At 72.1% G+C, this 113,985-nt stretch carries 99 protein-coding genes and 3 pseudogenes (1 of these 102 cut by a window edge); 46 read left to right on the top strand and 56 right to left on the bottom strand.

Annotated elements, in window-relative coordinates:
- The first annotated feature begins 254 nt into the window (after positions 1-254).
- Positions 255-1,307, top strand: a complete 1,053-nt coding sequence (locus ACFYMU_RS16385; RefSeq protein ID WP_388373291.1) for a LacI family DNA-binding transcriptional regulator — start codon at positions 255-257, stop codon at positions 1,305-1,307.
- A 64-nt stretch (positions 1,308-1,371) separates the two neighbouring features.
- On the opposite strand, the gene trxA is transcribed toward ACFYMU_RS16385, so the two are convergent.
- Positions 1,372-1,758, bottom strand: a complete 387-nt coding sequence (gene trxA, locus ACFYMU_RS16380; RefSeq protein ID WP_388373289.1) for a thioredoxin — start codon at positions 1,756-1,758, stop codon at positions 1,372-1,374.
- Between the two features lie 121 nt (positions 1,759-1,879).
- Here trxA and ACFYMU_RS16375 point away from each other — a divergent pair, with 121 nt between their 5' ends.
- Positions 1,880-3,310: a dihydrolipoyl dehydrogenase family protein gene (locus ACFYMU_RS16375; RefSeq protein ID WP_388373287.1), complete on the top strand. Its 1,431-nt coding sequence runs from the start codon at positions 1,880-1,882 to the stop codon at positions 3,308-3,310.
- A gap of 61 nt (positions 3,311-3,371) precedes the next feature.
- Here ACFYMU_RS16375 and ACFYMU_RS16370 read toward each other — a convergent pair whose 3' ends face one another.
- From ACFYMU_RS16370 to ACFYMU_RS16355, 4 genes are all read right to left on the bottom strand, one after another.
- Positions 3,372-4,055, bottom strand: a complete 684-nt coding sequence (locus tag ACFYMU_RS16370; RefSeq protein ID WP_388373286.1) for a peptide deformylase — start codon at positions 4,053-4,055, stop codon at positions 3,372-3,374.
- Positions 4,056-4,131: 76 nt separating this feature from the next.
- On the bottom strand, positions 4,132-4,479 hold the full coding sequence (locus tag ACFYMU_RS16365) for a tetratricopeptide repeat protein (protein ID WP_388373284.1): 348 nt from the start codon (positions 4,477-4,479) through the stop codon (positions 4,132-4,134).
- Between the two features lie 117 nt (positions 4,480-4,596).
- Complete coding sequence (locus tag ACFYMU_RS16360) at positions 4,597-5,037, bottom strand: MarR family winged helix-turn-helix transcriptional regulator (protein WP_388373283.1); 441 nt, start codon at positions 5,035-5,037, stop codon at positions 4,597-4,599.
- A complete protein-coding gene (locus ACFYMU_RS16355; RefSeq protein ID WP_388373281.1) occupies positions 5,034-5,564 on the bottom strand; it encodes a MarR family winged helix-turn-helix transcriptional regulator in 531 nt (176 codons plus the stop codon). Before ACFYMU_RS16355 ends, ACFYMU_RS16360 begins: the two co-directional genes overlap by 4 nt.
- A 187-nt stretch (positions 5,565-5,751) precedes the next feature.
- Between ACFYMU_RS16355 and ACFYMU_RS16350 the strand changes: the two genes are divergently transcribed.
- The 3 genes from ACFYMU_RS16350 (at position 5,752) to ACFYMU_RS16340 (ending at position 7,906) form a co-directional block, all read left to right on the top strand.
- Entirely contained in the window at positions 5,752-6,717 is a 966-nt protein-coding gene (locus tag ACFYMU_RS16350; RefSeq protein WP_388373280.1) for a pirin family protein, read from the top strand.
- 132 nt (positions 6,718-6,849) lie between these two features.
- Positions 6,850-7,338, top strand: coding sequence for a GNAT family N-acetyltransferase (locus tag ACFYMU_RS16345; protein WP_388373279.1), 489 nt, complete (start codon positions 6,850-6,852; stop codon positions 7,336-7,338).
- 364 nt (positions 7,339-7,702) lie between these two features.
- On the top strand, positions 7,703-7,906 hold the full coding sequence (locus ACFYMU_RS16340; protein WP_388373277.1) for a cold-shock protein: 204 nt from the start codon (positions 7,703-7,705) through the stop codon (positions 7,904-7,906).
- Between the two features lie 212 nt (positions 7,907-8,118).
- Here the strand turns inward: ACFYMU_RS16340 and ACFYMU_RS16335 are convergent, their stop codons facing one another.
- The 4 genes from ACFYMU_RS16335 to ACFYMU_RS16320 form a co-directional block, all read right to left on the bottom strand.
- Positions 8,119-9,804, bottom strand: a complete 1,686-nt coding sequence (locus ACFYMU_RS16335; RefSeq protein ID WP_388373275.1) for a ribonuclease J — start codon at positions 9,802-9,804, stop codon at positions 8,119-8,121.
- 186 nt (positions 9,805-9,990) lie between these two features.
- Positions 9,991-10,674 (bottom strand): response regulator, encoded by a 684-nt coding sequence (locus ACFYMU_RS16330; RefSeq protein WP_388373273.1) that lies wholly within the window; start codon positions 10,672-10,674, stop codon positions 9,991-9,993.
- Positions 10,671-12,086: an ATP-binding protein gene (locus ACFYMU_RS16325; RefSeq protein ID WP_388373271.1), complete on the bottom strand. Its 1,416-nt coding sequence runs from the start codon at positions 12,084-12,086 to the stop codon at positions 10,671-10,673. Before ACFYMU_RS16325 ends, ACFYMU_RS16330 begins: the two co-directional genes overlap by 4 nt.
- A gap of 10 nt (positions 12,087-12,096) precedes the next feature.
- Positions 12,097-14,091: an APC family permease gene (locus ACFYMU_RS16320; RefSeq protein ID WP_388373524.1), complete on the bottom strand. Its 1,995-nt coding sequence runs from the start codon at positions 14,089-14,091 to the stop codon at positions 12,097-12,099.
- A gap of 588 nt (positions 14,092-14,679) precedes the next feature.
- Here ACFYMU_RS16320 and ACFYMU_RS16315 point away from each other — a divergent pair.
- A complete protein-coding gene (locus ACFYMU_RS16315; RefSeq protein WP_388373269.1) occupies positions 14,680-15,360 on the top strand; it encodes a phosphatase PAP2 family protein in 681 nt (226 codons plus the stop codon).
- A gap of 57 nt (positions 15,361-15,417) precedes the next feature.
- Here ACFYMU_RS16315 and ACFYMU_RS16310 read toward each other — a convergent pair whose 3' ends face one another.
- From ACFYMU_RS16310 to ACFYMU_RS16210, 21 genes and pseudogenes are all read right to left on the bottom strand, one after another.
- Entirely contained in the window at positions 15,418-16,752 is a 1,335-nt protein-coding gene (locus ACFYMU_RS16310) for a glutamate-1-semialdehyde 2,1-aminomutase (RefSeq protein WP_388373267.1), read from the bottom strand.
- A gap of 7 nt (positions 16,753-16,759) precedes the next feature.
- Positions 16,760-17,311, bottom strand: coding sequence for a dTDP-4-dehydrorhamnose 3,5-epimerase family protein (locus tag ACFYMU_RS16305; RefSeq protein WP_388373265.1), 552 nt, complete (start codon positions 17,309-17,311; stop codon positions 16,760-16,762).
- Positions 17,308-18,543, bottom strand: a complete 1,236-nt coding sequence (locus ACFYMU_RS16300; RefSeq protein ID WP_388373263.1) for a polysaccharide pyruvyl transferase family protein — start codon at positions 18,541-18,543, stop codon at positions 17,308-17,310. Before ACFYMU_RS16300 ends, ACFYMU_RS16305 begins: the two co-directional genes overlap by 4 nt.
- Positions 18,540-19,487, bottom strand: coding sequence for a glycosyltransferase family 2 protein (locus ACFYMU_RS16295; RefSeq protein ID WP_388373261.1), 948 nt, complete (start codon positions 19,485-19,487; stop codon positions 18,540-18,542). Before ACFYMU_RS16295 ends, ACFYMU_RS16300 begins: the two co-directional genes overlap by 4 nt.
- Positions 19,484-20,782 (bottom strand): hypothetical protein, encoded by a 1,299-nt coding sequence (locus tag ACFYMU_RS16290; RefSeq protein WP_388373259.1) that lies wholly within the window; start codon positions 20,780-20,782, stop codon positions 19,484-19,486. Before ACFYMU_RS16290 ends, ACFYMU_RS16295 begins: the two co-directional genes overlap by 4 nt.
- 5 nt (positions 20,783-20,787) lie before the next feature.
- The gene (locus ACFYMU_RS16285; RefSeq protein WP_388373257.1) at positions 20,788-22,062 is read right to left on the bottom strand and encodes a DUF4910 domain-containing protein; all 1,275 of its coding nucleotides are present in this window, start codon (positions 22,060-22,062) and stop codon (positions 20,788-20,790) included.
- Positions 22,059-23,084, bottom strand: a complete 1,026-nt coding sequence (locus ACFYMU_RS16280) for an NAD-dependent epimerase/dehydratase family protein (protein ID WP_388373255.1) — start codon at positions 23,082-23,084, stop codon at positions 22,059-22,061. The genes ACFYMU_RS16285 and ACFYMU_RS16280 overlap by 4 nt, the downstream gene beginning before the upstream one ends.
- Before the next feature lie 3 nt (positions 23,085-23,087).
- Positions 23,088-23,735: a PIG-L deacetylase family protein gene (locus ACFYMU_RS16275; RefSeq protein WP_388373253.1), complete on the bottom strand. Its 648-nt coding sequence runs from the start codon at positions 23,733-23,735 to the stop codon at positions 23,088-23,090.
- Positions 23,732-24,562 (bottom strand): glucose-1-phosphate cytidylyltransferase, encoded by an 831-nt coding sequence (locus ACFYMU_RS16270; RefSeq protein WP_388373251.1) that lies wholly within the window; start codon positions 24,560-24,562, stop codon positions 23,732-23,734. Before ACFYMU_RS16270 ends, ACFYMU_RS16275 begins: the two co-directional genes overlap by 4 nt.
- The gene (locus ACFYMU_RS16265; protein WP_388373249.1) at positions 24,559-25,794 is read right to left on the bottom strand and encodes a class I SAM-dependent methyltransferase; all 1,236 of its coding nucleotides are present in this window, start codon (positions 25,792-25,794) and stop codon (positions 24,559-24,561) included. Before ACFYMU_RS16265 ends, ACFYMU_RS16270 begins: the two co-directional genes overlap by 4 nt.
- Complete coding sequence (locus tag ACFYMU_RS16260) at positions 25,791-27,032, bottom strand: glycosyltransferase (RefSeq protein WP_388373247.1); 1,242 nt, start codon at positions 27,030-27,032, stop codon at positions 25,791-25,793. The genes ACFYMU_RS16265 and ACFYMU_RS16260 overlap by 4 nt, the downstream gene beginning before the upstream one ends.
- A gap of 2 nt (positions 27,033-27,034) precedes the next feature.
- Positions 27,035-28,267, bottom strand: coding sequence for an O-antigen ligase domain-containing protein (locus ACFYMU_RS16255; RefSeq protein WP_388373245.1), 1,233 nt, complete (start codon positions 28,265-28,267; stop codon positions 27,035-27,037).
- Between the two features lies 1 nt (position 28,268).
- A complete protein-coding gene (locus tag ACFYMU_RS16250) occupies positions 28,269-29,789 on the bottom strand; it encodes a right-handed parallel beta-helix repeat-containing protein (protein ID WP_388373243.1) in 1,521 nt (506 codons plus the stop codon).
- Positions 29,790-29,802: 13 nt separating this feature from the next.
- On the bottom strand, positions 29,803-31,749 hold the full coding sequence (locus ACFYMU_RS16245; protein WP_388373241.1) for an alginate lyase family protein: 1,947 nt from the start codon (positions 31,747-31,749) through the stop codon (positions 29,803-29,805).
- Positions 31,746-33,965, bottom strand: a complete 2,220-nt coding sequence (locus ACFYMU_RS16240) for a bi-domain-containing oxidoreductase (RefSeq protein ID WP_388373239.1) — start codon at positions 33,963-33,965, stop codon at positions 31,746-31,748. The genes ACFYMU_RS16245 and ACFYMU_RS16240 overlap by 4 nt, the downstream gene beginning before the upstream one ends.
- A gap of 25 nt (positions 33,966-33,990) precedes the next feature.
- Positions 33,991-35,916, bottom strand: a complete 1,926-nt coding sequence (asnB, locus tag ACFYMU_RS16235; protein WP_388373237.1) for an asparagine synthase (glutamine-hydrolyzing) — start codon at positions 35,914-35,916, stop codon at positions 33,991-33,993.
- A 3-nt stretch (positions 35,917-35,919) separates the two neighbouring features.
- The gene (locus tag ACFYMU_RS16230; RefSeq protein WP_388373235.1) at positions 35,920-37,440 is read right to left on the bottom strand and encodes a Wzz/FepE/Etk N-terminal domain-containing protein; all 1,521 of its coding nucleotides are present in this window, start codon (positions 37,438-37,440) and stop codon (positions 35,920-35,922) included.
- A complete protein-coding gene (locus tag ACFYMU_RS16225) occupies positions 37,437-38,834 on the bottom strand; it encodes a Wzz/FepE/Etk N-terminal domain-containing protein (protein WP_388373233.1) in 1,398 nt (465 codons plus the stop codon). The genes ACFYMU_RS16230 and ACFYMU_RS16225 overlap by 4 nt, the downstream gene beginning before the upstream one ends.
- A pseudogene (locus ACFYMU_RS16220) lies at positions 38,831-40,098 on the bottom strand (glycosyltransferase family 4 protein). The gene ACFYMU_RS16225 and the pseudogene ACFYMU_RS16220 overlap by 4 nt, the downstream one beginning before the upstream one ends.
- Positions 40,088-41,407: a nucleotide sugar dehydrogenase gene (locus ACFYMU_RS16215; protein ID WP_388373231.1), complete on the bottom strand. Its 1,320-nt coding sequence runs from the start codon at positions 41,405-41,407 to the stop codon at positions 40,088-40,090. The pseudogene ACFYMU_RS16220 and the gene ACFYMU_RS16215 overlap by 11 nt, the downstream one beginning before the upstream one ends.
- Positions 41,408-41,480: 73 nt before the next feature.
- Positions 41,481-42,959, bottom strand: a complete 1,479-nt coding sequence (locus ACFYMU_RS16210; protein ID WP_388373522.1) for a sugar transferase — start codon at positions 42,957-42,959, stop codon at positions 41,481-41,483.
- Positions 42,960-43,594: 635 nt separating this feature from the next.
- Between ACFYMU_RS16210 and ACFYMU_RS16205 the strand changes: the two genes are divergently transcribed.
- The gene (locus tag ACFYMU_RS16205; RefSeq protein WP_388373229.1) at positions 43,595-44,164 is read left to right on the top strand and encodes a TetR/AcrR family transcriptional regulator; all 570 of its coding nucleotides are present in this window, start codon (positions 43,595-43,597) and stop codon (positions 44,162-44,164) included.
- 116 nt (positions 44,165-44,280) lie between these two features.
- A complete protein-coding gene (locus ACFYMU_RS16200) occupies positions 44,281-45,327 on the top strand; it encodes a medium chain dehydrogenase/reductase family protein (RefSeq protein WP_388373227.1) in 1,047 nt (348 codons plus the stop codon).
- A 51-nt stretch (positions 45,328-45,378) separates the two neighbouring features.
- Here ACFYMU_RS16200 and ACFYMU_RS16195 read toward each other — a convergent pair whose 3' ends face one another.
- Complete coding sequence (locus ACFYMU_RS16195; protein ID WP_388373226.1) at positions 45,379-46,041, bottom strand: helix-turn-helix domain-containing protein; 663 nt, start codon at positions 46,039-46,041, stop codon at positions 45,379-45,381.
- Positions 46,042-46,112: 71 nt separating this feature from the next.
- Between ACFYMU_RS16195 and ACFYMU_RS16190 the strand changes: the two genes are divergently transcribed.
- The gene (locus tag ACFYMU_RS16190; RefSeq protein WP_388373224.1) at positions 46,113-46,922 is read left to right on the top strand and encodes an IclR family transcriptional regulator; all 810 of its coding nucleotides are present in this window, start codon (positions 46,113-46,115) and stop codon (positions 46,920-46,922) included.
- A 585-nt stretch (positions 46,923-47,507) separates the two neighbouring features.
- Here ACFYMU_RS16190 and ACFYMU_RS16185 read toward each other — a convergent pair.
- The gene (locus tag ACFYMU_RS16185) at positions 47,508-48,461 is read right to left on the bottom strand and encodes a 3-carboxyethylcatechol 2,3-dioxygenase (protein WP_388373222.1); all 954 of its coding nucleotides are present in this window, start codon (positions 48,459-48,461) and stop codon (positions 47,508-47,510) included.
- An 11-nt stretch (positions 48,462-48,472) separates the two neighbouring features.
- Positions 48,473-49,465 (bottom strand): zinc-binding dehydrogenase, encoded by a 993-nt coding sequence (locus ACFYMU_RS16180; protein WP_388373220.1) that lies wholly within the window; start codon positions 49,463-49,465, stop codon positions 48,473-48,475.
- Positions 49,466-49,567: 102 nt separating this feature from the next.
- Between ACFYMU_RS16180 and ACFYMU_RS16175 the strand changes: the two genes are divergently transcribed.
- The 10 genes from ACFYMU_RS16175 (at position 49,568) to ACFYMU_RS16130 (ending at position 57,837) form a co-directional block, all read left to right on the top strand.
- Positions 49,568-50,914, top strand: coding sequence for an SRPBCC family protein (locus ACFYMU_RS16175; RefSeq protein WP_388373218.1), 1,347 nt, complete (start codon positions 49,568-49,570; stop codon positions 50,912-50,914).
- On the top strand, positions 50,911-51,246 hold the full coding sequence (locus tag ACFYMU_RS16170; RefSeq protein ID WP_388373216.1) for a non-heme iron oxygenase ferredoxin subunit: 336 nt from the start codon (positions 50,911-50,913) through the stop codon (positions 51,244-51,246). Before ACFYMU_RS16175 ends, ACFYMU_RS16170 begins: the two co-directional genes overlap by 4 nt.
- Entirely contained in the window at positions 51,243-52,457 is a 1,215-nt protein-coding gene (locus ACFYMU_RS16165; protein WP_388373214.1) for an NAD(P)/FAD-dependent oxidoreductase, read from the top strand. Before ACFYMU_RS16170 ends, ACFYMU_RS16165 begins: the two co-directional genes overlap by 4 nt.
- 72 nt (positions 52,458-52,529) lie before the next feature.
- Complete coding sequence (locus ACFYMU_RS16160) at positions 52,530-53,105, top strand: 3-phenylpropionate/cinnamic acid dioxygenase subunit beta (RefSeq protein WP_388373212.1); 576 nt, start codon at positions 52,530-52,532, stop codon at positions 53,103-53,105.
- A gap of 145 nt (positions 53,106-53,250) precedes the next feature.
- Positions 53,251-54,108 carry an alpha/beta fold hydrolase gene (locus ACFYMU_RS16155; protein ID WP_388373210.1) on the top strand — a complete coding sequence of 286 codons (858 nt, stop codon included), beginning with the start codon at positions 53,251-53,253 and terminating at the stop codon, positions 54,106-54,108.
- The gene (locus ACFYMU_RS16150) at positions 54,105-54,941 is read left to right on the top strand and encodes an SDR family NAD(P)-dependent oxidoreductase (RefSeq protein ID WP_388373208.1); all 837 of its coding nucleotides are present in this window, start codon (positions 54,105-54,107) and stop codon (positions 54,939-54,941) included. Before ACFYMU_RS16155 ends, ACFYMU_RS16150 begins: the two co-directional genes overlap by 4 nt.
- Before the next feature lie 20 nt (positions 54,942-54,961).
- Positions 54,962-56,557, top strand: coding sequence for an AMP-binding protein (locus ACFYMU_RS16145; protein WP_388373206.1), 1,596 nt, complete (start codon positions 54,962-54,964; stop codon positions 56,555-56,557).
- Position 56,558: 1 nt separating this feature from the next.
- The gene (locus ACFYMU_RS16140) at positions 56,559-57,017 is read left to right on the top strand and encodes a hypothetical protein (protein ID WP_388373204.1); all 459 of its coding nucleotides are present in this window, start codon (positions 56,559-56,561) and stop codon (positions 57,015-57,017) included.
- A 110-nt stretch (positions 57,018-57,127) separates the two neighbouring features.
- Positions 57,128-57,466, top strand: a complete 339-nt coding sequence (locus tag ACFYMU_RS16135; RefSeq protein WP_388373202.1) for an ArsR/SmtB family transcription factor — start codon at positions 57,128-57,130, stop codon at positions 57,464-57,466.
- Positions 57,463-57,837: an ATP-binding protein gene (locus tag ACFYMU_RS16130; RefSeq protein WP_388373200.1), complete on the top strand. Its 375-nt coding sequence runs from the start codon at positions 57,463-57,465 to the stop codon at positions 57,835-57,837. The genes ACFYMU_RS16135 and ACFYMU_RS16130 overlap by 4 nt, the downstream gene beginning before the upstream one ends.
- 276 nt (positions 57,838-58,113) lie before the next feature.
- Here the strand turns inward: ACFYMU_RS16130 and ACFYMU_RS16125 are convergent, their stop codons facing one another.
- Complete coding sequence (locus ACFYMU_RS16125; protein ID WP_388373198.1) at positions 58,114-58,923, bottom strand: IclR family transcriptional regulator; 810 nt, start codon at positions 58,921-58,923, stop codon at positions 58,114-58,116.
- A gap of 4 nt (positions 58,924-58,927) precedes the next feature.
- The gene (locus tag ACFYMU_RS16120; RefSeq protein WP_388373196.1) at positions 58,928-59,353 is read right to left on the bottom strand and encodes a MarR family winged helix-turn-helix transcriptional regulator; all 426 of its coding nucleotides are present in this window, start codon (positions 59,351-59,353) and stop codon (positions 58,928-58,930) included.
- Between the two features lie 243 nt (positions 59,354-59,596).
- Between ACFYMU_RS16120 and ACFYMU_RS16115 the strand changes: the two genes are divergently transcribed.
- The 4 genes from ACFYMU_RS16115 to ACFYMU_RS16100 are packed head-to-tail and all read left to right on the top strand — an operon-like array spanning position 59,597 to position 63,403.
- Complete coding sequence (locus ACFYMU_RS16115) at positions 59,597-60,514, top strand: SDR family NAD(P)-dependent oxidoreductase (protein ID WP_388373194.1); 918 nt, start codon at positions 59,597-59,599, stop codon at positions 60,512-60,514.
- Positions 60,514-61,389 (top strand): amidohydrolase family protein, encoded by an 876-nt coding sequence (locus tag ACFYMU_RS16110; protein ID WP_388373192.1) that lies wholly within the window; start codon positions 60,514-60,516, stop codon positions 61,387-61,389. The genes ACFYMU_RS16115 and ACFYMU_RS16110 overlap by 1 nt, the downstream gene beginning before the upstream one ends.
- A 13-nt stretch (positions 61,390-61,402) precedes the next feature.
- Positions 61,403-62,944 (top strand): long-chain fatty acid--CoA ligase, encoded by a 1,542-nt coding sequence (locus tag ACFYMU_RS16105; RefSeq protein WP_388373190.1) that lies wholly within the window; start codon positions 61,403-61,405, stop codon positions 62,942-62,944.
- A 3-nt stretch (positions 62,945-62,947) separates the two neighbouring features.
- On the top strand, positions 62,948-63,403 hold the full coding sequence (locus ACFYMU_RS16100; protein WP_388373188.1) for a MaoC family dehydratase: 456 nt from the start codon (positions 62,948-62,950) through the stop codon (positions 63,401-63,403).
- Between the two features lie 4 nt (positions 63,404-63,407).
- Here the strand turns inward: ACFYMU_RS16100 and ACFYMU_RS16095 are convergent, their stop codons facing one another.
- Positions 63,408-64,250, bottom strand: coding sequence for a hypothetical protein (locus ACFYMU_RS16095; RefSeq protein WP_388373520.1), 843 nt, complete (start codon positions 64,248-64,250; stop codon positions 63,408-63,410).
- A 241-nt stretch (positions 64,251-64,491) separates the two neighbouring features.
- On the opposite strand from ACFYMU_RS16095, the gene ACFYMU_RS16090 reads away from it, so the two are divergent.
- On the top strand, positions 64,492-65,829 hold the full coding sequence (locus ACFYMU_RS16090) for a 6-phospho-beta-glucosidase (RefSeq protein WP_388373186.1): 1,338 nt from the start codon (positions 64,492-64,494) through the stop codon (positions 65,827-65,829).
- A gap of 69 nt (positions 65,830-65,898) precedes the next feature.
- Here ACFYMU_RS16090 and ACFYMU_RS16085 read toward each other — a convergent pair whose 3' ends face one another.
- Together ACFYMU_RS16085 and ACFYMU_RS16080 are read right to left on the bottom strand one after the other, a co-directional pair.
- The gene (locus tag ACFYMU_RS16085) at positions 65,899-67,584 is read right to left on the bottom strand and encodes a carbohydrate binding domain-containing protein (RefSeq protein WP_388373184.1); all 1,686 of its coding nucleotides are present in this window, start codon (positions 67,582-67,584) and stop codon (positions 65,899-65,901) included.
- A 186-nt stretch (positions 67,585-67,770) separates the two neighbouring features.
- Positions 67,771-68,907: an ATP-grasp domain-containing protein gene (locus tag ACFYMU_RS16080; protein WP_388373182.1), complete on the bottom strand. Its 1,137-nt coding sequence runs from the start codon at positions 68,905-68,907 to the stop codon at positions 67,771-67,773.
- 328 nt (positions 68,908-69,235) lie between these two features.
- Here ACFYMU_RS16080 and ACFYMU_RS16075 point away from each other — a divergent pair, with 328 nt between their 5' ends.
- Positions 69,236-70,144, top strand: a complete 909-nt coding sequence (locus tag ACFYMU_RS16075; RefSeq protein ID WP_388373180.1) for a metallophosphoesterase family protein — start codon at positions 69,236-69,238, stop codon at positions 70,142-70,144.
- The gene (locus tag ACFYMU_RS16070; RefSeq protein ID WP_388373178.1) at positions 70,089-70,772 is read left to right on the top strand and encodes a 4'-phosphopantetheinyl transferase; all 684 of its coding nucleotides are present in this window, start codon (positions 70,089-70,091) and stop codon (positions 70,770-70,772) included. Before ACFYMU_RS16075 ends, ACFYMU_RS16070 begins: the two co-directional genes overlap by 56 nt.
- Positions 70,773-70,776: 4 nt before the next feature.
- Here the strand turns inward: ACFYMU_RS16070 and ACFYMU_RS16065 are convergent, their stop codons facing one another.
- The 5 genes from ACFYMU_RS16065 to ACFYMU_RS16045 all read right to left on the bottom strand — a co-directional run bounded on the left by ACFYMU_RS16065 (position 70,777) and on the right by ACFYMU_RS16045 (position 75,076).
- Positions 70,777-70,998, bottom strand: a complete 222-nt coding sequence (locus ACFYMU_RS16065) for a hypothetical protein (RefSeq protein ID WP_388373176.1) — start codon at positions 70,996-70,998, stop codon at positions 70,777-70,779.
- Positions 70,999-71,193: 195 nt separating this feature from the next.
- Positions 71,194-72,648: an NAD(P)/FAD-dependent oxidoreductase gene (locus ACFYMU_RS16060; RefSeq protein ID WP_388373174.1), complete on the bottom strand. Its 1,455-nt coding sequence runs from the start codon at positions 72,646-72,648 to the stop codon at positions 71,194-71,196.
- Complete coding sequence (locus ACFYMU_RS16055; protein ID WP_388373172.1) at positions 72,632-73,840, bottom strand: MAB_1171c family putative transporter; 1,209 nt, start codon at positions 73,838-73,840, stop codon at positions 72,632-72,634. The genes ACFYMU_RS16060 and ACFYMU_RS16055 overlap by 17 nt, the downstream gene beginning before the upstream one ends.
- Before the next feature lie 16 nt (positions 73,841-73,856).
- Positions 73,857-74,387 (bottom strand): toxin-antitoxin system, toxin component, encoded by a 531-nt coding sequence (locus ACFYMU_RS16050; protein ID WP_388373518.1) that lies wholly within the window; start codon positions 74,385-74,387, stop codon positions 73,857-73,859.
- Positions 74,388-74,419: 32 nt separating this feature from the next.
- Complete coding sequence (locus tag ACFYMU_RS16045; protein ID WP_388373170.1) at positions 74,420-75,076, bottom strand: helix-turn-helix domain-containing protein; 657 nt, start codon at positions 75,074-75,076, stop codon at positions 74,420-74,422.
- 222 nt (positions 75,077-75,298) lie between these two features.
- Between ACFYMU_RS16045 and ACFYMU_RS16040 the strand changes: the two genes are divergently transcribed.
- Positions 75,299-75,964 (top strand): hypothetical protein, encoded by a 666-nt coding sequence (locus ACFYMU_RS16040; protein WP_388373169.1) that lies wholly within the window; start codon positions 75,299-75,301, stop codon positions 75,962-75,964.
- Between the two features lie 117 nt (positions 75,965-76,081).
- Here the strand turns inward: ACFYMU_RS16040 and ACFYMU_RS16035 are convergent, their stop codons facing one another.
- Entirely contained in the window at positions 76,082-76,837 is a 756-nt protein-coding gene (locus ACFYMU_RS16035) for a cache domain-containing protein (protein ID WP_388373167.1), read from the bottom strand.
- A gap of 37 nt (positions 76,838-76,874) precedes the next feature.
- The gene (locus ACFYMU_RS16030) at positions 76,875-77,618 is read right to left on the bottom strand and encodes a FadR/GntR family transcriptional regulator (protein WP_388373165.1); all 744 of its coding nucleotides are present in this window, start codon (positions 77,616-77,618) and stop codon (positions 76,875-76,877) included.
- 105 nt (positions 77,619-77,723) lie between these two features.
- Between ACFYMU_RS16030 and ACFYMU_RS16025 the strand changes: the two genes are divergently transcribed.
- The 5 genes and pseudogenes from ACFYMU_RS16025 to ACFYMU_RS16005 form a co-directional block, all read left to right on the top strand.
- Complete coding sequence (locus tag ACFYMU_RS16025) at positions 77,724-78,761, top strand: ABC transporter ATP-binding protein (RefSeq protein WP_388373163.1); 1,038 nt, start codon at positions 77,724-77,726, stop codon at positions 78,759-78,761.
- 36 nt (positions 78,762-78,797) lie between these two features.
- Positions 78,798-80,003 (top strand): ABC transporter substrate-binding protein, encoded by a 1,206-nt coding sequence (locus ACFYMU_RS16020; protein ID WP_388373161.1) that lies wholly within the window; start codon positions 78,798-78,800, stop codon positions 80,001-80,003.
- Between the two features lie 10 nt (positions 80,004-80,013).
- Positions 80,014-80,904 (top strand): ABC transporter permease, encoded by an 891-nt coding sequence (locus ACFYMU_RS16015; RefSeq protein ID WP_388373159.1) that lies wholly within the window; start codon positions 80,014-80,016, stop codon positions 80,902-80,904.
- Between the two features lie 15 nt (positions 80,905-80,919).
- Positions 80,920-81,735, top strand: a complete 816-nt coding sequence (locus tag ACFYMU_RS16010) for an ABC transporter permease (RefSeq protein WP_388373157.1) — start codon at positions 80,920-80,922, stop codon at positions 81,733-81,735.
- Positions 81,736-81,777: 42 nt separating this feature from the next.
- A pseudogene (locus tag ACFYMU_RS16005) lies at positions 81,778-82,336 on the top strand (discoidin domain-containing protein); the annotation flags it as partial.
- Between the two features lie 86 nt (positions 82,337-82,422).
- On the opposite strand, the gene ACFYMU_RS16000 reads toward ACFYMU_RS16005, so the two are convergent.
- The 3 genes from ACFYMU_RS16000 to ACFYMU_RS15990 are packed head-to-tail and all read right to left on the bottom strand — an operon-like array spanning position 82,423 to position 84,607.
- Positions 82,423-83,370, bottom strand: a complete 948-nt coding sequence (locus ACFYMU_RS16000; protein ID WP_388373155.1) for a PDR/VanB family oxidoreductase — start codon at positions 83,368-83,370, stop codon at positions 82,423-82,425.
- On the bottom strand, positions 83,367-83,546 hold the full coding sequence (locus tag ACFYMU_RS15995; protein WP_388373153.1) for a hypothetical protein: 180 nt from the start codon (positions 83,544-83,546) through the stop codon (positions 83,367-83,369). The genes ACFYMU_RS16000 and ACFYMU_RS15995 overlap by 4 nt, the downstream gene beginning before the upstream one ends.
- The gene (locus ACFYMU_RS15990) at positions 83,543-84,607 is read right to left on the bottom strand and encodes a Rieske 2Fe-2S domain-containing protein (protein ID WP_388373151.1); all 1,065 of its coding nucleotides are present in this window, start codon (positions 84,605-84,607) and stop codon (positions 83,543-83,545) included. Before ACFYMU_RS15990 ends, ACFYMU_RS15995 begins: the two co-directional genes overlap by 4 nt.
- 449 nt (positions 84,608-85,056) lie before the next feature.
- On the opposite strand from ACFYMU_RS15990, the gene ACFYMU_RS15985 reads away from it, so the two are divergent.
- The 4 genes from ACFYMU_RS15985 to ACFYMU_RS15970 all read left to right on the top strand — a co-directional run bounded on the left by ACFYMU_RS15985 (position 85,057) and on the right by ACFYMU_RS15970 (position 89,542).
- Complete coding sequence (locus tag ACFYMU_RS15985) at positions 85,057-86,148, top strand: sugar ABC transporter substrate-binding protein (RefSeq protein WP_388373150.1); 1,092 nt, start codon at positions 85,057-85,059, stop codon at positions 86,146-86,148.
- 109 nt (positions 86,149-86,257) lie between these two features.
- Positions 86,258-87,034: an ATP-binding cassette domain-containing protein gene (locus ACFYMU_RS15980; protein ID WP_388373148.1), complete on the top strand. Its 777-nt coding sequence runs from the start codon at positions 86,258-86,260 to the stop codon at positions 87,032-87,034.
- Complete coding sequence (locus ACFYMU_RS15975) at positions 87,031-88,320, top strand: sugar ABC transporter permease (protein ID WP_388373146.1); 1,290 nt, start codon at positions 87,031-87,033, stop codon at positions 88,318-88,320. The genes ACFYMU_RS15980 and ACFYMU_RS15975 overlap by 4 nt, the downstream gene beginning before the upstream one ends.
- A gap of 13 nt (positions 88,321-88,333) precedes the next feature.
- A complete protein-coding gene (locus ACFYMU_RS15970; RefSeq protein WP_388373144.1) occupies positions 88,334-89,542 on the top strand; it encodes an ROK family protein in 1,209 nt (402 codons plus the stop codon).
- An 89-nt stretch (positions 89,543-89,631) separates the two neighbouring features.
- On the opposite strand, the gene ACFYMU_RS15965 is transcribed toward ACFYMU_RS15970, so the two are convergent.
- On the bottom strand, positions 89,632-91,305 hold the full coding sequence (locus ACFYMU_RS15965) for a dolichyl-phosphate-mannose--protein mannosyltransferase (RefSeq protein ID WP_388373142.1): 1,674 nt from the start codon (positions 91,303-91,305) through the stop codon (positions 89,632-89,634).
- 326 nt (positions 91,306-91,631) lie between these two features.
- Here ACFYMU_RS15965 and ACFYMU_RS15960 point away from each other — a divergent pair, with 326 nt between their 5' ends.
- The 4 genes from ACFYMU_RS15960 (at position 91,632) to ACFYMU_RS15945 (ending at position 96,190) form a co-directional block, all read left to right on the top strand.
- Complete coding sequence (locus ACFYMU_RS15960) at positions 91,632-92,129, top strand: SigE family RNA polymerase sigma factor (protein WP_388373140.1); 498 nt, start codon at positions 91,632-91,634, stop codon at positions 92,127-92,129.
- On the top strand, positions 92,119-92,850 hold the full coding sequence (locus ACFYMU_RS15955; RefSeq protein ID WP_388373138.1) for a L,D-transpeptidase: 732 nt from the start codon (positions 92,119-92,121) through the stop codon (positions 92,848-92,850). Before ACFYMU_RS15960 ends, ACFYMU_RS15955 begins: the two co-directional genes overlap by 11 nt.
- A 360-nt stretch (positions 92,851-93,210) precedes the next feature.
- A complete protein-coding gene (locus ACFYMU_RS15950; protein WP_388373136.1) occupies positions 93,211-95,262 on the top strand; it encodes a phosphocholine-specific phospholipase C in 2,052 nt (683 codons plus the stop codon).
- Positions 95,263-95,347: 85 nt separating this feature from the next.
- Positions 95,348-96,190: a phospholipid scramblase-related protein gene (locus tag ACFYMU_RS15945; protein WP_388373134.1), complete on the top strand. Its 843-nt coding sequence runs from the start codon at positions 95,348-95,350 to the stop codon at positions 96,188-96,190.
- Positions 96,191-96,253: 63 nt separating this feature from the next.
- Here the strand turns inward: ACFYMU_RS15945 and ACFYMU_RS15940 are convergent, their stop codons facing one another.
- Together ACFYMU_RS15940 and ACFYMU_RS15935 are read right to left on the bottom strand one after the other, a co-directional pair.
- Positions 96,254-97,204 carry a DMT family transporter gene (locus ACFYMU_RS15940; protein ID WP_388373132.1) on the bottom strand — a complete coding sequence of 317 codons (951 nt, stop codon included), beginning with the start codon at positions 97,202-97,204 and terminating at the stop codon, positions 96,254-96,256.
- Between the two features lie 119 nt (positions 97,205-97,323).
- Positions 97,324-97,851 (bottom strand): annotated as a pseudogene (locus tag ACFYMU_RS15935) (phosphatase PAP2 family protein); the annotation flags it as partial.
- A 217-nt stretch (positions 97,852-98,068) separates the two neighbouring features.
- Between ACFYMU_RS15935 and ACFYMU_RS15930 the strand changes: the two are divergent.
- Positions 98,069-98,683: a TetR/AcrR family transcriptional regulator gene (locus tag ACFYMU_RS15930; protein ID WP_388373130.1), complete on the top strand. Its 615-nt coding sequence runs from the start codon at positions 98,069-98,071 to the stop codon at positions 98,681-98,683.
- 155 nt (positions 98,684-98,838) lie between these two features.
- Here the strand turns inward: ACFYMU_RS15930 and ACFYMU_RS15925 are convergent, their stop codons facing one another.
- Positions 98,839-99,912 carry a DUF2510 domain-containing protein gene (locus ACFYMU_RS15925; protein WP_388373128.1) on the bottom strand — a complete coding sequence of 358 codons (1,074 nt, stop codon included), beginning with the start codon at positions 99,910-99,912 and terminating at the stop codon, positions 98,839-98,841.
- A gap of 239 nt (positions 99,913-100,151) precedes the next feature.
- Between ACFYMU_RS15925 and ACFYMU_RS15920 the strand changes: the two genes are divergently transcribed.
- On the top strand, positions 100,152-102,824 hold the full coding sequence (locus ACFYMU_RS15920; protein WP_388373126.1) for an ATP-binding protein: 2,673 nt from the start codon (positions 100,152-100,154) through the stop codon (positions 102,822-102,824).
- A 335-nt stretch (positions 102,825-103,159) separates the two neighbouring features.
- Complete coding sequence (locus ACFYMU_RS15915) at positions 103,160-103,492, top strand: hypothetical protein (RefSeq protein WP_388373125.1); 333 nt, start codon at positions 103,160-103,162, stop codon at positions 103,490-103,492.
- Positions 103,493-103,544: 52 nt separating this feature from the next.
- Here ACFYMU_RS15915 and ACFYMU_RS15910 read toward each other — a convergent pair whose 3' ends face one another.
- Complete coding sequence (locus ACFYMU_RS15910) at positions 103,545-104,531, bottom strand: DUF3048 domain-containing protein (protein ID WP_388373123.1); 987 nt, start codon at positions 104,529-104,531, stop codon at positions 103,545-103,547.
- A gap of 298 nt (positions 104,532-104,829) precedes the next feature.
- Complete coding sequence (locus tag ACFYMU_RS15905) at positions 104,830-105,915, bottom strand: ATP-dependent DNA ligase (RefSeq protein WP_388373516.1); 1,086 nt, start codon at positions 105,913-105,915, stop codon at positions 104,830-104,832.
- A 75-nt stretch (positions 105,916-105,990) separates the two neighbouring features.
- Here ACFYMU_RS15905 and ligD point away from each other — a divergent pair, with 75 nt between their 5' ends.
- Entirely contained in the window at positions 105,991-107,046 is a 1,056-nt protein-coding gene (gene ligD / locus ACFYMU_RS15900) for a non-homologous end-joining DNA ligase (RefSeq protein WP_388373121.1), read from the top strand.
- A 93-nt stretch (positions 107,047-107,139) separates the two neighbouring features.
- Here ligD and ACFYMU_RS15895 read toward each other — a convergent pair whose 3' ends face one another.
- Both ACFYMU_RS15895 and ACFYMU_RS15890 read right to left on the bottom strand, forming a co-directional pair.
- Positions 107,140-109,350: an OmpL47-type beta-barrel domain-containing protein gene (locus ACFYMU_RS15895; RefSeq protein ID WP_388373119.1), complete on the bottom strand. Its 2,211-nt coding sequence runs from the start codon at positions 109,348-109,350 to the stop codon at positions 107,140-107,142.
- Positions 109,347-111,869, bottom strand: a complete 2,523-nt coding sequence (locus tag ACFYMU_RS15890) for a ThuA domain-containing protein (protein ID WP_388373117.1) — start codon at positions 111,867-111,869, stop codon at positions 109,347-109,349. Before ACFYMU_RS15890 ends, ACFYMU_RS15895 begins: the two co-directional genes overlap by 4 nt.
- 199 nt (positions 111,870-112,068) lie before the next feature.
- Here ACFYMU_RS15890 and ACFYMU_RS15885 point away from each other — a divergent pair, with 199 nt between their 5' ends.
- Together ACFYMU_RS15885 and ACFYMU_RS15880 are read left to right on the top strand one after the other, a co-directional pair.
- The gene (locus ACFYMU_RS15885; RefSeq protein ID WP_388373115.1) at positions 112,069-113,049 is read left to right on the top strand and encodes a multicopper oxidase domain-containing protein; all 981 of its coding nucleotides are present in this window, start codon (positions 112,069-112,071) and stop codon (positions 113,047-113,049) included.
- A gap of 87 nt (positions 113,050-113,136) precedes the next feature.
- A protein-coding gene (locus ACFYMU_RS15880; protein WP_388373113.1) for a LacI family DNA-binding transcriptional regulator crosses the window boundary here: on the top strand, positions 113,137-113,985 show its 5' portion. 216 nt of this gene lie beyond the right edge of the window; only the first 849 of its 1,065 coding nucleotides appear in the window; it begins with the start codon at positions 113,137-113,139; its stop codon lies beyond the right edge, outside the window.

The following is a 113,985-nucleotide window of genomic DNA, read 5'->3' as shown; positions in this document are numbered from 1 at the left end:
AGCGTACGGCCGAACACGCCTGCGCGGCCCGTGCGTTCCCGGCGCCCTGGTGCGGAGGCCGCACCTCGTGCCACCGGCGGCCGTGCGCCGAGGACGGGGTCCCGTCCGGCCGGGGCGGTGCCGGCGTGGACGCCACCGAACGGTGACCTGTGCGCAGGTCATCCGGTGCGGATCGCCCAACCTGCCGTCGGCAGGGGGCAGTTCAGGCCACGTCGGCACCCCGGGGGCCCGGTCGCCGCGGTCGCTCTGCGAAGATGCGGTACGTCATGGTGCAGATACGGAAAGAGTCCGTCCCCCCGTTGTCCCCTCCCCCCGCCGCGCCGACGAGTGCCGATGTGGCGCGCTTGGCCGGTGTCTCGCGCGCGACCGTCTCGTACGTCCTCAACAACACCAGCGCCGTCCGCATCAGCGAGGCCACACGCCGTCGCGTCCACGACGCCGCCAAGGAACTCGGCTACGTCCCGCACGCCGCCGCGCGCAGCCTGCGCGCCGGGCACAGCCGCATGGTGCTGATGCCCGCCCCGAACGTGCCGGTGGGCCCGCTCTACGGCCAGTTCATCAACGAACTGCAGTGGGCGCTCAGCCGGTTCGACTACACCGTCGTGCAGTACGGCGGCATCGGCCTGCGCGGCGACGAGGCCGCCCGCGCCTGGGCCGAACTGCGGCCGGTCGCCGTCCTGGTGCCCGGCGGCGGCCTCGGCCCGCAGGGCGTGCACGTCCTCAAGCGTTCCGGCGCCCGCGCCGTGGTCACCCTGGGCCCCGAACGCGTCGAGGGCGCCCACGCGCTCCTCATGGACCACCACCGGGTCGGGCACAGCGCCGGGGCGCATCTGCTGGCCCGCGGCCGCCGCCGGATCGGGGTCGTCGTACCGCGGGAGCCCGGCCTGGAGTTCTTCTCCCAGCCCCGGCTCGAAGGCGTACGGTCCGCCGTGCGGGAGGCCGGCACCGATGCGACGGTCGCCGAACTGCCGCTCGCCTTCACGGAGGAGGACGCCGCGCGACTCGCCGGGCGCTGGCGCTCCCTCGGTCTGGACGCCGTGTTCGCGTACAACGACGAGTACGCGATGCTGCTGATGCGCGCCCTCCAGGACGAGGGCGTCGGCGTTCCGGACGACACGGCCGTGGTCGGCGCCGACGACCTGACGCTCGGCCGGCTGCTGCGGCCGCGGCTGAGCACCGTCCACCTCGATCTGCCGTCCGGGCGCGACCTCGCCGAACTGGTCGACCGCGTGGTCCGCGACCCCGCGGGCGTGCCCGAGGTGCACGAGGTGTTCGGCGTGCGGATCGTGCACCGCGAGTCCAGCTGACGGGTCCGGACCCACCGCGGTGTCCCCCTCGGGGCCCGGGCCGTCGGAGGCCCGGGGCCCGGGATCACTCGCCGTTCTGCTCGGCCTGCGCCTGCTGCTCGGCCACCGCCTTGCGGACCTCGTCCATGTCCAGCTTGCGGGCCTGCCCGATGACGTCGTCGAGGGCGGCCTGGGGGAGGGCGCCCGGCTGCGCGAACACGGCCACCCGGTCCCGGACGATCATCAGCGTCGGGATCGACTGGATGCCGAAGGCCGCGGCCAGTTCGGGCTGCGCCTCGGTGTCCACCTTGCCGAACACCAGGTCGGGGTTCTCCGTGGCCGCCTTCTCGTAGACCGGGGCGAACTGACGGCACGGCCCGCACCAGGACGCCCAGAAGTCGATCAGGACGAAGCCGTTGTCCGTGACCGTCTGGTCGAAGTTCTCCTTGGTGAGCTCCACGGTGCTGCTCATGGCATGTATCCCTCTTCCTGGTGTCGGGGCCGGACCGCCCTCCACAACCGTGACGCACGGCCGCCTATTCCGCGCACGTACCCGTGTGGCCACCGTGCACACCAGCCACCAGACTGGCCCCATGACGGAAACGGAATCCATCGCCTACGACGTCGTGGTGCTCGGTGCCGGACCCGTGGGCGAGAACGTGGCCGACCGCACCCGCGCGGCCGGTCTGTCCACCGCGGTCGTGGAGAGCGAGCGGGTCGGCGGCGAGTGCTCCTTCTGGGCGTGCATGCCCAGCAAGGCACTGCTGCGCCCGGTGATCGCCCGCGCGGACGCCCGCCGCGTACCCGGCCTGTCCCACCTCGTGCAGGGCGCCCTCGACGTGCCCGCGGTCCTCGCCCACCGGGACTACGAGGCGTCGAACTGGCGGGACGACGGCCAGGTGGCCTGGCTGGACGGCATCGGGGCCGACCTGTACCGGGGGCACGGGCGTCTGGCCGGGCCGCACACCGTCACGGTGACCGGCCCCGGGGGAGAGCACCATGTGCTGACCGCCCGGCACGCGGTGGCCGTGTGCACCGGCAGCCGCGCGCAACTGCCCGACCTGCCGGGGCTCGCCGAGGTGAACCCGTGGACGAGCCGCGAGGCGACGAGCGCGCAGTCCGTGCCGGGCCGCCTGATCGTCGTGGGCGGCGGTGTGGTGGCCACCGAGATGGCCACGGTCTGGCAGGCCCTCGGTTCCCGGGTCACCGTCCTGGTCCGCGGCAAGGGCCTGCTGTCCCGGATGGAGCCCTTCGCGGGGGAACTGGTCGCCGAGGCCCTCACGGAGGCGGGCGCGGACATCCGCCTCGGCACGTCCGTCGAGTCGGTCCGGCGCGAGGGCGGCACCCTCGTGGTCGTCACGGACTCCGGAGACCGGCTCGAGGCGGACGAGATCCTCTTCGCCACCGGTCGGGCGCCCCGCACGGACGACATCGGCCTGGACACGGTCGGTCTGGAACCCGGGTCGTGGCTGTCGGCCGACGACACGCTCCGGGTGAAGGGCAGCGAGTGGCTGTACGCGGCCGGTGATGTCAACCGTCGTGCGCTCCTGACCCACCAGGGCAAGTACCAGGCCCGCATCGCGGGCGAGGCGATCGCGGCCCGGGCGGCGGGCGTGCCGCTGCTGGAGACGGATCCGTGGGGCGCCCACTCCGCGACCGCGGACCACGCGGCCGTGCCGCAGGTGGTGTTCACCGATCCGGAAGCCGCGGCCGTGGGCCTCTCCCTGGCGGAGGCCGAGGGGGCGGGCCGCCGGGTCCGTGCCGTGGACGTCGACCTGTCCTCGGTCGCGGGCGCCGGCCTGTACGCCGACGGCTACCGCGGCCGCGCCCGCATGATCGTCGACCTCGACAGCGAGACCCTGCTGGGCGTCACGTTCGTCGGTCCCGGCGTCGGGGAACTGATCCACTCCGCGAGCATCGCCGTCGCCGGGGAGGTCCCGGTCTCCCGGCTGTGGCACGCGGTGCCCTCGTATCCGACGATCAGCGAGGTGTGGCTGCGGCTGCTGGAGGCGTACCGGGGATAGCCGACCGACCGCCTCGAGCCGTCGGCAGGGGCGGGTCCGGCGCCGTCACGGCCCGCGGCGTTCAGGCCGGGGGCCCGGACGGCCGCTTCGGCAGGGCGAAGCCGAGCGCCGCAGCCGCTCGCTCCGGCGTCGGCTGCGTCCATCGCTCGGCGACCGCCTCGTTCGAGGACAGGGAGCGCAGCTCGGCCCGGTCCAGGTAGAGGGTGCCGTCCAGGTGGTCCGTCTCGTGCTGGACGATGCGCGCCGGCCAGCCCCCGAACTCCTCGTCCACCGCGACCCCGTGCTCGTCCAGTGCCCTCAGCCGCACCCGCGCGTGCCGGGCCACCACCGCCTGCCAGCCCGGCACGCTCAGGCAGCCCTCGAAGAACGCGGCGCGCTCGGCGCCGACCGCCTCGTACGACGGGTTGACGAGCACCCGGAAGGGCAGGGGCACCCGTCCGCGTGCCGCCCGGACGTCCGCAGGCACGGGCGCCGGGTCCTCGACGACGGCGATCCGCAACGGCACTCCCACCTGCGGCGCCGCCAGGCCCACGCCCGGTGCCGCGTGCATCGTCCGGCGCAGGGCCCCGACGAAACGGGCCAGGAGCGCGGGTCCCAGCTGGCCCTCGAAGGGCTCGGCGGGGCGGCGCAGCACCGGGTCCCCGGCGGCGACGATGGGCAACGGGCCCTCGCGGGCGAGGAGTTCCTCGACCCGCTCGGCGATCGGGCGGTCGTTCGGGTTCGTCTGGTCGACCACGGAAGCCATCCTGCCAGCATGACAGGCCGCTCGACGGCCCGTGCCGGTCCACCGGCGCGGGCCGTCGGCCCCGGCCCGCCGGGGGTCACCCCTCCGGGAAGTCACCCGCCAGCACCGACGCGAGCCGCAGGTGCCGTTCCGCCTCGGCGGAGCGTCCCTGACGCTGCAGGGTGCGCCCCAGCAGCAGCCTGGCATACCGCTCCACCGGCTCCCGCTCCACGATGGTGCGCAACTCGGCCTCGGCGCGGCGCAGTTGGGCCGAGTGGTAGTACGCGCGCGCCAGCATCAGCCTGGGGCCGGTCTGCTCCGGCACCTCGTCCACCAGTCCGTCCAGGACCTGTGCCGCGGCGTAGTAGTCCTTGGCGTCGAAGAACGTCCGCGCCCGCTCCCAGCGCTCCGCGGGCGTCCCGTGGTTGTAGTACCCCGTCTCCACCAGAGACCTCCTTCCGCGCGCACAACGGCGACGGGCGGGCGGAAATTCCACGGGTCCGGGGACACGCGGTGGCGGCAGGTGCCGTGGCCGCGGCGTCGGCCGCGGCCACCGCCGGCGCTAGGCCGCCAGTTCGGCGTTCGCGCGCTTCAGCACCAGTGTCAGGACGCGGCCGGCCGTCTCCAGATCCTCCTGAGGGATGCCCGCGTACAGCAGGGAGGCGGCCTCCTGGGCGGCGGCCTGCAGCCCGTCGAACAGGTCCCGGCCGCCGGCCGTGAACGACACCCGCCCCTCCGGGGACACCTCCAGCAGCCCGTCGGCGATCAGCCCGTCGACGGCAGTCCGGGCCACCGCCTCGTCGGCGACCTTGAGCGCGTCCTCGAGGCGGGTCACGAGCGTGGCGTGCTCCACGGTCCCGCCGTGGTCCACGAGCGCCCGCAGCGCCACCGACTGGTCGAACGTGATGCCGGTACGGGCGAGCACGCGCTCCAGCAGGGCGCGGCTCGCGTAGTGGGTGAGGCCCAGGAGCCGGCCGTTGGCGACAGGGGTGGGGTGGGTCATGACTGATCCTCTTCGGTCGGACGGGTGCCGGCACCCGGCGTGCCGGCGCCGCCGGTCCCGCGGCGGGCGGCGGACGGATCGAGCGGTGCGTCGAGCAGGGTGCGCAGCGCGTCCCGGAACTCATCGGTGCGGGCACTGTCGCGCCCGCCCAGCGGCCGGAGGAACTGCTCGTGCAGCAGTTGGACCACCTGGATCGCCTGCCGTGCGACCTCCTGGCCCCGGGCGGTCAGCGAGAGCCGTACGGCCCGCGGGTCCGCGGGGTCGCGGGTCCGGTCCACGAGGTCGGCCGCCTCCAGGGCGCGGGCGAGCTTCGAGACGTAGAGCGCCTCGAGTCCCGTGTGGTCGGCCAGCTCCCGCTGGCTGGGGCGCCGGCCGGTGCGGTGCATGCCGAACAGCGTGGCGACCAGCGCGTACTGCGCATGCGTCAGGCCGAGGGGTGCGACCGCCCGGTCGACGGCCACGCGCCACTTCATCGACAGCCGCCAGACGAGGAAACCGGGCGTCGCGCCCTCCGATGCCATGCTCATGGCTCATACGGTACATGGCTACTATGTACATGGCTACTATATTTTTGGCTGCTGTCTTCCCGGGTGCGGTCGATCGGCCCGGGCGTACGCCCGCGCGCCGTTCCCGGTGACCCGTCCGATTCAAGAGCGCCCCGACGGCGGGTGGAGGGCCTGACGCGGGCGCCCCCGCGGGGCTAGGTTGGGCGGCATGAGCAATCTTGATCGCGAGGCGGTGCCCGCCGTGTGCGGTGGCCGCGGATTCGTGGTGGCCGAGCCGGTGCGCGAGCTCCTCAGCCCCCGCCGGGTCCCGCTCGGCGAGTCCACCGAGGTCCGCCGGCTGCTGCCCAACCTGGGCCGCCGCATGGTCGGCGCCTGGTGCTTCGTCGATCACTACGGGCCGGACGACATCGCGGACGAGCCCGGCATGCAGGTGCCGCCGCACCCGCACATGGGGCTGCAGACCGTCAGCTGGCTGCACGAGGGGGAGGTGCTGCACCGTGACTCCACCGGCAGCCTCCAGACCGTGCGCCCACGTCAGTTGGGCCTGATGACGTCGGGCCGGGCGATCAGCCATTCCGAGGAGAGCCCGAAGCCGCACGCCCGCTTCCTGCACGGGGCGCAGCTGTGGGTGGCACTGCCGGACGCCCACCGCCACACGGCCCCGCGCTTCGAGTACCACCCGGAACTGCCCGTGCTCGACGCGCCCGGCCTGAGGGCCACGCTGATCCTGGGGGAGATCGACGGCGCGGCCTCGCCCGGTACCACGTACACGCCGATCGTGGGCGCCGACCTCGCCCTGGCGCACGGGGCGACCGCACGGCTGCCGCTGGAGGCGGACTTCGAGTACGCGGTCCTGTCGATGTCCGGCGAGGTCCACGTCGACGGCGTACCGGTCCTGCCGGGCTCGATGCTCTACCTCGGCTGCGGACGCCGCGAACTCCCGCTGCGCGCCGAGTCGGACGCCGGCCTGATGCTCCTGGGCGGCGAGCCGTTCGAGGAGGAACTGATCATGTTCTGGAACTTCATCGGACGGACCCAGGACGAGATCGAACAGGCCCGCCGGGACTGGATGGAAGGCACGCGGTTCGGCGAGGTGAAAGGGTACGACGGGGACCCCCTGCCGGCCCCCGAGCTGCCCTCCGTGCCTCTGAAGCCGCGCGGAAGGGTCCGCTGACCTGGTGGGCGAGGCGGCGGTGACATGGTCGATCGAAGCTGGGAGAGCGGTTCCCGGGAGCGGTGCAGGAACGCCTGCCCGAGCAGCCGACCCGCCGCACGAAGGCGCTCGCCGGTGCGAAATACTCTCCCGGTGAGTTCACGTACTTCCCTGACCAGTCAGCCGATCACGATACGGAGGGCCGTCGCGCGAGATGCCAGACGGCTCACGCGGCTCGTGCGCGGCTCAAGCGCCTACGAGGGTAAGTACGCAGCCGCGGTCGCGGGCTACCGGGTCGGTCCCGATTACATCGAGGCCCACCGCGTCTTCGCAGCCGTCGGCACCGACAAGCAGGGAGATCGGGTCCTCGGGTTCTACTCGCTCGTCCTCGCTCCACCGGAGCTCGACCTGCTGTTCGTCGCCGACGAAGCGCAAGGACGGGGTATCGGACGACTGCTCGTCGCGCACATGCAGTCCGAGGCCCGTGTCGCCGGGCTCGACCGTGTCAAGGTCGTGTCGCATCTTCCCGCCGAGGACTTCTACCACCGCGTCGGTGCAGTGCGGATCGGGACCGCGCTCGCGAACCCGCCCGCCGTCCTGTGGGACCGTCCCGAATTCGAGTTTCGCGTTCCTTCGGAATGACGCGGTGTGCGAACCCCACGACCAGCAGCATGAGATGAGCGTGCCCGTCGGCGTCGGCGGGCACCGCGGGAGTGTCTTCCGGCCCCTGGGCGACGTCGCAGCGGCCTGTCCGGGGTGTGGAGCGGAGTCGGACCGGGTGCACTCCCGGCACCGCACGCACGGTCTCGATGTGCGACCTGATCATTTTCTATGGTGACGCGGTGTGCGGGCGTGTAGCGTCTGCGTCAGCTGTCGTGGTTCGGAATTCCCCCTTGCCCACGCCTCTGGTGTGGGCGTTTTGCTGTGCTGTGCCGCAGGGACCAGGGCGATCACCTCCGTCTGCCACAGGAAGTGGGAGGCGTTCATCGACTGGAAGGCGTAAGACATGGCAACGGGAACTGTGAAGTGGTTCAACGCGGAGAAGGGCTTCGGCTTCATCGCCCAGGACGGCGGCGGCCCGGATGTCTTCGCGCACTACTCCGCGATCAACTCCTCGGGCTTCCGTGAGCTCCAGGAGGGCCAGAGCGTGACGTTCGACATCACCCAGGGCCAGAAGGGTCCGCAGGCCGAGAACATCAACCTGGCCTGACCTCGCAGACCTGCCCGAGGGTTCGCGCACGCCGCGCCAGGTGGCCGTCGCCCGTGCGGGCCGAGCCGCCCACCTGGACGAAGGCGCCTGCTCTCGTGCCGGGCGTACACAGGATCAGGGGCCGCGCAGCCGTTGCTGCGCGGCCCTGCTGTTGCGGCGCGGAGCCGGTGGGACGACCTGTGTCCCGAGGCCGGGCACATGGCCGGACTGGCTCAGGCGTCGATGATGACGGGGATGATGAGGGGCTGGCGGCGGTGGGTGCGGAACGCCCAGTTCGCCACGGCGCGGGCGACGAGTTGTTCGAGTTGGCGCGCGTCCCCGACGCCTTCCTCGGCCGCGGTGGCCAGGGTCTTCTCGATGACGGGGATGACCGGCTCGAAGGTGGCGTCGTCGTGGACGAAGCCCCGGGCCAGGAAGTCGGGGGCCTCGGCGAGGGCGCCGGTGTCCGCGTCGACGATCGCCACCACCGTGACCACGCCTTCGGCGGCGAGGGTGAGACGGTCCTTGAGGGACGCTTCGGTGGCACCGCCGACTTCCATGCCGTCCACGTAGACGTTTCCGGCGGGGACCTTGCCGGTGATGGACGCGCGCCCGTCGACGAGGTCGACGACGACGCCGTCCTCGGCGATGACGACCCGTTCGGGGTCGACACCGGTACGGATGGCGAGGTCGGCGTTGGCCCGCAGGTGGCGCCATTCGCCGTGCACGGGCATGACGTTGCGGGGTTTGACGATGTTGTAGCAGTAGACGAGTTCGCCGGCGCTGGCATGCCCGGAGACGTGCACCTTGGCGTTGCCCTTGTGGACCACGTGGGCGCCCCACCGGGTGAGTCCGTTGATCACCCGGTAGATGGCGTTCTCGTTGCCGGGGATGAGGGAACTGGCGAGCAGGACGGTGTCGCCCTTGCCGATGCGGATCATGTGGTCGCGGTTGGCCATCCGTGACAGCGCGGCCATCGGTTCGCCCTGGGAACCGGTGCACACCAGAGTGATCTTGTGGTCCGGGAGCTTCTCCAACTCCTTCGTGTTCACGACCAGACCGGAGGGGACCTTCAGATAGCCCAGGTCACGGGCGATGCCCATGTTGCGGACCATCGACCGGCCGACGAAGGCGACCTTGCGACCGTGCTGGTGGGCGGCGTCCAGGACCTGCTGGATGCGGTGCACATGGCTGGCGAAGCTGGAGACGATGACCCGGCGCGGCGCGGTGCGCATCACCTGCTCGATCGCCGGGTTCAGCTCACGCTCGGAGGTGGTGAAGCCCGGCACTTCGGCGTTGGTGGAGTCGGTGAGGAACAGGTCCACGCCCTCCTCGCCGAGGCGGGCGAAGGCGCGCAGATCGGTGATGCGGTCGTCGAGAGGGAACTGGTCCATCTTGAAGTCGCCGGTGTGCAGCACCATCCCGGCCCGGGTGCGGATCGCGACCGCGAGGCTGTCGGGGATGGAGTGGTTGACCGCCACGAACTCGCAGTCGAAGGGCCCGAACCCGCGCCGGTCGCCCTCCCGCACCCGTACCGTGCGCGGCCGGATGCCGTGTTCCTTGAGTTTGGCCTCCAGGAACGCCAGCGTCAGCTTGGAGCCGACGACGGGAATGTCGGACCGCTCGCGCAGCAGGTACGGCAGGCCGCCGATGTGGTCCTCGTGGCCGTGGGTGAGGACCACGGCCACGATGTCGTCCAGCCGGTCCCGGATCGAGGTGAAGTCCGGCAGGATCACGTCCACGCCGGGCTGGGTCTCCTCGGGGAACAGCACGCCGCAGTCGACGATGAGCAGTTTGCCCGCGTGCTCGAAGACGGTCATGTTGCGGCCGATCTCACCCAGGCCGCCCAGGGCGATGACCCGCAGCCCTCCTTCGGGAAGGGGTGGGGCGGCTTTCAGTTCGGGGTGCGGATGACTCATACCCTGACGGTACCCGGAGAGTGGGAGGGCGTGATCCAATGCCGTGCTCCGACGAGCGCTCGATACGGTCCGCCGCCATGAAGACGTACTGGCGCTCAGGTCGGCATCCGTCTCGTCTGCCCGCCGCCCCGGCCCCCGAGACAACAGGGAGACGCCGAGGCGCAGCAGGGGCATGAGATCGCGGAGTCAGGCGGGGTCGGGGGTGAAACGGTAGCCGATGCCGGGTTCGGTGATGAGGTAGCGGGGTCGGGAGGGCTCCGGTTCGAGTTTGCGGCGGAGGTTGGCGAGGTGGACGCGCAGGTAGTTGGTCTCTTTCTCGTAGCGGGGTCCCCAGACCTCCTGGAGGAGTTGGCGCTGGGTGACCAGGAGTCCGGGGTGGCGGACGAGGATTTCCAGCAGGTGCCATTCGGTGGGGGTGAGGCGGATCTCGCCGGCTGGGGTGGTGACGCGCTTGGCGGCCAGGTCGACGGTGAAGGCCGCTGTGGTGATCAGGGGCTGTTCGTCGGCGGGGGTGGCGCGGCGTAGGGCGGCACGGATGCGGGCGAGGAGTTCGCCCATGCCGAAGGGTTTGGTGACGTAGTCGTCGGCGCCGGCGTCCAGGGCGTTGATCTTTGCGGTCTCGTCGTGGCGGGCGGACAGGACGATGATCGGGGCGGTGGACCAGCCGCGGAGGCTTTCGACGATGTTGATGCCGTCGAGGTCGGGCAGGCCGAGGTCGATGACGGCGAGGTCGGGGGCTGTGGTGGCGGCGGCCTGCAGGGCGGTGGTGGCGTCGGGGGCGGCGCTGGTCCGGTAGCCGCGGGCGGTCAGGGCGATGGTCAGGGCGCGCAGCAGGTGGGGGTCGTCGTCGACGATGAGGATGCGGGTCATGGTGCCGTGGGGAGGGTGAGGGTCATGGTCAGTCCGCCGCCAGGAGTGTCGGTGGGGGTGAGGGTGCCGTTCATGGCTTCGGTGAAGCCGCGGGCGATGGCCAGGCCCAGGCCGAGGCCGTGACGGGTGGTGTGGTCGTCCAGGCGCTGGAAGGGGGCGAAGATGTGTTCTCGCTGGTCGGCGGGGACGCCCGGGCCGTGGTCGGTGACCTGCAGGCGGATCACGTTTCCCTCGTGGCGGGCGTGCACGTGGACGGGCTGGTCGGGTGGTCCGGCGTCGAGTGCGTTGGCGACCAGGTTGGCGATGACGCGTTCCAGCAGGCCGGGGTCGGCCCAGGCGGGGGGCAGGTCGTCGGGGACCTCGATGTCGATGGCGCGTCCCGGGGGCGGCTGGGTGTGCAGGAGGGCGGCAGCGGTGACTTCGTCCACGGTGGTGGCGCGGGGGTGGACGCTGAGGGCGCCGGCTTGTAGGCGGCTGAGCGCGAGGAGGTTTTCGACCAGGTCGTTCATCTTGTCGGCGGAGGCGTCCACGGTGGCCAGGAGTTCGGCCCGCTGGGTGTCGGTGAGGTCCAGGTCGGGCTCGCGCAGGCTGGACACGCACGCCTTGATGCCGGCGAGGGGCGTGCGCAGGTCGTGACCCACTGCGGCCAGCAGGGCGGCGCGCAGTTTGTCGATCTCGGTCAACTCCCGAGCGCGGGCGGCCTGGGCCGCGAGGCGCTCGGCTTGCAGCGCGCGGGCGGCGGCGGTGGCCAGCAGGGTGAGGAAGCGCTGGTCGGCGGCGAAGACCGCCGGGCCGTCCGCCACCAGCCGCAGGTGCTCCCCGGCCGGCACGGACAGCGTCGGATCGGCGGACGGCGGCTCGCCGACGACGGCGGCCGGGTGTTCCCCGTCGGCGTCGCGTTCCAGCAGCGCGGCGCCGGTCATGCCGAAGGTGTCACGGACGTGCTCGAGTACCGCGCTCAGCGGCCGTTCCTCCAGTGGTGCCTCGGTGATGCGTGCCAGGAGGGCGGCTTCGACGCCGCTGCGGGCGGCGGCGGCGCGCTGCCGGGCGGCCAGGTCGACCGCGACGCTGACGGTGGTGGCGACCACCACGTAGACGGCCAGGGTGATGACCAGGTCACGGTTCTCGACTGTCAGGGTGTGGAAGGGCGGGACGAAGAAGAAGTTGACCAGCGCATCGGAGGCCACTGCGGCCGCCAGCGCCAGCCGCAGGCCGCCGGTGGCGGCCACGAGGACCACCGCCGTCAGATAGATGAGCACGACGCTCGCCAGCGAGAGAGAGTCCCTCGCGGGCACCAGGGCCACGGTGAGGACCACCAGGCCGGCCGCGGCGGCGCCGGTCGCGGCCAGCCGACGCCCCACGTCCCGGCGGTGCAGCCGGCCGCTCTCGTGCGGCGGATCCAAGCCCTTCATGATCGAAACGCTAGCCGACCTTCGGCCCGACGCCGGGCGAGGCGTGATACGGCTGCTGCGCGGCCACACGGTCGCTGGAGTCCAGCTGCCACGGCACGCTGGTGACCATCACCCCGCGCTGGAACAGCAGCCGGGCCTTGAGCCGCAGCGCGGACTGGTTGTGCAGCACATGCTCCCACCAGTGCCCGACCACGTACTCGGGGATGTAGACGGCTATCAGGTCCTGGGGGTGCTCGCGGTGCAGGCGCGCCATGTACTCCAGGACCGAGCCGGTGATGTCCCTGTAGGGGGAGGCCATCACCGTCAGCGGAACCGGGATCTCCCGATCCTCCCACTCGGCGCGCAGCGCATTCACCTCCTCGTCGCTGATCTTGACGGTGAGTGCGGTGAGGGTGTCCGGGTGTGTGGCCTTGGCGTAGCCGAGCGTGCGCAGGGTGGGCTGGTGCAGCTGGGAGACCAGCACCACCGCGTGGGTGCGGCTGGGCAGCACGATGCCGCCGGGCTGCGGGCGCAGCTCGCGGGCCACCCGGTCGTAGTGGCGGCGGATGCCACGCATCATGACGTACAGCACCGGCATGGCGATCACCACCAGGTACGCGCCGTGGCTGAACTTGGTCACCAGGACCACCACCAGCACCAGCGCGGTCAGGCAGGCCCCCACCGCGTTGATCATCCGCGAGCGGTGGATGCGCCGCCGCAGCCCCGGATCGCTCACACCCGCCAATTCACGGTTCCAGTGCCGGACCATGCCGGCCTGAGACAGCGTGAAGGAGGTGAACACACCCAGGATGTACAGCTGGATCAGGCGGGTCACCGACCCGTTGAAGGCATAGATCAGGGTTCCGGCCACCACAGCCAGGATGACGATGCCGTTGGAGAACGCCAGCCGGTCCCCGCGGGTGTGCAGTTGCCGGGGCAGGTAGCGGTGCTCGGCCAGGATCGCCGCCAGCAGCGGGAAGCCGTTGAAGGCGGTATTGGCCGCCAGGATCAGGATCAGCGCGGTGGCGGCCTGGATGGAGAAGAACATCACCGAATGCGTGCCGCCGAACACCGCCGCGGCGATCTGCGCGATCACGGTGCGCTGGGTGCCGGTCGCGCAGTTCCCGGGGAAGCCGACCAGCTGGCAGGCGTCGTCGACATAGTGCACGTGGCCGATCATGGCCAGGGCGGTGATACCGGCGAACATGGTGATCGAGAGTCCGCCCATCGCCGCCATGGTGGTGGCCGCGTTGCGTGCCTTGGGAGGCCTGAACGCCGGTACTCCGTTGGAGATGGCCTCCGCTCCGGTCAGCGCCGTGCAGCCGGAGGAGAACGCCCGCAGGGCCAGCAGCATCAGCGCCGTCCCCGTCAGCCCCACGTGCCCCGGCTCGGCCCGGACCTGCCACCCCGCGCTCTCGGCCACCGGCGCGTGACCGAACGCCGTCTGCAGCAGTCCGATGACGATCATCGCCACCACACCCACGACGAACAGGTACGTCGGCACCGCGAACAGCCGGCCCGACTCGCGGACGCCGCGCAGGTTCATCGCGGTCAGCAGCACGACGAAGCCCAGGTTCACCAGGACCCGACAGGAGTCCAGCGCCGGCACCGCGGAGATGATGTTGTCCACCCCGGCCGCCACGGACACGGCCACCGTCATGACGTAGTCCACCAGCAGGGCCGAGGCCACCACCAGCCCCGCCCACGGGCCGAGGTTGCGCGAGGCCACCTCGTAGGAGCCTCCACCGGAGGGGTAGGCCTGCACCACCTGCCGGTAGGACAGCACCACCACCGCCAGCAGGACCACCACCGCGGCCGCCACCCACGGCGCCAGATGCAGATAAGCCAGTCCGCCCAGCGTCAGCACCAGCAGGATCTCCTGCGTCGCATAGGCCACCGACGACAACGGGTCACTGGCGAAAACCGGCAGGGCGATCCGCTTGGGCAGCATCTGCTCACCCAGACGGTCACTACTCAGCGGGCGGCCCACGATCAGCCGCTTGAACGATATTGACACATTTGGTATCCAACGCGCTGATCCCGGCGGCACCCGGATCTTCGCGCGTCCTTGACGCCACCACCGGCGATCTGCACGTCGTCTTAGCGTGACCGGCCAGGCAGCACAGCCCTCCGCCTCACGCGGAACCCGAGGCGGCCGGGCCCGCCGGCGGTGAGCCCCCAGCCGATGAACCAGGACGGCCGGGCGGTTCATGCCGTTTCTCCGAACTGACGGTTGTGGAACCGGGCTTGGGGTAAATTGCGAGCAGTCTCTGGATGCCGGCTCTGGCCGGAGACTCCATGCGCTTGTGCGCTTGGGGTGCCCAGTTCGCGTCGCCGTCCAGCTTGGTTCCCTTCGCGGGAAGAACCCTGGAGGTTGACGCATGCCTGTGTGGCCGTCGCGCCCTGCTCTCGTCGCACTGTCTTTGCTGCCTCTCCTTGCAGTCGTGCTGCTGTCCGCGCCTGCATGGTTGACCTGGCCTTTTCTTCCGTCTCGGCGCCAGCAGATCGTGCTGGAAGTCCTCGACCGGCTCGTCCGATGGACTCGGGCGGCGGTGCCCGGTGCAAGCCGTGGCCAGGGCGGTGGACCCCGGAAGCAGGGGGAGGCGGCGGGTCTGTGACCGGCCGGTCGGCGCGCGAGGTGCTTCCGCGGCCGCTGTGCCGGGGGCTCGGGCCGATCGCGGCCTTCGCCGCGCTGGTGGTCGTCGTGCTCGGCGTCCTGTACGCGGGCGACAGCACGCCCGGCACGGTGGACGCGCGGGTCGGGGCGGCGGTGGGCGGTGTGGGAACGCCGTGGCGGCACGTCGCGCTGGCCCTGGACTTCCTGGGGGAGCCCGTGGGGGCGGCGACGCTGGTCGTGGCCGCCGTGACGGGCTGTCTGCTGCTTCGGCGTCCTCGCGCGGCAGTGCTCGTCGTGGCCGGCCCCGGCACGGCCGTGGGGACGGCGACGCTGCTCAAGTTCCTGGTGGGACGCACCATCCACGACGGGAACCTGTCCTACCCGAGCGGTCATACCGCCTTCGCCACCGCGCTCGCCCTCGTGGTGGCGCTGCCCGTGACCGGCCGGCTCGGCCTCGGCAGGACGGCCGGCACGTCACTCGTGCTCTCCGCGGCGCTGGTGTCCGGCGCCGCCATGGGATGGGCGCAGGTCGCCCTGGGCGCGCACTACCCGACCGACGTCCTCGGCGGCTGGTGCACCGCGCTGGCGGTGATACCGGCGGTCGCCCGGCTGCTCGACCGGGTGGCCGACCGTCTCGTCGACGGGACGGCCGGTGCTGGCCGACGAGAGCAGAGCTGATGCCCCGTCACGCGAAGCGGCGTGACGCGCCGCCATGCCAAGGCGCGTGACGCCCCGTCACGCCAGGCGGCGGAACACCGGCTTCACCGGGCGTCCGGCCAACCAGGGGGTGGGGTCGCCGGCGTCCAGTGCCTTCCGGTACACCGCACATGCCTGGGCCACCACGTCGACGGTGTGATCGATGTCGGCGTCGCCGAGCGCGCTGCTCACCACGAACGACGGGGCCAGTACCCCGCCCGCGAGGAGCCGCCGCAGGAACAGGGTGCGGTACTCCTGCGACGGCTGCCCGTGCTCGTCGAGGGTGGCGAAGACCAGGTTGCTGGCCCGGCCCCGGACGACGACGTGGTCGCCGACGCCCATGGCGGCCGCGGCGTCGCGGACACCGGCGGCCAACCGCTCGCCGAGGGTGTGCAGCCGCGCGGTGACGCCCTCTTCGACGTAGGTGGAGAGCACGGCCATCGCGGCTGCCAGGGAGTGCGTCTCCGCACCGTGCGTGGTGGACAGCAGGAACACCCGGTCGCCGGGGTGACGCAGTCCGCCCCTCTCCATCAGATCGCGGCGCCCGGCCAGTGCGGCGACGGCGAATCCGTTGCCCAGCGCCTTCCCGAACGTGGAGAGGTCGGGGACGACGCCGTACAGGCCCTGGGCGCCCGCCTCGGACCAGCGGAAGCCCGTGATCATCTCATCGAAGACCAGTACGCAGCCGTGCCGGTCGGCCAGCTCGCGCAGGCCGGCGAGGTACCCGGGCGGGGGCTCGGTGTGGGTGGCGGGTTCGAGGACCAGGCAGGCGACCTCGTCCTGGTACCGGGTGAGCAGTTCGTCCGCGGCGGCCAGGTCCCCGTAGGGGAACGTCACGGTGAGGTCGCCGGTCGCTGCCGGAACACCGGCGGACATCGGCGTGGTCCCGATGAACCAGTCGTCGACGGAGAAGAACGGATGGTCGGCGCAGAGGGCCACCCGCGGGCGCCCGGTGGCGGCGCGGGCGAGGCGCACCGCGGCGGTGGTGGCGTCGGAGCCGTTCTTCGCGAACTTCACCATCTCGGCGGTCGGCACCGTGGCCAGGAAGCGTTCCGCGGCTTCGAGTTCCACGACGGACGGCCGGACGAAGTTGCTGCCCCGGTCGAGTTCCCGTCGCACCGCCTCGATCACGCGTGGGTGGGCGTGGCCGAGGCTGACCGACCGCAGGCCGGAGCCGTACTCGATGTAGCGGTTGCCGTCGATGTCCCACACGTGGGCACCGCGGCCGTGGCTGATGACCGGGGCCAGGTTCTCGGGGTACTGGTCGTCGCCCTTGGCGTAGGTGTGCGCGCCCCCGGGGATCATGGCGTGCAGCCGCTCGTTGGCCTTCCGCGACCGGGGCAGGCGGAGCCCTCCGGTGTTCTCGGTGTCCAAGCCGACCTCAACTCCTCTGCTGCTTCAGGACCTCGGCGAGGCTCGGCGCCTCCCGGTCCCGCCGGGACATCGATGTGACCGGCAGCGGCCAGGGAATGGCGAGCTCCGGGTCGTCGAAGGCGATCGTCACGTCCTCGGCCGGGTCGTGCGGGCGGTCGATCCGGTACGAGGTGTCGGCGGTCTCGGTCAGGGACTGGAAGCCGTGCGCGCATCCCGCCGGGATGTACAGGGTCGCCTGCGTCTCGTCGGACAGTTCGAAGAAGGCCGGGTTGCGGTACGTCGGCGAGCCCGTCCGCAGGTCCACGACGACGTCGAAGATCCTCCCGTACGAGCAGCGCACCAGCTTGGCCTCGCCGGCGCCGGAGCGCAGGTGCAGGCCGCGCAGCACGCCCCGGGCCGAGCGGGACAGGCTGTCCTGGACGAAGGCGTCCGGGTCGAGGCCCACCGAGCGCACCACGTCGGCGTCGAAGGTGCGGCAGAAGAAGCCGCGCTCGTCGGCGTACGGGGTCGGCTCGAACAGGTACGCGCCGGCGATCCCCGGGACTTCCGTCGCTTTCATGGAGCCTCCCGCAGGGCGTGGTGGGCGTGGTCGGCCGCCGGGAACAGGGCCGCCGTCAAGGTGGTGAACTGGTGCTCGAGGCGCTGGACGGCGTCCAGGTTCCGCTCGGTGAGGGTCCGCCGCAGCTCCGCCGATCTCTTCTCCAGCGCCCGGAACTGCTCGAGCAGCCGGTCGGCGTCGACCTCGCGCGCCGGGTGGCAGTACGCGCCCAGCCCCATCCGAGCCATGAGCGCGTCGCTCTTCGCCGCATAGCTCAGCGCCAGCGTGGGCGTGCCGACCTTCAGCGCGCAGATCAGGTTGTGGTAGCGGGTCGCCACCACGGTGTCGGCAGCCGCCGTCTCCTTCATCAGGCCGGCCAGGGAGGTCGCCTCGGCCACGGTGACCAGCGGCGAGTCCACCGCGTCGAGGATCGCGGCGACCACCGGCCCGTCGACCTCGTCGCCGGTGAGCAGCCGTACCGGTCTGCCCTCCGCCACCAGCGCGCGGACGAACCGGGTCGTCCCGTCGAGGTAGCGCCGGTGGATCTCCTCGGCCCGCGCGCGGTCGCCGTCGCCCCCGTGGAAGTCCATGACACCGACGCAGACCAGGCCCGGCGGTCCCGGGGACGCGCTCGCCGGCGGCGTCGGCAGGGCGAACGCGAGGTCCGGGTGGACCGCGTCGCCTGCGGTGTCCACGCCCATCGCCCGTATCGCGTCGCGGGACGGGGCGTCCCGGTACGACCGGTAGGCGGCCAGCCGCGCCGACCAGCGCACCAGCGTCCGGGTGGCCCGGTTGCCGATCGCGGCGGCGCCGACGCCGACCAGCGCGACCCGGGTGCCGGACAGCCGTCCGGTCGCGCAGAGCAGGAACAGCGAGTACGGGAAGCCCCACGGCCGCAGCGGCAGTGTGGCCTCCAGGACGCCCATGCCCGGGACGATCACCACGTCGTGCCGGCGTACCCAGGCGGCGGTGCGGAAGACGTCGACGAGTTTGCCCAGACCCTTCGCCGCGATCGCGCCCGCACGCGACGCGGTCCGGTACTCGCCGCGGTACCAGTGCAGCCGCGTCGCGGGGATGCCGTACCGGGCCGCGACGACCTCGGGTCCGCCGCACAGCGCGTCCACGGCCACCTCCGGGTGCCTGCTCCGGAGGTATCCGAGGACGGCCTCGAGCGACCCGTCGTTGCCGAGGTTGCCGGAGCCGAGCAGGCCGAACACCCCGACACGCACCGGAGCCCCGGCCCCGGGCGTCATGCCCGCCTCCCCTCACGGCCGGCCACCAGGGCGTCGACGGAGAGGGCGAGAGGGCCCGGGTCGACCGGGGCGCGGTCCTCGACCCGCTCGCCGGCACCCGGCCGGACCCGGCTGGCCATCCACGCGGCCAGGTGGCGGTAGCACGCGCGCCGGTCGGCCGGGGACAACGGCGCCCGCCCGATCGCCGCGACGAAGCCCCAGACGTACTCGGCGAGCAGCCGGGGCGTCGGGTGCAGCGGGCCCGCCCGGCGCGGGTCCAGGTTGACGCACCGGGCGCGCTTGCCGGGGTTCGCCCGCTCGGCGCGGGTGGGGTGGTCGCGGCGGAAGTACAGCACCTCAGGCACCTGGTGGAAGGGCCCGTGCAGGACGATCTCGGCGACGAACGTGCGGTCCGCGTGGTGGTAGCTGTCGAGCGGCTTCACCCGGCGCAGCACATCGGCCCGCAGCACGCCGTAGAAGTCGTCGCCACCGGGCTCGAACAGCAGACTGCGGAAGCGCTCCGGTGCGTGCGGCGAGTCGGTGGCGAGCCCGTACTCGTACGGGACCTTCAGCCGGCCGGCGCCGTCGATCACCGCCTGACCGGTGTGCGCGAGGATCGTCTCCGGCCGCTCGTCCAGCGCCTCCACACAGCGCCGCAGCAGGTCCCGGCCGTACAGGTCGTCGTGCGAGGCCCACTTGAACAACTCGCCGCGGGACTCGGCGAACACATGGTTGTGGTTCGGCGTGGCACCGATGTTCCGGGGCAGCCGGAGGTACCGGATCCGCGAGTCCTTCGCGGCGTACCTGCGGCAGATGTCCTCGGTCCCGTCGGTCGAGGCGTTGTCGGAGACGACCAGCTCGAAGTCCTCGTAGGTCTGGCCGAGCAGGGCGTCCAGCGACTCGGCCAGGTACTCCTCGCCGTTGTACACGGGCAGGCCGATGCTCAACCGGGGATGGGCGGTCATGGCGTCCTCACTTCGATGGAATCTCGGTGGTGCTCCCGCAGGGCGGCGTGCAGCTGCAGCCACCACACGGCCGAGCTGCTGACGGTCGCGGTGGCGACTCCCCAGGCCGAGCCGATCGTGCCGGCGACCACCGCCCCGCCGAGGCCGCCGCCGGCATAACAGGCGGAGGCGAACATCTGGCAGCGCAGGCTGCGCCGGGCCGCGCCGAGCGCGCGCAGCCCGGCCGCCGCGCCGGTGCCGAGGCTGGCGCCCGCGACGCCGAGCGTGGCCGGCACGATGAGCTGCGAGGCGGAGTGCCAGACGCCGCCGAGCAGGAGCTCGCCGAGCCGGTCCGGCACCAGCAGCAGCGCCGCGCCCCAGAGCACCGCGGCGGCGGCCTGCCCGCCGCCGAGCAGGAGGCAGAAGGCGCGCAGCCGGTGCGGGGCCTGCCGCAGCACCCGTGCCGCCTCCGCGACGGTGACCAGCGACAGTCCCATCAGCACGGCGAGGAACGGGCCGAGCAGCAGCTCCGCACCCCGCACCGCACCCACCGCGCCGACCCCGACGATCAGGCCGAGGCCGTACGCCCGCAACTGGTACGCGCCGCTGAGGCCGACGTTCTCCACCAGGTACCGGTAGCCGAGGTCCCGCTGCTCGCGCATCCACCCGCGTGCTCCGCCCATCCGGGGCCGGATGCCGGACTGGAGGCAGCCGTACGCCGCGGCCACCGCGGCGGACGCGCCCCAGGCGAGCACGAACGCGGCCACGCCGCCCGTCCGGGCCGCCACCACCATGGCCGGGACGAGCGCGACGCCCCACACGACGTCGTTGACGAACGCCTTCCGCCCGGCGCCGGCGGCGAAGAACGAGTACCGCCAGGCGTCCTGCAGCAGCAGTGCCGGCAGCACGACCCCGAGGACGGCGAACGCGGGCCCCACACTGCCGCCGAGGGCAAGTCCGGCCGGCAGACACACCGCGCCGACGGCGGTACCGACGCCGAGCGCGGTACCCGACGAGCGGGCTACCGCCCCGCGCCAGGACGTCTCCGGTACGCCGCTGAAGCGCACCACGAGCGGGTCGGTGGCCAGCCCGCGCGAGATGTTGAGCACCACTCCGTAGGTCACCCAGGCCAGGCTGAACACGCCGAACGCGGTCGGCCCCAGGGAGCGGGCCACGTAGAGGCCCACCACGAAGTTGCTCAGGCTGGAGGCCGCCTGGTCGGCCAGCCCCCAGGACAGCCTGCCGACCATGGCCCGCTTGGCGGTCCCCTCGGCGCGTCCGGCCGGTGCCGTCGTCTTCTCCTCCTCGGTGGTCATCGGTGTCATGCCTTGATCAGTTCCGCGCTGCACAGGGCGTCGGCCGCGGCGGCGACGGTGTCGAACGGCAGCCCGGACCGGTCGGCGACGTCCAGCAGACTGTGCTCGCCGTCGGCCAGGCTGAGCACCCAGAGCATGGCCATCTGGGCCTGCTTGGCGTCGCTGCGGCCGCCGAGCGAGTCGTACAGCCCGCGCCGGCCCAACTGCGGCTCGCCGTAGGGGCTGAGGTTGACGTACCGCCGGTTCCCGTCCAGCACGGCGAACGCCTCGCGGCACAGGGCGAGCGTGTCCGCCATCGCCTCCGGGGTGACGAAGTCCGGGTTGTCCGCCGAGGTGTGGTACTCGGGGTAGCCGGCGTACGGGGTCCGGCTGAGCGAGCCCACACCCAGATCGAACCCGGGGGAGCAGAACTGCCGCTCGTCATAGCCGTACGGAGTGAACTCGGTCACCCGGTGCGGGCGTTCGGAAGCGCGCAGCACGTGCCGCATCACCCGGTCGATCTCCGCGTCGCCGCGCCTGCTCTGCTTGTACGTCAGCCGGCCCGGATCGCCGGCGCAGGCCAGCACCAGCCCGTGCTTGACCCGGTCGATCCGCTCGGCGTTGCGGGCCAGCCAGGTGATCGCCCCGATGGTGCCGGGCGCGAACAGGAACCGGTAGGTGTGGTACGGCTTCCGCTCCGCCAGGGCCCGCGCCAGGAACGTCGCCACCGCGATGCCGGCCAGGTTGTCGTTGGCCAGCGACGGGTGGCAGACGTGGCAGGAGACGATGACCTCGTCCGCGACCTGCCCGGGGACGACGTGCTCGGCGTAGGTGAGGTGGCCGTCGGCGAGGGTGGAGTCGATGCGCACCTCGTAGTCGCCGTCCGGCAGCGCGTCCAGGGTCTCCTGTGCCAGGCAGAACCCCCACTCCGGCTTGTAGTAGCTGGTGCGGTACGGCACCCAGGCCGGGTGGTCCGGCAGGGTGTGCAGGTGTCCGCGCAGTTCGGCCAGCGGCATGGTCGCCGACACCGGCACGCTGTAGCCGAGCACGTGCAGGCTGGACGCGGCGAAGTCGACGACCCGGTTGCCGGCGGTGTCGGCGATGTACGCGTCCCGGATGTTCCACTCCTGCGGCACCGTCCAGTCGAGCACCTGGGTGCCGGTCGGCACCTCGTGCACCCGTAACGGGATGTACTCGTCGACGACGGCGAGGGTGGCGCGCACACCGTCGCCGGTGATGCTCCGGCACAGCGGGTACAACCGCTCCACCAGCGCGTGCATCTCCTCGCCGGCCGTGCTCATCCGCGCCACCGCAGGGTGTCGTCGACGGTGCCGGCCTCGGACGCCGCGCGCAGCACGGCGAGCCGGGTGAAGCGTCGCTCGAAGTCCTGCCGGGTCAGGCCGTGTTCGCGGTAGGCGTCGGCCAGTTCGAGCGCGCCCTGCTTCACCGTCCACGCGCAGTCGAAGCCGGGGATCGCCGTGCGGAACCGGGAGAAGTCCACCCGGTACGACCGCGGATCGGCGCCGTTCTCGCCGGTGATCACCACCTTCGCGCCGGACACCGCCTCGGCGACCTGCTCGGCGATCTCCGCGACCGTGACGTTGTTGATCTCGCTGCCGATGTTGAACGCCCGGTCGTGGACCGCCTCGCGCGGTGCGGTCAGCGCGGCCGCGAAGGCCCGTGCGATGTCGGCCGCGTGCACCAGCGGACGCCAGGGCGTGCCGTCGGAGAGCACAAGGACCTCGCCGGACAGGAGCGCGTGGCCCACCAGGTTGTTCAGCACGATGTCGGCACGCAGCCGGGGCGAGTGGCCGAAGGCGGTGGCGTTGCGCATGAACACCGGGCTGAAGTCGCCGTCGGCCAGCGCGTGCAGGTCGTCCTCCACCCGCACCTTGGATTCCGCGTACGGCGTCACCGGGCGCAGCGGGGCGTCCTCGGCGACCAGGTCGTCGCCGCCCGCGGCGCCGTAGACCGAGCACGTCGACGCGTACAGGAAGCGCCGCACCCCGGCGTCGCGGGCCAGTCGGGCCAGCCGCACGGACGCGTGGTGGTTGATGTCGTAGGTGAGTTCCGGCGCCAGCGACCCCAGCGGGTCGTTGGACAGCGCCGCCAGGTGGATCACGGCGTCCACCCCGGCCACGTGTTCGGCCGTGACGTCGCGCAGGTCCACCCGATGCCCCGGCGGGTCCAGGGGCCCGGGGCCGAGGACGCAGTCGGCGAACAGGCCCGCGTCGAGACCGACGACTTCGTGTCCGGCGGCCGCGAGGACCGGGGCCATCACGGTGCCCAGATAGCCCTGGTGTCCGGTCAGCAGTACGCGCAAGGTTCAATCCCCCAGATCGAGCGTGAGTTTGGTGACGGCGAACGCCTCGGCGTAGCGCGTGTTGCTTTCGATGCCGCGGATCCGCGCCAGCCCGAGGAAGGCTTCCCGGTCGTACCAGGACCGCTGCCGCTGCGAGGGGTAGTGCTCCTGCAGCAGCCGCACCTTCCGCTCGGCGATCTCCGGCGACAGCGGGTGGTAGGCCGCCGGACGGCCGAGATCGCCGTCCCACTTGACGATCTCGTAGCCGAGCACGAGGTGGTCGCGGAACGCGGTGGTCATCAGCTTCGCCAGACCGCGGTGATCCTGGTGCGCGTCGTCGGTGCGCGGGGCCAGCACGAGATCCGGCTCCGTGCCCGCGCGCAGCTCCTCGACCGCGGCCTTGGCCTCGTCCCAGTGCGCGGGCAGCCGTCCGTCCGGCAGCTTGTGCACGGTCAGCCGCAGGTCGGCGCCCGGGCAGAAGGCGGCGAGCGCGGCCCGCTCCTCCTGCTCACGCTCGCCGCCACCGCCGGAGAGCACCATGACGTCGACGCGGATGCCCGGACGCGCGAGGCACAGCGTCAGCAGCGTGCCGCCGGCACCGATGGCGATGTCGTCGCAGTGCGCGCCCACCGCGACGATCCGGTCCAGGTGCCGGGCCCCGAGCCGGATCACGCGGTCCCCGCCCCGGCGGTGGACCGGCTTCTGGGCACGCCCGCCTCCGCGCCGCCGTGTTCCCACACGGCCCACGGGCGATCGCCCCGGGCGTACGCGTCGTCGAGCGCGGCCCGCTCCTTCACGGTGTCGGTCGGTTTCCAGAAGCCGCGGTGCTGGTGCGCCACCAGCCGACCGCGCTTCGCCAGCTCGGCGCAACCGTCGGCGACCAGGTCCCCGTTCTCCGGGATGTGGTCGAAGACCTCCTGGCGGAGCACGAAGTAGCCGCCGTTCTCCCACAGCGGCAGTTCACTCACCGCGGCGATGCCCCCCACCAGGCCGTCCTCGCCCAGTTCCACGCAGTGGAACGAGGACTGCGGCGGCACCACCATCATCGACGCGCCGGCGTCACGCCGGGCGAAGTTGTCGATCATCTCCGGCAGCGGCGCATCGGTGAGCACGTCGGCGTAGTTGGCGAGGAACATCTCGTCGCCGTCCAGATGGTGGCGCACCCGGCGCAGCCGCTCCCCGATCGGTGACTCGATGCCGGTCTGCACGAACGTGATCGTCCAGGAGGCGATGTCGGTGGACAGCAGCTCGGTCCGCCCGCCCCGCAGCACGAAGTCGTTGGACGTCGTCTCCTCGTAGTTGAGGAAGAAGTCCTTGATGTGGTGGGACCCGTACCCGAGGCACAGGATGAACTCCGTGTGCCCGAAGTGCGCGTAGTAGCGCATGACGTGCCAGATCAGCGGCCGCGGGCCCACCATCGCCATCGGCTTGGGCACGTCGTCGGAGCTTCCGTTGCGCATCCGCATCCCGTAGCCGCCGCAGAACAGTACGACCTTCATGCCTTGACCTCGACAATGCTCAGTTCCGGAATGGGAAAGACCAGCCGGCCGCCCCAGTCGTGCACGAAGGACAGCTGCTCGACCAGCTCGGCCCGCAGGTTCCACGGCAGGACGAGGACGTAGTCCGGTCTGTCGGCGGCTATCCGCTCGGGCGGCAGGATCGGGATGCGGGTGCCCGGGGTGAACCTGCCGTGTTTGTAGGGGTTGCGGTCGACCGTGTAGGGCAGCAGGTCCGGCCGGATGCCGCAGTGGTTGAGCAGGGTGTTGCCCTTGCCCGGGGCGCCGTAGCCGACGACCGTCTCGCCGCGCTCGGCCGCCTCGATGAGGAAGCGCAGCAGGTCCCGGCGCACCTTGGCCACCCGCGCGGAGAACTCGGTGTACCCGGACAGCTCCTGCAGCCCGGCGGCCTTCTCCCGGTCCAGCACCCGGGCCACCTGCCCGCTCGGCTCGCCGGCCACCTCGGCCGGCCTGGCCCACAGCCGGACGGAGCCGCCGTGCGTGGGCAGCAACTCGACGTCCACGAGCGCGAGTCCGCCGCTCGCCAGCGCCCGGATCGCGGAGGCGACCGTGTAGTACTGGAAGTGCTCGTGGTAGATCGTGTCGTACTGGTTCTCCTCGATCAGGGACAACAGGTGCTGCACCTCGATGGAGACCCAGCCGTCGTCGGCGACCAGGGCGCGCAGCCCCCGGGTGAAGCCGACCACGTCGGGGATGTGCGCGTACACGTTGTTGGCCACGACCAGGTCCGCCGGACCGTGTTCGGCGCGGACGGCGGCGCCGGTGTCCGGGTCCAGGAACTCCGTGAGCGTGGGCACGCCCGCCTCCCGCGCCGCCGCACCGACGTTCACCGAGGGCTCGATGCCGAGGCAGCGGATCCCGCGGTCGACCACGTGCCTCAGCAGATACCCGTCGTTGCTCGCGACCTCGACCACGAAGGCGTCGGGGCCGAGACCCGCCTTCTGCACGGCGTCGCCGACGAACGTACGCGCGTGCTCCACCCAGGAGGTCGAGAAGGAGGAGAAGTAGGCGTACTCGCTGAACGTCTCCTCCGGCGTGATGAGCGGCGGGATCTGTGCGAGCCAGCAGTTGGTGCAGACCCGCAGGTGCAGCGGGTACGCCGGCTCCGGTCGATCCAGTTGGTCCGCGGCGAGAAAGCTCTCGCACGGCGGCGTCGCCCCGAGGTCGACGACGCTCGCCATCGCTTCCGAGCCGCAGAGTCGGCATCGTGTCATCCGCTGTCCCCATCCCCCCTGCCCGCGCGGATGTCCCCGCCACGAGCCAGTGCCGACCGCCCCGCGATCGCGGTGCGGTACCCCTCCAGCAGGCGCTCCAGCCCGACGGCCGGGCTGAAGCCCTGTTCGTACCGGCGCCGGGCTGCCCGGCCCATGTCCCGGTTGCGGTCCGGATCAGCCGCGATCCGGCGTAGGCAGGACACGAGCGAGCCGGGCTCTCCCGGCCGGTGCAGCAGCCCGGTCACCCCGTCCTCGACGAGTTCGACGAAGGCGCCGTGACCGGCGGCGACCGTCGGCACCCCCGCCGCCATCGCCTCCACGACCACCAGGCCGAACGCCTCCAGCCAGGTGGAGGGAGCCACCACGGCGACCGAGCGCGCGACGGCCTGCCGGCACTCCGCCGTGTCGTACAGGCCGGCGTACCGCACGTCGTCCCGGCCCGCCGCCCAGGCGGCCACCTCCCGCTCCAGCGGCCCCGTGCCCGCGACCACGAGCGGCACGCCCACACCGCCGCCGGCCGCGATCTCGTCCCACGCGGCCATGAGCAGCCGCACGCCCTTGGCCTCCGCGAGCCGGCCGAGATAGAGCAGATGCTCGCCGGGGCCCGCCCGCAGGACGCCCGGTTCGGGCACGAAGTTGTGCTTCACCCCCAGGCGCTCGGCCGGCATGCCGGCCCCCACCAGGACGTCGCGCTGCGCCGCGGAGATGCAGAAGAACCGCTCCACGCCGGTCCACCACCGCCGCCGGTTGACCGACATGCTGACCGCGAGCGGCACCGTCGCCAGCCGGGAGTTGCGGTAGCAGCCGTGCCGGACGGCGGGCAGCGGCGTCGCCCCGACGCACTCGGCGCACGGCCGGCCGTCTCGCTGCAGCGTGCCGGGCGGGCAGATCTGGGTGTAGTTGTGCAGGGTGGCGACGGCGGGGACGCCCGCGTCGGCACAGGCGGCCAGCACCGCCGGCGACAGGAGCGGGAAGACGTTGTGGACGTGCACCACCTCCGGCCGCTCGCTGCGGAGCCGGGCGGCGAGCTCTGCGCGGACCGCCGGGTTCCACGGCACCAGCAACGGCAGCGCGGCCTTGGCCGCCAGGGACCGGCCGGCGATGTCGTCGCTGCGCCGCTCGAACACCTCGACCCGGTGGCCGGCCTCACGCAGCAACGCCACCTCCTGGTCGACGACCTTGTTCTCCCCGCTCGGCTGCGCCGAGGCGTAGCGGTTGTGCACCACGAGGACGTGCATGCTCAGATCACCTCCGATCTCCTGGCCCATCGCGGGACGCGTCGTCGAGGGACTTCGGGCGCCGAGAGGGGAGCGGCCGCGGCGGGTGCCGCCAGCAGCGAGGCGGCCACGGTCAGATGCAGCAGGTACGGCGAGGCGTCGCCCAGCCCGGCCTCGGTGTACGACGCGATCGCGCAGTAGCTGATCAGGAAGATCGCGCAGGCCCTCGACAGCGACGGTGGCCGCAGCAACGCGACGGCGCCCAGCACGACGACGAACGCGGCCACCACCGCGACGCCGATCACACCCTGCTCGTTGTAGACGGCCAGCCAGCTGTTGTCGATCGGCAGCCCGTCGAACGACTTGTCGCCCAGGCCCGCGCCGAACAGGTGCTCCGTGGTCGTCCGGGGCGCTGCCAGCAGGGCGTGCCAGACCTTGGCCCTGCCGGTGAGAGTGGAGAAGTTCTCCTGGCTCTGTCCGCGCAGGAACCACGTCTGCAGTGCGGAGGCGAACCCCACCGCGGCCACCGCGCCGATCACCACCGCCCAGGTGAAGAACCGGCGGGCGGCCGCGCTGGTCAGGACGAGCGAGCCGATCGCCAGTGCCAGCCCGATGAGCAGGCCGAGCGTGGCCGTGCGCGTATGGGTCAGGGCGAGCAGGACGAGCGACGGCACGATGACCACGGCCGCGCCGGCCCTGTCGGTCCGGCGGCCCACGAGGAGCAGCACGGTGAGCCCGGTGATCACCGCGGCGTACTGTCCGATCTGCGGCGGGGTGAGCGGCCACAACGCCCCGACCAGGCGCCCGCCGTAGAGGTCGGGCAGGGCCGCGCCCGGTGAGGCGACCAGGCCGGCGGCCACCGTCCCGAGCACCGCCAGGTACATCCGGATGTGGTGCCGGACGAACGTCGGGCCGCCGTCCCACCAGCGGCTGAGCAGCCACAGCGTGCCGACGAAGAGAGCCAGCCGGAAGCAGCGGAACAGCGCGCCGAACCCGGATTCCAGGTGCACGCTGGAGATCACGCTCGACACCAGCAGCAGGGTCAGCAGGAGCAGGAAGGCGCTGGACCGGATGCGCAGGCGTGGGTTGACCGCCAGGGCCAGCGCGAACGCGGTGGCCAGCGCGCCCATGGTGACCATCTGGATGAGGGAGCGGGGCAGCGGGACGATGGTCTTCGCCCCGGCGGAGCCGAGGGTGTTGAGGACCAGCAGCCCCCAGACGGTCCCGACGATCTTCGGCGTGTGGTCCGCGCTCATCTCAACCACCGTCCTGGGCGCGGAAGGTGCTGCCCGCGTCCTGCCGGTACGGCACGGCCTGCCACTGCCCGGGGTCGAGTATCCGGCTCGGGTCGTGGGCGACGAATCTCCACGGTCCGACGTAGACGTTGTCGTGCCAGCGGTTGTGCTGCTTGAGGGTGATCGCCTCGGCCACCCGGTCGCCCTGGTACGGCGACCAGTCCGGGTAGGTGCCGTAGTTGGCCAGCACCGCCATGCGGTCGCACTTCACCGTGCAGTCGACGACGGACTTGTCCAGCACGAAGCGGTTGTCGTGGATGTCCACCCGCTGGGTCTTCCAGCGGCAGTCGGCGTAGAGCGGTGCGTCGGCGATCGCCGGCTGTGCGCAGCGGTCCGCCTTCTTCACCAGCAACGTGCAGTCACCGGACGAGGTGTTGGCAGGACTGTTGCAGAACCGGTCGGCGTTCTCCCACAGGGTGATCCCGGACCAGTTGTTCTCCAGCAGGTTCCCGTAGATCCCGATCTCGTCCGTGCGGGCCCGTACCCGTGGTTCGCCGCCGGACTCGGACAGATAGACGGTCGCGAACGGGAAGCTGTCGCCGCGGTCGGCGTACCTGCGGCCCTCGACCCAGTTGTTCCGCCGGATCGTGTTCCTGCGGATGATCGCGTTGTAGCTGGTCTCGTAGATCAGCGCGGCGCCGTCGTTCGCCTCGAGCACGTTGTCCTCGATGAGGAAGTCATTGTTGTCGGTGTCCGCCCACAACCCGGTTCCACGGTTGTCGTGCACCCAGTTGCCGCGTACGTCGGCGCCGTCGACGGCCCAGAACTTGACGCCACCGGTGCAGCCGCAGCCCGGCCGCCGCCGTTCCCAGTCGTCCGTGTTGTTGCCCACGATCTCGTTGCCCTCGAGCACCAGACCGCTGATACGGCCGGTGGCCTTGTACGCGTTCACGCCGTACTGACCGTTGTCGCGCAGGCAGTCGGCGCGGATCCGCTGGCGCGCACCGGCCATCAGCCCGGCACCCGAGTTGTTCCGGATCGTCGTGTGCTCGATCGACCACCCGTCGGCCGAGTCGTGGTTGACCACGCCCTCGTCGCGCGGGGCGACGAAACCCTGCACGGTCAGGTAGCGGATGGAGACGTCGGGGGCGGTGCCCCCGAACGCGTACTGGTTGGTCCTGCGGCCGTCGAGCACGGCACCCGGCGCACCGAGGTAGACATCCCCCTTCTTGGGGACGACCTGGGCGTAGCGGTCCGCTTCGAGCCGGTGCCTGCCCGGTCGGAGCCAGAACGTGGTGTTCGGTGGGCTGTTCCTGGTCTTCGCGGCCAGGTCACCGGTCACCGCGGGATCGACCGTCACCGCGCCCGCAGGCGCCTCGGCCGGCCCGGACCCGGGCTCGGCGCACACCCGGGCCACGGGCGTGGACCGCGCGGCGGTCGGCTTCGGCCCCGGGGCCGGCGTGCTCTCGCAGCCGGTCGCCGTCGACAGGGCGAGTGCCAGCAGTGCCGCCGGTGACGCCCAGCGCCGCCACTTGATCCCCAAGCGTCCTTCCTCCCTAGCCGTGGAACGTGAGTACGGTGGTGAACCCCCGCCTGCCATCGGTGACGCCGGTCCCGACCAGCGTTGTGGCGGGTTCCTTGCGCCCGAAGCCGGCGGAGTACCAGCCCAGGGGCGGGTCGCTCTCGCCGCGATGCGCCCGCCAGCTCAGCTGCCCGGGCAGGTCGAGCCGCGCGGAGCGGTCCTCGCCGTTCCGCGTCCAGGTGAGCTGGGCCCGGTTCCCCACCAGGTCCGCGGCGATCGACGGACCGAGGTGGAACGCCAGGTGCACGGCCCGGCTGGGGCCGCGCACCTCGTCGACCACCCTCAGCTCCCGGCCGGCTGCCGTCAGCTCCACCCGGCGGCGGTGCACGGAGCGCCGGTAGCCGTCGTGCTCGGCGCACCAGCGGGCGACGCCCCGGTCGGAGGTGTCCGCGACCAGCACGCGGCTGCGGGCGTGCCGAATCCACAGGAACGGCCCGCCGGAGAGGGACTGGTCACCGTCGCCCAGCCGCAGGGTGTTGTGGCCGAGCGTCGACCGGAAGTACTGCCGCCATTCGGGCTGCCCGTGGTAGCAGAACGTCCCCGGGTCGGCGAGCACGTCGACCCCGTCGTGCCGGACCTCCACGGACAGCGCGTCGGCGTGCGCATGCGCGGCGATGGAGAGGAATCCGTGCGGACCGCCGTCGCAGCGGCACCAGATCTCCCCGGGACCACGCAGGATGGTCATCCCCGCGTCGGCGAAATGGGCCGGCCGGGCCGCCGGGCGGGACACGGCCGGGGCAGCGCCCGTCCGGATGAGCGCGGCCAGCAGCGGGGTGCGCACATCGGTGCCGGTCACCGCCGGCCACCAGGCGAGCCGGCCGAACACGGCGTCCCCGGTGGCCAGCAGCGAACCCCAGCGGTCGGTGCCCGCGCCGTCCACGACCAGACCGTGCCCGTCGTCCGCGTCCCCCTGGCGCGGCGGCCGCAGCCGGCTGTCCACGACGGCCGCGAGCGCGTCGGTCATCCGCAGCAGCACCAGCCGGGCCGTCGCGGGGACCGGCACACCGGCGGCATCCGCCTCGGCCACCGCGGCCAGGCCGAGCTCCAGCACCAGTCCGTGATACTCGGTGGCCAGCTCGCGGTTGAGGCCGGAGCCGAAGGTGTTGCCGCGCAGATGCCGCTCCAGCGACCGCAGCGCGTCGGCCCGCCAACGCGCCGAGGAGGGGAACCACCCGAACGCGCAGGCCGCGGCCAACTGCCCGGCGGCCTCGGCGATGACGTGGTTGTTCGCCGAAGACCCCCGGCTGGGGAAGGCCGCCAGCCAGCGCTGGTGGTGCCAGATCTGGTGGAGCGCCACCGGGTTGTCCTCGAACAGCCCCGCCGCGCCCGGCCAGCCGTCGAGCAGCCGGCGTATCCACACCCAGGACAGCAGCCGGATCCCCAACTCGATGCCGCTGGTCCAGTGCACTCCGCACAGGGGCGCGTTGGCCGCCCACCACGACCGCAGGTGCGCGGCGACCCGCTCGGCGTACCGCTCGTCCCCGGTGATCGCGTAGGCCGCGGCGAGCACGGTGAGGTACTGGTGCCGGGACAGTTCCCAGATCTGCTTGATGTCCCCGACCGCGTCCTCGTTCCGGTAGGGCACGTCGAAGGCGTAGCCCCACGGAGCCCGGCGCCCGGTCTTCGGGTCGTACCACCAGTCAGGGTCGGCCAGGTCGTCGCGGACCACCCCGAAGTACTCGACGTGTCCGGCCATCAGCCGGTCCGCCTCGGCGACGAGACGTTTCGCGGCGTCCGGTGGCACCCCGTCGACCGTCCCCGCGGGCAGTGTCGCCGTGAACCGGGCGCCGGTCACGCTCGGGCGGTCGGGCCGGGCCGACCGCCACCGGCGCCTGCGCACCGCGTCGCCCGCCCGGCCGCCGATCTCCCGCGGTCCCATCCGGGACAGCCGCCGCAGGTACCAGCCCGCGCTCATGGTCATCGGGTCCTCGCCAACGTCACCGGCGCCCCGCCGGCCAGGCCGGCCTGCACGGCGAGGGTGGCCGCCGTGGTGGAGACCAGCGACTCCAGCGGCACCGGCATCGGACCGCCGGTCCGCACGGCCTTGACGAAAGCGGCCAGTTCGGCGGACTGGCCCTTGTCCCGGGCCTTGGGCAGCCGCGAACTGATCCACCGCTTGCGGCGGCCATCGTGAACGGAGGCACGGACGAAGTCGTCGAGCCGCAGCACCTTGCCGTCCGCGACCAGGTCCAGCGTCTCCTTGGGGAAGCCGGGCGCGCCGGTGGTGACATAGCTGATGGTGGCGGTGGACCCGTCCGGGTAGCTCAGGACGACCTGCAGATCCTCGTTGCCGGAGGTGGCGACCGCGTACGCCGAGACCGGATCGGCGTCGAGCAGCCAGCTCGCCGTGTCGATGAAGTGTCCGCCCTCGCCGGCGAACCGCGAGCCCTCGGTGCCCTGCTGGAGGTACCAGCTGCCGTGCGCCAGCCGGCCCGCGTTGACCAGGTAGCGCAGGCTCGCCGGGCCGGTCCTGGCGCCGAACCGCCTCTTGGCCTCCTGCAGCAGCGGCGCGAATCGGCGGTTGAAGCCCACCTGCAGCCGGTCGTTGCCGGACTCCTCCACCGCCGCGAGCACGCCGGCCAGTTCGTCCTCGGTGAGCGCCAACGGCTTCTCCACGAACACCGTCTTGCCGGCCAGCAGCGCCTGTCGGGTCAGTTCGGCGTGCGAGCTGTGCCGGGTGACCACGAACACCGCGTCGACGGACTTGTCGCCGAGCACGGCGTCGAGGTCGGTGGTCGCCTCGGCGAACCCGAACTTCCGCTGCGCGTTGGCCGCGGACAGCGCCGTCGTGGTGACGACCGTCGACAGCTCGACGCCGTCACGCCGCGCCAGGTGGGGCAGCAGCATCGACGTCGCGTAGTTTCCCGCGCCGACGAAGGCCAGCCGCACCGGCCTTCCGGCGGTCCGGCCCGCGGCGGTCGTTCCGCCGCCGGGCCGCTTCACCGCGGGCACGGCCACCGCCGGGGCCTGCGCCTCGGCAGCGTGCCCGGGGTACCGGAACAGTACGGCCACGGCCTTCAGGCCGCCGTCCTTCAGGCCGCCGTCCTTCAGGCCGCCGTCCTTCAGGCTCCGGTACGTCTCGACGGCGTCGCCGAAGTCCGCGACGTGGGAGACCAGGGGCTCCACGTCGACGCTGCCGCGGGCGACGAGATCGAGGAAGCAGGCCAGATTGCGGCGCTCGGTCCAGCGCACGTAGCCGATCGGGTAGTCCCGCCCCTCGAGCTCGTACTCCGGGTCGTAGCGCCCGGGGCCGTAACTGCGCGAGAAGCGGACGTCGAGCTCCTTCTCGTAGTACGCGTTCCACGGCAGGTCCAGACGGCACTTGCCGATGTCGACGACCCGGCCACGGTCCCGGCTCAGCCGCGCGGCCAGTTCCACCGGCTGGTTGCTGCCGCCGCCGGCCGCCAGATACACCTGGTCCACGCCGTGACCGCCGGTCAGTTCGGCGACCGTGGATTCCACGGTCGCGGAGGCGGGATCGCCGCAGGCGGCGGCGCCCAGACGCGCGGCCAGCTCGCAGCGCACCGGGTCGGGGTCGACCCCGACGACGCGAACTCCCGAGGCGGCGAGGAGCTGCACCACCAGCTGCCCGATCAACCCGAGGCCGATGACCAGCGCCACTTCGCCGAGCCGCGACTCGCCCTGACGGACGCCCTGCAACGCGATCGACCCGACGGTGCCGAAGGCCGCGTGCCGCGGGGCGAGACCGTCCGGCACCGGGGCGTAGAGGTTCCTCGGCACCCAGTTCAACTCGGCGTGCAGCGCGTGCTCGTTGCCGGCGCAGGCCACGAGGTCACCGACCGCCACGTCGTCGATGCCGGCGCCGACCTGCTCGACGGTCCCGCACAGCGAGTAGCCCAGCGGCGTGTAGGAGTCCAGCTTGCCCATCACCTTGCGGTAGGTGGCGGGCACCCCGTTGGTGGCCACGCTCTGCACGACCTTGGCCACCTGGTCCGGCCGGGAGCGGGCCTTGCCCAGCATCGACATGCCGGCCTCGGACACCTTCATGAGCTCGGTCCCGGTGGATATCAGCGAGTAGGCGCTCCGGACCAGCACACCGCCCGGCTTGCACCTCGGCACCGGCACGTCGAGCAGCGCCAGCTCGCCGCTCTTGTAGTTCTGCACGACCTGTTTCACCCGAAGTCCTCTTGTCTCTACGCCGTCAGGGAGCGTTCCGGCCGGACCCGGAGGCCGAACCGCGATACCAGTACTCGAGGGTCAGCACATGCCACAGATGCTTGGAGAAGTCCCGCTGCCCGGCGGCGTCCTCGGCGACCATGCGCGTCAGCGCGTCGCGGCGCAGGATCCCCGAACCGACGAGCACGCCGTCGTGCACGACCTCGCGCACCAGCGGTGCCAGATCCCGGCTCATCCAGGCGCGCAGCGGGGCGCTGAACAGGCCCTTGGGCCGGTACACGATCTCCCGGGGCAGGACCGTGGCGGCCGCCTCCTTGAGGACGGCCTTGCCCTGCCGCCCGACGATCTTGCGATCGCCCGGCACGGCGAACGCCGCCTTGACCACCTCGACGTCCACGTACGGCACCCGCACCTCGGTCGACGCGGCCATGCTCGACCGGTCCGTGTACGTGAGGTTCAGGCCCGGCAGGAACATCCGGGCGTCGCCCAGGCACATGCGGTTGACGAAGTCGTCGAGGTCGTTGTCCTGGTAGATGTCCGCATGCTCGGTCAGCACGTCCTCGACCGCCGGGGCCAGGTCAGGATCGACGAGGGCGAGCAGCTCGTCCCGGTCGTACATGGTGTAGCTGCGCCGGAACGCGGTCTCCTCCGGCAGATCGGCGAACGACAGGAACCGCTTCGCGAAGCGCACCGACCGGTAGCCCCGGCGGGCCGTGGCCACCGGCAGCCGGTCCACGGCCCTGGACAGGCCGCGCCGCAGGGGCCGCGGGACGCGCTGGTAGCGCAGCGCGATCAGGTTGGCCAGGTGCTTGCGGTAACCGGCGAACAGCTCGTCGGCACCCATCCCCGAGAGCATCACCTTGACCCCGGCCTCCCGGGCGGCCGAGCAGATCAGGAACGTGTTGATCGCGGCGGGGTCGCCGATCGGCTCGTCCAGGTGGTACGTCATCCGCGGCAGCAGGTCGAGCACGTTCGGAGCGATCTCGATCTCGTGCAGGTCGACGCCGAACCGCTCGGCCACCCGCCGGGCATGGCGCAGGTCGTCCGGCATCGCCTCGAACCTGGCGTCCTCGGCGCGGAACCCGATCGTGTAGGCGGAGATCCCGGGCCGGTCGCGGGCCGCCAGCGCGGTCAGATAGCTGGAGTCCAGCCCGCCGGAGAGGAAGGCCGCCACGGGCACGTCGGAGAGCAGGTGGCGCCGGGTCGACTCCTCGACGACGGCGGCGACATCCGGCTGCTCGCCGGCCCGGGCCCGCTCCTGGGCCTCGGCGGCCACATCCCGGAGATGCCAGAACCGGCCGCGCTCCACCCGGCCGTCCGGCCGGCACCGGAGCCAGCTCCCCGGCGGCAGCTTCTCCGCTTCGCGGAACGCGCACCGTGAGTCCGGCACCCAGTAGTACAGCAGCGACGCCACCAGCGCCGCGTGGTCCACCTGCAGCGACCCGCCGGTCACGGCGGCGAGCGCCTTGAGCTCGGAGGCGAACACCAGGCCCTCGCCGCGCCGGAGCAGGAACAGCGGCTTGATGCCGAGCTGGTCGCGGGCGAGCACCAGCTCACCGGTTCGCTCGTCGAAGATCCCGAACGCGAACATGCCGCGCAGCCGGGGCAGGCAGTCCGTGCCCCAGCGCCGCCACGCCTCCAGCAGCACCTCGGTGTCGGAGGTGCCGCGAAAGCGCACCCCGGCGGCTGCCAGCTCGGCACGCAGCTCGGGCGCGTTGTACAGCTCGCCGTTGTACGTCAGGACGAGGCCGCCCGAGGCCATCGGCTGGGCGCCGGTCTCGGACAGGTCGATGATGGCCAGCCGGCGGTGCCCGAGGTGCACTTCACCGTCACCGGCGGGGTGGCTGTACCGGCCCGCTCCGTCCGGACCGCGGTGGGCGAGGGTTTCGGTGAGCCGGTCGGCCACGGCCTTCCCGTCCGGCCACCGGTAAGCGCCTGCGATGCCGCACATGTTCTACCGTGCCTCCTGGTCGCTGTCCGGCACCCGTGCCGCCGGCACCGGCGGCTGCTCGGCCCGCCGTCGGCCCGTGCCGTTCTGCCGGGCCGGCTGCCCGTTCCGGTCGCGCGGCGCGGCGTTCGGCCCGTCCCACAGCGTGCCGTCGGTCCGGTCGCGCGGATCGGGGTCGATCAGCACCACACCGATCACCGCGATGCGCTGGTCCGCGAGCTGCCGCGCCACGGTGTGCAGCCACGCGGTGCCGCCGTGTCCGGCGCGCACGACGAGCACGGTCCGAGTGCCGAGGTGGGGAAGGTCGGTCCACGCCGTGCCGGGCGCCACCGAGCCCACGCCGAGCCGGCGCATCTGATGCGGCACGGCCGCGGCACGCTCGCCGCTGACAACGGCCGGGTCTCCCCGCTTCGTGCGGCGCCCGGCGAGCTGCGGGCCGGGCAGAGCGTCGACGACGACCACCGGCCCGTCCGCCGCGAGCGCCCTGGCGAGGTCGAGGGCGATCACGCTCGTGCTGCGCGCACAGCCCAGTTCGAGGAGCGACACCGGTTCGGCCGAGCCGCGCGCGGTGCGGGCCAGCGACGCGGTGAGCCGTTCGTGTGCCGCCCGGATCCGTCGGCGCCGCCACAGCCTGCCCTTCCTGCCGGGCAGCTCGGCGATGACCGAGGCGCCGAGGTTGGACGCGATCTCCCGGCGCAGCACGGGGCGGTCCGCCACCACCGAGCCGACCGCGGCCGTCGCGAGCCCGAGGACGAGCCCGAGGACGAGCCCGACCGCGGCGTCGGTGGCGGCGGTCCTGGGCAGGGAGTGCCGCACCGCCCTCGGGGCGTCCACGACCTGTGTGCCGGCGACGAGGTGGGGCGTGCCGATGCGCGCCTCCGCGGCGCGCTGGCCGAAATCGGTGATCCGCGACGTGAGTTCGGCCCGGCGGGCGAAGAGCGACTCCAGGTCCGCCGACGCCTTCGGCCCGCTCTGCGACGATCCCTCTCCGATCGACTTGTTGACCTTGGCGAGTTCGCCCTGCATGCGGTCGCGCTGGTCGAGCAGGGCCTCGGCCTCGGCGTTCGCGGCATCCTGTATCCGCTTCACATGGTCCGCGACGAACGCGTCGGCCAACGCCTTGGCCCGGGCCTCCGCGTCCGCGTCGCTGTCGCCCGTCACCGTGATGCGGAGCACGTTGTTGGTCAGGCCGATGCCCGAGTAGTCCCGCATGAAGTCCTCCGGCTTCTCCGGAGAGTGGAGGGACTTCAGGGCCTTCTCCGCGATCCGTGTGGTCTGCAGCACCGCGGCATCGGTGCGGATCAGCGTTCCGGGGTCGTTCGGCTGGTCCTCCTGATGCGCGACCAGCACCTCGGTCACCGCGGTCGGCGGCGCCGGCAGCAGCACCGCCACCGCCGCGCCCACGAGCAGTCCCAGCAGCCCGACGGAGCACCAGAAGCGGCGCCGTCTGCGCACCGCCGCCACGAGCGCCTGCAGGTCCAGCAGCGGAGCGGCGGCCGACGACTCCGAAGTCGTGCTCGTCGTCACCGTGAACCTCCTTTCGCGTCGTGGCCGACCGCGAGCACCGGCGTGGCGGCTCCCCGGGGACGGTCGGCGGACCGCGCCGGAAGGGCTCGGACCATGCCGGCGATGACGACGCCGACGACCTGGTGCCCGGCGTCCGCACACGCCTCGGCGATGCCCTCGAGTTCCCCCGCGGTCCAGCGGCCCGCGCTGAGCACGACCAGGGCACCGGACTCGTCGCCCCGGTCCGGCACCAACGGCCGGGGCACCGAGACCTCCACGACCCGCAGCTTGGGGTGGCCCCCGCTCGAAGAGCTTGGGGAAGGATCGTTCCCGGCCTCGACGACGAGCTGCCGGGCGGCCCGGCGGGCGATCTCGTCGCCGTCCGGGACGACGACCAGCAGCCCCCGGGAAGAAGGCAGTTGGTCACGGAGACGGGCACACACCCGCCGGTAGCGCAGCTGCCGGCCCGCCTCGTCGCCGGACACCTTCGGGGCCGGGACGTCCCACCGGACGTCGATGCCCAGCAGCCGCCGGAACCGCGCCCGCACACCACGGCCTCCCGGCCGGTGCGAGCGCCGTTCGACGGGTACGTCGACGGTACCCAGCAGCGCCGAACCCAGTGCGGCGACGATGTCCGGCTGGGTGCGCAGCCGGCGGCTCATCCGTGCCGCGGTGAGGTGTCCGACGACCCCGAGCAGGAAGAACAGCAGCGCCCCGGCGCCGATGAGCTGGATCCTCGTCGGTGGTGCCTCGCCCGTCGGCCGGGCCGCCGGCCCCATGACGACCATGGCGGCCTTGCCGGCGGCCGGGTCGGACTGGTCCAGCTTGGTGATGGCTTCCTGCAGCGTGGTGCGCAGCTTCTCGAGCTCGGTACGGGCCTGCACGCCCTCCACGGTCTGCCCCGGATCGGCCGCGTCGGCCAGTTCGGAGATGCGGCGGCTGGTCTCCACCACCGTCTGCTGCAGCGCCTTCCGCTGCTCCGCCGCCTCGGGATCGGTGGTGTCGTCCACCACGCGCGCGGCGAACGTGACGAACTGCTGGGCCACCTGGTCGGAGAGCTGCTGTGCGCGCTCCGGGGTGTCGGCGGTGCCCGAGATCTTGATGATGTTCCCGTCGGCGGCCTTGGCGCTCACCTGGTCCCGCAGCTCGTTCTTGCCGACCCCGGCCCAGTGGAGCGTGTCGGCCGCCTGGTCGACCACCGTCGAACTGGTCGCGATCTCCACCTGGGTCAGCAGCTCGCGCTCCTCCCACGCCCCCGGCAGCAGTACCGATGCCGAGGTCGTGTAGCGCGGCGGAAACAGCAGGGAGGTGCCGTACCCGACGAGCGCGCCCACCAGGACGAGGACGGCGAGGAGCCGTCGGCGCCGCTGGATGATCCGCCCGATCGTGACCAGGCGTATCGTGTCATCGTTCAACGGTGCGGCCTCCGCCCTGTGCACGGTCCGGGCCGCCCGCCGACGCCGGAGTGCGGTCCCGGCAGGCGGCGGCGTAGGCGGCGAGCAGTGACCGCTGGGAGTTCCGCCAGGAGAGCGGCCCGCTGATCCGCTCCTGGCCGACCTTGCCCATCAGGGCCCGCTTCTCCGGGTCGTCCAGCAGCAGCGCGATGAGCCTCGCGAACTCCGCCTCGTCGTCGGCGGGCGCGTAGACGGCGGCGTCACCCGCGGAGACGCGCGCCTCCCGGAGGTCGAACGATACGAGCGGTCGGCCCATCACCATGTATTCCAGGACCTTGTTCATGGTCGACACGTCGTTGAGCGGATTGTGCGGGTCGGGGGAGAGACACACGTCCGCGCTGGACAGGTAGCGCACCAGATCGGCGTCCGGAATGCGCCCGGTGAACTGGACCTGCTCGGCCAGCCCGAGCTGCCGGGACAGCTCCACCATCGCGTCGAAGGTGTCGCCGCCGCCGACGAACACCGCGTGCCAGTCCGTCCGTCCGACCTCGTCGCGCAGCTTCGCGAGGGCCCGTAAGGCGTAGTCGACGCCGTCCTGCGGGCCCATGACGCCGAGGTAGCACAGCAGATGGGGCTTGCCGCGCTTCAACTCCGGCTCGGGCGGTACGGGGTGGAACCGGTCGATGTCGGGTGCGCTGCGCACCACGAAGACGTCCTCCGGCCGCAGACCGCCACGGCGCACCGCGGTGTCCCGGTAGCTCTCGTTCGTGGCGAGCACGACGTCCGCGGCCCGGTAGGTCATCCGTTCCAGCGCGCACACGCCGCGGTAGAGCAGGTCCTTGCCGCGGCCGAACCGGGAGAGGTACAGCTCGGGCACCAGGTCGTGTTGGTCGAAGACGAACCGCGCTCCCCGCCGCTTCAGCCACAGCGCCGGCAGGAACAGCAGGTCGGGCGGGTTGCAGGCGTGGACCACGTCGACCGGTCCGACCTTCCGGGCCAGCCGGAACGTGTGCCACAACGCCGATCCGTACTCCCGCAGGTAGCCGGCCGGCCCTCCGGTGGCCGCGCGCAACGGATAGCGGTGGATCCGCACCCCGTCGATCTCCGCCTCCGCCTCCGTGTCCCGCTTGCTCCCCTGAGGACAGACGACATGCACCGTCCAGCCGGCGTCGCGCAGGGTCGTGCACTCCTGCCACACCCGCCGGTCGAACGGCACCGACAGGTTCTCCACCAGGATCAGCGCGCGCCGGCCCGGCCGGTCGCCGCTGCTCGTGTCACCAAGCAAGGCCCGTGTACCCCGGTTCGGCCCGGCGCGCCTCGGCGTCGGGAAGGCGGACGAGATCGACGATCAGCGGGCCGTCGCCCCCGTGGGGCAGCGCCGACAGCACGGCCGGATCCCTGGTCCCGACCAGGCACACCTCGGCGTGGTCGAGGACCTCCTCGACGGAATCCGCGAGCAGTTGCGCGAGGTGCGGCAGCCGGGTCTCGATGTACTCGCGGTTCGCGCCGAGCAGCCGCGAGAGGCTCACGTTGGCGTCGTAGATCCGCAGGTCGTACCCCTTGCCGAAGAGCCTCTCCGCCAGCTCGACGAGCGGGCTCTCGCGGAGGTCGTCGGTGCCGGGTTTGAAGGACAGCCCGAACAGGCCGGCCCGGCGTTTTCCGGTGCGCTCGACCAGCTCCACCGCGCGTTGCAGATGGTCGGAGTTGGAGGGCAGCACATGGGCGAGGATGGGCACCGAGATGTCGGCCCGCTGCGCCGCGTGGACCAGGCTGCGCAGGTCCTTGGGCAGGCAGGAGCCACCGAAGGCGAAGCCGGGCCGCAGGTAGGCGGGACTGATGTTCAGCTTGCGGTCGGCCAGGAACACGTCCATCACCTGGTGCGAGTCCACCCCGAGCGCCTGGTATATCGCGCCCAGCTCGTTCGCGAAGCCGATCTTGAGTCCGTGGAACGCGTTGTCCGCGTACTTGATGGCCTCGGCCGTCGGGACCGGCACCCGGAACACCTCGCCGGGCAAGCCCTCGTACAGCGCCATCACCGCATCGCCGCTCGCCGGGTCGAGTTCGCCGACGACGGTCTTGGGCGGGTCGAAGAAGTCCTGGACGCTTGTGCCCTCACGCAGGAACTCCGGGTTGACCGCGACCCCGATGTCCACCCCGGCCGTGCCGCCGACGTACTTCTCCAGGATCGGTACCAGCAGGTTCAGGCAGGTGCCCGGGAGCATGGTGCTGCGAAACACGACGGTGTGCCGTCCGCCCCGCTCGGCCAGCGCGGCGCCTATCTGCTCGGTGACCCGCTCCAAGTACGTCGTGCACAGGCTGCCGTTGGGCTCCGACGGCGTGCCCACGCAGACCAGCGACATCTCGCTGCCGCCGATCGCCTCGCGGACGTCGCCGGTGGCGCGTAACGCCCCGGTCCGCACGACGTCGGAGATGAGCTCGCCGATGCGCTCCTCGACCACCGGTGCCCTGCCGTCGTTGACCAGGTCGACCTTCACCTGGTTCACGTCCACCCCGATGACCTCGTGACCCATGCTGGCCAGGCACGCGGCAGACACAGAGCCCACGTAACCGAGACCGAAGACGCTGACTCTCATGACCCGTTCCTCCCCCTGGGCAGGCCCTTTCGGCCTGCGCTCCGCACGTCGGCCGGACGACGGTTCGCGCGCATCAGTAGGCCCCCTGCCCGTAGAGCACCGCGCGCAGCGTCTTCCACAAGATCACTGTGTCCAGGGCGAGCGACCAGTCCTCCACGTACCGAAGGTCCAGCCGCACCGCCTCCTCCCACGACAGGTCGCTGCGCCCGCTGATCTGCCACAGGCCGGTGAGCCCGGGCTTGACCAGCAGCCGCCGCCGGATGTCCGGGCCGTACGCGGCGGACTCCTCCGGTAACGGAGGCCGCGGACCGACGAGCGACATCGACCCGGCGAGCACGTTGAAGAGCTGCGGGAGCTCGTCGATCGAGTACCGGCGCAGCACTGCCCCCACCCGGGTCACCCGTGGATCCCGGCGCATCTTGAACAGCAGGCCGGCACCCTCGTTGCGGTCCGCCAGCTCGGCACGCGCCCGATCAGCCCCGGCGACCATGGTGCGGAACTTGAGAATGGTGAACTCGCGGCCGTCCTTGCCGACTCTGCGCTGGCGGTAGAACGCTCCGCCCCGGCTGTCCGCCACCACGAGCAGCCCGACGAACACCATCAGCGGCGCGAACAGCATCAGCAGGATCGCCGCGCCCAACCGGTCGACGACCGCTTTGATCGCCCGGCGGCCCCCGGTGAAGGCCGGCATGCTGACCCGCAGCAGCGGGATCCCGAGCACCGCGTCGACGTGCAGCCGCGGCCCGGCCACCTCCATCAGCACGGGTGCCACGACCATCTCGGCGTCGCTGCCCTCCAGGCTCCACGCCAGCCGCTGCAGCCGGTCCGGTGACCAGTGCGGGTCCGGGGTGACCGCGACGACACGGTAGCCGTCGCGGTGTGCGTGGCCCGCGACATCCGTCAGCCGGCCGACGACCGGCACTCCGTCCAACCGGTCACCGTCGGGCCCGAGACCGTCCGTCGTGCACACCGCGTCCACCCGCCAGCCGAGATGCGGGAACTTGCGGGTCCGGGCGATCAGGTCGCGCACGGCGGCCGGGCTCCCGGCAGCGAGCACCGGTCTCAGGCACCGCCCTTCCTTCCGCTGTCTGTGCAACCAGAGGCGCAGCACATACCGCGCGGGCATCGTGATCAGCGCGATCGCGGGGATCGCGACGAAGATCCAGAGCTTGATGTTGCGCGAAGTGAGGGCGATCCCGCCGAGCGCCAGGACGACCGTCGCCGCGAACAGCGAGCGACCGAGCCGGCGGAACTCCTCGGCGCCCTGGCCGAGCACGGCCGGAGCCCACGACCGGCTCACCGCGAGCGCCCCCAGCACCAGCAGCTCGGTGCCGAATGCGAGAATCCCCCACTTCTCATGCCAGTTGGCCGCGTCCCGGGCCCCGAAGAAGTCACCGATCGCCGCCACCACGAAGGCGGTGGCCACGGTATCGCTGATGATCACGGCACGGCGGTACCGCTGCTCCCAATCGCTCGCCGGCCGGCTGATCGTCCCGTTCGCCAGACGCCCCCGCGCCGACGGAAACGGGCTGACAAGTCCCCCTTGCCGCACAGAACCCCCCAGGTCCAGTGACTCGACATGCTCGCCCAACACTGTTCCTCGCCCAGGGAGGCCCCCGCCCCCCTCACTGCTCCTCCCCCCCCCGGGAGTACCCCGCCCCCATGCCCTGTGCCGCGCTGTTCCTCCCCGCGGAAGACCCTTCCGCGCGACCTCCGGCTGTCTCAGAGCTGCCTGGACAACACACCCCCGCGGCAGCGGACTTGCAGGTCGTGCCGGACTCCGAGGTGTCGGGAATACGTCGCAGCCCCGGGTGCTCCCCACACCCAAGGCATCCTCTCGGGCTCCAAGAATTGATCACCCCGACGTCTGGTGCCGGGGACGCGCATGCCGGTTGCCGTGACGGACCTATAGATCGTTACTGGTCGCCTCGTGTCTGAACAGCTGAAGCATGGTCAATGTAGACCATCCGGGCCGCTATGGAAGAGGGGATGTGTGGATTTTGTGCCCACTATCGGGGATGGGAGTGACTACTCACGGGTATTCCGCCGTCACCGTGCGCTCCGGCGGCGCGTCCGGTCCGGAGTGGTCGCTGAAGCCGAGGGGAAGGGTGCGCGGGCCTCCCTGTCCGTCGTCTCCGTCGCGGGCCCGCCCTTGACGAGGAGAGGTGTGAGTGATTGAGTACTCACATGATGACGGATGGGCGGCGGCGCCGATTGTCCACGGCCGACGAGCGCCGTGAGACGGTGCTGCGCACGGCGGTCGGGACGTTCGCGGCGCGCGGGTACTTCGGCACCACGACGATGGAGGTGGCCAAGGCGGCCGGTATCTCCCAGGCGTACGTCTACCGCCTGTTCCCGAACAAGGAGGCGCTGTTCGCGGCGGTCGTCGAGCGGTGTTTCGCGCTGGTGCGGGCGGCGCTGGAGGAGGGTGCCGCACGGGCGGGAGGGAGTGCGCCCGATGTGGTGCTGGCGTCCATGGGGGATGCCTATGCCCGTCTGATCAGCGACAACGACCTGATGTTGGTGCAGTTGCACGCTCAGGCGGCGGCGGTGTCCGAGCCCGCGATCAAGGACGCGGTCAGGGCGGGGTACGCGCGCATCGTCGAGTACGTGCGCGGCGCCTCCGGTGGGGGGGAGGAGCAGATCCAGCAGTTCTTCGCCATCGGGATGCTCTGTCATCTGCTGGTCTCCGTCGATGCCGGAGCCGTCGACGCGCCCTGGTCCCGGACCCTCACCGCCGGCATCGCCCACTACTGACCCGCCCGGCCCGTCCGGGCGGCTGCCGGGTCCCTGTGAACCGGCGGCCGCCCTCATTTCGACCCAAAGACTGAGTGATCAACCACTCTATCCGAGTGCCGCATCGAGGAGCTGTCATGCGAGTCACCGAAGTCGTGCTTCCGTCGGTGGGAGAACCGGAGGCCCTGCGCGTCCGGGTCCGGGAACTGCCCCCGCCCGGTCCCGGCCGGGCCCTCGTCCGCGTCGAGGCGAGCGGGGTGACCTTCGCCGAACAGCAGATGCGGCGCGGTACGTACTACGACATGCCGGCGTTCCCCTTCGTCCCCGGCTACGACCTGGTCGGCGTCGTGGAAGAACTGGGGGCGCCCGCGCCGGGACGGCCCGAACTCGTCGTGGGGCAGCGGGTCGCGGCCCTCACCGGGACGGGCGGGTGGGCCGACCGCGTCCTCCTGGACGCGGGGGACCTGGTGCCGGTGCCCGACGGGGTGGCGGCGGTGGACGCCGAGACGGTGGTCACCAACGGCGCCACCGCGTGGCGCATGCTCCACCGCGTCGCGAAGGTCCAAGCGGGGGAGACCGTCGTGGTGCACGGGGCCAACGGCGGGGTGGGCGGCGTGCTGGTGAAGCTGGCCGTCGCGGGCGGCATCAGGGTCATCGGCACCGCCTCGGCCCGCAACCAGGACGCGGTGCGGGCGATGGGCGCCCTTCCCGTCGACTACCGCGGCGACATCCCCGCCCAGGTCCGTGCCCTGGCGCCGCACGGCGTGGCGGCCGTCTTCGACCATGTGGGAGGCAAGGGCGTCAAGGACTCCTGGCGCATGCTCGCACCGGGCGGGACCCTCGTGTCCTACGGCAGCGCGTCGACCCGCGACCAGACCGGCAGGGGAATGATCAACGTTCTGAAGCTCGTCGCGAGGCTCGCGCTGTGGAACACCCTGCCGAACCGGCGTAGTGCCCATTTCTTCAACCTGTGGGCGGGCAGGTCCCGGAATCCGGAGACGTACCGTGCCGAGTTGCGCGACGACCTGACCCAGGTCTTCGGACTGCTGCGCAGCGGAGCCGTCGAAGCCGTGATCGACGGGATCTACCCGCTGGACCGGGCGGCCGACGCGCTGCGCCGTGCCGAGTCCGGAACGGCCGTCGGCAAGGTCGTGATCGCTCCGGGAGGCACCGCGGTCCGGTGACGGCGGGGCCGCCTCGGCGGCCGGGGCGTCGAGGCCCGTGGTCCCGTGCGGTCAGCCCGGCTGTGCGGTCACCCCTCCCTTCGTGACGGTGGGGCCGAACCGGCGGACCTGGGGAAGGGTGGTGACCATGTGGGCCACGACGCGGTCGCTCAGGCAGACGAGCTGGTGCGGGATGTCACCGGGGAAGCGCACGAAGTCGCCGGCCGCCAGGTCCACGGGTTCGTTGAGGGGGCCGGTGCGCAGCTTCCCGGAGAAGACGTAGATGTGGTGGAGCGTGCCGGGGGCGTGCGGGGCCACCGGCTGCGGGCTCTCGCCGCCCCGCTCCAGGCGCAGGACCAGAGTCCGTACGTAGCCGGAGCCGTAGGTCTCGTCGAGGAGGCGCTCGGACCAGGCCGCGCGGTCCGACCACTCGCTCTCGTCGTGCCGCTGGACGTAGACCGGCGTGCCCCATTCGGTCAGCAGCCGGCGCGCGGGCATGTCCAGCGCGGCCCCCAGGAGGGCCAGCGTCTCCACGGTGGGATTGCCCACCCCCTGTTCGATCTTGGACAGCGTCTGCTTGGAGAGGCCGGACCGGCGGGCGAGCTCACCCAGGGACATCGCCCTCTCCACCCGGAAGCGTCGGACGTTGCGGGCCACGAGGTCGTTCTCCCGGGCAAGGGCGTCACTTTTAATTGCCATGCCGTCATTGTTGACGAACGGCTCACCTCTTCGCATCCTTGTCACGTAAAGGTTTCCGGGTGGTGTATTGAAAGTGACACCTCCCCCTGAAGCTGAGGTGAACCAGCATGACCGCCACCCTCGCCGGCCCCGGGCGCGACGACCGGGCCGCCGTCGACAAGGCCATCAGCCTCCTCGTCGCCCTGGGGGACAGGGCCAGCGGAGGGACGGGCGTCAGCGAACTCGCGCGGCGGGCGCGGATGAGCAAGTCGACCGCGTACCGGGTGCTCGGCATGCTGGAGCGCAACGGCGTCGTCGAACGGGTGGGCACGGACTACCGGCTCGGCGAACGCCTGCACCACCTGGGCCGGGCCGTCTACGCACCGGGCGCCGAGAACGTCCGCGACGTGCTGCTGCCCCACCTCGCCGACCTGTACGAGACGACCCGGGAGACGGTGCACCTGGCCGTGCTCCACGACACGCACGTCGTCTACCTCGCCAAGCTCTACGGTCACCGTTCCGTGCCGGTGCCGTCCCGGATCGGCGGGCGGCTGCCCGCCCACGCGACCGCCGTCGGGAAGGTCCTGCTCGCCTACGACTCCGCCGCGGCGGAGCGGGCGGTGGCCGAGCCGCTGCCGCGCTTCACCGACCGCACCCTCACCGGCCCCGGCGACCTGGCCGCCGCACTGGACGCCATCCGCCGCACCGGTGTCGCGTTCGACGACGAGGAGTACCAGCCGGGACTGGTGTGCGTGGCGGCTCCGGTGCTCGGCCGCGACGGACGGGCGGTGGCGGCCCTGTCGGTCGCCGGCCGGCGAGGGCAGATCGACACGCGGCGGCTGAGCGCGCAGGCCCGCCGCGTCGCCGCCGCCGGGTCCCGGGCATGGGCGGGACGGACCGCGCGGCCGCACGTGGTGGTGCGACAGCCGCGGGGGTGAGGCGCGCCGGTGCGGAACCGGAGGGGGACGGCTCCGCAGCGCACATGGGCGGGCCGTGAGGCGAAGGGTGCCTCGGCCTTGCCCAAGTGCCGTCGCGGCGCGGCCCGTTGCCCGGCGGTCAGCGTGGGGGGTACCTCGGCAGCCGGTCCCGGTCCCGGTCCCGGTTCCGGTCCAGGTCCCGGTCCCGGTTCTGGTTCCGGTCCCGGTCCAGGTCCCGGTCCCGGTCCAGGTCCAGGTCCAGGTCCCGGTCCAGGTCCAGGTCCAGGTCCCGGTCCCGGTTCCGGTCCAGGTCCCCGTCCCGGCCCCCGTCCCGGTCCAGGTCCCGGTCCCGGACGAGACCGGGACCGGTGGTGCCGAGGGGCCCGGTGACCGCCGGGGCCGACCATGGTCCGGGGCCGGCGACGGCCCAAGGCCTACGACGACCCGGGCCCGGTGACGACCCGGGCCCCGGGCCCGGTGACGGTCCGAGACGGGTGACGGTCCGAGACCGGTGACGGCCAAGGGCCGACCCCGGGCCCGGCGCCGACCCGGGCGCGTGATGCCCGAGACCGGTCACGGCCCGGGGAGCGGCGGACCGGCGACCGGCTACTGCGCGCTGGAAGGCTCCGGCTCCGCCGTCGCGACGGCGAAGCCCGCGATCCATTCCGGGACGGGTGCGTAGAAGCGCGACGTCGTGCGGTACGGGCCGGTGGCGGCCAGGGACGCGAATGCGGCGATCCAGGTGCGTACCTCGTGGGCCGAGCCGCCGCCCTCGGCGGCCATCCACTCCACGCTCCAGCCGTCGACCTCCGCCAGCCGGCCGTCCTCCAGCGTGTCCAGGACCTGGCGGTCCCAAGTGGGGTTGAGCGGAAGCATCGTGGTGGAGCCCGCGGCGTAGTCGCGGCCCGCCCGGATGACGCGCTGCTCGCCCCGGGCCCGCTGCTCCGGGGTGGGCGGATGCCCCTCGATGAGGGCGTCGGCCACCCGGGGCGGGGCGCCGTCGAGCGTCGGCACCGGCGGGTCGTGCGAGAGCCCGCCGGAACCGATGAACAGGACCCGGCGGTCGAGTGCGGCGGCCGCCTCGCCGAGCGCGGTCCCCAGGGCCCGGACGCGGCTGACCGGACCGAACGGCGCGGCGACTCCGTTGACGAAGACGGGGACGACGGGAATCTCCTCGATCCCGCCGAACAGGACCTCCAGCGGCTGCACGAAGCCGTGGTCGACGGTCATCCGGGCCGACACCGTCAGATCCACGCCGCGGTCGAGGACACCCCGGGCGAGGGCACGCGCGGCATCGCCGTCGACCGACACGGGACCGGCGGCCGAGCCGAAGTCGCCGACGGAGCGCGCCTCGGTGGCCAGGCAGAACGGTGGCATCTCCTTGTAGAAGAAACCGTTGTAGTGGTCCGGCGCGTACAGCACGACCAGGTCGGGGTCGAAGGCGCGGACGAAGGCGCGCGCGGTGCCGACGGCGTCCTCGACGGCGGCGACCACCTCGGGCGCCGGATCGTTCTTGCCGATGAGGGGAGAGTGGGACAGGCCGACTGCGGCGGCGGTCATCGCGGTGCTCCTCAGTGGTGGGGGCCGGCAGGGCCGGAGGGGTGGACGACGAGCTTTCCGGTGAGCCGCCCGTCGATCATGAGCTGGAAGCCCTTGTGGATCTCGTCGAGCGGCAGCGTGCGGTCGATCACCGGGCGCACGCCGGTCGCGTCCATGAGCTTCAGCAGCGCCAGCAACTCACCGCGGGTGCAGCCGGTCGAGCCGAGGACGCGCTGCTGCAGATAGAAGATCCGCCCCAGATCGGCGGGCGGGTTGGTGCCGCTGGTCGCTCCGGCGATCACGACCGTGCCGCCCGGGCGCAGCGACCTCAGCGAGTGCGCCCAGGTGGCCTCGCCGACCGTCTCGACGACGACGTCCACACGTTCGGGAAGGCGCTCTCCGGTCGCCGGCGCCGCCCGGGCACCCCAGGCGAGGGCCCGGTCCCGTTTCTCCTCGCTGCGGCTCGTGGCGTACACGACGGCGCCCGCGGCCACGGCCAGCTTGATCGCCGCGGAGGCGACCCCGCCGCCCGCGCCCTGCACGAGGACCCGGTCACCGGCGGTGATCCGGGCCTGGGTGAAGAGCATGCGGTACGCGGTTCCCCAGGCGACGGGCAGACAGGCGGCCTCGTCGAAGGAGAGCCACGACGGCTTGGGGACGAGGTTGCGGGTGGGGACGGCGAGATACTCGGCGAACGCTCCGTCGTGCCGCTCCGACAGCAGGGCGCGGCCCGGGTCGAGCGTCTCGTCGCCCAGGCCGGCGTCCGGGTCGCCGATGACGGGGTGTACGAGGACCTCGTTGCCGTCCTCGTCGTAGCCCGCGGCGTCGCAGCCGAGGACGATCGGCAGCCGCTCGGACGGATGGCCGACCCCGCGCAGGGTCCACAGGTCGTGCATGTTGAGCGACGAGGAGACGACGCGGACGACGGACCAGCCGGGCCGGGGCTCGGGCTTGGGTACGTCACCCAGGACGAGCCCGGCCAGCGGGTCGGTCGCACTCTGGGAGACGGCGGTTGCGGCAAGCATGCGCTCACGCTCTCCCGCGGCCACCGCCCGCCGACAGCGCGTGTGCCGTCGTGCGGAACGACGGATGGCACCCCCGTCCGGGCCTGCTGTTGCCTTGAGGCCATGACCTCGACGAACGAATCCCAGGGCGCGGCCACGGCGGCCCCGCGCGGGGCCCTGCGGCGCCCGGCAGACCTGGCGCGGAACATCGACGTCTCCGGGCTCGTGGACACCGAGGGCGGGCTGCTGGATCGCGTCATCTTCACCGACCAGGAGCTCTACCGCCAGGAATTGCGCCGCGTCTTCGCACCGAGCTGGCTGTTCCTCGCGCACACCGACCAGTTCCACAAGCCGGGCGACTTCTTCACCACCTACATGGGTGAGGACCCGGTCATCGTCACCCTCGACCGCGACCGGCGCCTGCGCGCGTACCTCAACTCCTGCCGCCACCGGGGCGCCCGCGTCTGCCGCGCCGACTCCGGCACCACCCGCAGCTTCACCTGCACCTACCACGGCTGGTCGTTCGGCCTGGACGGCTCACTGGCGAGCGTGCCCAACAAGGACGGCTATCCGGGCTCCTTCGAGACGGGGGAGTGGGGCCTGGTCGAGGTCCCGCACGTGGAGACGTACCGCGGCCTGGTCTTCGGCACCTGGAACCCCGACCCGGTGCCGCTGCGCGAGTCGCTGGGCGACATGGCGTGGTACATGGACGCGATGCTGGACCACGACGACGAGGGCACCGTCGTGGTGGGCGGAGTCCACAAGTGGGTCCTGGAGGGCAACTGGAAGCTCTCGGCGGAGCAGTTCGCCACCGACTGGTACCACGTCAACATGAGCCACGCCTCGGCGCTCACGGTGCTCGCACCGGGCAGGAAGCCCAAGGACGAGATCGTGCACCGCACCGGCCGGCAGTACTCCGACGCGCGGGGCAACGGCGCCGGCTTCCCGGTCCACCCGAAGAACCGGTTCGACGCCCAGGGCGTGCACGCGTGGACGGACTACGACGCGCTGCGCGAGCGGCTCGGTGAGGCCCGCGTCGAGGGACCGCTGACCAACGGGCACGCCACGGTCTTCCCCAACTTCTCCTACCTCCCGGTCAACGGCTCCATCCGGGTCTGGCACCCCAAGGGCCCCGACCGGATGGAGGTGTGGTCCTGGACGATCGTCGACAAGTCGATGCCTGACGAGGTGCGCGAGGCCCAACGGCTGTACAACCTGCGGACCTTCGGGCCCAGCGGCATCTTCGAGCAGGACGACGGCGAGAACTGGAGCGAGGTGCAGGCCATTTCGCACGGCTTCATCACCAACAACGTGGCCCTGAACTACCAGATGGGACTGGGCACCGAACGCGAGGACGGCCGCCACCCCGGCACGACCAGCGAACTGTACAGCGACGCGGCCGGGCGGGCCTTCTACGGCCGCTGGCGCGAGCTGATGAACACCCCGGCCTGGCACGAGGAGCAGACATGAGCCACGGCATCCGCGTCGCGGCCCTGGACGACATTCCCGAGGGCGAGGGGATCGCCGTCGACAAGGCGATCACCGGCACCGCCGACGACATCGCGCTGCTGCGCGACACCGACGGCACCGTGTGGGCGCTCGACGACACCTGCACCCACGAGACCGCCTCCCTCGCCGACGGCTGGGTCGAGGACGGATACGTCGAGTGCCCCCTGCACTCCAGCAAGTTCTGCCTCAAGAACGGCGAGGTCCAGGGCCTGCCCGCGACCCGCGACGCCTGCCCCCACCGCGTCGAGGTCCACGACGGCGAGGTCTATCTCTTCCCCGGCGAGGCGCCGTGACCGACCGTGTGGTGATCGTGGGCGGTGGAGTCGCCGGCGTCAGCACGGCCGCCTCCCTGCGGGCGGGCGGCTTCGACGGCGACGTCACCCTCGTCGACACCGGCGAGTTCCCCTACGACCGGCCGCCGCTGTCGAAGGACTTCCTGGCCGGGACCAAGGACATCGAGCAGATCGCCCTGCAACCGCCCCGGTGGTACGACGACCAGCGGATCCGGCTGGTCGACCGGACGGCCGTCACCGCGCTGCGGCCGCGGGACGGCGCCGTCGAACTGGACGACGGCAGCCTCCTGCCCGCCGACCGCGTCGTGCTCGCCACCGGCGGCGGCGCGGCCCGCCCGCCGGTCCCCGGAGCCGGCGACGCACGCGTCCATGTGCTGCGCACGGCGGACGACGCCGACCGGCTGCGCACGGCCCTCGTGCCCGGCGCCCGCCTGCTGGTCGTCGGCGCCGGGCTGATCGGGGCCGAGGTCGCCTCCACCGCCGTACGGCGCGGCTGCGACGTGGTCCTGGTCGATCCGGCGGCCGTGCCGCTCGCCGCGGCACTCGGCCCCGAGCTGGCCGCCTGGGTGCACGCCCTGCACGCCCGGCACGGCATCACCACCGTGCGGGACGTCGTGGAGTCGTTCACCGAGCGATCCGACGGCATCGAGGCCCACTTCGCGGGCGCTGCCGCACCACGGCTGTTCGACGCGGTGGTGCTGGGCGTCGGCATGGTGCCGCGCGCCGAACTCGCCGGGACGGCGGGCCTCGAGGTGGACGGCGGCATCGTCGTGGACGCGGGGCAGGTGACCTCGAACCCGGCCGTGCTGGCCGTCGGGGACCCGGCGCGCACCCGCGACCACGGGGTGCTCCTGCCGCGCACCGAGCACTGGGAAGCGGCCCGGCACGACGCGGCCCGCGCGGCGGCCACCCTCCTCGGCACCCCCGCGCCGGACCCGGTCGCCCCCTGGTTCTGGACGGACCGTCACGGACACCATGTCGAGGCCGTCGGCCGCATGGACGCGGCCGAGCACACCGTTGCCCGCGGCCGCGGCGACGACCCGGCCTTCTCGGTCTTCGGCCTGCGCGACGGCCTGGTCGTCGCGGCGGCCTCCGTCGACGACCCGTCCGCCGTCCGGGCCGCCCGCCGCATGATCGACCGTCGTGTCCCGGCCGACGCCGCCCGGCTGGCCGACCCCGACGTGAACCTGCGCAGCCTGCTGCGCGGATGACGTGCCTGCCGGTGTGCCGCCCAGCGGCACACCCCGTACCGCCTCCGTGCGGAGAAGGGATCGAATGACATCGTGAGCACAGCCACCGAGCAGATCCGGTCACGTGCGGGCGCGCGCGCCGACCGCGACACGCACTTCGAGGTCGAGCAGTTCTACTACGAGGAGGCCGACCTCCTCGACGCCGGCCGTTACGCCGACTGGCTCGACCTGCTCGCCGACGACCTCGACTACTGGATGCCGACGCGCACCAACCGACTGCGCCGCCAGCAGTCCCTGTCCGTCTCCGCCCGCGGCGAGACCGCCTACTACGACGAGACCAAGGACAGCCTCGCCTGGCGCATCCGCCGCTTCGACTCCGGCATGGCCTGGTCCGAGGACCCGCCCTCGCGCACCCGGCACCTGGTGACGAACGTGATGGTCCGGCACGCGGACCCCGCCGAGCACGACGGGTCCGCGGCGGACGACCTGTGGGCCCGCTCGGCCTTCCTGGTCTACCGCAACCGGCTGGAGCGGGAGGAGAACGTCTTCGCCGGCACCCGCACCGACCTGCTGCGCCGCGCCGGCGACGGGCGCCTCCAAGTGGCCCGCAGGACCATCCTCCTGGAGCAGAACGTCCTGCAGGCGAAGAACATCTCGACGTTCTTCTGACCGGCTCCCGCCTCTCCTCCCGCCTCTCTCCCGCCTCTCCTTCCGCCTCTCCTCCTGCCTTCCTCCTGCCCTTGTTCCCGAGCCTTCTCACGGTCCTGCCTCGGCCCCCGCTCGGGTCCGCTCTCCACCTCCGATGGGACATCCCGTGACCGACCTCGACCTCAAGCACCACCGCGTGCCCACCTCACTGGGTGAGATCGCCGTGGCCGAAACCGGCGAAGGACCCGTGCTGGTGATGCTGCACGGCGGCGGGCCGGGCGCCTCCGGCGTCAGCAACTACCGCCAGAACCTCCCGGCGCTGGCCCGGCACTTCCGCGTCGTGCTGCCGGACCAGCCCGGTTTCGGCGGCAGTTACCGCCCCGCTGAGGAGGACCTGGAGCAGCGGTCGATCACCGAGATCACCGTGGACGCCCTCTTCCAGGCCCTCGACACCCTCGGCATCGGCACCTTCCACCTGCTGGGCAACAGCCTCGGCGGCGCCGCCGCCATCGCCATGGCCCAGCACCGCCCGGAGCGCGTGACCGGGCTCGTCCTGATGGCACCCGGCGGCGGCTGGGTGCCGTTCGGCCCGACCCCCACCGAGGGCCAGAAGGAGATGTTCCGCTACTACAACGGCGGCGGGCCCAGCGAGAGGAAGATGGCCGCGTTCATCCGCACCATGGTCTACGACCACCGGCAGTTCGGTGAGGACGTGGTACGGGCCCGCTACGAGGCGTCGCTCGACGAGAGCCACATCGCCTTCTACCACCGCTACAACGCGGCGTTCGCCCGGCGCGGCGGCATGGATCCGCTGTGGCGCGACCTGCACCGGATCACGGCACCCACCCTGCTGCTGTGGGGCCGCGACGACCGGACGATCACCCTCGACGGTGCCCAGCTCATGCTCAAGCACCTCCATGACGTGCGGCTGCACGTGTTCGGCCGCTGCGGCCACTGGGTCCAGCTGGAGCGGCAGCACGAGTTCGACGAACTGGTCACCGGGTTCCTCGCGGGGCGGGCATGAGCGGGGGCTGGCTCGACGGCTACGCCGCCCTGATCACCGGGGGCGGATCGGGCGTCGGCCGCGCCGTGGCCGAACGCTTCCTCGCCGAGGGCGCCTCGGTCACGGTCCTCGGCCGCGACGGGGACCAGCTCGACGACGTCGTGCGCGCCGCGGCCGACCCGTCCCGCATCCACGCCGTCACCGCCGACGTGCGTGACTCCGACGGCCTGCACCGCGCGGTCGCCGAGACGGTCGGCCGCTTCGGCAAGCTCGACACCCTCGTCGCCAACGCCGGGGTGTGGGACTACCAGCGGCAGCTCACCCGGCTCGGCGCGGGTGAACTGGACGCCGCCTTCGACGAGATCTTCTCCGTCAACGTCAAGGGCTATCTGCTCGCCGCTCACGCGGCGTGGCCCGAACTGGTGAAGGCGCGCGGCAGCATCGTCATGACGCTGTCGAACGCCTCGTTCCACGTCAACGGCGGCGGCCCCCTCTACACGGCCAGCAAACACGCCTGCCTGGGCCTGATGCGCGAACTCGCCTACGAGCTCGCCCCCAAGGTCCGGGTCAACGGCGTCGCCTGCGGCGGCATGAACACCGACCTGCGCGGGCCCGAGTCCCTGGCCCTGGCCGGCCGCTCCCTCGCGGCCTCCTTCGCGGGGAAGGGCCCCGACGCCCCGCCGCCGCCCATTCCGCTGCACGATTCCAGCACCGACCCACGGGACTTCACCGGACCGTACGTCCTGCTCGCCGCCCGCGAGCAGAGCGGGCCGATCACCGGACACGCGATCTCCGTCGACGGCGGCATCGGCGTACGCGGGTTCACGCGCGCCGCCGGCGGCGACCACCTCTGAAGCTCAACGAGGAGCCGACAGTGACCACGCCCACAGCGACGACCCCTCACCCGCGCAACTCGGGTCTCCGGGTCGACCTCAACCCCGCCGCCGCGGTCGCGCGCAACGCCCGCTGGCAGGGCGACGCCGTCGTCGTCCGCTACGCGGGCGGCGACCTGACGTACGCCCAACTCGACGAGAAGGCCGCACGCTTGGCCGCCGTCCTGGCGGACGGCGGCACCGCCGACGGCGACAGGATCGCCCACCTCGGCCTCAACAGCAGTTCCTTCCTGGTGACGATGCTGGCCGCCTTCCGCCTCGGTGCCGTCTTCGTCCCGGTCAACTTCCGGCTCGCCGAACCGGAGTTGCGGCGCGTGCTCGACGGCAGCGGCGCCACCGTCGTGGTGTGCGAGGAAGGCCACCGGGCAAGCGTCGACACGGTGCGGGCCGACACCCGTCTGACCCGTTTCCTCCTCGTGGACGACGACCCGGAGGTGCCGACGGCCGGCGCCGAGGGCTGGGAGCCGTGGTCCCCGCTGATCGCCGCCGCCCGGTCCGCCTCCCCGGTGGCCGTCCGGCACGCCGACGACCCGGCGATCCTGATGTTCACCTCGGGCACCACCGGCCTGCCCAAGGGAGTCGTCCTGACGCACGGCAACGTCTGGTGGAACTCCGTCAACGTCGAGCTGCGGCTGGACACGCGCCGGGGCGACGTCACCTATGCGGCCGCCCCGCTCTTCCACATCGGAGCCCTCAACAGCTTCGTGCTGCGCACCCTGGTGCGGGGCGGCACGGTGGTGATACGCCGCGCCTTCGACCCTCAGGAGTGTCTGGACGACATCGTCACCCACCGGGTCAACTCGATGTTCGGCGTCGCCCAGATGTTCGCCGCCCTCGCCCGGGTCCCCGGCGTCTTCGAACAGGACCTGAGCCGTCTCCGCTCGGTGGTGGTCGCGGGAGCCCCGGTGCCACCCGCGCTGATCTCGCGCTACGCGGAGCACGGTGTGCTGCTCCAGCAGGCGTGGGGGCTGACGGAGACCGCCCCCTTCGCCACCCATCTGCCGGCCGAACGCACCCTGGACAAGATCGGCTCCGCCGGCATCCCCATGCCGTTCACGGAGATCCGTGTCGTCGACGCGATCACGAACGAGCCCGTCGGACCCGGGGAGCCGGGGGAGATCGTCGTTCGCGGCCCCCATGTGACCGCCGGGTACTGGAACAACCCGGAGGCCGACCGGGTGGCGTTCGACGACGAGGGCTGGTTCCACTCGGGCGACATCGGCCACCTCGACGAGGACGGATACCTGTACATCGTCGACCGGCTGAAAGACATGATCATCAGCGGCGGCGAGAACGTCTACCCGGCGGAGGTCGAGCGGGTCCTGGCCGCCCTGAAGGGCGTGGTCGACGTCGCCGTCGTCGGCGTTCCCGACGAGCAGTGGGGCGAGACCGTGGCCGCCGTGATGAGCGTGGACGACCGCGTGGAGATCACCCTGGAGCACGTCCGCACCCACGCGGGTGCCCAACTGGCACGCTACAAGCTGCCGAGACGCCTCAAGGTCGTGCCCGCCGTCCCGCGCAACGCCGCCGGGAAGCTGGACAAGGTCGCCGTCCGGCGGCTCGCGGGAGAGGGCTGAGATGCCCGCGGTGCCGTGCCTGCCCGAACTCGGCGTCCCGGGCGGATGGCGGACCGCCGTCGAGTCGTGGACCCGTGTGACGGGCCGGCTCCGGCTGTACGGCCGGGACATGGAGGTGGGCGTCCAGGTGGAGCGGTGTGCGGCCGGGCGGCTGAGGGACGCCTACCCGGTCGCCGCGCGCGATCTGGAGCTGCGGGTCGGGCCGGGGTGCCCCGACGGAGCCCTGGCCGAGGTCCTCCGGGTCCTCGTCCACGCCGTCGGGACATCGGATCCGCGCTGCCGACGGATCGTCCACGCCGTCCCGGAGGGAGACGAGGGCGCGGTCGCGACCGCGGAGGCCGCCGGCTTCCGGCACGTGGTCGACGTCGACCTCGGGGAGGAACAGCTCAGTCTGCTGGTCGCCGAACCCGGCCGGGGCACCGCCGCCGACACGGACCCCGATCGCATTCCGGGAACCTGAGCGGCCGCGCGGTCCGGATCGTCCACTAGCCTGGAAGGGATTGAAGACTTCTTCAATTCGACAGTTGCCGGGAAGGGCGACTGCGGAGGGGTGGAAGAGGGGCGATCCGGATGCCGGTTCCGCTGTACGAGGCGAAGGCGGAGTTCTTCCGCATGCTGGGGCATCCGGTGCGCATCCGGGTGCTGGAGCTGTTGCAGGACGGGCCGAAGCCGGTGCGCGAGCTGCTCGCCGAGATCGGGGTCGAGCCGTCGAGCCTGTCGCAGCAACTGGCCGTGCTGCGGCGCTCGGGCATCGTGACCGCCACACGTACCGGCTCGACCGTGGTGTACGAGCTCGCCGGCGGCGACGTGGCGGAGCTGCTCGCCTCGGCGCGGCGGATCCTGGCCGTCCTGCTGGCCGGCCGGCAGGACCTGCTGGACGAGCTGCGCGGGTCGGAGACGGCGCCGTGACGGGCAGGGGCGGCTTCCGGCTGCCGTGGCGTCGCGGCAGACCGGCGGCGGCGATCGAGCATGTGCCGCCCCCCGTGCGGCGTCAGGTCACCTCGGTGGAGGTGGGACCCGAGGCGGTCAGGCGGGCCCGGGAAGCCGTGTCCGGACACCTCGCCGCGGTCGGTGTCGTCCCGGGGTCGGCGTTCGCGGACACGGTGCTGCTGGTCACCAGCGAGCTGGTGACCAACGTGCTGCGGCACGCCGCCCGGTCGCCGGTGACGGAGGTCGCCACGACGGTCGCGGGACGGCAACTCGTGATCAGCGTCACGGACGCCGAGCCACGGCTGCCGGATCTCACGGGGGAGGGGACCGGCGGGGCCTGCGCATGGTGACCGAACTCGCCGCCGCCCACGACGGCGACGTCAGCGCCGAGCCGGCCGTCGGCCGTGGCGGCAAGATCGTCCTCGTACGCTTCGAGATGCCCTCGTAGACCCCGCTCCGGTCGGCCGGCAGGCGCCCGGACCCGCAGCCGGCCTGATCCGAACGGCAGGCCCTGGCCGCAAACGCAATCCGATCCGACACCCGCTCGCCTGCCGGCGACCTCACTGTCCGGGCCTTGGCACACCTCACCCCACGCCCCGAAAACACCGAAGTCGCCGGTATCGCGTCTAGGGCCGCCCCGGCTGCCACCCCAGTGCCCGTGAGATGCCCCGCGCCGCGAGCCGCACCGCCGGGATCAGGGCCGGTACCTGCGCGCCGAGGTGGGGTACGACGACGGACACCGCCGCGGCCACCGTGCCGTTCCGGCCGTGCACCGGGGCCGCCACCGACAGGGCGTCCTCGGTGATCTGGCGGCTGCTCACCGCCGTGCCGGTGCGCCGCACCTCCGCCAGCTGCCGGCGCAGGCGCCCCGGGTCGGTCAGGGTGTACGGGGTGAACGCGGCCAGCGGACCGTCGCAGTACTCCTCCTGGAACGCCTGCTCGCTGTGGGCCAGCAGGGCGAGCCCCACCCCGGTGGCGTGCAGCGGCCAGCGGGCGCCGACACGGATGTGCACACCGACGGCCGAACGCCCGGAGATCCACTCGATGTACACGACCTCGGCGCCGTCACGCACCGCGAGCTGCACGTTCTCGTGCGTGGCCTCGTACAGGTCCTCCAGATACGGCAGCGCGACCTGCCGCAGCGCCAGCCCGCGCGGGGCGAGCGCCGCGATCTCCCACAACCGCAGACCCACGTGGTAGACGCCGTCCGCGTCCCGCTCCAGCGCGCCCCACTCGGTCAGCGCGCCCACGAGCCGGTGCGCGGTGGTGAGGGTGAGCCCGGCCCGCCGGGCGATGTCGGTCAGGCCGAGCGCCGGGTGGGTGTGGTCGAAGGCGGCGAGCACCGCGAGCAGCCGACCGGGTGCCGAGCGCGCGGCAGCCCGCGGCGCCGGGTCGGTCCGCCCCCTCGTCGGCGGTAGGGCGTCGGCCGTCGGCACGGCGTCACCCGAGCCCGGTCTCGGCGACTCTCTCCAGCAGCGTGTGCAGCACCTCCCGCTCGGCGGGGCCGAGGGGCCCGAGCAGGTCGTTGGTGACCCGCAGACTCGCCTCGTCGGTGTCGCGCAGAAAGGCCCGGCCCGCTTCCGTCAGCACGACGATACGGCTGCGCCGGTCGTCAGGGGAGGGGCGGCGTTCGGCGAAGCCGAGGCGCTCCAGGTCGTCGACGAGACCCACGATCGCGCTCGGGTCGTAGCCGAGGGAGGCGCTCAACTCCCGTTGGAGCGCGCCGTCCGCCGTGGCGAGGAAGCGCAGCAGCGCGTAGTGGCGCAGCCGCAGGCCCGACGCCTGGAGGAAGGCGTTGAACAGCTGGCCGGAGCGCAGGCCGAGCCGGTACAGCAGATACCCGGTGTCCGAGTGCAGCCCGCGCATCCACGGCTCCCGGGCGTCGAGGGGTACTGAGGTCGGGGCGTGCTGCTGGCCGGCGATGACGGACTCCCTGGGCCGGGGCCTCGCGTGGAGGCGGTGCGTATCTGCTGTCCTTCAGCATGCCGCACAAAGCCAACGGCAACAACTATTGACGACGACAATGATTGTTCTTAGCTTCTATCTCGTAGCCCGCCGCCGGAGCACCAGCCGGTGCCGGCGGCCGACCCGTCCTGAAGGGACCCTCCCGTGCCCAGCATCGATCTCACCGGCAAGGTGGCCGTCGTCACCGGCAGCGGCCGTGGCCTCGGACTGGCCTATGCCCACGCTCTGGCCGCCCATGGCGCCTCCGTGATCGTGAACGACGTCGACGAGACCGTGGCCCAGCAGGCCGTGGAGTCCCTCACCGCGGCGGGAGGCAGGGCCGTGGCCGAGGTCGTCGCGGTCGGCACCGCCGAGGCCGCCGACCGGCTCGTCTCCCGCGCCGTCGAGGAGTTCGGACGGCTCGACATCCTCGTCACCAACGCCGGCATCCTGCGCGACAAGGTGCTGTGGAAGATGACCGACGAGGACTTCGACGCGGTGATCACCACGCATCTGAGGGGCACCTTCACCTGCGCCCGCGCCGCCGCCGTACGCATGCGCGAGCAGGGCGAGGGCGGCACCCTGATCCTGGTCGGCTCCCCGGCGGGACAGCGCGGCAACTTCGGCCAGACCAACTACGCCGCCGCCAAGGCGGGCATCGCCGCCATGGCCCGCACCTGGTCCATGGAACTGGCCCGCGCGGACATCACCGTGAACGCGATCGTGCCGGTCGCCGCCACCGCCATGACGGAGACCATCCCGGCCTTCGCCCCCTACATCGAGGCCATGAAGAACGGCGAGCCGCTGCCCGGCTTCCTGCGCAGCGGCGAGGGCTTCGGCACCCCGGAGGACTGCGCCGCCCTCGTCCCCTTCCTCGCCTCGGACGCCGCCCGGGGTGTCACCGGCCAGGCCATCGGCATCGGCGGGGACAAGGTGACACTCTGGTCCCATCCGCAGGAGATCCGGGCGGCCTACGCCGACGGCGGCTGGAGCCCGCAGGCTCTCGCCGACGTCTGGGCCACCTCGGTCGGCGCGGAGCCGCAGACCGTCGGAATTCCCGCACCGAAGTCCCCGGAGGCGTGATGGACCTCGACGAACTCGTCGCGATCGACGTCCACACGCACGCCGAGGTCTCCTCCAAGGGGGTGTCCTCACTGGACGACGCGTTGCAGGACGCTTCCAGCGCGTACTTCAAGGTCGAGGGCAAGCGCAAGCCCACCCTGGAGGAGACGGCCGCCTACTACCGCGAGCGCAGGATGGCAGCCGTGATCTTCACGGTCGACGCCGAGTCCGCCACCGGAACCGAGCCCGTCCCCAACGAGGAGGTCGCCGAGGCCGCCGCCGCCCACCCCGACGTCCTCATCCCCTTCGCCTCCGTCGACCCCTTCCGCGGCAAGGCCGGGGTCAGGCGGGCCCGCCGCCTGGTCGAGGAGTACGGGGTGAAGGGCTTCAAGTTCCATCCCAGCATCCAGGGCTTCTTCCCCAACGACCGCTCGGTGGCGTACGACCTGTACGAGGTGATCGAGGAGACCGGGACGATCGCGCTGTTCCACACGGGCCAGACCGGGATCGGCGCCGGTGTGCCCGGCGGGGGCGGCATCAGGCTCAAGTACTCCAACCCGCTCCACGTCGACGACGTCGCCGCCGACTTCCCGCAGCTGAAGATCATCCTGGCGCATCCGTCCTTCCCCTGGCAGGACGAGGCGCTCGCGGTCGCCACGCACAAGCCGGGCGTCCACATCGACCTGTCCGGATGGTCGCCGAAGTACTTCCCGCCGCAGCTCGTGCAGTACGCCAACACGCTGCTGAAGGACAAGGTCCTCTTCGGTTCCGACTTCCCCGTCCTCACCCCCGACCGCTGGCTCGCCGAATTCGCGAAGCTGCCGATCAAGGACGAGGTCAGGCCGAAGATTCTCAAGGAGAACGCCGCCCGGCTGCTCGGGCTGACGACACCGTAAGGGAGCGTGTGGGATGCGCAATGAGGGACTGGGCTCGTGGCCCGCACGCCGGGCCCGCAAGACCCCCCACCGCACGGCCCTGATCCACGGGGACACGCGCGTGACGTACGCGGAGCTGAGCGAGCGCTGCACCCGGCTCGCGCACGCGCTGCGCGCCCGTGGCGTCCGCCCCGGCGACCGGATCGCCTATCTGGGCCCCAACCACCCCGCCTACCTGGAGACGCTCTTCGCGGCGGGCGTGCTCGGCGCGGTCTTCGTGCCGCTCAACAACCGTCTCGCCGAACCGGAGATCGCCTACCAGCTCGCCGATTCGGGCGCCAGGGCCCTCGTCCACGCGCCCTCCCCGGCCGGGCCCGGCGCCGGCCCGCCGGGCGGCACCGGCGCGCGCATCTGCGTGGAGGTGGGCGCCGCCTACGAGGAGTGGCTCGCCGACGCGGGCGACGAGCCGATCGACCAGCCGGTCACCCTCGACGACACCTGCCTCATCATGTACACCTCGGGGACCACCGGCCGCCCCAAGGGCGCCGTGCTCACCCACGGCAACCTCGTGTGGAACGCGTTCAACGTACTCGTCGACCACGACCTGATCGCCGACGAACGCGCCCTGGTCTCCGCCCCGTTGTTCCACACGGCCGGGCTGAACATGCTCACTCTGCCGGTCCTGCTCAAGGGCGGAACGTGCGTCCTGACCGGGTCCTTCGACCCGGACGCCACCTTCGACCTGATCGCACACCACCGGATCACCTTCATGTTCGGCGTGCCCACCATGTTCGACCGGATGGCGCGGCACCCCCGCTGGGCGACGGCCGACCTGTCCAGTCTGCGCATCCTCACCTGCGGCGGCTCGCCCGTGCCGACCCCGCTCATCGCGGCGTACCAGGAGCGCGGTCTCACCTTCCTCCAGGGCTACGGCATGACCGAGGCCGCGCCCGGCACGCTCTTCCTGGACGCCGAGCACGCGGTGAGCAAGGCGGGTTCCGCCGGCGTGCCGCACTTCTTCAGCGACGTCCGCGTCGCACGGCCCGACCTCACCCCGGTGGACATCGGCGAGACGGGCGAGGTCATCGTGCGGGGACCGCATGTCATGTCCGGTTACTGGGGGCTGCCGGAGGAGACCGCGGCCGCGTTCGCGGACGGCTGGTTCCGCAGCGGGGACGCGGCCCGGATCGACGAGGACGGGTACGTCTTCATCGTCGACCGCATGAAGGACATGATCATCTCGGGCGGGGAGAACATCTACCCCGCCGAGGTGGAGGACCAGCTCCTCGCCCACCCCGACATCGTCGAGTGCGCGGTCATCGGCGTCGCCGACGACACGTGGGGCGAGGTGCCACGGGCGGTCGTCGTCCTCCGCGAGGGCGCCACGCTCGGCCCGGACGAGGCCATCGCCTCGCTCGCCGGACGGCTCGCCAGATACAAGATCCCCAAGTCGGTGGTGATCGCGGACGAACTCCCGCGCAGCGCCTCCGGAAAGCTCCTCAAGGCCCGTGTCCGCTCCCGCTACGGCAGCGGCGCGCAGGTCTCCGACACAGATCTCCCCAGTGAGGAACGGTAGAAGATGAGCATCAAGGTCAACGGCCTCGACGAACTCAGGAAGATGGCCGGCAACGATCTCGGCACGAGCGAGTGGATCGAGGTCACCCAGGAGCGGATCGACACCTTCGCCGACGCCACGGGCGACCACCAGTGGATCCACGTCGACCCCCAAAGGGCCGCCGAGGGCCCGTTCGGCGCCCCCATCGCGCACGGCTACCTGACCCTGTCCCTCTTCATCCCGCTCTTCACCGAGCTGCTGGAGGTCGACGGCGTGTCCACGAAGGTGAACTACGGCCTGAACAAGGTGCGTTTCCCCGCACCGGTGAAGGTCGGCTCGCGCATCCGGCTGACCGCCCGGCTCTCCTCCGTCGAGGAGGTGCCGGGCGGGGTGCAGATCGCTGTCGACGGCACGATCGAGATCGACGGCGGCGGAAAGCCCGCCGCCGTCCTGCAGAGCCTGTCGCGGTTCTACGCCTGATCCGCTACTGCTGACGGTACGCGTGGACGGTGGTCGCGATCTGGCACACGCCCGGCTGGACCACCTCGACGCGGAGCGTGCCGCCCGCCGCGTCGTAGTCCACGCCCTCCGTCTCGAACGTCCCGGTGCACACGCTGCGCTGCGGCAGCGCGAACAGGCTCGTCACCCGACCGGTGACCGGCCCGCCGTCCAACGGGTGCGGCAGGTCCACCTGCAGCAGCGGCCGGTCCTGAGGGAAGAGCGTCCGGGAGCCGTCGTCCGAGGCGCACAGCAGCCGGGTGTCGTTCACGAAGTCGCAGCCCTGGATGTCGCGCACGGTCTTGTCGAGCGTGATCTGCCCGGCCTCCGGCAGGGTGCCGCCCGTGCGCGGGGTGGACGGGTTCAGCAGCGGAGCGGGGAAGACCTGGAGCCGGTTCTGGTCGCCCCACTCGCCCCCCACCAGCCACTGCCCGTCCGGTGACACGGCGGCGAAGGAGTTGTTGAGCTTCTCCCCGGGGTCGAGCGGGTGCTCGTACGTGTAGCGCTGTCCGGCGGGAGTGGTCACCGCGAACATCTTCGAGGTCGCCGTGTCCGGGCCCTGGTAGGCGTCGAAGACGTGGCCCTGGGCGATGTCCGGGTCACCGACGTGGTTCCAGCCCTTCAGACGCAGCTCCAGCGGGACGGAGAGGAGGCCGCGGTACAGCAGCGAGCCGTCCGCGCGGCTGGCGAGCCCCTGCCCGCCGGTCAGCGAGTCGACGTACGCCGTGCCGGTCTCCTGCCAGACCGGTTCTGCGGCCGCCGACGAGGCGGCCGCACCGAGGGTACAGGCCGCCGACAGGGCGGCGAGAGCGAACAGTTGCCGTTTCATCATGCACCTGCCACGTCGATGAAGATGGAGTTGGAATAGAACCACGCATCGGCACCCCGGGTCACCGTTTCCCCTTTCGTTCCAGGTCTGTTCCGGACCCGTTCAGCGGCCGCCGTCGATCCGGCGGCCGGACACGCGGCCGTGTGTCCGGCCGCCGGATCACGTCCGCGTGCGCCGGCGGGGCAGGATGGAGGCGGGCGCCGACGGGCGCCCAGGTGGTCGTGACGGGAAAGGGGCGGGCGTGAAGCTGGCGATTCTGGGGGGCGGCGGGTTCCGGGTGCCGCTCGTGTACGGGGCGCTCCTCGGGGACCGCGCCGAGGGCCGGGTCACCCGCGTCGTGCTGCACGACCTGGACGCCGAGCGGCTGTCCGCGGTGACCCGTGTCCTGGCCGAACAGGCGGCGCCCGTCCCGGACGCACCCGAGGTGAGGGCCACCACCGATCTCGACGAGGCCCTGCGCGGCGCGGACTTCGTGTTCTCCGCGATCCGCGTCGGTGGCCTGGAGGGGCGTGCGGAAGACGAGCGGGTGGCGCTCGCCGAGGGCGTCCTCGGCCAGGAGACGGTCGGCGCCGGCGGCATCGCGTACGGCCTGCGGACCGTGCCCGTCGCCGTCGACATCGCCCGGCGCGTGGCCCGACTGGCCCCCGACGCCTGGGTCATCAACTTCACCAACCCGGCCGGTCTCGTCACCGAGGCCATGTCCCGCCACCTGGGTGACCGCGTCATCGGCATCTGCGACTCACCGGTCGGTCTCGGCCGTCGCGTCGCCCGCGCGCTCGGCGTGGATCCGCGGGAGGCGTGGATCGACTACGCCGGCCTCAACCACCTCGGCTGGGTACGCGGACTGCGTGTCGCCGGCCGCGACGAACTCCCGCGTCTGCTGGCCGAACCGGACCTGCTCGGCTCCTTCGAGGAAGGCAGGCTCTTCGGCCCCGAGTGGCTGCGGTCCCTGGGCGCGATCCCGAACGAGTACCTGCACTACTACTACTTCAGCCGCGAGACCGTGCGCGCCTACCGCGAGGCGGAGAAGACCCGCGGCGCCTTCCTGCGCGACCAGCAGGCCCGGTTCTACGAGGAGGCGAAGCGCCCCGGCGTCTCCGCCCTTGCGGCCTGGGAGCGCACCCGGGCCGAACGCGAGGCGACGTACATGGCCGAGAACCGTCGCACGGCCGGTGCCGGCGACCGCGACGCCGAGGACCTCTCCGGCGGCTACGAGAAGGTGGCCCTCGCCCTGATGCGTGCCATCGCCCGCGACGAGCGCACGACGCTGATCCTCAACGTGCGCAACCGCGGCGCCCTCCCGGTCCTGGACGCGGAGGCCGTCGTCGAGGTCCCGTGTCTGGTCGACGCCAACGGCGCGCACCCGGTGGCGGTCGATCCGCTCCCCGGCCACGCGAGCGGCCTGGTGTGCGCGGTGAAGGCGGTCGAGCGCGAGGTGCTCTCCGCGGCGGAGTCCGGATCCCGGGCGACGGCGGTGAAGGCGTTCGCGCTGCATCCGCTCGTCGACTCCGTGCATGTGGCCCGCCGGCTCGTGGACGGGTACACCGCGGTCCATCCCGGCCTGGCGTACCTCGGGTAGCGGCGCACTCTCCGGCCGCCGGGCGGGGGCTCACGGTCGCATGCGACCGTGAGCCCCCACCCGCGACGCTCAGCCGGTGAACCCGGCGGTGACGGACGTGAACTGCCAGGTGCCCTGGTCGATGCCCGAGCAGTTGCTCACCACGCCGCCGCCGGCACACGGCCGGTCGCGGTTGACCGACCAGAAGGCCAGCCGGGCGATGTGGTGGGAGTTCGCCCAGTCGCGGATCTGGGTCCAGATCGCCGGGGTCGTGGTCTCCTGCTGGTCGCTGAGGCCGTTCATCCCGGAGATGCCGATGTGGGAGTAGGCCGTCGCGTCGTCCCAGCCGAACGTGGACTTCAGCTTCGCCTTCAGGCCCTCGGCGGCGTTGACGGTGTTGCCGTACATGTCGGAGCCGCCCCCGAAGTCGAACGGCATGACGGTGAAGACGTCGATGCCGGCGTTCAGGGACTGCGCCTGCTCGATCAGCCGGTTGCCGTAGTAGGTCGGGCCGGTCGTCGAGGTGCCGAAGGTGACGATGGTCCTCAGGCCGGGGTTGTTCGCCTTGACGGTCTTCAGCGCGGTGAGGATCTTGGCCTGGACGGCCTCGTTCTCGAACTCGTCCGAGTTCTCGATGTCCATGTCGATCGCCTTGAGGCCGTAGGTGTCGATCACCTTCTGCAGGGCCCCGGTGAGTGCGCTCGCGGAGGAGCAGTTGGCGCCGAGCTTGCTGCCCTGCCAGCCGCCGAACGACGGGACGACGTCACCGCCCGCGGAGCGGATCTGGTTGATGACGGACTGGTCGGTGCCCCCGGTGAGCGGACGGCTGCCGTCCCAGGCGGGGTTGCAGCCGCCGGAGTCCAGCATGAACGCCATCGTGTACCACTTGATGCCGGTGGCGCTCATCACCGAGGTCGCGCTCGGCGGGTCGCCCCAGCCGAGGTAGAGGTAGGGCGCGGCCTGCTTGAAGCCGGTGCCGCCGCCGGTGCCCGCGTCCGTCGTGACGCTCACCGCGTTGGAGGCCGCCGAGACGTTGCCCGCCGCGTCGCGCGCCTTCACCGTGAAGGTGTACGACGTGCTGGGGGACAGGCCGCCGACCGTGGCGCTCGTGGACGACACGCTGAGCACCTGGTTGGAGCCGCTGTAGATGTCGTACGCCGTCACCCCGACGTTGTCCGTCGAGGCCGACCACGACAGCGACACGCCGGACGAGGTCTTGCCGTTGGCGGTCAGGCCGGCCGGCGCGGTCGGCGCCTGGGTGTCCGAGCCGCCACCGCCGCCGGGTCCCTCCAGGCTGATGTCGTCGGCGTAGTACGTGCCCTGCGCGTACCACCCGTGGACGTAGATCGTGGCGCTGGTCTGGGAGGCGCCGGTGGTGAAGGGGACGGAGAGCCGGCTGTACGCCGACGGGGAGGTCGTCCAGGTCGAGGCGCCGCCGTCCACCCCGAGGTAGACGTATGAGCCGCGCACCCAGCCGCTGAGGGTGTAGGCGGTGTTCGGCTGGACCGGGACGGTCTGGGTGCACTGCGCGTTGTCGCTCGAACTCACCGCGCCCGCAAGCGCCTTGGAGCCGCTCTGCACCGGGCTCGAGACGATCGAGCCCAGATTGCCCGTGCAGGACCAGGGCGACAGGCTGCCCGACTCGAAACCGGGGTTGGACAGGATGTTGGCCGCGTGGGCGGTGCCGGGAAGTGCCACCGCCCCGGCCAGGGCCAGGGCCGCGGAGCCGACCAGTGCGAAGAAGGCACGTCGGGAACGTCTGAGAAGTGTGCGCACACGATCTCCCTGGAGGAAATGGGGGGTTCGGGAGTGCAGGGGAGTGCAGGGGAGTGCAGAAGGGTGCGCAACCAAGTTGGTATGGACCAATCGCGCTGTCAAGGCTTCCGCGCGGATTGGTCCATACCGGTGAGCGGGCGCGCCCCCTGACGGGCGCGCCGAGTGACGTTCGGAGCGGGGGACGGCCTACAGGGGCAGGGCCTGCGCCGCCGTCTGCGCCGTGGCGACCTCCACCGGGCCGACCGGGACCGCGGGCAGCGCCGGGGCCTGCGCCGGCTCCACGCGCGGCTGCGGCAGCGACACGGGACGCAGCGGGCGCGGTCCCGACACCACCGTGTAGTCCGTGCCCAGGAACGGGGGCACGACCTCGCCCGGGTCCTCGCCGAGCGCCAACTGCACTGCCGCCCAGGGGGCGTTGACACCGCACAGCGACAGTTGGTGCAGCCCGCCCGCCGGCCGGGTGTTGACGTCCAGGAGCACCGGCTCGTCGCCGTACATGCGGAACTGGATGTTGGAGAGGTAGTGCAGCCCGAAACCCTCCGCGAGCCGCCGGGCCGGCTCCAGCCACCGCTCGTCCAGGGTGAAGCCGCGGCGGCGGCCGTTCTTGGTGCGTCCCACCGCCATACGGATCCGGTTGTCCGGCCCGGTCAGGCAGTCGACCGACACCTCCGGCTGCTCCAGGCGCGGCATCACCAGCCAGTCGACGGGCTCGGCGGCCTCGCGCACCGCCCGGACGACCATGTCCAGCGGAACGTAAGGGCCGGGGAAGCCGTTGAGGTGCGCGAGCGAGAAGGGAGCGCGGGTGACGACGCGGAAGCCCACCCCGCCCGCGCCCGCCGCCGGCTTGAAGCACGCCTTGTCCCCGCCGGCCTCCAACTCCTCGACGGCGGCCACGAGTTCGTCCTCATCGGTGACCCGCCACCACGGCGGCACCGGGATCCCGATCGACTGCACGGCCTGGTACGCCGTCGCCTTGTCCTGGAACACCGACACCGCCTCGGCGGGCGGCGCCAGCAGCGCCGTACCGGCCGCCTCGAACTCGGCGCGGTGCGCGACGATCGCCTCCTGCTGCAGCCGGGGCACGAACACGTCGATGCCGCGGCGCCTGCACTGGTCGAGTGCGTATTCGACGTACGCGGCCGGGGACAGGCCCTCCGGCTCCAGGTCGGCGCTGTCGGCGGCGGCCAGGACCGGGGAGTCGGCGTCGCCGTGGGTGGCGTGGATCTCGACGGCCCGGTCGCTGGGATTTCTCCGCAGCTGATCCATGAAGAACACGTTCTCCGCGTACGTGCGGTTGAGCCAGACGCGTACGCGAGAGACCATGCAGGCCGCCTTTCAGGGTATGCGGGCAGGGCGGAGCAGGCCGAGCCCGGCCAGGGGAGAGGGAGGTGCACCGAACCGCATACGCGGGCGAACGCCCGTGGCGGATGTGCTGGGGCGATCATAGGCCCTCTCGGGCACTTCCACTGCTACGCGCGTGTTACGGATCGGACCCGGCCCCGTCGGCGCGGCGAGAGTGGTCCTGCCGGACGCCCGCACCCGTGGTCCCGGGGTTTCCGCGGCGGCTGGGGCCCGGGACGCGGGTCGGCCTTGTCCGGCCGCGGTCCGATGTGCTCTTGTGGTCTCCGTCCGGTTCGCGAAAGGGGCGAGAGTGAAGTCGACGGAAGGCCGTGGACAGGTGCTCGCCGTCAGCGACCTGCACGTCGGATACCCCGAGAACCGCACCCTCGTCGAACGGATGCGCCCCACCTCGGACGCGGACTGGCTCCTGGTGGCGGGCGACGTGGCCGAGACCGTCGCCGACATCCGCTGGGCCCTGGGCCTGCTCGCCGACCGCTTCCGCAAGGTGATCTGGGCGCCCGGCAACCACGAGTTGTGGACCCACCGGAAGGACACCGTCACCCTGCGCGGGGTGGAACGGTACGAGCACCTGGTCGACGTCTGCCGGAGCCTCGGTGTCACGACGCCCGAGGACCCCTATCCGGTCTGGCAGGGGCCGGGCGGTCCGGTGGCGGTCGCGCCGCTCTTCCTGCTCTACGACTACTCGTTCCTGCCGCGGGGCTGCACGACCAAGGCGGAGGGGCTGGAGTACGCGCACGGCACCGGGATCGTGTGCACCGACGAGTACCTGCTGCACCCCGACCCCTACCCGAGCCGCGACGCGTGGTGCCGGGCCCGCGTCGCCGAGACCGAGCGCAGACTCGCGGAGATCCCCGGCGAACTGCCCACGGTGCTGGTGAACCATTATCCGCTGCACCGCCACCCCACCGACATCCTGCGCTACCCCGAGTTCGCCATGTGGTGCGGCACCCGGCTGACCGCCGACTGGCACCACCGCTTCCGGGTGGCGTGCATGGTCTACGGCCATCTGCACATCCCGCGGACCACCCACCACGACGGCGTCCGCTTCGAAGAGGTGTCGGTGGGCTACCCCCGCGAATGGCGTCCGCGCCCGGAGCCGCCCGGAAGGCTCCGCCGCATTCTTCCGATGGAGGTCCAAGCAGGTGATCGAGGAGCTGCTCCCGGGGTCGGTCGCGGTCGTGGAGGCGCACGGCCGTGACGCGCTCGGCGCCGGCGTCCCCCTCTACCCCGAGGAGGAGGCGGTCATAGCGAGGGCCGTCGAGAAGCGGCGCCGGGAGTTCACCGCCGTCCGGGGCTGCGCACGACAGGCCATGGAGAAGCTCGGGGTGCCGCCGCAGCCCGTCCTGCCAGGTGAGCGCGGGGCGCCGCGCTGGCCGGAGGGGCTGGTCGGCAGCATGACGCACTGCGACGGTTACTGCGCCGCCGCGCTGGTCCGCGCCGGCGACGTGGCCTCGCTCGGCATCGACGCGGAACCGCACGACCGGCTGCCGGACGGCGTCCTGGACACGGTGGCCCTGCCCACCGAGCAGAACCGGCTGCGCGGCCTGGCCCGCAGCCACCCGTCCGTCCACTGGGACCGGCTGCTGTTCAGCGCCAAGGAGTCCGTCTACAAGGCGTGGTTCCCCCTGACCGGGAGGTGGCTTGACTTCCTGGAGGCGGACATAGAGATCGCTCCCGGCACTGGCGCGGACCTCTACGGCGGCTTCCGGGCTCGGCTCCTGGTCCCCGGCCCGCTCGTCGACGGCCTGCGCGTCGAGGTCTTCGACGGCCGCTGGACCGTGGGGCGGGGCCTGGCCGCGACCGCCGTCGTCGTACCCCACCTCTGAGCCGTCAGGGACACCAGTCGCGGAGCAGCCGGAAGAACTCCTCCTCGGTGCCCGCGAGCCCCGCCTCCGCCAGGGCCCGGTCCGCCTCCGCCAGGGCGGCGGCCGGGACCACGGGTGGTCGCTGCGGGTCCGACGGACCGTCGAACGCGGCCCGCACGGTGTGGAGGAGGCGCAGGTACGCCTGCACGGCGAGGCGTTGACGGTCGGTCAGTACGGCGGTGGACATCGTCGGCTCTCCCCGGGTCGGCCGTGCGACGGCGCGTCGCGCGGCGGTACGTGTGCTGCGCGTCCCCGTGCCCGCGGACCCTCTCCGCGCGCACGGGTGACGCACTCCCAGCTTGCCGTCCACCACTGACAATCCGGTTGCCGCGCCGACGCGCCCCCCGCCCGGGGGCGGGGACGGCGCGTCATACGGCCGTTCTCAGCCGCCCGTTCCCCGCGCCCCCGCGTCCTCCAGGCCCTCCGCGGTGCCCGTGACGGCGTCCTGCTCGGCCTCGGTCAGGGGAGGGGCCGCCAGGAGGGGACGGCGCGGGCCGCGCAGTACCGCGATCACCACGGCGGGTCTCAGCAGCTCGCTCACCGGCTTCGAGAGGGTGACCACGTCGAAGAACGCCCGCGCCACCAGGGGGCGCCCGGTCGCCGCCAGCATCAGCCGGTTGACGTAGGCGCCCAGAAGCCGGTTCGCGAGGCCCGGTGGCTTGCCGATCGCATCCGGGTAGTGGATGTCCGTGCTCACGGCGAACTCCCAGGCGGTGGCCACCGGACGGGCCACCGCACGCTGTGCCCGTCGCGCCAGCCCGGGCGCCCGCAGTCCCTCCTTCGCCACCAGTGTGCCCAGCGCAAGGGCGCCCAGGGCCGCCACGGACAGGCCGTGCCCGTAGACCGGGTTGTAGGTGGCCACCGAATCGCCGACCGCCACGAACCCTTCGGGCCAGCCCCTGACCTTCTCGTAGAACCGCCGGCGGTTCACGGTGCTGCGCGTGACGACCGGAGCCGACAGCGGCTCCGCGTGCGCGATCAGCTCGCCCACGACCGGATGGCGGACGCTCTCCCGGGCGAAGGTCTCGAACTCCTCGGCGGAGGAAGGCGGTTCACCGCCCCGCGTGCCCGAGAGCGTCACCAGCCACCGTCCGCCCTCGATCGGCTCGATGGTCGTCGTCCGCCCCGGCACCGGCACAGTCGCGTCCGACTGCACGTTGACCAGCGGGAACTCCTCCGTGCCGGGTGGCGCCCGGAAGATCCGGCTGGAATAGGTGAGCCCGGAGTCGACCTCCTCGATCGGTGCCTCGGGCACGCCCAGGGCCTCCAGCCAGGCCGAGGCCCTCGAACCGCGCCCCGCCGCGTCGACGATCAGGTCGGCCTCCAGCACCCGCTCCTCGCCGTCGGCGGTCCGTATGCGCACGCCCGTCACACGCGACGCATCGCCTTCGAGGGACAGCAGTTCGGTGCGCTGGAGCACCGTGACCCGCTCGCTCTTGACGACGCGTTCGCGCACCACCCAGTCCAGCAGATCGCGGCTGCACGCGATCATGAACTGCATCTCCGGCCAGCGCCGGAACCAGCCCCGCGGCTGCATCGACACGAGCCCGGTGGGCAGCGGGATCCGCCGGGCGCCCGCCGCCAGCCACGCGTCGGTCACCCCCGGCAGCAGCTCCTCCATGGCACGGGCGCCCCCGGACCAGATCACATGCACGTGCCGGGCCTGCGGAAGGCCCTTGCGTGGCTCGGGGCCGTCGGGCAGCACGTCCCGCTCGACGACGGTGACGTCGGCGTGCGCGCTCAGCGCCGCGGCGGCCAGCATGCCGGCCATGCCGCCGCCGACGACGACGGCCCGACGGGGTGCCGCACCCGAGGAGGTGCTAGCGGGTTCTGTCATGGAAGTCGCTTCCTGGCCTGGTCCCGGCCGGCTCCCGGGCGGCCGCGACGACGGGTGAGTGACGCAGGGCGATCGACATCCGCACGAGGTCCCGGGGACCTTCCGGGGGTGTGGCCGCGGCGGTGTCGACCCCCGCGGCACTGATCACCCTGCCCTCCGGATCGGCGGCTCTCGCCCGCACCGCCGCCGCCACCATCGCCGCATCGGCCTCGGCCTGCGCCTGGGCGGGGTCGGAGCCCGCCGCGAGCGCGGCGGCATGGGCGCGGGAGCGCACCTCGGAGTCGAAGTAGGGGTACAGGCTGAGCATGCCGTCGTGGATGTCCGACTCACGCTGCGTCACCTGGAGTTCGGCCGGCGACCACCAGGAGATCCGTACGCCCTGGTTCGCGTGGGCGGACACCGGCCGCAGCTCCCGCCACAGCGGCCCCAGCCGGCGGTACGTCGACCAGGTGTTCCAACTGTCCCCGACGCGCTGGCAGGCCAGCGGGAGACAGAAGCCCACCGCGCTGATCTGTGCCCCGGCGGAGGCGAGCACGGGGGCCGCGTCGCTGCTCAGATAGTCCAGGTCGTGGCCGTTCCAGCGGGCGATGACCGCGGTGAACTTGGTCGTGAGATAGGCCAGGTTGAACAGATATCCGGTCACGATGATCAGCAGTCCGGCGCGCAGCCAGCCCCGCACCTGGAGGGCCCAGCGCCCGCACATGAAGTTCATCGCGACGCCCGCCACGGTGAGCGCCGCCAGGTAGAGCACGATCATCCCGCTCAGGTACGGCGTGCGGGCGTAGTACGTGTCGAAGTCGACCAGTCGCTCCACGGGCGCGTGGCCCAGCGTGAACAGGACGATCAGGGCGACGATCACGATGCCGTACCCGGCAATGATCCGCCGGGTGGTGCGGCGGGTCTCGTCGGGAGGACCGCCGCGCCAGTTGACGACGAGCACCAGACAGGACGCACTGAACGCGCTCAGCAGGCAGTACACCAGTGGTGCCGAGACGTTGGTGACGCCCGTGACGGCGTTGACCTGGGCGATGGTCGGCGGCGCGGCGAAGAAGAACACCAGACCGGCCAGCGCGAGCAGGGCGCACACCGACCGCAGCAGCGGGTCGCGCCACGAACGGCTCAGCGCGGGCGCCTTGACGGCGAGCGCCACCCCCATCGCGGCGGCCGGAATGTAGTAGCTCGACCCGTCCATGCTCTTGTGCTCGTCCTCAGCCCTGCGGCCCGCGGTAGCCCAGTGACGCCTCGATCCGCCCGGCCAGATCGTCCCGCTTGACGGGTCCGCGCAGCGATGAACCGGCCAGCCAGGTACGGCACTTGCTGGCCAGCAGCAGACCGAAGCTCTCGGCGTCCTTCTCGTCCCTGAGGTCGAAGTGCGTACGGGCGGCGACCTTGTGCACGGTCGCCTGCAGGTCGGCGGTGTCGCTGAGCAGGCGCGCCGCGACCGCCGCACCGTCCACGTGGTGGCCGTGGTGTCCGGCGTTCATGTGCCACAGTTCGTGGCCGAGGATCACCAACTGGTGGTCGGGGGCGGTGCGTTCCTCGACGACGACGAGGTCCTGGTCGGCCATGTCGAGCCACAGGCCGCTCGCCGTGCCGGGCGGGAAGGAGGCCGTGCGGAACCGGACGGGACGGCCCCGGCGCCTGCTCATGCCGTCGCACAGCGCGGTGTAGAGGTCGGCCGGTTCGGCCGGCGCAGGCAGCGAGAGCTCCGCGACCAGCTCGCCGCACAGGCGGCGCATGTCCCTTCCGATGCCCACGGTCCTCCCCCGGATCACGACTCGGGCCGCTTGACGCTCTCCAGGAGCATGTCCAGCCACTCCGCGACCTTGTCGCGGTGCTGGTCGGTGGGCAGCTGGGCCGCCCGCCAGGCGATGCCGCGCACGCCGTGGTCCTGCAGCAGCCGCTCCAGCGGGTCGTCGGCGGCCGCGGCCGCCTCGCGCTCGCGGTCGGCGAGTTGCTGGAGGAGCTCCTGCTCGGAGCGCTGAAGGGCGTTCGCGAGCGCCTCGGGGTCCTCGGCCGTGAGGAACCCGGCATGCACTCTGAAGAAGCGCTGAATGGCGTCGCAGTGCTCCATGGTGGGGCGCCGGTCGCCATTGATGAGGGCACCCGCCTGCTGGCGCGACATACCCGCGCCGTCGGCGATCTCCTGCTGGGTGTACTTGCGTCCGTTGGGCTTGAGCCGGGTGCGGCGCAGCAGGTCGAGCCGCTGCAGGAAACGCGCCTGGAGATCCGGCTCCCCGGCGGGCACGCCGCTCAGCAGGGCCTTCACCACCGGCTCCGGGACGCCGGACTCGACCGACAGGCACGCGATGTCGAAGACCTCCGCGTGCGGCACGCCCAGCCGGTCGGCGAGGGCAGTGACACGGGCCACGACGGCCGGCAGCAGACCCGTCGCCGTGGCGCCCGGAACCTCGAAGCCATCCGTCACCGACAGATCTCCTACGTCTCGCTCAGGTCGTTTCTCAGGGCCGTCCGGAACCATCCGGAGATTATCCGTTCTCTCGAACCCACATCCAGGTCTCGCCACAACTGTGGCGAGATCCAGCCGTCAACCGGCAGTAAATGCCACGATAGTTGACATGCCTCGACCCGGGGCAGCAGGATCAGGGCGCCGCGTGAAGGCCGCAAGGGCAAGAGGGGTGACCTCCCGATGGCGTTTCAGGCAGGAGGGCAGCGGTCGCAGCCGCGGCCCGTCCCCGAGAGTCCGGAAGCACGTGCGTATCTGCAGGACTATGCCACGCTCCTCGAAGCCGTGCCGTTCCCGTCCGTCGTCTTCGACCACCGCTGGGACGTCGTCCTCGCCAACACCGCGTTCCAGACACTCTTCCGCGGAATCGCACCGCATCCGACGGCCATGCCGGGCGACAACTTCCTGCGGTTCGTGCTGTTCCACCCGGATGCGGGCGCGGTCCTCGGCGAGCACGAGTCCACCTGGTGCCTGCCGATGCTGGCGCACTTCGCCGCGGCGCTGGAGCGGCACGGCCACGACCACGGGCTGCAGTCCATCCGCCGCGACATCGCCCAGGACCCGATCATGGAGGCCGCCTACCGGCAGGGACTGCCCCACTGGATCCGCGCGGTCGGCCCGCACGCCGTGGAGCACGACGGCGCCGTGCGTCCGCTGCTGCACCCCGACCCGCGCTGGGGCACCGACTGCCGAGTGGTGGGGGAGACCCCCAAGACCCTTCAGGACATGGGCTACTCGCGGCTGACGCTGGTCCTGCGCGAGGCGCGCCGTACGGCGCACGCGGCGGGGGCACGCCACGGCAGGCGTACCGGTGGCCACCTCAGCGTGGTGCCGGCACCGCAGAACTGAGACTCTCCCGGAGCCCCGGTCCCGTCGGCGTTCAGGTCGCCGACGGCGCCGGGGCTCACCCTCGTCCACGGGTTGCCGCAGGGGGCGCGCGGCGGGGCCGCCGCGTCGAGCCGTGTCTCAGCGGTCGAGCACGAGGACGAGCGGGACACCGTCGCAGGGGATCAGCCGCAGCCCCCGCCAGGTGCCGGGCCGCCCCTGCTCCAGCGCGGCCGCGAAGTCGGGCCCCTTGGTGAGCGAGCCGGCCAGGTGCCCCGGGTCGGCCGAGGCGGCCACCCGCCCTCGGGCGTTGACCAGATGGGCGGCACCGGGCAGTGCGCGCAGCAGCGGGAGCACGACCGCCTCGAAGTGCCGCAGGTAGACGTCGGCCGCGGCCACGCCCGTGAACCTGCCCTCGACGTGCACGGGCGCCGACAGCGTGAGGCTGTACTCGTCCGAGCACAGGTAGTCCACGTAGGGACCGGCCACCGCCCGCCGCCCGGTGTCGCGGGGCAGCGCGAACCAGTCCCAGTGCGTGTAGTCCGAGTACGCCGAGTGCTCCGGGTCCAGGTCGGGCAGCAGCGGGCGTACCTCGCCGTCCCCGCCGCTCTGCCACCACTCCAGCCACGCGGGTACGTCGCTCAGCAGCCCCGGGGCGGCGACGAAGCCCACACCGGACACCAGGTCCTGGCGCGCCAGCCGGGTGTGCAGCCCGGGGCGCAGTCCCGCCAGGTCCGCGGTCGCGGGCCGCCGGCCCCGGGCGGCCACGCGGGTCAGCAGCGCCGTCGTGTCGGCACGGGTCTCCGCGACCGCGCCGAAGACCGTCTCCAGCGCGGAGCGGACCCGCGCGGCGACCTCCGCCTCGGGCGCCGCGACCAGACCGGGGCTCGTGCTCATGGCGCCCTCCAGTGCACCTGGACCGGATGTCGTCGCGTTACAGGGCGAGGCGCAGTGCGATGAGCCGGGCCGTCGATTCCTGGACGCACCGTTCGGCCAGCTCCCTGGCCGACTGGTGGGCCCCATCCTGCACCGCGGAGATCACGGTGCGGTGACGGTCCGCCACCTGTTCGCGATAGGTGTCGTCCCGCAGGACGAGACAGAGCAGCGCCCCGACCTCCGTCTGCAGCGCGATCTGCTCGCGGGTGAGCCGGGCGGACTGCGCCGCGGCGGCCAGCTCCACGTGGAAGCGGCCGTACACCCGGCTGCGGGCCGCCGCGTCCTCGGCGGCCGTGAACTCCTCCAGGGTGCGGCGCAGCGGCAGCAGGTCGTCCGGTTCGGTGCGCTGGGACGCGAGCCGGGCGGCGGTGCCGGAGACGGCCGCCCAGTGGTCTCCCAGGTCGCGCAGCTCCTCCGTGCTCCAGTCGGCCAGCCGCGCCGTGATCCGCTCCTCGGCCGGCTCGGCGGGCAGCGAGACGAAGCTGCCGCCGCCGCGTCCCCGCCGGGTGGTGACCAGGCCCCGCTGCCGCAGGGCCATGAGTGCCTCCCGTAGGGTCACTGTGGACACGCCGAGCTGCCCGGCCAGCTCGCTCTCGCCGGGCAGTTGCTCCCCGTCGGCGAGCAGGCCGAGTTCGATGGCGTCGCCGAGCCGGCGGATGACCGTTTCCACGCGCGCGCGGGTGTCCACCGGGGTGAACACGGCTCTGCGGGCACCGCTCCTGTTGTGCTTCACGGCCACCACCTTGTGCGTTGGCTCAACCTTTACCCTGAGGGGGACTTGAGATTTGAACTATGCTTTCATATCTTTTCGAGCCAACGTAAGAGTGCACCAGAAAGGTTCCCGTCCATGGAGGGAAGCGCCGTCCGGCTGCAGGGCCTGCGGAAGGAGTTCGGCGACGCCACCGCCGTGGCCGGGGTCGACCTGGAGATATCCGACGGCGAGTTCTTCTCGATGCTCGGCCCGTCCGGCTCCGGCAAGACGACCGTGCTGCGCATGATCGCGGGGTTCGAGAGCCCCACCGCCGGAACCATCGAGCTGGCCGGCCAGGACGTCACCGGCCTCGCGCCCTTCGAGCGGGACGTGCACACCGTCTTCCAGGACTACGCCCTCTTCCCGCACATGACCCTCGAGCAGAACGTCGCCTACGGCCTCAAGGTCCGCAAGGTGCGCAAGGCCGAGCGCCTCGCCCAGGCGCGCAAGGCGCTCGCCGACGTACGCCTCGAAGGGTTCGGCAAGCGCCGGCCGAACCAGCTCTCCGGCGGCCAGCGGCAGCGGGTGGCGCTCGCCCGCGCCCTCGTCGGCCGTCCCCGGCTCCTGCTGCTCGACGAGCCGCTCGGCGCACTCGACCTCAAGCTGCGCGAGCAGATGCAGGTCGAGCTCAAGGCGCTCCAGCGCGAGGTCGGGATCACCTTCGTGTTCGTCACCCACGACCAGGAGGAGGCCCTGACGATGAGCGACCGCATCGCCGTCTTCAACCAGGGCCGCATCGAGCAGGTCGGCACCCCGGCCGAGATCTACGAGCGCCCCGCCACCGCGTTCGTCGCCTCCTTCGTCGGCACCTCGAACCTGCTGGACGGCGAGGCGGCGCGCCGGGTCGTCGGGACCGCGGGCACCTACAGCATCAGGCCCGAGAAGATCAGGGTCCTGAAGGAGTCCGCCACCGCCGACGAGCCGCAGCACTCCACCGCCACCGGTACCGTCGCCGAAGTGGTCTACCTGGGAGACGCCACCCGCTTCCTCGTGGACCTCGACGCGGGCGGTCGCCTCACCGCACTCCAGCAGAATCTGGAGACCTCGTCCGAGGACGTCGCTGCCTACCGTGGCGCCCGGGTGCGCCTCCAATGGCACCGCCGTCACACCGTCCAGGTCCCGGACGCCCGCTGACCCCCCCGCCAGCCCCCGTCACCAATGGAGAACGTCGTGCGTCTCACCCGAACCCTTCAGGCCACCGCCGCCGTCGCGGTGCTGCTCGCGGCCGCAGCCTGCGGCTCGTCCGACTCGGGCGGCGGTTCAGCGTCGTCGTCGACCGGCCTCAACCCGCCGGATCTGAAGGCGCAGTCGAAGCTGGGCAAGACCGAGGGACAGGTCAACCTCATCGCCTGGGCCGGCTACGTCGAGGACGGGTCCAACGACCCCAAGGTCAACTGGGTCGGCGACTTCGAGAAGCAGACGGGCTGCCAGGTCAACTCCAAGGTCGCGGCCAGCTCCGACGAGATGGTCAAGCTGATGAAGACCGGCCAGTACGACGCGGTCTCCGCTTCCGGCGACGCCTCCCTGCGCCTGATCGCCTCCGGCGACGCGGCACCGGTCAACACCGACCTCGTGCCGAACTACAAGGACGTCTTCGGCGACCTGAAGCTTCAGGCGTGGAACTCCGTCAAGGGCAAGGCCTACGGCGTCCCGCACGGCCGCGGCGCCAACCTCCTGATGTACAACACGGAGAAGGTCAAGCCCGCGCCGACCTCCTGGTCCGCCGTCTTCGACGACGCGGCGAAGCACAAGGGCCACGTCACCGCGTACGACTCCCCGATCTACATCGCCGACGCGGCGCTGTACCTGAAGGCCACCAAGCCCGAGCTGAAGATCAAGGACCCGTACGCGCTCGACCAGAAGCAGTTCGACGCGGCCGTGGACCTGCTGAAGAAGCAGAACGCGAACGTCGGCGAGTACTGGAGCGACTACCTCAAGGAGATCTCCGCCTTCAAGAGCGGTGACTCCGTGGTCGGCACCACCTGGCAGGTCATCGCCAACCTCGCGCAGGCCGAGAAGGCCAAGGTCAAGGCGTTCGTGCCGAAGGAGGGTGCGACCGGCTGGTCGGACACGTGGATGCTCTCGGCCAAGGCCAAGCACCCCAACTGCGCCTACAGGTGGATGGACTGGATCATCTCGCCGAAGGTGAACGCCCAGGTGGCCGAGTACTTCGGTGAGGCCCCCTCCAACGCCAAGGCGTGCGAGCAGACCAGCGACAAGAAGTTCTGCACCACCTTCCACGCCGCGGACACGGCCTACTGGAAGAACGTCGCCTTCTGGAACACGCCCATCGAGCAGTGCCTCGACGGCCGCACCGACGTCAAGTGCGTGCCGTACGTCAAGTGGGTCCAGGCGTGGACCGAGATCAAGGGCTGAGGACACGAGGATGAAGGCCACCCTGCCTGCCGCCGGACGGACCCCCGTCCGGCGGCTCGCCGGGCTGCTGCACCGCCGCCCGCGGCTGCGGCTGTCCCTCCTGCTGACCGCGCCCCTGCTGTGGCTGGCAGTGCTCTACCTCGGCTCGCTGGCGGTGCTGTTCGTCTCGGCGTTCTGGACGACGAACTCCTTCACCTCCGAGGTGGTGAAGGTCTGGTCGACGGACAACTTCCACGCGCTGCTGACGACGCCCGTCTTCCGCGAGGTGATCCTGCGCAGCATCGGCGTGGCCCTCGCGGTCACCGTCCTGTGCGCGCTGATCGCCTTCCCGCTGGCTTTCTACACCGCACGCGTCGCCCGGCCCCGGTGGCGTCCGCTGCTGGTGGTCGCGATTCTCACCCCGCTGTGGGCGAGTTACCTGGTCAAGGTGTACGCGTGGCGGCTGATCCTGTCGCAGGGCGGCCTGGCCGACTGGATGCTGGAGCCGTTCGGGCTGAGCGGACCTGGGTTCGGACTGCCCGCTGCGGTCATCACACTCACGTACCTGTGGCTGCCGTACATGGTCCTGCCGATCCACACGGCGCTCGGGCAGCTGCCCGCGAACCTTCTGGACGCCTCCGCCGACCTGGGGGCGCGGCCCGGCCGCACCTTCCGTTCGGTCGTCCTGCCGATGGTGCTGCCCTCGGTCGCCGCCGGCTCCGTCTTCACCTTCTCGCTCAGCCTCGGTGACTACATCACCGTGCAGATCGTCGGCGGCAAGACCCAGCTGATCGGCAACCTCGTCTACTCCAACATCGAGCTCAACCTGCCCATGGCCGCCGCGCTGGGCACGGTTCCGGTGGTGGTCATCGTGGTCTACCTGCTGGCGATGCGCCGCACGGGCGCGCTCAGCAGCCTCTAGAAGAGGTCCCTCGTCATGCAACTCTCCCGCTCCGCGCGCATCGCGCTGCGCATCGCCGCCGGGATCGGCTTCGCGGTCATCTACGTCCCGCTCGCGCTCGTCCTGGTCAACTCCTTCAACCCCGACCGCAGCGCGAGCTGGCCGCCGCCCGGCTGGACCCTGCACTGGTGGTCGGTGGCCTGGGAGAACGACGGCGCCCGCAACGCCGTATGGGTCTCGGTGAAGGCGGGCCTCGGCGCCACGGCCATCGCGCTGGCGCTCGGCACGCTGATCGCGTTCGCGGTCGCCCGGCACCGCTTCTTCGGCCGCGACGCCATCTCCTTCGTGGTCGTCCTGCCGATCGCGCTGCCCGGCATCGTCACGGGTATCGCGCTCAACTCGGCGTTCGGCACGGTCCTGGAGCCCCTCGGGGTGGGGCTCGGCCTGTTCACGGTGATCGTGGGGCACGCCACCTTCTGCATCGTCGTGGTCTTCAACAACGTGGTCGCGCGGCTGCGCCGCACCTCGGGCTCGTACGAGGAGGCGGCGATGGACCTCGGGGCCGACACCTTCCGCGCCTTCCTGGACGTGACCTTCCCGCTGGTGCGCTCGGCGCTGTTCGCGGGCGGACTGCTCGCGTTCGCGCTGTCCTTCGACGAGATCGTGGTGACGACGTTCACGGCCGGGCCGGGCGTCGAGACCCTGCCCATCTGGATCTTCAACAACATGACCCGCCCCCAGCAGGCGCCCGTCGTCAACGTGGTGGCCGCGGTGCTCGTCCTGCTGTCGGTCGTACCGATCTACGCAGCCCAGCGGCTGTCGGCCGACACGGCGACGGAGAGCCGGATCTAGGTGTATTGCCCTGTGAGGTTCGGAACGCGGCTGGCGGGTGGTCGGCCTTTCCCCTACCCGTCGGGCTCCGGCACCTTCACGCTCACCGACGGCGGCGGCAACTCCGGCTGGAACGGCGCATGGTCGGACTGCTCCTCCTGGCCGCAGCCCGGTCAGGGCGACCCGGACCCGACCCCGGCCGCAACCTCGCGGCCGGCCGCCCGGCGACGGCGACCGGCTCCCAGGACGTCTACACGCCGGGCAAGGCGGTCGACGGGGACGCGAACAGCTGCTGGGAGTCCGCCGACAACGCCTTCCCGCAGTCCTGGACGGTCGACCTGGGGTCGGCGCAGACCGGTCGCCGATGGTGCTGAAGCTGCCGCCGCTCGCGGCCTGGCAGGCGCGCACCCAGACCCCGTCCGTGCTCGGCAGCACCGACGGCTCGGCGTACACGACGGTCGCCGGCCCGGCCGATCAGCGTCTCGACCCGGCGACCGGCAACACGGTCACCGTCCCCCTGCCGAGCGGCACCGTCCTGCGCTGGGTGCGGTTCCAGGTCACCGCCGACACCGGCTGGCCCGCGGCCCAGTTCAATGAGGTGGAGGCGTATTCGACGTCATGACCGGCGCCCCGCGCCCGCCGCCCGGATCCGCCCGTGCCCGAGGGATCCGCGACCCGGCGCAGCGCGGGGCCACCCCGGCCCGCGGTTCACAGGTCCAGCACGAGCCGCTTCCCACGGCACCGGGACACGCAGATGAGCATGGTCTCGCCGGCCTCCCGCTCCTCGGCGGTCAGCACCGAGTCACGGTGGTCGGGGACGCCTTCGAGCACATCCGTCTCGCAGGTCCCGCAGGTGCCCTCGGTGCACGAGTAGAGCACCTCGACACCGGCGGCGCGCACGGTCTCCAGCACGGACACCCCGGCGGGGACCGTCAGTGTCCGCCCGGAGCGTGAGAGCACGACGTCGAACCCGCCGTCCTCCGCGCCGTCCTCCTCGCTGTCCCGCACCCTGGGCCGGAAGCGTTCGACGTGCAGTGCGCCGGACGGGCAGCGCGCCTCCACGGCGTCCAGGAGCGGCCCGGGGCCGCAGCAGTACACCAGCGTGCCGTCCGGCAGGTCGTCGAGCACCGGCGCGAGGTCCAGCAGCCCGGTCTCGTCCTGCGGGGCGAGGGTGACCCGGTCCCCGTACCGCTCCACCTCCTGGACGAAGGCCATGGAGGAACGGGTGCGCCCGCCGTACAGCAGGGTCCACTCGGCGCCCGCCGCGTCGGCCGCCGCGAGCATCGGCAGGATCGGTGTGATGCCGATGCCGCCGGCGACGAAGCGGTAGCGGGGCGAGGGGCGCAGGACGAAGTGGTTGCGCGGTCCCCGCACGCGGATCCTGTCGCCCTCGCGGACCGTCTCGTGCACATGGGCCGATCCGCCGCGCCCGTCCGGTTCGCGCAGCACGGCGATCCGCCATGCGTACCGGTCGGCGGGATCGCCGCACAGCGAGTACTGGCGCACCAGGCCGGGCCCGAGCACGACGTCGACGTGGGCGCCCGGCTGCCAGGCGGGCAGCCGGTCGCCCCGTGGATGGCGCAGGGTGAGGGCGAGCACGCCCTCGGCCGCCGGGGCCCGGCGGCCGACGACGAGTTCGGTTTCGTACTCGGTCATGAATCCGTTCTCCGCGGTCGGCCGGGTGTGTGTCCCTCGGGGTGGGCGAGCATCCACTCCCACATCTCCACCGGGTCCCCTGCGGTGTGCTCGGCACCGCAGTGGCAGGTGCCGTGCAGGACGTCGGTGCCCGGGATCCAGTCGACGCGGTAGATCTCGCCGGTGGAACCGCTCACCGCACCTTCTCCACCGGCTTGTCCCCCTCCTCCACCAGGCGGGCGAGGATGCGGCGGGCGGCGAGGCCGCCGGTGTCGATGTTGATGCTCAGCTCCTGGTAGCCGGCCCGCTCCGCGCCGAGCGTCTTCTGCAGCATGTTCAGCGCGTCGACGTCCTGCATGACGACCGTGTGGTTGAAGTCCCGCAGGAACGTGGTGACGTCGGCGTCCTCCTTGGCGAAGTCCCGGGAGACGGCCCAGAAGTCGTAGACCTTGCCGTCGGTGGACGGCGTGATGGCGTAGGTGATCTCGGTGTGGAAGCCGTTCGGGTCACTGCCGTCCGGCTCGGGCAGCACGCCGACCGGGGCGACCCTGCTGTGCAGGAGGTAGAGGCACGGGGCGTGGTACTCGATGTCCTGCCAGCGGGTGATGCGGCCCTCGATGCCCGTCGAACGGGCGTAGAACGGCGGGCACTCGGCGTTCTCCATGCGCCGGCTGACGCGCACGATGCCCGCGCCCTCGTCGACCTCCGTGCTGATCGGCGTCTCGGCGACCTCCGGGGTGCCGATGTACCCGCCGTGCAGATACGTCTCGTGGGAGAGGTCGAGGAGGTTGTCGACGAGGAGCCCGTAGGCGGCGTCGATGGGCTCCATGCCGCACACCGTGACCCAGTCCGGGGAGCCGAGGTGGGGTGCGCGCGGAACGGCCTGCGGGTCGGCGAGTGCCGGGTCGCCGATCCACACCCAGACCAGGGAGTCCTGCTCGACGACGGGGTACGAGGCGACCCGGGCCGTGCGCGGGATGCGCTTCTGCCCCGGCACGTACACGCACGTGCCCGTGGTGTCGTAGGTGAAGCCGTGGTACCCGCACACGATCCGGTCCCCGTCGAGCCGGCTCTCCGAGAGCGGGAAGCGGCGGTGGACACAGCCGTCGGCGAGGGCGACCGCGGTTCCCTCCCCCTCGGTGCGGTAGAGGACGAGCGGCTCACCGAGGACCGTACGACCGAGCAACTCGCGCCCGACCTCATGCCCGTAGGCGGCGACGTACCACTGGTTCCTGGCGAAAGCGGTGATGTGCGGCATGGCGTTCCCGTCCCTGAGAGCGGGGCGCCCTCGCCCCGCGTGCCGTGGTCGGGAACAGAGTCCTGACGGCCGCGGTCGCCGCGCAAGGAGGCTTCTGCCAGGCGGAAGTGTCGCCGCTGGAGGGCGTCGCCCGGACGCTGCCGCTTGCCGCCTCGAACGAGCTCATGAGCGCGGCCGTCGGTGGGTGTCGCCGCGGGCGGCGTCGACAGCGGCGCATCGGCTGAGGAGCGCCGCGTTTCGATGGCGTCACCTGATTGTTATGGCCGATGACAAATTCTTCTGCTCGAGCTCTGGCGTACTGGTTTTGGATCGCCGTAAGTTCTCGCCCACAACATTCAGCCGGGCGGATCACCCGAGACCCGGCGACTCCCCCGCGAGCGTGCATTTCGCCCTCCTCCTCACCTCGTGCGTCCGGTCGTCCGGCCGTAACACCAGAAAGGACCCTGCCCATGCGCAAGGGACTCCTCCTCACCGCCGCCTCGGTGGCGCTGGTCAGCTCGCTCACCGCCTGCGGCTCCTCGTCGAGCACCACTGGCTCCGGCTCCGACGCCAAGAAGCCGAAGATCGGCGTGATCCTCCCGGACAGCAAGTCGTCCGCCCGCTGGGAGACCGCGGACCGCAAGTACCTCTCCGAGGCGTTCAAGGCCGCAGGCGTCGACTACGACATTCAGAACGCCCAGGGCGACAAGCAGCAGTTCCAGACCATCGCCGACCAGATGATCACCGGCGGCGTCAACGTGCTCGTGATCGTGAACCTGGACAGCGGAACCGGCAAGGCCGTGCTCGACAAGGCCAAGGCGCAGGGCGTCGCCACGATCGACTACGACCGGCTCACCCTCGGCGGCTCGGCCCAGTACTACGTGAGCTTCGACAACACCCAAGTCGGCAAGCTGCAGGGCGAGGGCCTCAGCAAGTGCCTGAGCGACATGAAGGCCAAGAAGCCTGTCATCGCCACGCTCAACGGTTCCCCGACCGACAACAACGCGACACTGTTCGCCAAGGGCTACAACGGCGTCCTCGACCCGAAGTACAAGTCGGGCGAGTACGTGAAGGGCCCGGACCAGTCCGTCCCGGACTGGGACAACGCCCAGGCCGGCACCATCTTCGAGCAGATGCTCACCAGCCAGCCCAAGATCGGCGGTGTGCTCGCCGCCAACGACGGCCTCGGCAACGCGGCCATCGCCGTCCTGCGCAAGCAGAACCGCAACGGCGAGGTCCCGGTCACCGGCCAGGACGCCACCGTCCAGGGCCTCCAGAACATCCTCGCGGGTGACCAGTGCATGACCGTCTACAAGGCGGTCAAGAAGGAGGCCGACGCCACCGCCAAGCTCGCCATCTCGCTCGCCCAGGGCAAGAAGGGCGAGACGAACGCGACCGTCGAGGACCCCGAGGGCAAGCGCAAGGTGGCGGCCGTGCTGGAGACGCCCGTGGCGATCTACAAGGACAACGTCAAGGACGTCGTGGACGACGGCTTCGTCACCAAGGAAGAGCTGTGCACGGGCAAGTCCGCCGCCCTGTGCGCCGAGGCCGGCATCAAGTAGTCCCGACCGGCCGGTTCGAACGCCCTTGGTTCGGTCGGCCCGAGCGCGGGCCCCGGAAACCTCTGACACCCGGGGCCCGCGACCTCACGACAGTAAGGAGCCGTCTTCCGTGACAGCGTCCCCGATCCTTCAACTGCGCGGGATCGACAAGAGCTTCGGCCCGGTGCAGGTACTGCACGACGTGTCCTTCGACGTCCACCCGGGCGAGGTGACCGCCCTCGTCGGCGACAACGGCGCCGGCAAGTCCACGCTCGTCAAGTGCATGGGGGGAATCCATCCGATCGACGGCGGCGAGTACCGGTTCGAAGGCGAGCAGGTGCAGGTGCACAGCCCGCGCGACGCCGCGGCCCTGGGTGTCGAGATCGTCTACCAGGACCTGGCGCTCTGCGACAACCTCGACATCGTGCAGAACATGTTCCTCGGGCGTGAGAAGCGCCGGGGACTCGTGCTGGACGATGCGACGATGGAGGAGATGGCCGCAAAGACCCTCGAAGGACTGTCGGTCCGCACGGTGAAGTCCATCCGCCAGCAGGTCTCGAGTCTTTCCGGAGGACAGCGGCAGACCGTGGCCATCGCCAAGGCCGTGCTGTGGAACAGCAAGGTCGTCGTCCTGGACGAACCGACCGCCGCGCTCGGTGTCGCCCAGACCGCGCAGGTCCTCGAACTGGTCCGGCGACTGGCCGACAACGGTCTCGCCGTGGTCCTCATCTCGCACAACATGAACGACGTCTTCGCGGTGTCCGACCGGATCGCCGCCCTCTACCTGGGCCGGATGGCCGCCCAGGTCAGGACGTCGGACGTGACGCATGCCCAGGTCGTCGAACTCATCACCTCAGGCCGCAGCGGGGACCTCGGCCTCGCCCACACCAACGGAGCCACCGCATGACCGCCGCCGTCGCCCCCGAGAAGCCGGAGAGACCGGAGAAGCCGGAGCGCACCGGCTCGCCGAAGAAGAACGGAGGGCCCGGTGCCGCGAGTCTGCGCTCCGTGGCCCTCGGGTACGCGGAGCGGGTCCGCGGCGGCGAGTTGGGCGCCCTCCCCGCCGTCCTCGGTCTGATCGTCCTGTGCGTGTTCTTCGCCGCCCTGCGCCCGGTCTTCCTCTCCGAACTGAACTTCGCCAACCTGCTCACCCAGGGCGCGGGCAGCATCGCCATCGCCATGGGACTGGTCTTCGTCCTCCTCCTCGGGGAGATCGACCTGTCCGCCGGGTACGCCAGCGGGGTCTGCGCGGCAGTCCTGGCCATCCTGCTCACCGATCACGGGTGGCCCTGGTACGGCGCCGTGGGCGCGGCGATCCTCACCGGCACGGTCATCGGTCTGCTGCTCGGCGTGCTGGTGGCGAAGGTCGGCATCCCCTCCTTCGTGGTCACCCTGGCCGCGTTCCTCGGCTTCCAGGGCGTCGTGCTGATGCTGCTGAAGGAGGGCACCAACATCTCCATCGAGGACCGGACGATCCTGGCCGTGGCGAACAACAACCTGGCTCCCGCGCTCGGTTGGGTTCTGCTGGCGGTCGCCGTCGCGGGGTACGCGGCGATCCAGATCCGGCAGAACCTCAACCGTGGCCGGCGAGGGCTCGCCACCGCCCCGGCCGCACTGCTCGCGGTCCGGATCGGCGGCCTGTCGGTGCTCGGCGCGGTCGCCGTCCACCTGCTCAACCAGGAGCGCAGCCGCAACGTCATCGTCGACTCCCTCAAGGGCGTGCCGATCGTGGTCCCGGTCATCGCCGTCCTGCTCGTCGCCGGTACGTTCCTGCTCCAGCGCACGCCCTTCGGCCTGCACATCTATGCGGTGGGCGGCAACGCCGAGGCGGCACGCCGGGCCGGCATCAACGTGGCCGCCATCCGGATCTCCGCATTCGTGATCTGCTCCTCGCTCGCCGCGGTCGGCGGCATCATCGCCGCGTCCCGCGGCAACTCGGTCGACCCGAACACCGGTGGCAGCAACGTGCTGCTGCTGGCGGTCGGCGCCGCGGTGATCGGCGGGACGAGCCTGTTCGGCGGGCGCGGGCGGGTGGTGGACGCGGTGCTCGGCGGCATGGTGGTCGCGGTCATCCAGAACGGCATGGGACTGATGGGCTACAGCTCAGGGGTCAAGTACGCTGTCACGGGTTCGGTTCTGCTGGTGGCCGCAGGCGTCGATGCGCTCTCCCGTCGCCGGGCCGTACAACGATGAGGTCTGAGGTTCCATGAAAGCCGGTCCCTCACAGGAGGAAATTCGCCGGCACAACCTCGGCACACTGCTGCGTCATGTGCACATCGGCGGCTCGATGTCGAGGGCGGTCCTGGCCGAGCGCATGGGCCTCAACCGCAGCACCATCCTGGGTCTGGTCAGCGACCTGGCAGCGGCCGGCCTGGTCCGTGAGGAACTGCCCCGCGACACCGGAAGGGCGGGCCGGCCCTCCTTGGTCGTACGACCCGAGTCCGACCAGGTGTACGTCCTCGCCTTCGATGTCGGCGTGGACCGGCTGACCGCCGCACGCATCGGCCTGGGCGGGGTCTTCCTCGACCGCAGGGAGATGCCCATGTCTCCCGACCGGCGCGACACCGGCGCAGTCACCGAAACGCTCAGCGGCTTCGCCCGGCAGATGATCGACACCGCACGGCACGGCACCCTCTGCCTCGGCGCGGCCGCCGCCGTCCGTGGCATGGTGCGCAGGGCCGACGGTGTGGTCCGCTCCGCCCCCTACATCGACTGGAAGGACGAGGACTTCGGCGAGGATCTCGCACGCCGGCTGGACCTGGGCCTCCCCGTCTCGGTCGGAAACGAGGCCAGTCTCGGCGCCCTCGCCGAGCACCTGCGCGGCGCCGGCACCGGCTGTCAGGACCTCGTGTATCTGCACGGCGACATCGGCATCGGCGGCGGCCTCGTCATCAACGGCCGACTCCTGGACGGTGACAGCGGATACGGCGGCGAGATCGGCCACATGGTCGTCAATCCACGCGGCGGCAGACCTTGCGGATGCGGCGCGCGGGGCTGCCTCGAAGCCGAGGCCGGCGAGCGCGCCCTGCTGGAAGCCGCACAGCGCGACCCGTCGGCCATGGGCCGCGAGGCCGTACGCGCCGTCGTCGAAGCAGCCGACCGGGGCGACAGCACCGCCCGCGCCGCCCTCCACGACGTCGGTGACTGGCTCGGCATCGGCGTCGCCAACCTGGTCAACATCCTCAACCCGCGGACCGTCGTCTTCGGCGGGACACTCCGCGAGGTGTTCCTCGGTTCGGCCGCCCAGATCCGCAGCCGCATCAACTGCCACGCCCTCGCGGCCTCCCGCGAGCAACTGCGACTGCGTGTCGGCGAGCTCGGAGACAACGCTGTCCTCATCGGCGCCGCCGAACTCGCCTTCTCGGCGATGCTGGAGAGCCCACTGGAGACTCTGGCCCGCGGCAGAGCCTTGTAGCCCCCTGCCGGCACAGCTGTCGTTCGCCGTCCGGCGAGGTGCCGTGCGTCGGGAGCCTGCCGATGCCGCCGCCCGGCACGTCTTCCCCGTCAGACCCAGGTGTCCAGCCACATCCGCGCCCGCCAGCCGTCGGTCGGGATCGTGGCGCCGGTGTACAGCGGCCAGAAATAGATGAAGTTCCACAGGATCAGCAACGTGAGAACGCCGACGCCGGCCATGCCCCAGAGGCGGGGTCGCCGACCGGGTCCGGACGCGCCGAGGGCCGCCCCCGCCGTCATCGCCACGGCAAGGCACAAGTAGGGCAGGAAGACCACCGCGTAGAACGAGAAGATGGTGCGGTCCGAGTAGGCGAACCACGGAAGCCAGCCTGCCGCCACCGGGCACAGGACGGCGCCGGCACGCCAGTCGCGGCGCAACGCCCATCGGTACAGCAGGTGGACGAGGGCGCAGCACGCCGACCACCACAGCATCGGTGTGCCCAGAGCGATGATCTCCCGCGCACAGCCGCCGGCCGCCCCGCAGCCGTCCTGGCCGTAGGCCGACGACTCGAAGAAGAAGGACACGGGGCGTCCGAGCACCGGCCAGCTCCACGGGTGCGACTGGTACGGGTGGGGAGTCTCCAGCCCGATGTTGAACCGGTACACCTGGTACTGGTAGTGCCACAGGCTGCGCAGCGGCGCCGGGATCCAGCCCCACGTGCCGCCCCGGCCGTCGGCCCAGTGCCGGCCGTATCCCTTGTCGGACAGCAGCCATCCGGTCCATGTCGCCGAGTACGTCGACAGGGCGACAGGGACCAGGGACACCACGGAGGGGCCGAGGTCCTTGCGCAGCACCGCGCGGTACGGGTGCCGTGCCCCCGCGACGCGGCGTGCGCCGACATCCCACAGCAGGGTCATCACGGTGAAGAACACCAGGAAGTACAGTCCGTTCCACTTGGTCGCCGACGCCAGCCCCAGAAGAACTCCCGCGGCAACCCGCCACGGCCGCCACCCCGTGCCGCTCCGGTCGCCGAGGTGACGGCCCGCACCCGCGCCACGGGGGCCGCCCGTCGGCAGCGCCAGGGCCAGCCGCTCCCGCGCCCGGTCACGGTCGATCAGCAGGCAGCCGAAGGCGGCGAGGACGAAGAACATGACGACGAGATCCAGCAGAGCGGTACGGCTCATGACAAAGTGCAGCCCGTCCACCGCCATCAGCAGGCCGGCCAGACACCCGAGGAACGTCGAGCGGAACAGACGCCGTCCGATCCGGCACAGCATCAGCACGGACAGCGTGCCGAGGGCGGCGGTCATGAAGCGCCAGCCGAACGGGTCGAGTCCGAACACCCACTCGCCGACGGCGATGACCCACTTGCCCAGGGGCGGGTGGGCGACGAACGCCCCGGTGTGCGACAGGGGTATGACCTGCGGGTCGGCGAGGATCTGCGGATCGGTGATCTTGCGGTCCGGCCACACGCCTTCGTAACCGAGCCGCAGTTGGGCCCAGGCGTCCTTGGCGTAGTACGTCTCGTCGAAGACCACGGCGTGGGGCCGGCCGAGTCGCCAGAAGCGGATCGCTCCCGCGACGGCGGCGACCAGCACCGGGCCGAGCCATCCGGTCGCCCCGGCAGCGCGACGGGCGACGCCCGGGGGACAGCCCAGGGTCCGCCAGAGCCGAGTCGGCGGTCGGGGGAAGTCCGGCACCAGCCGTTCCGCCGTGCCCGTGCGCGGAAGCGGCACGTAGCCGAAGCGCCGCAGCCGCTCGGCCCACGTCCCGTCGCCGCTCACCTCTGCTCCTCGCCGGTCCACCCGGTCACCGACGGGCGAAGGGCGCCTCACCGGCCCTCCGGGCTGCCGAGGAGCATCCGGGACCGCGCCCCGACGGCCGTCCGCGCGCGGCCCGTCGGCGTCGCCGGCACACACGCGGCCGCGGCCACCCGGGAGAGGCCGCGTCGCCGGCTCCTGGCACTGCTGGTCATCGAGTTCCTCCTGCGATGTGTTTCGATGTGTGGCGTACGGGACCTGTACGCGCGGGGAAGACGGCCGGGTTGCACAGGGCTCCCGGAATTCCGGAGAACTCGTGGCGATGTCATGGGTGAGTTCACGGCGGGGACATGACCGAGGAAGAGTTCGACGCGTTCTACGCGACCGCGTTCCCCCGACTGACCGGCCAGCTCTACGCGTTCACCGGGGACCGCGGCGAGGCGCAGGACGTCGTGCAGGAGGCGTTCGTACGGGCCTGGGACCGACGTCGGGAGTTGCTCGCCGACGGCGCCCCCGAGGCGTGGGTCCGGACCGTGGCGATGCGGCTCGCGGCCAGCCGCTGGCGACGGGCACGACGCTGGCTGGAACTGGTGCGTGGCACCCCGCCGCCGGAGCACATGCCCGGGCCCGGGCCCGAGCGGGCCGTGCTCGTGGCGGCGCTGCGTACCCTGCCCGAGGCGCAGCGGATGGCCGTGGTTCTGCACCATCTGTGCGACCTGACCGTCGAGCAGGTAGCCTCCGAAACCGGTGCACCCGTCGGGACGGTCAAGGCCCGGCTGTCCCGGGGCCGGGCGGCGCTGGCGCGGCAACTGGGCGAGGCGGAGAGGGAGGACGACCGTGTCCGATGACCTCATCACCCGGCTGCGTGAACTGGCCGAGTCCGGGCAGACCCCGCCCTCCGCGTCCGGCACGGAGATCCGCCGCCGGGCGGACGCACGCCGTCGCCGTCACCGCGCGGTCGCCACGGTCGCCGGGGCCTTCGCCGTGACGGTCCTGGGCCTGGTGCTCCTACGGAATCCCACCGGCGCGGACGCCCACGACAGCCCCTCTCCGGCCACCGGCCTGACCGGCACGGCGACCACCGGGGCGACACCCACCGCCACAGTGGACCCCACCCGGCGGGTGCTCGTCGTCGGACGTCGCGAACTGCCGGTCGTGGCGGTCGGGTTGCATACCCCGGCGCCGACCGGGCGGATGACGGTCACGGCACGGGAGGACACCAGGGTGCTGCCCGCCGAGGAGGTCGGCCTGGAGCACGCCCACAGCCTCGAGGTCCCCTGGGTGGTCGAACTCCGCGCCGAAGACGGCACGATCACCTACCTCGGCGCTCCGGCGCACGGCATCGGACACCCGGGCCGCTTCGAGCCGGCGAACGGCTGGTTCGGCCTGAGGCCCGCCGACGCGCGGTGGCTGTACGAGCAGGTGCGGGTGGGCGACGTGGTCGACGTCGAGAGCCGCAGGAGCACGTCCACGACGTCACCGGCCGGCCGTACGTCCGCGACGGCGGGTTCGGCGAGCACGGCGTACGTCTCCGGTGGGCCCGGGACGGGAAGCCCTCACCCGTCGTGACGAACACCGCGTCACCACGTCACCACGTCACGTTCGCTGTCAGGCCGCCACGTCCGGCCGTCGCACGCGATCGGCGGCGATGCGGCGGTCACCGCGGCGCGGTGCGCATCGAGATCAGCCCACCGCGGGAGCACCGGCGGTAGCGGGCGAGGCCGCCGCGACGGCCGCCGCCCGGCCCCGGGCGGTGCCGGTCCTCCCGGGGCGGTCTTGACCGCTCTCACATCTCCCGTACGGGCGACTGTCACATGGGCGCCATCGCATCCTTTCCCGATGTTCGATCCTCCTGGAACACTCCCTTCGCGCAGGTTCCCTCACCATCGGGCGTCCCGCCCCGTCAGGAAGACAAGAGGTCACCCCCTCATGCCTCATGTGAATCGGCGCCGCTTCCTCCAACTCGCCGGCGGCACCGCCGGGTTCACCGCGCTCTCGAGCAGCGTCGAGCGCGCCGCCGCCCTTCCCGCGCACCACCGTTCCGGCACCGTCGAGGACGTCGAGCACATCGTCGTCCTGATGCAGGAGAACCGATCCTTCGACCACTACTTCGGCACGCTCCGAGGCGTTCGCGGCTTCGGGGACCCGCGGCCGGTGACCCTGCGGAACGGCAAGCCGGTCTGGCACCAGTCGGACGGCGTCAGGGACATCCTGCCGTTCCGCCCCGACGCCGACGACCTGGGCCTGCAGTTCGTCCAGGACCTCCCGCACGGCTGGAACGACGGGCACGCCGCCTTCAACGGCGGGGCGTACGACAGATGGGTGCCCGCCAAGTCCTCGACCACCATGGCGTATCTGACGCGCGAGGACATACCGTTCCACTACGCGCTCGCCGACGCCTTCACCATCTGCGACGCCTACCACTGCTCGTTCATCGGCTCCACCGACCCGAACCGCTACTACATGTGGACGGGCTGCACGGGCAACGACGGCACGGGCGGCGGCCCCGTCCTCGGCAACGACGAGGCCGGCTACAGCTGGACCACCTACCCCGAGCGCCTGGAGAAGGCCGGGGTCTCCTGGAAGATCTACCAGGACGTCGGCGACGGCCTCGACGCGAACGGCTCCTGGGGCTGGATCCAGGACGCCTACCGCGGGAACTACGGCGACAACTCGCTGCTGTACTTCACCCGGTACCAGAACGCGGGGCCGGGTGACCCCCTCCACGACAAGGCCCGCACCGGCACCGACGCCCGCAGGGGAGAAGGCTTCTTCGACCGGCTCAGGGCCGACGTGCGGGCCGGCACGCTGCCGCAGATCTCCTGGGTCGTCGCGCCCGAGGCGTTCACCGAGCACCCCAACTGGCCGGCGAACTACGGCGCCTGGTACATCTCCCAGGTCCTGGACGCACTCACCTCCGATCCCGCGGTCTGGGCGAAGACGGCACTGTTCATCACCTACGACGAGAACGACGGCTTCTTCGACCATCTGATACCGCCGTTCCCGCCGGCCTCCGCCGCGCAGGGCAAGTCCACGGTCGACGCCGGCCCGGACGTCTTCCCGGGCGACGGCAGTCACGTCCCCGGCGCCTACGGGCTGGGACAGCGCGTGCCCATGCTGGTCGTCTCGCCCTGGAGCAAGGGCGGCTACGTCTGCTCCGAGACCCTCGACCACACCTCGATCATCCGGTTCATGGAGCGCCGCTTCGGCGTCCACGAGCCGAACATCTCACCGTGGCGGCGCACCGTGTGCGGCGATCTGACCGCGGCGTTCGACTTCTCCCGCAAGGACGCCGGCCCGGTGTCGCTCCCGGCCACCGACGGCTACCGGCCCCAGGACCACGACCGCCACCCCGACTACGTGCCGGTCCCGCCCGCCACCCCCGTCCTTCCCCGGCAGGAACGGGGCCCGCGGCCCACCCGCCCGCTGAAGTACGCGCCCCTCGTGGACGGTTCGGTGAACGCCCCGGCCGGCACCCTCACGCTCACCTTCGCCTCGGGACGGCGCGCCGGAGCCTCCTTCCTCGTCACCTCCGGCAACCGCGCCGACGGTCCGTGGACCTACACCACCGAGGCCGGCACGACCGTGTCGGACACCTGGAACTCGGCGTACTCCAACGGCTCGTACGACCTGACCGTGCACGGCCCGAACGGGTTCCAGCGCGTCTTCAAGGGCCCCGGCAGGAGCGCCGGCCCCGAGGTGATCGCGCGGCACGGCCGCGACGACATCACCCTGACCTTCACCAACAAGGGCTCCGGCACGGTGCGGTTCAAGGTCGCCAGCGGGTACGGGGGGCGCCCGAAGACCCTCACGGTCCGGGCCGGTGCCACCGTCGGGCACACCGTCGGCCTGGAGGCGAGCAGGCGCTGGTACGACCTCACCGTCACGTGCGACGCCGACCCGTCCTTCCTGCGCCGTTTCGCGGGGCACGTCGAGAACGGGCGGCCGGGCGTGAGCGATCCGGCGATCGCCACGGAATAGGGGCGCGACGCAGGCGGAAGGGGGGCGATGATCCCGTATCGAGGGGGCTGGCCAGATACCGATGTGCTCGCGGTAGTGTGCCCCGGTGACCACGCAATCGAACACCCCTGCAGGCTGGTACCCGGACCCGCACGGCGCGCCCCGTACGCTCCGCTACTGGGACGGCGCGCAGTGGACCCAGCACACCAGCCCGGACCAGCAGGGAGCGGCTCAGGCCCCGCAGGCCCACGCCCAGGCGGCAGTTCCGCAGCAGCCGGCCGGTCCCGACCCGCGCGTGCAGAGTCAGGTGCAGCGGGAGGCCGGGGTCGCCCCGAGCGGTCCCGGCGGCGGCAGCCTGTTCACCGAGCCGGTCCTGGTGGTGAACCAGAAGGCCAAGCTGATCGAGCTGACCAACGAGTACAAGGTCATGGATCAGAACGGCAACCAGCTCGGCTCGGTCGTCGAGGTCGGACAGAGCGCGCTGAAGAAGGCGCTGCGCTTCGTCTCCAGCCTGGACCAGTTCATGACCCACAGGCTCGAGATCCGTGACAACTACGGACAGCCGCAGTTGGTGCTGACCCGGCCCGCGAAGTTCCTCAAGTCGCGGGTCGTCGTGGAGCGTCCGGACGGGCAGCCCGTGGGCGAGATCGTCCAGCAGAACATGATCGGGAAGATCAACTTCGCGATGAACGCGAACGGCCGGCAGGTCGGTGCGATCAAGGCGGAGAACTGGCGTGCCTGGAACTTCGCGATCGTCGACCACGCGGACAACGAGGTCGCCCGGATCACCAAGACCTGGGAAGGTCTGGCGAAGACGATGTTCACCACCGCGGACAACTACGTCCTGCAGATCCACTACCAACTGCCCGAGCCGCTGCTGAGCCTCGTCGTGGCCACGGCGCTCACCGTGGACACGGCGCTCAAGCAGGACTCCCGGGGCCTCGGCTGAGCCCCGGGGACGGATGACGGCGGCGGCCGGCGCGTGCGGGAGCACGAGCCGGCCGCCGTGCGTTCACCGGGCGGTGAAGTGCTCGGCCGCGGGCGGTGCCGTCTGCGCGGGCAGCAACGGCAGTTCGTGGGGAGCCGGTCCCGACTCCGGGCCGAGCATCGCCGCGACCGGACGGCCGCCGTCCGCGTGCGGCGGATCCGGCGCGGTCCGCGACAGCGTCACCACGCCCCACGACGCCAGCAGCGCCCCGGCCGCGGTCAGCAACAGCCCTGCCGCGCCGCCCTGGAGGCGTTCGCCCAGGAGGGACAGGCCGATCACCGCCGCCGCGACCGGATTGGCGAGGGTCACCACCGCGAGCGGGGCGCCGAGACCGTCCCGGTAGGCCGTCTGCGACAGCAGCAGGCCGCCCGTCGCGAACGCCGCGACCAGGAGTGCCACGACGAGGACGTGGGTGCCGAGCACCGGCTCCGAACGGTCGGTCGCCGCCACCGTCACGCTCTGGGTGAGGGCCGAGGCGACACCTGAGGCGAAACCGGAGGCGGTCGCGTGCCGCAACCCGGGCCGGGCGCCGGGCCGGCACAGCACGCCGATCAGCGCGGCGGTCGCGCCCGCCACGGTCAGCGCCTCCGGCAGGCTCAGCAGATCGTCGGGTTCCGGCCCGGACGCCGTCACCAGCAGGGCGGCCAGACCGATCAGCGTGAGCGCGGTGCCCCGCCACTCCACCGCGCCGACGCGGCGTCCCGCCGCCCGCGCGCCGAGCGGCACCGCGGCCACCAGGGTGAGGGCGCCCAGCGGCTGCACGAGGGTCAACGGCCCGAATTTCAGGGCGGCGACGTGCAGCACCGCGGCGGAGGCGTTCAGGACGACCGACCACCACCAGGCGCCGCGCGTGAGCAGCCGCAGCACACCGGTGCCGGAGGTGCGGAAGGCCAGCCGCTCCTGGGCCACCGCGGCGGCCGCGTACGCGACGGCGGAGAACAGGGACAGGCCGACGGAGAGGACGGTGCCGTTCACCGGCGGGCTCCGACCGGGCCGGGGCCGTCGGCCGGCACAGCCCCGTCGGGCCCGGACGACGGCCCCGGGCCCGGCATGGTCGCGGGCACCGGCGTGGCCTCCGCCGCCGAGTTCGACCCCAGGTCCGGCATGGCGGCGAACTGGTTCGCCGGCGGGTCGGCGCCCGGCTCGGCGCCGTACACCGTGGGCCCGTACGTCCGCCCGGTGTCCACCAGGTGAGCCACGTCGAGCATCCGCGGCGGGGCGAGCGGAAAGGCGAGGTGCAGCGCCGGCGCGGCGCCGGTGACCAGGGCCAGGACCCGGCGGGCCCACCGACGGTGTCCCGGCCGTCGTATGTACGGCCGGACCAGGAAGGCCCCGGTGGCGGCGAAGTGGACGGCCGCGCAGCAGACGTTCGCGGCGCGCACCAGGGCGTCGCCGTGCAGCAGTGCGGACTGCACGGCGCCCTCGCCCGGCAGGCGGAGGGAGCGTTTACCGCCCCGGACGCGGCGCGCGTTGCGGAACGCCTCGGCGGTACGGCCGTCGGGGAGCACCCGGCCGGACTTGTGGACCAGGAAGAGCCCTGCCACCAGCAGGACTTCTCGGGGCAGGGGCGGCCGACGTGCCGTGGCCGCCCCTGCACTTTCAGGCTCGGTGCGGGAATCCATCCCCCGCCCCCTTTGCTGACGTGCGTGCGTGGGGTGATGCGTGGTGAGCCCAGGAAGGGATCCACCGGACAGACGAGTAGGTCCTGTCCAAGGCTCATCGATACGCCAGTGTACCGATACGCCAGTGTACCGATACGCTCGCGTACCGGTACACTGGCGTATCGATATACTGCTGTGAAGCGGCCCACCGACCGGATCACGACCGAGGAGCAGCGTCATGACGTCGCAGGCAGCGGACGGACCGGAGACGGTCGCCGGCTCGCGCCGCTCCAAGCTCACGCCCGAGCGTGAGCGCGAGTTCTTCGATGCCGTGCTCGAGCTGATCCGCGAATGCGGCTATGAGGCGGTCACCATGGAGGGCGTCGCCGCCAGCACGCGATGCAGCAAGTCGACGCTGTACCGCCAGTGGAGGACGAAGCCCCAGTTCGTGGCCGCCGCCCTCAGGGGCAGCCGCTGTGTGCGGTTCGCGGGCCTCGACACCGGTTCGCTGGCCGGGGACCTGCGCGCCGCGGCGCGGGCCGCCGCCGAGTGGTCAGGGCGCGACACCAAGCTGGTCCAGGCCCTCGGACATGCCGCGATGCAGGACGAGGGACTCGCCCGGGCGCTGCGCGAAGCCGTCGTCGAGCCCGAGGTGAAGGCACTGCAGGAGATCGTCCGGCGCGGCGTGGAGCGCGGGGAGGTGCCCGCCGACCACCCGGCGCTGGAGTACGTCCCCGCGCAGCTGCTGGGCGTGCTGCGGGTCCGCCCGCTCCTGGAGGGGCGTTACGCGGACGAGGACTACCTCAGGCGCTTCGTCGAGGCGGTGCTGCTTCCCGAGCTCGGACTGACATGAGACCGGGGCCGCCGTCCGCGGGATGACCGGACGGCGGCCCTCACGCGCCGCACCGTGGGGACGGGGGCGGCGCACCCCGCCGGGCGGGGTTCCCCTTGAGCGGAGGGGAACCCCGCCCGGCCGCGCCATGTCCGGCCGGGCCGCCGCACGGCGGCTCACGCGCTCCGGCCGTTGCCGCCCGCCGACGCCTTGATGCCCTTGGTGATCTGGTCCAGCACCGACTGCCGGGGCGCGTCGGGCCCGATGTCGATGCCGAAGCGGACGACGACGAGCCGCCGTGAGTCGGCGGGCGACGGGAAGACCAGCGACTCGACGCAGCCGTCCGCGCCCTTGCTGGTGACCGCCTTCCAGCGGACCATGTAGCCCCGCTGCCCGGCCACGGTCACGGCCCGGGAGGCCAGCACCTCGTGGGACGTGATCCTGCCGTAGGAGGCGCCGCCGTAGGACTCCTCGGCGTTCCCGGCGATGTCCTCCTCGGCCGCCTGCTGCGGCGTGGTGGCCTTCAGTCCCTGCGCCTGGGCGGGCGCCGAGTACGCCCCGCCGGTGCTGCAGACCTTCGAGGTGTCTCCGGGGCACGGGTAGGTGCCCTTCGCCGTGATCCGCGCCCCCACGTCGAAGGCCGTGCCGCTCCAGCCGTCCGGCACGGGGATGCTGATGCCGTTGACCGGATCGACGACGTACCCGTCCTCGGCCCGCGGCTGCCCGGACCCGCCCGGCCGGGGGGCCCGGTCGCCGCCCGAGCCCCCGTCCCCGTCGGGACCGCCGGACCCGCCCTGGTCGCCGAAGGGCCCGCCCCGATCCCCTTGGCCGTCCTGCCCCTCGGGACCGCCGAACCCGCCCGGGCCGCCCGCTTCTCGGGAGCCGGCGGAGCCCCGGCCGTCGTGCGCGGTCAGCGCGTAGACACCGCCGCCGACGGCCGCGAGGACCACGACCGCCGCCGCCACGGCGAGCCCGGTCCGCACCCCGCGCCGCGCGGGCGCGGGCCGGGCACCCGGATACGGGGCGGCGGCGAACGGCAGGCCCGCCCCGGCGCCGACGGCCGCCCCGGCGCCGACGGCCGCCCCGGCGCCGACGGCCGGCGGCTGCGCCGGCGGACCCCAGGAGGCGGCCGTATCCACGGCGCGGATCCGGTCCGTCCATGCCTCGCCGTCCCACCAGCGCTCGGTGGCGGGACCGTCACTTGTCTGCCCGGGGTCGGGATACCACCCGGGCGGAGTCACCTGCGTCATGGGCCCACCGTACGAGGCGTGCGTGAAAGACGGATGAGAGTGCCGGACGAGGGAGGACGGCGCACGCGGCGGCCTGCCGCCCGGCTCGCGGTGCGGCCGCCGCCGGCGTGCGGCGTCGCCTCGGAAGGCGCCGTATCACCCATCACGGCAACAGCTGCACCGAGCGGGCTCCACCGAGGCTCCGGGACGGCTAGGCTCAATGTCCGTACGTCGTTTGGGCTACCTGGGGAGGTACCGGGATGACGGAGGCACGGCCCGGCGGGGCCGCCTCGACTTCCCTGTGGGAACGCGACGCGGAAGTCGCCGCCATCACCGAGGCGGTCGACGCCCTGCGCGACGACGCCTCGCCGCGGGAGCCGGGGAGCCTGCTCGTGTTCAGCGGGGAGGCCGGCATCGGCAAGACCGCGCTCCTCGCCGAGGCGCGCCGCATCGCCGAGCAGCGCGGCTGCACCGTCTGGTCGGCGCGGGGCGGCGAGACCGTCACATCCGTCCCCTTCAACGTCGTACGGCAACTGCTGCAGCCCGCACTCGTCTCGCTGATGCCGGCGGAGGCCCGGGAGTACCTGGGCGACTGGTACGACATCGCGGGACCGGCCCTGGGCATAACGTCCCCCGGCGAGCGGCAGGCCGATCCGCAGGGCGTCTGCGACGGCCTGGTCGTCGCCGTGTCGCGGCTGGCCGAGCGGGAGTGGCCACTGGTCCTGCTCGTCGACGACGCGCACTGGGCCGACCAGGAGACCCTCCACTGGCTGGCCGCGTTCTGCGAACGCCTCGGCGACCTGCGCGTCCTCGTCGTGGTGGCGCACCGGCCCGGCGAGGCCGACGGCGAGAGCGGCCGACATCTGGAGACGATCACCGCGGCCGCCGGCCGCCCGGTCGGCACGCTGAGCGTGCTCACGCCCGAGGCGACCGCCGGACTCACCCGGGCCACCGTCGGGGTGCACGCCGACGCCCCGTTCTGCCGCGAGGTGTGGGCCGTGACCGGCGGCAACCCGTACGAGACCGTCGAACTCCTCGCGAAGGTGCAGGACAGCCAGCTCGCACCGGTCGAGGAGTCGGCCGACGAACTGCGCGCCCTGAACCGCTCGGCCCGCGGCAACGGCCTCGTCGCCCGCCTCGAGAGCCTCGGCATAGAGGCCACCCGGTTCGCCTGGGCCGCGGCGATCCTCGGCTCCGGCATCACCGTGGAGCTGGTGGCCCGGCTCGCCACGCTGCGCCCCCAGGACGCGCGGCGCTGCGCCGAACTCCTCGGCGCGGCCCGCATCCTCACCGAGGCCGACCCGTCGAGCCGTCAGACGGACGACGGGGAGCTGGAGTTCGTGCACCCGCTGATCGCCAGCGCCGTCTACCGCTCGATCCCCGACGGGCTGCGCACCGCGATGCACGGCATCGCCGCTCAGGTCGTCACCGACTCCGGACTCGGCGCGGCGGCCGCCTCCCGTCACCTCCTCGAGGTCCACCCGGACGACGACGAGGAACTGGTCGAGCAGATGCGCCAGGCCGCGCGCGAGCACCTCGCCGTCGGCGCCCCGGAGGCGGCCCGCCGCTGTCTGGAGCGTGCCCTCGTGGAGCCGCCGCTGCCCGAGGTCCACCCGCACGTGCTCTACGAACTGGGCTGCGCCACGCTGCTGACGTCGCCCGCCACCACCATCGACTACCTCCAGACGGCCCTCGCCATGCCCGGCCTCGAGGGCGACGAACGGGTGGACGCCGTCCACCGCCTCTCCCAGGCCCTGCTGCACAACGACCAGGTGGACGAGGCCGTCCGCACGATCGACGCGGAGGCGGCCCGGCTGCCGGAGGGCCCGGCCCGGATGCGGCTGCGCGCCGTGCACCACATGTGGGAGGGCATTCACGCGGCCGAGGAGGAGTCCCCGGCCCGCTCCCGGGAGTTGGCCGAGCTCGCCCGCACCTGCACCGGCAAGGACAACTCCGAGCGTGCGCTGCTCATCCTGCGCGGCTTCGACGCCATGACCCACGGCGAGAACGCGGAGGAGGTCGTGGAACTGTGCGACCGCGCCCTCGTCAACGGCCGCCTCGCGCCCGGCCTCGGCTGGACCGACAGCGAATGGGGCATCGAACTGCTGCTGATGCTGGGCAACGCGTACGCCTACACCGACCGGCTCGACCGGGCCGAGAGCCTGTTCACGGAGGGCCTGCGCGCCTACGAGTCGGCCGGCTGGAGCGGCGGCCACCTCGCCCTGGCCCACGCCTATGTGGGACTCGGACACCGCAGGCGCGGCCGCCTCGTGGAGGCGGAGGCATCCCTGCGCGCGTCACTGCGCCTCGCGGAGCGGGTCGGCCGCGGACTGCCCCTGCACTGGTCCGCGACCTGCGGGCTCATCGACACGCTGCTCGCCCGGGGGTACACCGAGGAGGCGTGGTCGGTCGCCGAGCAGTACGGTTTCGCACCGCCGTACCCGTCCACCATCACACTGCCCGACAACCACTCCGTGCGCGGCCGGCTGCTCCTGGCCGCCGGCCGGACCGAAGAGGGCATCAACGAACTCGAGGCCGCCGAGAAGGCGTCCGCGGGACGCGGCCACAACACCGTGGTGGCGCCCTGGGCCGGCGACCTCGCCCGCGCCCTGGCCGCCGACGATCCGCGCCGTGCCGCGGAACTGGTGGCGCTCACCCGCCGGCAGGCCGAACTCTTCGGCACGGACACCGCGATCGGGGAGGCACTCCGCCTCGCCGGCGACCTGGAGACGGGGCAGCGCGCCGTCACCCTGTACGCCCGGGCGGTGACCTATCTGGAGGCATCGCCGTGCGCCTACGAACACGCCGTGGCACGGGTCGAGTACGGAATCGCCGCCCGGTCGGCCGAAGACCTCGAGCGCGGCCTGACGCTCGCGCGGTCGTGCGGCGCTGACGGCCTGGCGGAACGGGCGGAGGCCGCGCTCGCGCACTGATGGCGACGGCACGGGCCTGAGCGCCGGGCCGTTCCGCGGCGCCCGGCGCGTCACAGGTTCCAGCAGGTGGTCGGTCGCCGCGGCCGGTCGCCTGCGCGGGTGGCGGTGCCTGCGGGATGCCGTCGAGGCTGCGACCGGCAGGGTCACCCTCGAGCGGTCCCCTCCCTCGCGTCCGCCTGGGGGAGTCGGCCCGGGCGGGCGCTCCGGTGCGTTCGGGGCGACGGCGGTGGTTCGTCCGTTCAGCGGACTACGGACACCGCGGTTCGGACGGGCAACTAGACTGGCAGCCCTCGCAGCGCCCGACATGCGTCTCAGCGAAGGAAGGCGGCACCACCGTGGACCGGACCCTGGCCACCCGTTCCCCGCACACCTCCGCCGACTGGTGGGTCACGGCCGACCAGGCGCGGCATGCGGCGCAGGGCGGTCTCACGAGCGCCGCGACGGCCCCGGACCTGCTGCGCACCCTCGCCGAACTCGACCGCGCCAGGCGTGCGTCTGTGGTCGCCGTCGGCGCCGCCGTGGAGGCCCTGCTCGCCGGAGGCGTCGCCTGGGAGGCGATCGCGGCGGCCCTCGGATTCGGCTCGGCGGAGGAGGCACGCCGGGCGCTCGCCGCCGCCCGGCAGGACGCGGGCGTGGCGGCCGAGCGCCGGCGGGGCCGCCGGGCGTAGCGCCGCTCGCGGGCCGCGGTACCGGAACGGGCCCGCCTCGACCGCTTCCGGGTCAGGCCCGGGCCAGCACCACCCACACCTGCCCGGGAGCGAAGGTCATCGGCCCGCCGTCCGCCGTGGTGAAGCGCGTGCCGTCCTCCGCCGAGGCGCGCTGCCAGTGGACGTGGAACACCCGCCCGTCGCGCAGCACATCGGCCTTTCCGGAGCCCACGGTCTCCGAGTACGGCGAGTTGCTGCCCAGGACGTCGTGGAACCGTGAGGCGCGCACCCGCACGTACTGCACGACCACTGTCGCCGGGGTCACCGGCGCGCCGTCCGTCGTCACCGTCGGGGTGCCGTCCATCGCCACCCGCCAGCGGTGCTGCCCCGCGGACCAGGTGAAGGCGAAGCGGGCCGACGGGAAGCGGACGGTGCGCGTGCTCTGCGGCGTGCCGCCCGCCGGTGCGGCGCCGAAGCGGAAGCCCGTCGTCAGCGCGGCCGCCCCGGGTGCGGACGTCATCAGCCGGCCGGGCCGCAGGTAGAGGTTGTGCGGCGCGGCCTTGCCGGAGCCGCGGAAGTAGGCGTCCGCGTTCGTGTCGGGAGACTCGGGCGTCAGCGGCGCCTTGTCGATGAGCGGCAGGAGTTTGTGCTGCGCCCCCGAGAACGCCAGCGTCGGGTCGTCGAACTGGCGCAGCAGTTCCAGGTCCGACTCGCGTGCGCTGCGCACCGGCCCGACCACCTTCGGCAGCTTGGTCGCGAACACCGCCATCAGCCGGCTCAGACCGCCCTCGACCTGCTCGGCGTAGACGACATCCGCCTGCTCCAGGCCCGTCTGCGGGCGCGCCGCGGGCACGTTGTCGATCTTCACCGCGAGTACCGGACCCGTCGGCGGGGCGGAGGTCCGGCCCCCGTCGCCCGGAGGCCGCGTCTGCTGCTGCTCACCCCTCCCGTCCGGGGATCCGCCGCCCGTGCTGCAGCCCGCCACCAGGGATCCCGCCACCGCGGCGATCAGCAGCGCCGCCGCCGTCACGCCGCGCCGTATCCGCGTGTTCTGTCGCATGCCCACCGCTTCCGCCGAGTCCCCCGTGGCTCCCATTGTGCGCTTGTCCGTTCAACCGGTGGTCCTGTCCGATCCGTCCCGCGCCCGGGCACGCCGACGAGGCCGGACGGCGCGGCGAGCGGTGGCTCGGCGTGACCGGACGGCGCGGGAGGCGTGGCTCGGCGTGATCGGACGGCGTGGAGGGCGTGGCTCGGCGTGATCGGACGGCGTGGAGGGCGTGGCTCGGTGTGATCGGACGGCGTGGGGGAGCGTGGCTCGGCGTGACCGGACGGCTCGGTGGGACGGAGGCACGGAGCGGTCAGTCCGGGGCGGGCCGGCCCGGGGAGCCGAGGATCTCCGCGAGGTCGTAGCGCACGGGTTCCTCCAGCTGGGCGTAGGTGCAGCTCTCGGGAGTACGATCCGGGCGCCAGCGGCGGAACCGCGCGGTGTGCCGGAACCGCACCCCGTTCTCCATGTGGTCGTACGCCACCTCCGCCACCCGCTCGGGCCGCAGCGGCACCCAGGACAGGTCCTTCTTTCCCGACCAGCGGCTGGGCGCCCCCGGCAGCCTCGCCGTCTCGTGCGCCACCTCGTCCGACCAGGCCGCCCACGGATGGTCCGCGGTGTCCTCCATCCGCAGCGGCTCCAGCTCCGCCACGAGCTCCGCGCGCCGCTTCATGGGGAACGCGGCGGACACCCCCACGTGCTGGAGGGCGCCCCGGTCGTCGTACAGCCCGAGCAGCAGCGAACCCACGACGGGGCCGCTCTTGTGGAAGCGGTAGCCCGCCACCACGACGTCCGCCGTGCGCTCGTGCTTGATCTTGAACATCACGCGCTGGTCCGGACGGTACGGAAGGGAGAGCGGCTTGGCGATCACCCCGTCCAGGCCCGCCCCCTCGTACCGCTGGAACCACTGCTCGGCCACCGTGCGGTCGGTCGTCGCCGGCGCCAGGTGGACCGGTGGCGCCACACCCGACAGCTCCCGCTCCAGCAGGGCGCGCCGGTCGCTCAGCGGGACGTCGAGCAGCGACGTGTCGGCCAGCGCCAGCAGATCGAACGCCACGAACGACGCCGGGGTCTTCCGCGCCAGCATCCGCACCCGCGAGTCGGCCGGGTGGATCCGCTCGGTCAGCGCGTCGAAGTCGAGGTGGCCCTCCCGGGCGACGACGATCTCGCCGTCCAGCACGCACCGGTCCGGCAGCCGCTCCCGCAACGCACCCACCAGCTCGGGAAAGTACCTGGTCAGCGGCTTTCCGGTGCGGCTGCCCAGCTCGACCTCCGCGCCGTCACGGAACACGATGGCCCGGAACCCGTCCCACTTCGCCTCGTACTGCATGCCCGGCGGGATGCCGGCCACGGGCTTGGCGAGCATCGGCTTCACGGGTGGCATCACCGGCAGCTCCATGCCCTTGATTCTGCGGCCGGGCCGGGTGATCCGCCCGGTGTGCGGGGGACGTGCCACGCGCCTACGGTGGCTGGCATGGGCGAAGCGGTGGAGCTGGAGGCGGCGGGCAGGACGGTGCGGCTGTCCAGCCCCGGCAAGGTCTTCTTCCCGGAGCGCGGTTTCACCAAGCTGGACCTCGCGCGGTACTACCTGGCCGTCGGCCCCGGGATCCTGCGCGCCCTGCGCAACCGTCCCACCACACTGGAGCGCTACCCGGACGGCGTGAGCGGCGAGTCCTTCTTCCAGAAGCGGGCGCCCAGGAACATGCCCGACTGGATCCCCACCGCCCACATCACCTTCCCCAGCGGCCGCAGCGCCGACGAGATGTGTCCCACCGAGGTCGCCGCCGTCGTGTGGGCCGCGCAGTACGGCACGCTCACCTTCCATCCGTGGCCGGTGCGCCGCGACGACGTCGACCGCCCCGACGAGCTCCGCATCGACCTCGACCCGCAGCCCGGCACCGACTTCACCGACGCGGTGCGCGCCGCCCACGAACTGCGGGCGGTGCTCGACGAGTTCGGCGGGCTCCGCGGCTGGCCCAAGACCTCCGGCGGCCGGGGGCTGCACGTCTTCGTGCCCATCGAGCCGCGCTGGACCTTCACCCAGGTGCGCCGCGCCGCGATCGCCGTCGGACGGGAACTGGAGCGCCGCATGCCGGCGCACGTGACCATCGCCTGGTGGAAGGAGGAGCGGGGCGCGAAGATCTTCGTCGACTACAACCAGACCGCCCGCGACCGCACCGTCGCCTCCGCCTACTCCGTGCGCCCCAAGCCGCACGCCCCCGTGTCCGCGCCGCTGCGCTGGGAGGAGACCGGGGACGCGGACCCCCATGACTTCGACCTGGCGAGCATGCCCCGCCGCTATGCCGAACTCGGCGACGTGCACGCCGACATGGACGACCACGCCTTCTCCCTGGAGGCGCTTCTCGAACTGGCCCGGCGCGACGAACACGACCACGGTCTCGGCGATCTGCCGTATCCGCCGGAGCATCCGAAGATGCCGGGCGAGCCGAAGCGGGTGCAGCCGAGCCGTGCCCGGCGGCAGGGCGCACCGGGCGACACCGGGAAGCCGGCCGGACCCCCGGCCCCGTGAACACCCCGGCCCCCCGGCGCCGGAGGGCGTGCGGTCGCCGCCGATCACGGCCCGCCGCACGCCCCCGGACTGCCGGTCACCCGGACGGGGACCTCACAGGTCCTTGATCCGGATGTCCCGGTAGGAGATCACATCCGTCGTGCTGTGCACCTGCAGTCCGATGTAGCCGGAGGCGAACCGCCGTCCGTCCGTGCCCGGGTCGTCCGAGCGGGGCGGATAGAAGTCCTGGCCGCCGACGTTGTCGAACTCGTTGATCAGCGCGCCGTTGCGGTAGACCGAGTAGTGCTGGTCGACCACACGGATCTCGTAGTCGTTCCAGGTGCCCTTCGGAGTGACACCCGCCCCGGCCAGACCCACCCGGTCGAAGCCGTAGATCGAACCGGTCTTGTACATGTCGCCGTCGGGCCGGTCGAACACCTGCACCTCGTGCCCGTACTTGATGGCGGCCCACTCCGGCCTGGGCTCCTCGGGGTGGTCGTGGACCCAGGGGAACCGCACGAACACACCGGAGTTGGCGTTCCCGTCACCGGGGGCGTCGTCCCGCCACTGCAGCTTCAGCGAGAAGTCGCCGTACTTGCGCCGCGGGAACCACAGCATGCCCAGGTCCGGTGCGGTGGTGCCGCTGGTGATCGACCCGTCGGGGTTCAGCGCGAAGGAGCCGCCGCCGACATGCTCCCACCGGGCGAAGGACGCGGCCGTACCGTCGAAGAGGGAGTGGTAGCCCGTCGTGTGCCCCGGCGTGCCGATCCCCGAGTCGCGGGCCGCCGTACGGATCGCCCGGTACTCGCGCTGGTCGATCACCCCCTCCTTGCTGAGCCGGTCCAGGACCGTCCTCACGTGCTTCAGGAACAGCGCCTGGGAGGTCCACTCCTTCTCGTCCTCGATCAACTCGCCGATCCGGCACCGGTTGTCGGTGACGCGGTTGCGCACACCGGAGTCGACCGTGCCCACGAACACCGTCGACCGCTCGTCGTACTCGGGGCAGTTGGGCGCGGGGACGCCGCCCCCCGGCACGACGGTGAAGCTCACCGTCCGCGGCTCGGAGACGTTGCCGGCCGTGTCGCTCGCCCGGTACGCCACCGTGTGGGCTCCCGCACGGTCGACGACGACGGGTGCGCCGTACGCCAGGTACGGGCCGCCGTCGAGCGAGTACTCCACCGACGCGACCTCCGAGCCGCCGTCGTCCGTCGCACTCACGGTCACCCGGGCGTTGCCCACGTACGCGCCGTCGGAGTTCCTGGTGCCGTCCACGGTCGCCCCGGTCACGGGCGGCACGGTGTCCTGCGCGGGCGGCGCGACGACCGTGAACGCGACACTGCGGTCCGCGGACACGTTGCCCGCCTTGTCGGTCGCGCGGTACCGCACGGTGTGGGAGCCGACTTGATGCACCATCACGGGAGCGGTGTACGGCTGCCAGGAGCCGGAGTCGACCCCGTACTCGATGGTGTTCACCCCGGAGCCCGTGTCGGACGCGGACACGGTGACCGTCGCCATGTCGACGTACGCCCCGTCGCTGTTCCGTTCGCCGGTCACGGTGGCCGAGGTCTCCGGCGGGGTCGTGTCGTCCGTCGGCGGGGCGACCACCGTGAACTCGACGCGCTTGTCCGCCGACATGTTTCCCGCCTTGTCGACGGCCCGGTAGCGCAGCGTGTGGCCGCCCACCTGGTCGATCACCACCGGTGTGGTGTACGGCTGCCAGGTGTCCGCGTCGCCGACCGCGTACTCGACCCGGTCGACCCCGGACCCGCCGTCGGTCGCGGTGACGGTCACCGTGGCCGAACCGACGTACGCGCCGTCGGAGTTCCGCGTTCCGTCCACGGACGCGGAGGTCTCCGGGGCGTCCGTGTCCGCGCCGCCCCCGTCGGTCACGACGAGGATGCCCTGCATCCGTTCGTGGCCCGGCATCGTGCAGAAGTAGCGGTAGCGGCCGGGGGAGAGCGTCACCTCGGCGGTGTGCCGACCGCCCTGGTCGTCACCGGGGTTGGCCAGGATGTTGAGCTGGACGTCGTTGTTGTACTCCGGGTCGGAGACGTCGAACGTCAGCGTGTGCGGCATGCCGGTGGTGTTGCCGGTCGCCGCGCTGTTCTCGAAGACGATCGTCGCCGGGCCGGCGACCGCGGTCTGCGGCGCGGAGGCGTACGCCGTGATGCCGTCGCCGGCGGTCCAGGTGAGCACCTGGGCCGCGGCGGCGGTCCGTGCCCGTTCGGTCCGCCCGAAGGCGGACGGGGCCAGCCCGGCCACCAGCAGCAGGGCCGCCAGCAGGGCCGTCCAGATTCTTCGTCCGGTTCCCCGGGTGTGCGTCATGCGCCCCTCCTGACCAGCTGGCCGGCGGCGGGAGTGGGGCCGCCACCGGTGTAGGTGACCCGCCACAGCGCCGACTTGGCGTCCGAGGTGAAGAAGCCGCGCCCGTAGTCGAGGACGTACAGTGCGCCGTCCGGGCCGAACTTCCAGTCCATGAGGTTCTTGATGCCGTCGTTGCCGGTCGGGACGATCTTCTTCAGCGATTCCGCGTGCACCGGCAGCCCGCCGTCGCCCTGGTTCTTCGGGTCCATGAGCACGGCGTCACGCGGCTGGTCGGCGTCGTAGAAGTCGCCGACGAACCACTTGCCGTCCCAGTAGGCGGGCCACTTGACGTCGCTGGTGCCGTCCGGGTCGTAGCGGTAGACGGGACCGTTCATCGCGGCCTGCCCGCCGCCCTTGAGCCATGGCAGCAGATACGTGGCCTCCTCCTTCTTGTACGAGGGGATCCCGTTCGCGTCACGCGGATACTCCGGGCCCCCTCCCTGGGGCGAGTACCAGATGTTGTTGCCGGTGACCGGCGGCAGGTCGACCAGACCGTCGTTGTTCGGGGACTCGTTCTTCGGATGGTCGCAGTCGTACCAGCCGAGCGGCTTCGACGGATCCGGCAGGTTGCGGTCCCGGTAGGGCTGCTTGTCGCCCATGCAGTACGGCCAGCCGCGGTTGCCCGCCTCGGTGATGACCGCGAACGTGTCGTACTTCGCCGGGCCCCAGACCGGGGACGGGTCGCTCGCGTCGGGGCCGACCCAGCCCGCGTAGAGGATGTCGGTCTTCTTGTCGACGAAGATGCGCGCCGGGTTCCTGACGCCCATCACATAGATCTCGCCGCGGGTCTTGCCGCCGCCCTCGTCGGTCTCCCTGCCGGTGAAGAGGTTCCCGTCGGGAATCGTGTACGTCCCGTCGGGCTCCGGATGGATGCGCAGGATCTTGCCGTTGAGGTTGTGGGTGTTGCCGGCGGTACGGCGCGCGTCCGCGAAGGAGACGCCCTTGAAGTTGGGCTGCGGGTTGTTGCCGGAGTAACCGTCGCTGAACCGGCTGGAGTTGTTGTCGCCGGTGGCTATGTACAGGTTGCCCTTGGAGTCCCAGGTCATCCCGCCGCCCGCGTGGCAGCAGCTGTGGATCTGCACCGGCCACGCGAGCAGTACCTTCTCGCTGCCCAGGTCCAGCTTGTCGGTGGCGAGGTCGAGCGTGAAGCGGGAGACGCGCCGCTCGGCCATGTGCGTGTCGCGGTTGATCCGGGAGTGCGGCGTGTAGTGCAGATACACCCAGCCGTTCTGCTCGAAGTGCGGGTCGAGTTCGATGCCGAGCAGCCCTTCCTCGACCTTGATCAGCTCGTCACCGCCGCCCTTGTTGCCGAAGACGGTCAACTCGCCCGCCAGCGTGACCTTTCCGGTCCTCGGTTCGTAGACGTGGATCTGGCCCTTGCCCTTGCCGATGTCGGGATCGTTCCAGTCGGTGACCACCGGCTGGGAGGCGTCCCCGCCGCCGCGGCCGATGTACAGCACACGCCCGTCGGGCGCGGTCACCAGCCCGTGCGGCTCGCCGATCTGGTCGCTCTGCCCGGGCTGGTTGGGCTCGGTGAGCCGCTCGGCCTTGTACTCGGCGGTGATCGTCGCCTTGCAGTCGGCCTGCGCCAGCCGTGTCGTCCACAGCAGGGCGCCGCGCAGATGCGCGCGGAAGTCCGTCTCGTCGTAGGACGACACGGTGCCTCCCATGCCGGTGTAGAAGGACCGGCCGCCGTCGTAGTCCCGGCACCAGCTGATCGGATGGTCCCAGCCGTTCCCGCTCGCGCCGGGCCGGTACGTGGACTCGCGCACCCTGGCCACCGTGTGCACGTCGCCGGACGGGTTCTTCACCCAGTTCGGCCACACGTCCGGGCGCTTCCACTGCAGCGGCAGGTCCTTGGTGGCCGGGTGCTGCCGGTCGCCGACCTCGACGACGGCGCGCTGGGCGTCCGTCGGGCCGCCGGCGGCCGGGCGGGCGCCGACCAGTCCGGTGAACCAGTCGGAGTACGGTTCCGCCCGGGCCGCGTCATGGATGCCGACGAAGCCGCCGCCCGCCTCCATGTACGCCTCGAGGCCCTCCTCCTGCTCGGGATCGAGGACGTCCCCGCCGCCGGTCAGGAACACGATCGTGTTGAGGCGCCCCAGCTTCTTCGCGTCGGTGAAGACGGACGCGTCGTCGGTGGCCCGGACCTTGAAGCGCTGGTTCGCGGGCCCGGACAGGCCGATCTTCTCGATCGCCTCGATCCCGGCGTTCACGACCGGCGACTCGTCCCCGGCCGCCGCGGAACCGTAGAAGACCAGGACGCGGACGTCGTCGCCGCCCGGCGGCGCTTTGACGGACATCGTTGTCGAGGCCGGGTCCGGTGCCGGGCGCGCGCTCGCGGTGGGGCCGGAGAGGACCCCCGCGGTGACGACTCCGGCGGCGAGGGCCGCGGCCCAGGCCCGTCTCCTCGTGCCGGCCCCTCGTGGGCTCCGTAAGCCTCGTACGCCCAAGGGTCTTTGATGCGATGTGAGCCGCATGTGGTCACCCACCCCTCGTCGGTCACGGCAACAGCGCCAAGGAAGCTAGACGTCTTTGCGCGACTCGCCAATAGGTATGACCGGGATACAACAAACTTTGTCCTTACTGTGGATAAACTGCGGGCATGCCGCTACCGTCCCTCTCGTTCGTCTCAGCGGCTCGTCTCCGTGAATTCCGTCTCGGCATGGGGAGTTCGGCATGGACAGGCGCAGTTTCAACCGAGGGATGCTGCTTGGTGGTGCGGCGGTCGCGACATCGTTGTCCCTGGGCACGGAGGCCGCCGGCGCCGACCACCCGGTGAGGACCGCACCCGCCGGGGGCGAGGTCAGACACATCAAGCTGTACGCCGAGGAACTCGACGGCGGGCAGATGGGGTACGGCTTCGCCAAGGGGAAGGCGACCGTTCCCGGCCCCCTGATCGAACTCGTCGAGGGCGACACGCTCCACATCGAGTTCGAGAACACCATGGACGTGGCGGCCAGCCTTCATGTGCACGGACTGGACTACGAGATCTCCAGCGACGGCACCAAGTGGACCAGGAGTGATGTGCAGCCGGGTGACACCCGCACCTACACCTGGCGCACCCACGCTCCCGGCCGCCGCGCCGACGGGACCTGGCGGGCGGGCAGCGCCGGGTACTGGAACTACCACGACCACGTCGTCGGCACCGAACACGGCACCGGCGGGGTGCGCAAGGGCCTGTACGGGCCGGTGGTCGTACGCCGCAAGGGTGATGTCCTGCCGGACAGGACGCACACCATCGTGTTCAACGACACGACGATCAACAACCAGGCGCACATGGGACCCGACTTCGAGGCGACGGTCGGCGACCGCGTCGAGTTCGTGGTGATCACCCACGGGGACCACTACCACACGTTCCACATGCACGGTCACCGCTGGGCGGACAACCGCACCGGACTGCTCACCGGCCCGGACGACGAGAGCCGTGTCGTCGACAACAAGATCGTGGGACCGGGCGACTCCTTCGGCTTCCAGGTGATCGCGGGGGAGGGGGTCGGAGCGGGCGCGTGGATGTACCACTGCCATGTCCAGAGCCACGCCGACATGGGGATGACCGGGATGTTCCTGGTGAGGAAGGCGGACGGGACGATTCCCGGGTACGACCCCCACCCCGGCCACGAGTCGCACCTTCACCAGGCGCCGCACAGACGCCCGTGAGGGCGGGCCCCTCCGCGTCGGGAGCGCTCTCAGCGCTGTCGGTCCCCCGGGCTATCCTGATCGGGAACCGCCGGGGAGGAGTCCGAAGTGACCGAGACCGTGCCGCGCCCCACGCTCGAGGCCGTGGCCGCCCGGGCCGGAGTCTCGCGGGCCACCGTCTCCCGGGTCGTCAACGGCGGTGACGGTGTGCGCGAGCCCCTGGCCGAGCGGGTCCGCCGGGCCGTCGAGGAACTCGGCTACGTACCGAACCAGGCGGCGCGCAGCCTGGTGACCAAGCGGCACGACGCGGTCGCCGTCGTGATCGCCGAACCCGAGACCCGGGTCTTCGCCGATCCCTTCTTCGGTCTGCAACTGCGAGGCATCAGCAAGGAGTTGACCGCCCACGACGCCCAGCTGGTGCTGCTGCTCACGGAAGGGCGCGCCGACCACGCACGGGTCGGCCGGTATCTCGCCGGCGGTCATGTCGACGGCGCGCTCGTCTTCTCGCTGCACCTCGAGGACCCGCTGCCGGAGCTGGTCCAGCGCGCCGGGGTGCCCACGGTGTTCGGCGGGCGGCCGGGCTGGGGCGGCGGCGCACGCAGCTCCGTGTACGTGGACAGCGACAACCGCGGCGGCGCCCGCGAGGCCGTACGGCATCTCGTCGGACTCGGCCGCCGGCGCATCGCCCACATCACCGGCGCCCTCGACCAGACGTCCGCCGTGGACCGGCTCGACGGGTTCCGGGACGTCATGGTCGACGCCGATCCGCGGCTGATCGCCGAAGGCGACTTCACCCCGGCCGGTGGTGAGCGCGCGATGCGGGAGCTGCTGGAGCGCTGCCCGGACCTGGACGCCGTGTTCGCGGCCAACGACCTGACCGCGTCCGGCGCCCTGCGTGTGCTGCGCGCGCAGGGGCGCCGGGTGCCCGACGACGTCGCCCTGATCGGCTTCGACGAC

Origin of the sequence: Streptomyces sp. NPDC007264 (genome assembly GCF_042869095.1) — a bacterium.
Taxonomy (GTDB): Bacteria; Actinomycetota; Actinomycetes; order Streptomycetales; family Streptomycetaceae; genus Streptomyces.
Note: the sequence above shows the minus strand (reverse complement) of the source record. Positions and strands in the feature narration are given on the sequence as shown.

Bases quoted from the DNA above. Each gene is read 5' to 3' on its own strand.
- ACFYMU_RS16150 (WP_388373208.1), top strand. From the start codon at position 54,105: ATGAGCGGGGGCTGGCTCGACGGCTACGCCGCCCTGATCACCGGGGGC.
- ACFYMU_RS16255 (WP_388373245.1), bottom strand. From the start codon at position 28,267: ATGAGCGCGGACCACACGCCGAAGATCGTCGGGACCGTCTGGGGGCTG.
- ACFYMU_RS16000 (WP_388373155.1), bottom strand. From the start codon at position 83,370: ATGACCGAGTACGAAACCGAACTCGTCGTCGGCCGCCGGGCCCCGGCG.
- ACFYMU_RS16215 (WP_388373231.1), bottom strand. From the start codon at position 41,407: ATGAGAGTCAGCGTCTTCGGTCTCGGTTACGTGGGCTCTGTGTCTGCC.
- ACFYMU_RS16195 (WP_388373226.1), bottom strand. From the start codon at position 46,041: ATGCGAAGAGGTGAGCCGTTCGTCAACAATGACGGCATGGCAATTAAA.
- ACFYMU_RS15920 (WP_388373126.1), top strand. From the start codon at position 100,152: ATGACGGAGGCACGGCCCGGCGGGGCCGCCTCGACTTCCCTGTGGGAA.
- ACFYMU_RS16175 (WP_388373218.1), top strand. From the start codon at position 49,568: ATGACCTCGACGAACGAATCCCAGGGCGCGGCCACGGCGGCCCCGCGC.
- ACFYMU_RS16055 (WP_388373172.1), bottom strand. From the start codon at position 73,840: ATGGACGGGTCGAGCTACTACATTCCGGCCGCCGCGATGGGGGTGGCG.
- ACFYMU_RS16270 (WP_388373251.1), bottom strand. From the start codon at position 24,562: ATGAAGGTCGTACTGTTCTGCGGCGGCTACGGGATGCGGATGCGCAAC.
- ligD (WP_388373121.1), top strand. From the start codon at position 105,991: ATGGGCGAAGCGGTGGAGCTGGAGGCGGCGGGCAGGACGGTGCGGCTG.
- ACFYMU_RS15905 (WP_388373516.1), bottom strand. From the start codon at position 105,915: ATGGAGCTGCCGGTGATGCCACCCGTGAAGCCGATGCTCGCCAAGCCC.
- ACFYMU_RS16010 (WP_388373157.1), top strand. From the start codon at position 80,920: ATGCAACTCTCCCGCTCCGCGCGCATCGCGCTGCGCATCGCCGCCGGG.
- ACFYMU_RS16120 (WP_388373196.1), bottom strand. From the start codon at position 59,353: ATGCGCGGGCTGCACTCGGACACCGGGTATCTGCTGTACCGGCTCGGC.
- ACFYMU_RS15895 (WP_388373119.1), bottom strand. From the start codon at position 109,350: ATGACGCACACCCGGGGAACCGGACGAAGAATCTGGACGGCCCTGCTG.
- ACFYMU_RS16265 (WP_388373249.1), bottom strand. From the start codon at position 25,794: ATGACACGATGCCGACTCTGCGGCTCGGAAGCGATGGCGAGCGTCGTC.
- ACFYMU_RS15910 (WP_388373123.1), bottom strand. From the start codon at position 104,531: ATGCGACAGAACACGCGGATACGGCGCGGCGTGACGGCGGCGGCGCTG.
- ACFYMU_RS16295 (WP_388373261.1), bottom strand. From the start codon at position 19,487: ATGACCGCCCATCCCCGGTTGAGCATCGGCCTGCCCGTGTACAACGGC.
- ACFYMU_RS16305 (WP_388373265.1), bottom strand. From the start codon at position 17,311: ATGAAAGCGACGGAAGTCCCGGGGATCGCCGGCGCGTACCTGTTCGAG.
- ACFYMU_RS16140 (WP_388373204.1), top strand. From the start codon at position 56,559: ATGCCCGCGGTGCCGTGCCTGCCCGAACTCGGCGTCCCGGGCGGATGG.
- ACFYMU_RS16110 (WP_388373192.1), top strand. From the start codon at position 60,514: ATGGACCTCGACGAACTCGTCGCGATCGACGTCCACACGCACGCCGAG.
- ACFYMU_RS16180 (WP_388373220.1), bottom strand. From the start codon at position 49,465: ATGCTTGCCGCAACCGCCGTCTCCCAGAGTGCGACCGACCCGCTGGCC.
- ACFYMU_RS16190 (WP_388373224.1), top strand. From the start codon at position 46,113: ATGACCGCCACCCTCGCCGGCCCCGGGCGCGACGACCGGGCCGCCGTC.
- ACFYMU_RS16200 (WP_388373227.1), top strand. From the start codon at position 44,281: ATGCGAGTCACCGAAGTCGTGCTTCCGTCGGTGGGAGAACCGGAGGCC.
- ACFYMU_RS15950 (WP_388373136.1), top strand. From the start codon at position 93,211: ATGCCTCATGTGAATCGGCGCCGCTTCCTCCAACTCGCCGGCGGCACC.
- ACFYMU_RS16135 (WP_388373202.1), top strand. From the start codon at position 57,128: ATGCCGGTTCCGCTGTACGAGGCGAAGGCGGAGTTCTTCCGCATGCTG.
- ACFYMU_RS16025 (WP_388373163.1), top strand. From the start codon at position 77,724: ATGGAGGGAAGCGCCGTCCGGCTGCAGGGCCTGCGGAAGGAGTTCGGC.
- ACFYMU_RS16385 (WP_388373291.1), top strand. From the start codon at position 255: ATGCGGTACGTCATGGTGCAGATACGGAAAGAGTCCGTCCCCCCGTTG.
- ACFYMU_RS16360 (WP_388373283.1), bottom strand. From the start codon at position 5,037: ATGACCCACCCCACCCCTGTCGCCAACGGCCGGCTCCTGGGCCTCACC.
- ACFYMU_RS15960 (WP_388373140.1), top strand. From the start codon at position 91,632: ATGACCGAGGAAGAGTTCGACGCGTTCTACGCGACCGCGTTCCCCCGA.
- ACFYMU_RS16290 (WP_388373259.1), bottom strand. From the start codon at position 20,782: ATGACCACCGAGGAGGAGAAGACGACGGCACCGGCCGGACGCGCCGAG.
- ACFYMU_RS16100 (WP_388373188.1), top strand. From the start codon at position 62,948: ATGAGCATCAAGGTCAACGGCCTCGACGAACTCAGGAAGATGGCCGGC.
- ACFYMU_RS16350 (WP_388373280.1), top strand. From the start codon at position 5,752: ATGAGCAATCTTGATCGCGAGGCGGTGCCCGCCGTGTGCGGTGGCCGC.
- ACFYMU_RS16105 (WP_388373190.1), top strand. From the start codon at position 61,403: ATGCGCAATGAGGGACTGGGCTCGTGGCCCGCACGCCGGGCCCGCAAG.
- ACFYMU_RS16170 (WP_388373216.1), top strand. From the start codon at position 50,911: ATGAGCCACGGCATCCGCGTCGCGGCCCTGGACGACATTCCCGAGGGC.
- ACFYMU_RS16285 (WP_388373257.1), bottom strand. From the start codon at position 22,062: ATGAGCACGGCCGGCGAGGAGATGCACGCGCTGGTGGAGCGGTTGTAC.
- ACFYMU_RS16260 (WP_388373247.1), bottom strand. From the start codon at position 27,032: ATGCACGTCCTCGTGGTGCACAACCGCTACGCCTCGGCGCAGCCGAGC.
- ACFYMU_RS16095 (WP_388373520.1), bottom strand. From the start codon at position 64,250: ATGAAACGGCAACTGTTCGCTCTCGCCGCCCTGTCGGCGGCCTGTACC.
- ACFYMU_RS16015 (WP_388373159.1), top strand. From the start codon at position 80,014: ATGAAGGCCACCCTGCCTGCCGCCGGACGGACCCCCGTCCGGCGGCTC.
- ACFYMU_RS16245 (WP_388373241.1), bottom strand. From the start codon at position 31,749: ATGACCATGAGCGCGGGCTGGTACCTGCGGCGGCTGTCCCGGATGGGA.
- ACFYMU_RS16185 (WP_388373222.1), bottom strand. From the start codon at position 48,461: ATGACCGCCGCCGCAGTCGGCCTGTCCCACTCTCCCCTCATCGGCAAG.
- asnB (WP_388373237.1), bottom strand. From the start codon at position 35,916: ATGTGCGGCATCGCAGGCGCTTACCGGTGGCCGGACGGGAAGGCCGTG.
- ACFYMU_RS16060 (WP_388373174.1), bottom strand. From the start codon at position 72,648: ATGACAGAACCCGCTAGCACCTCCTCGGGTGCGGCACCCCGTCGGGCC.
- ACFYMU_RS16370 (WP_388373286.1), bottom strand. From the start codon at position 4,055: ATGGCTTCCGTGGTCGACCAGACGAACCCGAACGACCGCCCGATCGCC.
- ACFYMU_RS15985 (WP_388373150.1), top strand. From the start codon at position 85,057: ATGCGCAAGGGACTCCTCCTCACCGCCGCCTCGGTGGCGCTGGTCAGC.
- ACFYMU_RS16340 (WP_388373277.1), top strand. From the start codon at position 7,703: ATGGCAACGGGAACTGTGAAGTGGTTCAACGCGGAGAAGGGCTTCGGC.
- ACFYMU_RS16325 (WP_388373271.1), bottom strand. From the start codon at position 12,086: ATGAAGGGCTTGGATCCGCCGCACGAGAGCGGCCGGCTGCACCGCCGG.
- ACFYMU_RS15925 (WP_388373128.1), bottom strand. From the start codon at position 99,912: ATGACGCAGGTGACTCCGCCCGGGTGGTATCCCGACCCCGGGCAGACA.
- ACFYMU_RS16065 (WP_388373176.1), bottom strand. From the start codon at position 70,998: ATGTCCACCGCCGTACTGACCGACCGTCAACGCCTCGCCGTGCAGGCG.
- ACFYMU_RS15890 (WP_388373117.1), bottom strand. From the start codon at position 111,869: ATGCGGCTCACATCGCATCAAAGACCCTTGGGCGTACGAGGCTTACGG.
- ACFYMU_RS16035 (WP_388373167.1), bottom strand. From the start codon at position 76,837: ATGAGCACGAGCCCCGGTCTGGTCGCGGCGCCCGAGGCGGAGGTCGCC.
- ACFYMU_RS16080 (WP_388373182.1), bottom strand. From the start codon at position 68,907: ATGGTCTCTCGCGTACGCGTCTGGCTCAACCGCACGTACGCGGAGAAC.
- ACFYMU_RS16050 (WP_388373518.1), bottom strand. From the start codon at position 74,387: ATGCGCCGCCTGTGCGGCGAGCTGGTCGCGGAGCTCTCGCTGCCTGCG.
- ACFYMU_RS16205 (WP_388373229.1), top strand. From the start codon at position 43,595: ATGATGACGGATGGGCGGCGGCGCCGATTGTCCACGGCCGACGAGCGC.
- ACFYMU_RS15885 (WP_388373115.1), top strand. From the start codon at position 112,069: ATGGACAGGCGCAGTTTCAACCGAGGGATGCTGCTTGGTGGTGCGGCG.
- trxA (WP_388373289.1), bottom strand. From the start codon at position 1,758: ATGAGCAGCACCGTGGAGCTCACCAAGGAGAACTTCGACCAGACGGTC.
- ACFYMU_RS16355 (WP_388373281.1), bottom strand. From the start codon at position 5,564: ATGAGCATGGCATCGGAGGGCGCGACGCCCGGTTTCCTCGTCTGGCGG.
- ACFYMU_RS16375 (WP_388373287.1), top strand. From the start codon at position 1,880: ATGACGGAAACGGAATCCATCGCCTACGACGTCGTGGTGCTCGGTGCC.
- ACFYMU_RS16300 (WP_388373263.1), bottom strand. From the start codon at position 18,543: ATGACGCCCGGGGCCGGGGCTCCGGTGCGTGTCGGGGTGTTCGGCCTG.
- ACFYMU_RS16335 (WP_388373275.1), bottom strand. From the start codon at position 9,804: ATGAGTCATCCGCACCCCGAACTGAAAGCCGCCCCACCCCTTCCCGAA.
- ACFYMU_RS15990 (WP_388373151.1), bottom strand. From the start codon at position 84,607: ATGCCGCACATCACCGCTTTCGCCAGGAACCAGTGGTACGTCGCCGCC.
- ACFYMU_RS15975 (WP_388373146.1), top strand. From the start codon at position 87,031: ATGACCGCCGCCGTCGCCCCCGAGAAGCCGGAGAGACCGGAGAAGCCG.
- ACFYMU_RS16040 (WP_388373169.1), top strand. From the start codon at position 75,299: ATGGCGTTTCAGGCAGGAGGGCAGCGGTCGCAGCCGCGGCCCGTCCCC.
- ACFYMU_RS16330 (WP_388373273.1), bottom strand. From the start codon at position 10,674: ATGACCCGCATCCTCATCGTCGACGACGACCCCCACCTGCTGCGCGCC.
- ACFYMU_RS15930 (WP_388373130.1), top strand. From the start codon at position 98,069: ATGACGTCGCAGGCAGCGGACGGACCGGAGACGGTCGCCGGCTCGCGC.
- ACFYMU_RS15970 (WP_388373144.1), top strand. From the start codon at position 88,334: ATGAAAGCCGGTCCCTCACAGGAGGAAATTCGCCGGCACAACCTCGGC.